The sequence below is a fragment of the Skermanella stibiiresistens SB22 genome (genome assembly GCF_000576635.1).
Classification (GTDB): Bacteria; Pseudomonadota; Alphaproteobacteria; order Azospirillales; family Azospirillaceae; genus Skermanella; species Skermanella stibiiresistens.
Genome location: NZ_AVFL01000010.1, coordinates 1 through 113,296, shown reverse-complemented (window position 1 = coordinate 113,296; position 113,296 = coordinate 1). Strand labels below are relative to the sequence as shown.

Annotated in this window: 108 protein-coding genes (1 of these 108 cut by a window edge); 55 read left to right on the top strand and 53 right to left on the bottom strand. The window is 66.0% G+C overall.

From position 1 onward, the window contains the following. The 5 genes from N825_RS15295 to N825_RS15275 form a co-directional block, all read right to left on the bottom strand. On the bottom strand, window positions 1-233 hold the beginning of the coding sequence (locus N825_RS15295; RefSeq protein WP_037453702.1) for a hypothetical protein. 382 nt of this gene lie to the left of the window's left edge; only the first 233 of its 615 coding nucleotides appear in the window; it begins with the start codon at window positions 231-233; the stop codon falls past the left edge of the window. Window positions 234-241: 8 nt separating this feature from the next. Continuing rightward, entirely contained in the window at window positions 242-598 is a 357-nt protein-coding gene (locus N825_RS15290) for a response regulator (RefSeq protein WP_037453405.1), read from the bottom strand. Between the two features lie 121 nt (window positions 599-719). Next, the gene (locus N825_RS15285) at window positions 720-1,409 is read right to left on the bottom strand and encodes an FkbM family methyltransferase (RefSeq protein WP_051512405.1); all 690 of its coding nucleotides are present in this window, start codon (window positions 1,407-1,409) and stop codon (window positions 720-722) included. Continuing rightward, window positions 1,406-1,921 (bottom strand): GNAT family N-acetyltransferase, encoded by a 516-nt coding sequence (locus N825_RS15280; protein WP_037453402.1) that lies wholly within the window; start codon window positions 1,919-1,921, stop codon window positions 1,406-1,408. Before N825_RS15280 ends, N825_RS15285 begins: the two co-directional genes overlap by 4 nt. Next, window positions 1,918-2,757 carry a branched-chain amino acid aminotransferase gene (locus N825_RS15275; protein ID WP_037453400.1) on the bottom strand — a complete coding sequence of 280 codons (840 nt, stop codon included), beginning with the start codon at window positions 2,755-2,757 and terminating at the stop codon, window positions 1,918-1,920. The genes N825_RS15280 and N825_RS15275 overlap by 4 nt, the downstream gene beginning before the upstream one ends. Before the next feature lie 285 nt (window positions 2,758-3,042). Between N825_RS15275 and N825_RS15270 the strand changes: the two genes are divergently transcribed. Together N825_RS15270 and N825_RS15265 are read left to right on the top strand one after the other, a co-directional pair. Further along, window positions 3,043-3,996 carry a hypothetical protein gene (locus N825_RS15270; RefSeq protein ID WP_037453399.1) on the top strand — a complete coding sequence of 318 codons (954 nt, stop codon included), beginning with the start codon at window positions 3,043-3,045 and terminating at the stop codon, window positions 3,994-3,996. Continuing rightward, the gene (locus tag N825_RS15265; protein WP_037453397.1) at window positions 3,993-4,538 is read left to right on the top strand and encodes a hypothetical protein; all 546 of its coding nucleotides are present in this window, start codon (window positions 3,993-3,995) and stop codon (window positions 4,536-4,538) included. The genes N825_RS15270 and N825_RS15265 overlap by 4 nt, the downstream gene beginning before the upstream one ends. Before the next feature lie 25 nt (window positions 4,539-4,563). Here N825_RS15265 and N825_RS15260 read toward each other — a convergent pair whose 3' ends face one another. Next, the gene (locus tag N825_RS15260) at window positions 4,564-5,820 is read right to left on the bottom strand and encodes an MFS transporter (protein ID WP_245613128.1); all 1,257 of its coding nucleotides are present in this window, start codon (window positions 5,818-5,820) and stop codon (window positions 4,564-4,566) included. Between the two features lie 259 nt (window positions 5,821-6,079). Here N825_RS15260 and N825_RS15255 point away from each other — a divergent pair, with 259 nt between their 5' ends. The 6 genes from N825_RS15255 (at window position 6,080) to hisE (ending at window position 11,868) form a co-directional block, all read left to right on the top strand. Further along, complete coding sequence (locus N825_RS15255; protein WP_037453393.1) at window positions 6,080-7,690, top strand: ABC transporter substrate-binding protein; 1,611 nt, start codon at window positions 6,080-6,082, stop codon at window positions 7,688-7,690. A gap of 108 nt (window positions 7,691-7,798) precedes the next feature. Continuing rightward, window positions 7,799-8,767: an ABC transporter permease gene (locus tag N825_RS15250; protein WP_157619269.1), complete on the top strand. Its 969-nt coding sequence runs from the start codon at window positions 7,799-7,801 to the stop codon at window positions 8,765-8,767. After that, window positions 8,764-9,693 (top strand): nickel transporter permease, encoded by a 930-nt coding sequence (gene nikC / locus N825_RS15245; protein WP_037453389.1) that lies wholly within the window; start codon window positions 8,764-8,766, stop codon window positions 9,691-9,693. The genes N825_RS15250 and nikC overlap by 4 nt, the downstream gene beginning before the upstream one ends. After that, window positions 9,690-10,559: an ABC transporter ATP-binding protein gene (locus N825_RS15240; RefSeq protein ID WP_037453386.1), complete on the top strand. Its 870-nt coding sequence runs from the start codon at window positions 9,690-9,692 to the stop codon at window positions 10,557-10,559. The genes nikC and N825_RS15240 overlap by 4 nt, the downstream gene beginning before the upstream one ends. Then, complete coding sequence (locus tag N825_RS15235; protein ID WP_037453383.1) at window positions 10,556-11,332, top strand: ABC transporter ATP-binding protein; 777 nt, start codon at window positions 10,556-10,558, stop codon at window positions 11,330-11,332. The genes N825_RS15240 and N825_RS15235 overlap by 4 nt, the downstream gene beginning before the upstream one ends. Window positions 11,333-11,502: 170 nt before the next feature. Further along, on the top strand, window positions 11,503-11,868 hold the full coding sequence (gene hisE / locus N825_RS15230; RefSeq protein WP_051512404.1) for a phosphoribosyl-ATP diphosphatase: 366 nt from the start codon (window positions 11,503-11,505) through the stop codon (window positions 11,866-11,868). Between the two features lie 52 nt (window positions 11,869-11,920). On the opposite strand, the gene N825_RS15225 is transcribed toward hisE, so the two are convergent. Continuing rightward, window positions 11,921-12,397, bottom strand: a complete 477-nt coding sequence (locus N825_RS15225; protein ID WP_037453690.1) for a CYTH domain-containing protein — start codon at window positions 12,395-12,397, stop codon at window positions 11,921-11,923. A gap of 201 nt (window positions 12,398-12,598) precedes the next feature. Here N825_RS15225 and N825_RS15220 point away from each other — a divergent pair, with 201 nt between their 5' ends. Together N825_RS15220 and N825_RS15215 are read left to right on the top strand one after the other, a co-directional pair. After that, complete coding sequence (locus tag N825_RS15220) at window positions 12,599-14,266, top strand: MFS transporter (protein WP_063833817.1); 1,668 nt, start codon at window positions 12,599-12,601, stop codon at window positions 14,264-14,266. 108 nt (window positions 14,267-14,374) lie between these two features. Further along, window positions 14,375-15,019 carry a LysE family translocator gene (locus N825_RS15215; RefSeq protein ID WP_037453380.1) on the top strand — a complete coding sequence of 215 codons (645 nt, stop codon included), beginning with the start codon at window positions 14,375-14,377 and terminating at the stop codon, window positions 15,017-15,019. 6 nt (window positions 15,020-15,025) lie between these two features. Here the strand turns inward: N825_RS15215 and N825_RS15210 are convergent, their stop codons facing one another. The 11 genes from N825_RS15210 to N825_RS15160 form a co-directional block, all read right to left on the bottom strand. Further along, complete coding sequence (locus N825_RS15210; RefSeq protein ID WP_051512402.1) at window positions 15,026-15,685, bottom strand: glycoside hydrolase family 25 protein; 660 nt, start codon at window positions 15,683-15,685, stop codon at window positions 15,026-15,028. Window positions 15,686-15,842: 157 nt separating this feature from the next. Then, complete coding sequence (locus N825_RS15205) at window positions 15,843-16,547, bottom strand: ABC transporter ATP-binding protein (protein ID WP_037453681.1); 705 nt, start codon at window positions 16,545-16,547, stop codon at window positions 15,843-15,845. After that, window positions 16,547-17,296: an ABC transporter ATP-binding protein gene (locus tag N825_RS15200; protein ID WP_037453378.1), complete on the bottom strand. Its 750-nt coding sequence runs from the start codon at window positions 17,294-17,296 to the stop codon at window positions 16,547-16,549. The genes N825_RS15205 and N825_RS15200 overlap by 1 nt, the downstream gene beginning before the upstream one ends. Continuing rightward, complete coding sequence (locus tag N825_RS15195) at window positions 17,293-18,327, bottom strand: branched-chain amino acid ABC transporter permease (RefSeq protein ID WP_037453376.1); 1,035 nt, start codon at window positions 18,325-18,327, stop codon at window positions 17,293-17,295. The genes N825_RS15200 and N825_RS15195 overlap by 4 nt, the downstream gene beginning before the upstream one ends. Before the next feature lie 7 nt (window positions 18,328-18,334). Further along, window positions 18,335-19,204: a branched-chain amino acid ABC transporter permease gene (locus tag N825_RS15190; protein WP_037453373.1), complete on the bottom strand. Its 870-nt coding sequence runs from the start codon at window positions 19,202-19,204 to the stop codon at window positions 18,335-18,337. 44 nt (window positions 19,205-19,248) lie between these two features. After that, a complete protein-coding gene (locus tag N825_RS15185; RefSeq protein WP_245613127.1) occupies window positions 19,249-20,529 on the bottom strand; it encodes an ABC transporter substrate-binding protein in 1,281 nt (426 codons plus the stop codon). Between the two features lie 120 nt (window positions 20,530-20,649). Beyond that, window positions 20,650-21,003, bottom strand: coding sequence for a DUF1428 domain-containing protein (locus N825_RS15180; RefSeq protein ID WP_037453367.1), 354 nt, complete (start codon window positions 21,001-21,003; stop codon window positions 20,650-20,652). 102 nt (window positions 21,004-21,105) lie between these two features. Further along, the gene (locus tag N825_RS15175; protein ID WP_037453365.1) at window positions 21,106-21,993 is read right to left on the bottom strand and encodes a glycoside hydrolase 5 family protein; all 888 of its coding nucleotides are present in this window, start codon (window positions 21,991-21,993) and stop codon (window positions 21,106-21,108) included. Continuing rightward, window positions 21,990-22,757, bottom strand: a complete 768-nt coding sequence (locus N825_RS15170) for a TIGR04290 family methyltransferase (RefSeq protein WP_245613126.1) — start codon at window positions 22,755-22,757, stop codon at window positions 21,990-21,992. The genes N825_RS15175 and N825_RS15170 overlap by 4 nt, the downstream gene beginning before the upstream one ends. Further along, window positions 22,757-23,398: a histidine phosphatase family protein gene (locus N825_RS15165; RefSeq protein WP_084164757.1), complete on the bottom strand. Its 642-nt coding sequence runs from the start codon at window positions 23,396-23,398 to the stop codon at window positions 22,757-22,759. Before N825_RS15165 ends, N825_RS15170 begins: the two co-directional genes overlap by 1 nt. Beyond that, entirely contained in the window at window positions 23,385-24,464 is a 1,080-nt protein-coding gene (locus N825_RS15160) for an inositol-3-phosphate synthase (protein WP_157619255.1), read from the bottom strand. The genes N825_RS15165 and N825_RS15160 overlap by 14 nt, the downstream gene beginning before the upstream one ends. Window positions 24,465-24,856: 392 nt before the next feature. On the opposite strand from N825_RS15160, the gene N825_RS15155 reads away from it, so the two are divergent. Then, a complete protein-coding gene (locus N825_RS15155; protein WP_037453357.1) occupies window positions 24,857-25,915 on the top strand; it encodes an FAD-dependent oxidoreductase in 1,059 nt (352 codons plus the stop codon). Here the strand turns inward: N825_RS15155 and N825_RS15150 are convergent. After that, complete coding sequence (locus tag N825_RS15150) at window positions 25,912-27,531, bottom strand: DUF4384 domain-containing protein (protein WP_037453355.1); 1,620 nt, start codon at window positions 27,529-27,531, stop codon at window positions 25,912-25,914. The two genes, N825_RS15155 and N825_RS15150, sit on opposite strands and share 4 nt — an antisense overlap. A gap of 227 nt (window positions 27,532-27,758) precedes the next feature. Between N825_RS15150 and N825_RS15145 the strand changes: the two genes are divergently transcribed. Further along, window positions 27,759-28,487 carry a Crp/Fnr family transcriptional regulator gene (locus N825_RS15145; RefSeq protein ID WP_037453352.1) on the top strand — a complete coding sequence of 243 codons (729 nt, stop codon included), beginning with the start codon at window positions 27,759-27,761 and terminating at the stop codon, window positions 28,485-28,487. 57 nt (window positions 28,488-28,544) lie between these two features. On the opposite strand, the gene N825_RS15140 is transcribed toward N825_RS15145, so the two are convergent. The 5 genes from N825_RS15140 to N825_RS15120 all read right to left on the bottom strand — a co-directional run bounded on the left by N825_RS15140 (window position 28,545) and on the right by N825_RS15120 (window position 33,390). Continuing rightward, entirely contained in the window at window positions 28,545-28,871 is a 327-nt protein-coding gene (locus tag N825_RS15140) for a hypothetical protein (RefSeq protein WP_037453349.1), read from the bottom strand. A 181-nt stretch (window positions 28,872-29,052) separates the two neighbouring features. Further along, window positions 29,053-30,573: a mechanosensitive ion channel family protein gene (locus N825_RS15135; protein WP_157619251.1), complete on the bottom strand. Its 1,521-nt coding sequence runs from the start codon at window positions 30,571-30,573 to the stop codon at window positions 29,053-29,055. Window positions 30,574-30,698: 125 nt separating this feature from the next. Then, a complete protein-coding gene (locus tag N825_RS15130) occupies window positions 30,699-31,022 on the bottom strand; it encodes a hypothetical protein (protein ID WP_051512400.1) in 324 nt (107 codons plus the stop codon). Window positions 31,023-31,209: 187 nt separating this feature from the next. Further along, window positions 31,210-32,688 carry a methyl-accepting chemotaxis protein gene (locus tag N825_RS15125; RefSeq protein ID WP_037453343.1) on the bottom strand — a complete coding sequence of 493 codons (1,479 nt, stop codon included), beginning with the start codon at window positions 32,686-32,688 and terminating at the stop codon, window positions 31,210-31,212. A 252-nt stretch (window positions 32,689-32,940) separates the two neighbouring features. Beyond that, window positions 32,941-33,390, bottom strand: coding sequence for a phasin family protein (locus N825_RS15120; RefSeq protein WP_037453340.1), 450 nt, complete (start codon window positions 33,388-33,390; stop codon window positions 32,941-32,943). A gap of 357 nt (window positions 33,391-33,747) precedes the next feature. Here N825_RS15120 and trpB point away from each other — a divergent pair, with 357 nt between their 5' ends. From trpB to N825_RS15070, 10 genes are all read left to right on the top strand, one after another. Beyond that, window positions 33,748-34,986: a tryptophan synthase subunit beta gene (trpB, locus tag N825_RS15115; RefSeq protein ID WP_245613125.1), complete on the top strand. Its 1,239-nt coding sequence runs from the start codon at window positions 33,748-33,750 to the stop codon at window positions 34,984-34,986. A 140-nt stretch (window positions 34,987-35,126) separates the two neighbouring features. Beyond that, a complete protein-coding gene (locus N825_RS15110) occupies window positions 35,127-36,281 on the top strand; it encodes a coiled-coil domain-containing protein (protein WP_157619249.1) in 1,155 nt (384 codons plus the stop codon). 221 nt (window positions 36,282-36,502) lie between these two features. Beyond that, window positions 36,503-37,180 (top strand): hypothetical protein, encoded by a 678-nt coding sequence (locus N825_RS15105; RefSeq protein ID WP_157619247.1) that lies wholly within the window; start codon window positions 36,503-36,505, stop codon window positions 37,178-37,180. A gap of 112 nt (window positions 37,181-37,292) precedes the next feature. After that, entirely contained in the window at window positions 37,293-38,228 is a 936-nt protein-coding gene (locus tag N825_RS15100; RefSeq protein ID WP_037453334.1) for a DMT family transporter, read from the top strand. A gap of 150 nt (window positions 38,229-38,378) precedes the next feature. Continuing rightward, window positions 38,379-39,197: an NAD-dependent epimerase/dehydratase family protein gene (locus tag N825_RS15095; RefSeq protein ID WP_037453331.1), complete on the top strand. Its 819-nt coding sequence runs from the start codon at window positions 38,379-38,381 to the stop codon at window positions 39,195-39,197. Between the two features lie 52 nt (window positions 39,198-39,249). Next, window positions 39,250-40,017, top strand: a complete 768-nt coding sequence (locus N825_RS15090; RefSeq protein WP_037453328.1) for an aldolase/citrate lyase family protein — start codon at window positions 39,250-39,252, stop codon at window positions 40,015-40,017. A gap of 19 nt (window positions 40,018-40,036) precedes the next feature. Continuing rightward, a complete protein-coding gene (locus N825_RS40785; protein WP_037453325.1) occupies window positions 40,037-40,753 on the top strand; it encodes a FadR/GntR family transcriptional regulator in 717 nt (238 codons plus the stop codon). Then, window positions 40,750-41,637 (top strand): 2-hydroxy-3-oxopropionate reductase, encoded by an 888-nt coding sequence (gene glxR, locus N825_RS15080; protein ID WP_037453321.1) that lies wholly within the window; start codon window positions 40,750-40,752, stop codon window positions 41,635-41,637. Before N825_RS40785 ends, glxR begins: the two co-directional genes overlap by 4 nt. Window positions 41,638-41,687: 50 nt before the next feature. Next, the gene (locus tag N825_RS15075; RefSeq protein WP_037453318.1) at window positions 41,688-42,959 is read left to right on the top strand and encodes a glycerate kinase type-2 family protein; all 1,272 of its coding nucleotides are present in this window, start codon (window positions 41,688-41,690) and stop codon (window positions 42,957-42,959) included. Between the two features lie 8 nt (window positions 42,960-42,967). After that, entirely contained in the window at window positions 42,968-44,002 is a 1,035-nt protein-coding gene (locus tag N825_RS15070; protein WP_037453314.1) for an aldose epimerase family protein, read from the top strand. Here N825_RS15070 and N825_RS15065 read toward each other — a convergent pair whose 3' ends face one another. The 3 genes from N825_RS15065 to N825_RS15055 all read right to left on the bottom strand — a co-directional run bounded on the left by N825_RS15065 (window position 44,003) and on the right by N825_RS15055 (window position 46,761). After that, window positions 44,003-44,386, bottom strand: a complete 384-nt coding sequence (locus N825_RS15065; protein ID WP_037453312.1) for a DUF4351 domain-containing protein — start codon at window positions 44,384-44,386, stop codon at window positions 44,003-44,005. 320 nt (window positions 44,387-44,706) lie between these two features. Then, the gene (locus tag N825_RS15060) at window positions 44,707-45,714 is read right to left on the bottom strand and encodes a calcium-binding protein (RefSeq protein WP_157619243.1); all 1,008 of its coding nucleotides are present in this window, start codon (window positions 45,712-45,714) and stop codon (window positions 44,707-44,709) included. 102 nt (window positions 45,715-45,816) lie between these two features. Continuing rightward, window positions 45,817-46,761, bottom strand: a complete 945-nt coding sequence (locus N825_RS15055; RefSeq protein ID WP_037453307.1) for a LysR family transcriptional regulator — start codon at window positions 46,759-46,761, stop codon at window positions 45,817-45,819. Between the two features lie 99 nt (window positions 46,762-46,860). Between N825_RS15055 and N825_RS15050 the strand changes: the two genes are divergently transcribed. Together N825_RS15050 and lysM are read left to right on the top strand one after the other, a co-directional pair. Then, entirely contained in the window at window positions 46,861-47,874 is a 1,014-nt protein-coding gene (locus N825_RS15050) for a zinc-binding alcohol dehydrogenase family protein (RefSeq protein WP_037453305.1), read from the top strand. 159 nt (window positions 47,875-48,033) lie between these two features. Then, complete coding sequence (lysM, locus tag N825_RS15045; protein WP_037453302.1) at window positions 48,034-48,510, top strand: peptidoglycan-binding protein LysM; 477 nt, start codon at window positions 48,034-48,036, stop codon at window positions 48,508-48,510. Window positions 48,511-48,595: 85 nt separating this feature from the next. On the opposite strand, the gene mepK is transcribed toward lysM, so the two are convergent. Beyond that, window positions 48,596-49,162, bottom strand: coding sequence for a peptidoglycan L,D-endopeptidase MepK (mepK, locus tag N825_RS15040; protein WP_037453299.1), 567 nt, complete (start codon window positions 49,160-49,162; stop codon window positions 48,596-48,598). 340 nt (window positions 49,163-49,502) lie between these two features. Here mepK and N825_RS15035 point away from each other — a divergent pair, with 340 nt between their 5' ends. Together N825_RS15035 and N825_RS15030 are read left to right on the top strand one after the other, a co-directional pair. Then, window positions 49,503-50,609, top strand: a complete 1,107-nt coding sequence (locus tag N825_RS15035) for a glycosyltransferase family 4 protein (protein ID WP_084164753.1) — start codon at window positions 49,503-49,505, stop codon at window positions 50,607-50,609. Next, on the top strand, window positions 50,606-52,789 hold the full coding sequence (locus N825_RS15030; protein WP_037453296.1) for an amylo-alpha-1,6-glucosidase: 2,184 nt from the start codon (window positions 50,606-50,608) through the stop codon (window positions 52,787-52,789). Before N825_RS15035 ends, N825_RS15030 begins: the two co-directional genes overlap by 4 nt. Window positions 52,790-52,792: 3 nt before the next feature. On the opposite strand, the gene N825_RS36540 is transcribed toward N825_RS15030, so the two are convergent. Next, complete coding sequence (locus tag N825_RS36540; protein WP_051512399.1) at window positions 52,793-54,229, bottom strand: right-handed parallel beta-helix repeat-containing protein; 1,437 nt, start codon at window positions 54,227-54,229, stop codon at window positions 52,793-52,795. A gap of 573 nt (window positions 54,230-54,802) precedes the next feature. Here N825_RS36540 and N825_RS15020 point away from each other — a divergent pair. Continuing rightward, entirely contained in the window at window positions 54,803-56,980 is a 2,178-nt protein-coding gene (locus tag N825_RS15020; RefSeq protein ID WP_037453293.1) for a right-handed parallel beta-helix repeat-containing protein, read from the top strand. An 82-nt stretch (window positions 56,981-57,062) separates the two neighbouring features. On the opposite strand, the gene N825_RS15015 is transcribed toward N825_RS15020, so the two are convergent. The 7 genes from N825_RS15015 to N825_RS14985 all read right to left on the bottom strand — a co-directional run bounded on the left by N825_RS15015 (window position 57,063) and on the right by N825_RS14985 (window position 62,609). Further along, window positions 57,063-57,467 carry a DUF1398 domain-containing protein gene (locus N825_RS15015; RefSeq protein ID WP_037453665.1) on the bottom strand — a complete coding sequence of 135 codons (405 nt, stop codon included), beginning with the start codon at window positions 57,465-57,467 and terminating at the stop codon, window positions 57,063-57,065. A gap of 64 nt (window positions 57,468-57,531) precedes the next feature. Continuing rightward, entirely contained in the window at window positions 57,532-57,993 is a 462-nt protein-coding gene (locus tag N825_RS15010; RefSeq protein WP_051512398.1) for a MarR family winged helix-turn-helix transcriptional regulator, read from the bottom strand. 146 nt (window positions 57,994-58,139) lie between these two features. Continuing rightward, window positions 58,140-59,180, bottom strand: a complete 1,041-nt coding sequence (locus N825_RS15005) for a fatty acid desaturase (RefSeq protein WP_051512397.1) — start codon at window positions 59,178-59,180, stop codon at window positions 58,140-58,142. Window positions 59,181-59,587: 407 nt separating this feature from the next. Next, window positions 59,588-61,159: a GMC family oxidoreductase gene (locus N825_RS15000; protein WP_037453290.1), complete on the bottom strand. Its 1,572-nt coding sequence runs from the start codon at window positions 61,157-61,159 to the stop codon at window positions 59,588-59,590. 18 nt (window positions 61,160-61,177) lie between these two features. Further along, window positions 61,178-61,729 (bottom strand): twin-arginine translocation signal domain-containing protein, encoded by a 552-nt coding sequence (locus tag N825_RS14995; RefSeq protein ID WP_037453287.1) that lies wholly within the window; start codon window positions 61,727-61,729, stop codon window positions 61,178-61,180. An 88-nt stretch (window positions 61,730-61,817) separates the two neighbouring features. Continuing rightward, complete coding sequence (locus N825_RS14990; protein WP_037453284.1) at window positions 61,818-62,213, bottom strand: VOC family protein; 396 nt, start codon at window positions 62,211-62,213, stop codon at window positions 61,818-61,820. A gap of 75 nt (window positions 62,214-62,288) precedes the next feature. After that, entirely contained in the window at window positions 62,289-62,609 is a 321-nt protein-coding gene (locus N825_RS14985) for a ribbon-helix-helix domain-containing protein (RefSeq protein ID WP_037453282.1), read from the bottom strand. Between the two features lie 274 nt (window positions 62,610-62,883). On the opposite strand from N825_RS14985, the gene N825_RS38920 reads away from it, so the two are divergent. The 4 genes from N825_RS38920 to N825_RS36535 all read left to right on the top strand — a co-directional run bounded on the left by N825_RS38920 (window position 62,884) and on the right by N825_RS36535 (window position 66,537). After that, window positions 62,884-63,090, top strand: coding sequence for a hypothetical protein (locus tag N825_RS38920; protein WP_157619241.1), 207 nt, complete (start codon window positions 62,884-62,886; stop codon window positions 63,088-63,090). A gap of 260 nt (window positions 63,091-63,350) precedes the next feature. After that, window positions 63,351-63,857: a response regulator gene (locus N825_RS14980; protein WP_084164751.1), complete on the top strand. Its 507-nt coding sequence runs from the start codon at window positions 63,351-63,353 to the stop codon at window positions 63,855-63,857. Between the two features lie 5 nt (window positions 63,858-63,862). Then, entirely contained in the window at window positions 63,863-65,125 is a 1,263-nt protein-coding gene (locus N825_RS14975; protein ID WP_245613133.1) for an FIST signal transduction protein, read from the top strand. Further along, window positions 65,122-66,537, top strand: coding sequence for a sensor histidine kinase (locus N825_RS36535; protein ID WP_051512396.1), 1,416 nt, complete (start codon window positions 65,122-65,124; stop codon window positions 66,535-66,537). The genes N825_RS14975 and N825_RS36535 overlap by 4 nt, the downstream gene beginning before the upstream one ends. Window positions 66,538-66,615: 78 nt before the next feature. On the opposite strand, the gene N825_RS14965 is transcribed toward N825_RS36535, so the two are convergent. The 5 genes from N825_RS14965 to N825_RS14945 all read right to left on the bottom strand — a co-directional run bounded on the left by N825_RS14965 (window position 66,616) and on the right by N825_RS14945 (window position 71,720). Next, window positions 66,616-67,737, bottom strand: coding sequence for a fatty acid desaturase (locus N825_RS14965; RefSeq protein WP_198038337.1), 1,122 nt, complete (start codon window positions 67,735-67,737; stop codon window positions 66,616-66,618). Between the two features lie 252 nt (window positions 67,738-67,989). Further along, window positions 67,990-68,862: an SMP-30/gluconolactonase/LRE family protein gene (locus N825_RS14960; protein ID WP_037453274.1), complete on the bottom strand. Its 873-nt coding sequence runs from the start codon at window positions 68,860-68,862 to the stop codon at window positions 67,990-67,992. Between the two features lie 42 nt (window positions 68,863-68,904). Next, the gene (locus tag N825_RS14955) at window positions 68,905-69,894 is read right to left on the bottom strand and encodes a DMT family transporter (RefSeq protein ID WP_063833813.1); all 990 of its coding nucleotides are present in this window, start codon (window positions 69,892-69,894) and stop codon (window positions 68,905-68,907) included. 5 nt (window positions 69,895-69,899) lie between these two features. Beyond that, window positions 69,900-70,382, bottom strand: coding sequence for a MaoC family dehydratase (locus N825_RS14950; protein ID WP_245613124.1), 483 nt, complete (start codon window positions 70,380-70,382; stop codon window positions 69,900-69,902). Between the two features lie 21 nt (window positions 70,383-70,403). Next, complete coding sequence (locus N825_RS14945) at window positions 70,404-71,720, bottom strand: MFS transporter (RefSeq protein WP_051512395.1); 1,317 nt, start codon at window positions 71,718-71,720, stop codon at window positions 70,404-70,406. A gap of 87 nt (window positions 71,721-71,807) precedes the next feature. Between N825_RS14945 and N825_RS14940 the strand changes: the two genes are divergently transcribed. The 4 genes from N825_RS14940 (at window position 71,808) to N825_RS14925 (ending at window position 75,776) form a co-directional block, all read left to right on the top strand. Continuing rightward, the gene (locus N825_RS14940; RefSeq protein ID WP_037453268.1) at window positions 71,808-72,404 is read left to right on the top strand and encodes a TetR/AcrR family transcriptional regulator; all 597 of its coding nucleotides are present in this window, start codon (window positions 71,808-71,810) and stop codon (window positions 72,402-72,404) included. A gap of 99 nt (window positions 72,405-72,503) precedes the next feature. Continuing rightward, complete coding sequence (locus tag N825_RS14935) at window positions 72,504-72,938, top strand: hypothetical protein (RefSeq protein WP_037453265.1); 435 nt, start codon at window positions 72,504-72,506, stop codon at window positions 72,936-72,938. A 202-nt stretch (window positions 72,939-73,140) separates the two neighbouring features. After that, on the top strand, window positions 73,141-74,196 hold the full coding sequence (locus tag N825_RS14930; protein WP_245613123.1) for an HlyD family secretion protein: 1,056 nt from the start codon (window positions 73,141-73,143) through the stop codon (window positions 74,194-74,196). After that, a complete protein-coding gene (locus N825_RS14925) occupies window positions 74,193-75,776 on the top strand; it encodes an MFS transporter (protein ID WP_157619239.1) in 1,584 nt (527 codons plus the stop codon). The genes N825_RS14930 and N825_RS14925 overlap by 4 nt, the downstream gene beginning before the upstream one ends. A 42-nt stretch (window positions 75,777-75,818) precedes the next feature. Here the strand turns inward: N825_RS14925 and N825_RS14920 are convergent, their stop codons facing one another. The 3 genes from N825_RS14920 to mtgA form a co-directional block, all read right to left on the bottom strand. Next, window positions 75,819-76,229, bottom strand: a complete 411-nt coding sequence (locus N825_RS14920; RefSeq protein WP_198038336.1) for a PilZ domain-containing protein — start codon at window positions 76,227-76,229, stop codon at window positions 75,819-75,821. A 52-nt stretch (window positions 76,230-76,281) separates the two neighbouring features. Next, window positions 76,282-77,688 (bottom strand): pentapeptide repeat-containing protein, encoded by a 1,407-nt coding sequence (locus N825_RS14915; protein ID WP_051512394.1) that lies wholly within the window; start codon window positions 77,686-77,688, stop codon window positions 76,282-76,284. A gap of 82 nt (window positions 77,689-77,770) precedes the next feature. Continuing rightward, window positions 77,771-78,535 (bottom strand): monofunctional biosynthetic peptidoglycan transglycosylase, encoded by a 765-nt coding sequence (mtgA, locus tag N825_RS14910; RefSeq protein ID WP_084164749.1) that lies wholly within the window; start codon window positions 78,533-78,535, stop codon window positions 77,771-77,773. Between the two features lie 111 nt (window positions 78,536-78,646). Here mtgA and N825_RS14905 point away from each other — a divergent pair, with 111 nt between their 5' ends. After that, on the top strand, window positions 78,647-81,487 hold the full coding sequence (locus N825_RS14905; RefSeq protein WP_037453261.1) for an ATP-dependent DNA helicase: 2,841 nt from the start codon (window positions 78,647-78,649) through the stop codon (window positions 81,485-81,487). Here the strand turns inward: N825_RS14905 and N825_RS14900 are convergent. Then, entirely contained in the window at window positions 81,461-83,065 is a 1,605-nt protein-coding gene (locus tag N825_RS14900; RefSeq protein ID WP_037453258.1) for a sensor histidine kinase, read from the bottom strand. The two genes, N825_RS14905 and N825_RS14900, sit on opposite strands and share 27 nt — an antisense overlap. A 292-nt stretch (window positions 83,066-83,357) precedes the next feature. Between N825_RS14900 and N825_RS14895 the strand changes: the two genes are divergently transcribed. After that, window positions 83,358-83,762, top strand: coding sequence for a tellurite resistance TerB family protein (locus N825_RS14895; protein WP_037453255.1), 405 nt, complete (start codon window positions 83,358-83,360; stop codon window positions 83,760-83,762). 20 nt (window positions 83,763-83,782) lie between these two features. Here N825_RS14895 and N825_RS14890 read toward each other — a convergent pair whose 3' ends face one another. After that, window positions 83,783-84,220: a hypothetical protein gene (locus tag N825_RS14890; RefSeq protein ID WP_037453253.1), complete on the bottom strand. Its 438-nt coding sequence runs from the start codon at window positions 84,218-84,220 to the stop codon at window positions 83,783-83,785. A 146-nt stretch (window positions 84,221-84,366) separates the two neighbouring features. Here N825_RS14890 and N825_RS14885 point away from each other — a divergent pair, with 146 nt between their 5' ends. From N825_RS14885 to N825_RS14850, 8 genes are all read left to right on the top strand, one after another. After that, window positions 84,367-84,576, top strand: a complete 210-nt coding sequence (locus tag N825_RS14885) for a twin-arginine translocation signal domain-containing protein (protein ID WP_037453252.1) — start codon at window positions 84,367-84,369, stop codon at window positions 84,574-84,576. 25 nt (window positions 84,577-84,601) lie between these two features. Next, window positions 84,602-87,496, top strand: coding sequence for a molybdopterin-dependent oxidoreductase (locus N825_RS14880; RefSeq protein WP_037453250.1), 2,895 nt, complete (start codon window positions 84,602-84,604; stop codon window positions 87,494-87,496). A gap of 22 nt (window positions 87,497-87,518) precedes the next feature. Next, complete coding sequence (gene fdh3B / locus N825_RS14875) at window positions 87,519-88,115, top strand: formate dehydrogenase FDH3 subunit beta (protein ID WP_037453249.1); 597 nt, start codon at window positions 87,519-87,521, stop codon at window positions 88,113-88,115. A 14-nt stretch (window positions 88,116-88,129) separates the two neighbouring features. Then, window positions 88,130-89,179, top strand: coding sequence for a formate dehydrogenase subunit gamma (locus N825_RS14870; protein ID WP_051512393.1), 1,050 nt, complete (start codon window positions 88,130-88,132; stop codon window positions 89,177-89,179). A 212-nt stretch (window positions 89,180-89,391) separates the two neighbouring features. Next, on the top strand, window positions 89,392-89,922 hold the full coding sequence (locus N825_RS14865) for a putative pterin-binding protein (RefSeq protein ID WP_198038335.1): 531 nt from the start codon (window positions 89,392-89,394) through the stop codon (window positions 89,920-89,922). 57 nt (window positions 89,923-89,979) lie between these two features. After that, complete coding sequence (locus tag N825_RS14860; protein ID WP_051512392.1) at window positions 89,980-92,169, top strand: ATP-binding protein; 2,190 nt, start codon at window positions 89,980-89,982, stop codon at window positions 92,167-92,169. Between the two features lie 29 nt (window positions 92,170-92,198). After that, window positions 92,199-93,188, top strand: coding sequence for an HD-GYP domain-containing protein (locus tag N825_RS14855; protein ID WP_245613122.1), 990 nt, complete (start codon window positions 92,199-92,201; stop codon window positions 93,186-93,188). A 212-nt stretch (window positions 93,189-93,400) separates the two neighbouring features. Beyond that, entirely contained in the window at window positions 93,401-93,820 is a 420-nt protein-coding gene (locus N825_RS14850) for a hypothetical protein (RefSeq protein ID WP_037453243.1), read from the top strand. Between the two features lie 49 nt (window positions 93,821-93,869). On the opposite strand, the gene N825_RS14845 is transcribed toward N825_RS14850, so the two are convergent. Continuing rightward, on the bottom strand, window positions 93,870-94,262 hold the full coding sequence (locus tag N825_RS14845) for a hypothetical protein (RefSeq protein ID WP_157619235.1): 393 nt from the start codon (window positions 94,260-94,262) through the stop codon (window positions 93,870-93,872). 8 nt (window positions 94,263-94,270) lie between these two features. After that, complete coding sequence (locus tag N825_RS14840; protein ID WP_157619233.1) at window positions 94,271-95,398, bottom strand: hypothetical protein; 1,128 nt, start codon at window positions 95,396-95,398, stop codon at window positions 94,271-94,273. A gap of 279 nt (window positions 95,399-95,677) precedes the next feature. Here N825_RS14840 and N825_RS14835 point away from each other — a divergent pair, with 279 nt between their 5' ends. The 5 genes from N825_RS14835 (at window position 95,678) to N825_RS14815 (ending at window position 101,806) form a co-directional block, all read left to right on the top strand. Next, window positions 95,678-97,090 (top strand): hypothetical protein, encoded by a 1,413-nt coding sequence (locus N825_RS14835; protein ID WP_157619231.1) that lies wholly within the window; start codon window positions 95,678-95,680, stop codon window positions 97,088-97,090. Further along, a complete protein-coding gene (locus tag N825_RS14830; protein WP_157619229.1) occupies window positions 97,083-98,255 on the top strand; it encodes a hypothetical protein in 1,173 nt (390 codons plus the stop codon). The genes N825_RS14835 and N825_RS14830 overlap by 8 nt, the downstream gene beginning before the upstream one ends. Before the next feature lie 208 nt (window positions 98,256-98,463). After that, the gene (kdsA, locus tag N825_RS14825) at window positions 98,464-99,315 is read left to right on the top strand and encodes a 3-deoxy-8-phosphooctulonate synthase (RefSeq protein ID WP_037453227.1); all 852 of its coding nucleotides are present in this window, start codon (window positions 98,464-98,466) and stop codon (window positions 99,313-99,315) included. Window positions 99,316-99,487: 172 nt separating this feature from the next. Beyond that, complete coding sequence (locus tag N825_RS14820) at window positions 99,488-100,045, top strand: acyloxyacyl hydrolase (RefSeq protein WP_051512391.1); 558 nt, start codon at window positions 99,488-99,490, stop codon at window positions 100,043-100,045. Window positions 100,046-100,180: 135 nt separating this feature from the next. Then, entirely contained in the window at window positions 100,181-101,806 is a 1,626-nt protein-coding gene (locus tag N825_RS14815; protein WP_037453629.1) for an acyl-CoA synthetase, read from the top strand. Here the strand turns inward: N825_RS14815 and N825_RS14810 are convergent. After that, the gene (locus N825_RS14810; protein WP_051512390.1) at window positions 101,757-102,413 is read right to left on the bottom strand and encodes a TetR/AcrR family transcriptional regulator; all 657 of its coding nucleotides are present in this window, start codon (window positions 102,411-102,413) and stop codon (window positions 101,757-101,759) included. The genes N825_RS14815 and N825_RS14810 overlap by 50 nt on opposite strands. 254 nt (window positions 102,414-102,667) lie before the next feature. On the opposite strand from N825_RS14810, the gene N825_RS14805 reads away from it, so the two are divergent. From N825_RS14805 to N825_RS41010, 5 genes are all read left to right on the top strand, one after another. After that, window positions 102,668-103,840 carry an isovaleryl-CoA dehydrogenase gene (locus tag N825_RS14805; RefSeq protein ID WP_037453224.1) on the top strand — a complete coding sequence of 391 codons (1,173 nt, stop codon included), beginning with the start codon at window positions 102,668-102,670 and terminating at the stop codon, window positions 103,838-103,840. A gap of 9 nt (window positions 103,841-103,849) precedes the next feature. Continuing rightward, window positions 103,850-105,457: a carboxyl transferase domain-containing protein gene (locus N825_RS14800; protein ID WP_037453221.1), complete on the top strand. Its 1,608-nt coding sequence runs from the start codon at window positions 103,850-103,852 to the stop codon at window positions 105,455-105,457. Window positions 105,458-105,470: 13 nt separating this feature from the next. Further along, window positions 105,471-106,262, top strand: a complete 792-nt coding sequence (locus N825_RS14795) for an enoyl-CoA hydratase/isomerase family protein (RefSeq protein ID WP_037453220.1) — start codon at window positions 105,471-105,473, stop codon at window positions 106,260-106,262. A 4-nt stretch (window positions 106,263-106,266) separates the two neighbouring features. Then, complete coding sequence (locus tag N825_RS14790; RefSeq protein ID WP_037453218.1) at window positions 106,267-108,264, top strand: acetyl/propionyl/methylcrotonyl-CoA carboxylase subunit alpha; 1,998 nt, start codon at window positions 106,267-106,269, stop codon at window positions 108,262-108,264. A 330-nt stretch (window positions 108,265-108,594) separates the two neighbouring features. Then, window positions 108,595-109,089 (top strand): REP-associated tyrosine transposase, encoded by a 495-nt coding sequence (locus tag N825_RS41010; RefSeq protein WP_084164748.1) that lies wholly within the window; start codon window positions 108,595-108,597, stop codon window positions 109,087-109,089. Window positions 109,090-109,152: 63 nt separating this feature from the next. Here the strand turns inward: N825_RS41010 and N825_RS14785 are convergent, their stop codons facing one another. From N825_RS14785 to N825_RS14770, 4 genes are all read right to left on the bottom strand, one after another. Next, window positions 109,153-110,103, bottom strand: a complete 951-nt coding sequence (locus N825_RS14785; RefSeq protein ID WP_245613121.1) for an aminoglycoside phosphotransferase family protein — start codon at window positions 110,101-110,103, stop codon at window positions 109,153-109,155. Then, window positions 110,096-110,644: a molybdenum cofactor biosynthesis protein B gene (gene moaB / locus N825_RS14780; protein WP_037453216.1), complete on the bottom strand. Its 549-nt coding sequence runs from the start codon at window positions 110,642-110,644 to the stop codon at window positions 110,096-110,098. The genes N825_RS14785 and moaB overlap by 8 nt, the downstream gene beginning before the upstream one ends. Continuing rightward, window positions 110,631-112,322: a lytic transglycosylase domain-containing protein gene (locus tag N825_RS14775; protein WP_051512388.1), complete on the bottom strand. Its 1,692-nt coding sequence runs from the start codon at window positions 112,320-112,322 to the stop codon at window positions 110,631-110,633. The genes moaB and N825_RS14775 overlap by 14 nt, the downstream gene beginning before the upstream one ends. A 293-nt stretch (window positions 112,323-112,615) precedes the next feature. Further along, the coding region (locus tag N825_RS14770) for a uracil-DNA glycosylase (protein WP_037453212.1) at window positions 112,616-113,296 on the bottom strand (681 nt) is incomplete at its 5' end.

Below are 113,296 nucleotides of genomic sequence, written 5' to 3'. Positions count from 1 at the left end.
AGCATCGCTTGGCCATCGAACGGACCGGCGAAGGTCTGGCGGACCGCGCAGATGCGCTCACCGACCGGGCAGCCCAACTGCTCGGAGGCGTCGGATCGGCGGACGATGTCCAGGCTCGGTACGGACAACGCCACCTCGGCGTCGACCATCTGGCCCAGGGCGCTGGCGGCCCGGCCCATGCCGAGATTGAACAGTTCGATGATCGCGTCGTGTTCGGGCTCGCTCAGTCGCATGGTTGGCATCACGCGATCTGGGATAGTAGGTCGCGCATCTTGTCCGGCGTGATCGGCTTCTCGACGAAGCGGAAACCCTTGTCGGTCACCTTCTTGCGGATGCTGTCCTGCACGTTGGCGGTCAGGATGCTGATGTCCAGGTTCGGGAAACGGGAGTGCAACTCGTTGGAGAGGTTCAATCCGTCCATGCCGGGCATGTTGAAGTCGACGATCGCCACGTCGGGCACCACGTCGTTGACCTTTTCCAGCGCGTCGTCCGCGTTCTTGGCCGTGACGATCACCCAGTCCGGCCGGACGCCCCGCACCATGCCGGACACCATGTTGCGGGCGAGTTGGCTGTCATCGATGATCATTATCGTCGTCATGAAGTCACTTTCACGGCACTCGGCAGGCTCTGCGTCGGTCCTCCCGGACGCCCGTGGAAAGGGTCCGTGACCGTGGATACAGGTATGACGGACAAGTCATTTACAGATGCTTAAATGAAAATTACCCGGCTGTGCGCGTAAAGATGCCGTCCATGGAAATCAGCCGGGCGGTGCGCCGGTTGAAATAGCCGGGAATGAAGAGCGTTGGCTGGAATCCAAGCTCGGTCATCGTCGCGATCATGGCCAAATAATCGGCTTCGCCCTGATAGACCGGAACCAGCGAAAGCTCCAGTTGGATACCCTGGATCCGATCCAGCCGGCCGGAGACACCACGCAGCACCGCTGATTCGGTGCCCTGGGTGTCGATCTTGAGGAAGACGCGGTCCGCGGGCGTGGCGTGGTCGTCGAACACATGGTCCAGCCGGGTCAGCGGGACCTCGATGGCGCTGGTATAGGCGGCGCTGTCGAGGAGATCTCCCATTTCGGGCCGGAACGGCAGGGTCGAACTCATGTCCGATTCAGGCGAGACGTTGAGCGTCACCGTCCCCTCGGTGGCTCCCAGCGCCGCGGCCGGCGCGATTTCCCACAGGGGATCCTGGGCGGATGCGGGGGCGAGGGCTTGGCGCGCCTCGGGCAGCGGCTCGAAGGAGACGATCCGGCCGCCCCAGCCGCCCTGGCGCAGGCGGGTCGCGTACTGGCCGACATTGGCCCCGACATCCAGGACCAGGGTTATCCCGTGATGCTCCAGGATGCGGACAAGGGAGCGCGTCTCCTTGCTGACGCCGGTTCCAGGGGAGGTATCCGCGGTCATCGGCTCAACGCCTTGGTGAAATGGTATTCGACGCTGGCGCTGAGGTCGCGCAGCTCGCGGAGCGTGGCGCCGCGCTGGTAACCCAGCCGTTCATAGAGCCGGTGCGCGGTGTGGAAGCGGGTGTCGCTCCACAGTTCCAGCAAGGGAGCGCCGCGGCTGGTTGCCTCCGCCTCGACCAAGCCGATCAGCGACGTGCCTAGGCCGCTGCCTCGGGCGCTCTGGTCGACGTAGAGCTTCTTCAATTCCCAGTGGCCGCCGGACGGAGGAAGCGGGCGGGCGCCGACCATGCCGACGACGCGGCCGTCGGCCGGGCGCTCCGCCACCCAGAACCGGCCGCCTTGGGCGGCATAGGCGGTGGCGATGGCGCGGAGGTCCGGCTCCTCGCCATCGACGTCGAGCACGCAGCCGGGATACTCGGCGAACACGTCGGCCATCAGACGGATCAGCTGTTCGGCATCGCCGTCGCGGGCATCCCGTATCAGGAACGGCGGCGTCCCATCGGCGAAGCTCATTGGTGCGCGAAGTCCCAGTAGAGGCCGCGGGCGCGCTGGAACAGCGGGCCGGGCTCGAACTGGCGGTCCTCGACGCGGGTGACCGGCACGACCTTGGAATAATTGCCAGTCGAAAAGACCTCATCGGCGTCCATCAGCTCGGCCCAGGTGATCGTCCGCTCGTGGACCGGCACGCCGGCGTCGCGCAGCAACCCGGCGACGCGCTGGCGGGTGATGCCATTCAGGAAGGTGCCGTTGCAGACGGGGGTGTGGGCGACGCCGTCCTTGGCGATGAACAGGTTGGCGGTCGCGAACTCGGCGACATTGCCCAGCGGGTCGAGCAGCACCGCGTTGTCGAAGCCGCGCGTCTGCGCCTCGCGCAGCGCCAGCCCGGCGTTGGGATAGAGGGCGGAGGCCTTGGCGTCGGTCGGCGCGGTGCCGGGCAGCGGCCGGCGCTTGGTCGACAGGCAGGCGGTGAACCCGGCGACGGCCGGCATCGGCGATTCGTGGATGGTCAGGCAGAAGGCGGTGCTCGCCGGGTCGGGCATGACCCAGCCCGCCTCGGCGAAGAACATCGGGCGGATGTACAGGGCGTGGCCGGGCGGGAAGCGTCCGATGCCATCGATCGCCAGTTCCATGATCTCGCCGGCGGACAGCATGGGACCCAGGCCCAGGGCATGGGCGGAGGCGATCACCCGCTCGCAGTGGCGATCCAGGTCGGGCGTCACGCCCTCGAACGCGCGGGCGCCGTCGAACACAACCGACGACAGCCACATGCAGTGGTGCATGGGCCCGATGATTCCCGGATTGCCTTCAAGCCACTGTCCTTTGAAGAAGGTGAGGGCGCTGGCGGCCATGAAACATACTCCACACGATTGGTATTGATCCGGGACCGAATTGCCCCGGCGCGACGCTCAGGCGGTTTCCGGCGAGCATATCCCCTGCCGGGCCGCGAACCAATGGGCGGCTTGACCGATGGGCCGAAGAGGGGGGCGGGCGTCGGGTGAACGCGCGACGGTTGACGGTATTTAAACGCTGGCGGTGTCATCCTCCCTGCCATCGATGTGGCGCATATGGACGCACGTGGCCGCCAAGCACTCTCGAATAGTGTGGAACTGGATGGTGCGGTGTAACATTTGGACATGAAGCTGATGACCGAAACGCCGTATCAGGATGCCGCGAAGACCACTCCAGCCAGTGGTGTGGTGGTGGTTTTGCGTTTCGAGGGGCCAAGCTTCGTCAACCATGAACTATCACTGAGATACCTAAGGGAACTGGAGCAATTCGGCGAAGCCCTTGGCGAACTCGCCTCGTATCTCTGGCTCAAGGACAATCCCGACAGGCGCAAGAGACCGAAAGGCTTGTTGTCGGCGATGGATCTGAAGCTGGGTCGGATCACCCGCAACTGCGTCACCGTTGAACTCACGTCGCCATGCCAAGCCGGGCAGATGCCTCTCCCCTTGATCGGCGATGAGATGCGGAAGGCGGCCATCCGTACCTGCGAGATCTTCAACGCCCTGGATACATCCGTCGAACGATTGCCGGACGCGTCGTTCGACGCGCTGACCAAGTTCGCGCATTTCGGTACGCGGTTCGATCACGGGGATACCGTCACCGTTCAAGTCAAAGGCGACACCAGCGCGCGGTATGACGGTGCCAAACGACTAAGACTGGAACGCGCCCTTAGGGAAATCGAGGTCGAGGATTTCGAGGTCTTGGCGAGTATCCCCGACTTCGAGGGTTCCAAAGGCTATTTCGGCTTCGAGACCGTTGATGGGAGGGTGACCCGCGCTCCCTTGCCGTCGCATGGAGATGCCGCCGCGATCCTGGCGCGGGTTCTCTCCAAGCCTGATGAGTTCTGCGCCCGGATCTTCGGCAAGGCGGAAGTCTCGCGCGTGACGGGTAAGATCATCAAGATCCTCTCGATCGGCAAAGTCGTGGAATGTCCCGCATCCCACCTGTCTGGCGACCCGGAGGAGCCACCGATTTGGGGCACGCTCCCCATCCCCGGAGAGGGAGTGGATGCCAAGATCGACAAGGCGTTGGTCAACCTCATCATGTCCTATGAGGAACAGCTGTATCGAGACGCGATGTGACGAAGAGGGTTCTGGTCAACACCGACTTCTTCCTTTTTCTGGCGCAGGAGGGACCTCTTCGCAAACTGGCGGTGAATGCCCTGCAAGCGTGTCAGCCTTGTCAGTTGATCACTCCGAGGATCGTCGTCCAACAGGCGTTGGATGCCGTCAGAGGCGGGCGATATGCGGAAGCGGTGGCAAGGAACATGGTCGAGATCATGGAAAACCTCGCCCGTCACCGGTTCAATGCGGGTCTCGTCAAGAACGTCAGCTATCTGCTTGTCAGCGATGATGAGCGTTGTTTCAGCGTCGCCTTTTCCGAGTACAAGCGCAGAACGGATTTGAACTGGCCGCTGACACGGCACCTGTTGATCGCGCTCGCCAAAAAAGAGGGAGTGACGGAGGTCTTGAGCGCGCAGGTATGGTTCTCCGAGTACGGACTGAACCCACGCATCGAAATTCCCGCGACATCGCCCTCGGCCCCGGACGCCCAAACCGCGGGGAATAAGGAAATCGTGGATCAGCGAACGCTTTTCGACCTCCAGCCGACCACTCCGGGATAGTCCGCCGGCGCCACCATGAACCGATTCAGCCGGCCGCGTGCTGGCCGCCGCGGGGGTCGAGGGGGGCGACGACGGGGGTGGTGCGGGGAAGGCTTTGGAAGGGGCCTTGGGCTTCGGCCGGCAAGGCTGGGCGCTGGACGGCGCGGTAGAGGCCGAACACGACGGCGGTGGCGGCACCGGCGGCGGTGAAGGTGAACAGGCCGGGGTTGCCCAGCGCGGACATCACGGCGGAGCCGGCCAGCGGGCCGATCGTGGCGCCGACCGAATAGGCCAGGATCAGTCCGCCGCTCGCCTGGACCAGTTCCGACTTGTCGATGTGGTCGTTGGTGTGGGCGACGCAGACCGGGTAGATCGTGAAGGACAGGCCGCCGAACAGCGCCGCGACCAGCATCAGGGGGATCTGGCTCTCCATCCCGGCGGCGGCGATCATGCCGAGGCTGGCGGCGGCCGTCGCGGCGGACAGGCCGATGATCACGGTACGGCGGTCGAACAGGTCCGACAGCTTGCCGAGCGGCCATTGCAGCGCCACGCCGCCCAGGATGATCACGGTCATGAACAGCGCGGTCCCGGCGGTGCCGAAGCCGGCCCCGGTGCCATAGACGGGGGCCAAGCCGTAGATCGCTCCCGTCACCAAACCGCTGACGAAGGTCCCGAAGATACCGAGCGGCGAGGCCTCGTACAGGCGGCGGATGCCGAATGACGCGATGTTGGGCAGCATCGGCGGACCATTGCGGGTCAGCGCCACCGGCACCAGGGCCAGCGAGGTCAGGATCGAGATCGCGATGAAGCGGAGCATCCCGGTCGGATCGTCGAGGTTGAGCAACTGCTGGCCGATCGCCATGGCCCCATAGAGGGTGATCATGTAGAGCGACAGCATCCGGCCGCGCGTGCCGCTGGTCGCCCGTTCGTTCAGCCAGCTCTCGATGCACATGAACAGTCCGGCCATGCAGAAGCCTTCCGCCAGCCGCAACAGCGCCCAGAACGGCAGGTTGAGCCACAGCGCGTGCCCAAGGGTCGCGGCGGAGAAGATCGAGGCGAAGGCGGAGAACGCCCGGATGTGCCCGACCTTGACGATCACCCGGTAGCCAAAGAGCGAGCCCGCCGTCAGCCCGGCATAGTAGGCCGCCATGACGAAACCGATGGCGACCGGCCCGACCTCGGTCGACGACAGCCTCACTCCCACCAGGGTGCTCAGCATGCCGCTGCCCAGCATCAGCAAGGCGACGGCGATCAGCAGGGACGAGATGGAGCGGACGATGGAGGGCATGGCGGGAGGGAGCATGATGGGTAAGCTTGACGGTTTTTATTGAACGGGCGGCCAACGATGGCGGCCGCATCCTGCCGCTTGGGCGCCGCCGAAGCGACCCCCAAAACCGGTGGGGCAGCAATTCACGCTCCGCCGACGCGGCGCGGCACTCCCGGTGGGTCGCTTGACAGGACCTGACCGGGTGATCAATCCTTTGGCGGAACAGGGTTTCCCGACGCTGGCAGCGGATGGGAACGGCAATCAACAAGATGCTGGACAGGAAAGAGGCCGCTTCATGAGAAAGTTCGCCCGGAGTTTGATTGGAGCCGCCTTCCTGGCTGGCGTCGCCGCGGGCGTCACCAGTGTCGCCGTCCCGGCTTGGGCCGACACGCCGAAGGACTCGCTGGTCATGGCGTGGCAGTTCGACGATATCATCAGCCTCGATCCGGCCGAGATCTTCGAGCTGTCCGGGGCCGAGTACGGCGCGCAGGTCTATGACCGCCTGATCACCTACGACGTCAAGGATGTCAGCAAGATCCTGCCGGCGCTGGCGGAAAGCTGGCAGGTGTCGGACGATGGCAAGACCTACACCTTCAAGATCCGGAACGGCGTCAAGTTCCATTCCGGCAACGCGCTGACGGCCGAGGACGCGGCCTATTCCTTCCAGCGCGCGGTCAAGCTGGACAAGTCGCCGGCCTTCATCCTGACCCAGTTCGGCTTCACCAAGTCCAATGTCGATCAGAAGATCAAGGCGACCGACCCGAACACGCTAGTGATCGAGACCGACCAAGCCTACGCCCCGACCTTCGTGCTGTATTGCCTGACCGCCGGCGTCGCCTCGATCGTCGACGCCAAGCTGCTGAAGGAACATGAGAAGGACGGCGATTTCGGCTGGAATTGGTTGAAGACCAATTCGGCCGGTTCCGGTCCGTTCAAGCTGCGCCAGTGGAAGCCCAGCGAGATGCTGACGCTGGACGCCAACCCGGCGTACCGCGAGGGCGCTCCGGCCATGAAGCGGGTGATCATCCGCCACATCCCCGAGCCCGCCACCCAGCGGCTACTGCTGGAGAAGGGCGATGTCGACGTCGCGCGCAACCTGAAGCCCGAGCAGTTTGAGCCGCTGAAATCCTCCAAGGAGATCCGGCTGGTCGAGGCGCTGAAGGGCACGCTCTGGTACATCAGCCTGAACCAGAAGAATCCGATCCTCTCCAAGCCCGAGGTGCGGAAGGCGATGCGCTATCTGGTCAACTACGACGCCATGCGCGGCAGCATCATGAACGGCATCGGCAGCGTCCATCAGGCCTTCCTGCCCAAGGGCATGCTGGGTGCCGTCGAGGACAATCCGTTCAAATACGATCCGGCCAAGGCGCGCGAGCTGCTGACCGCCGCGGGCTATCCCGACGGCTTCACGGTCAGCATGGATGTCCGCAACACCTCGCCGACCATGGACATGGCGCAGACGATCCAGGCGAGCGCCGCCGCCGGTGGCGTCAAGATCGAGCTGCTGCCGATGGACGGCAAGCAGGCCCTGACCAAGTATCGGGCGCGCAACCAGGACATCTATATCGGTCAGTGGGGCCCCGACTACCAGGACCCCAACACCAACGCCGACACCTTCGCGTCCAACCCCAACAACGCCGATGACGCCGCCGCCAAGCCGCTGGCGTGGCGCAACGCCTGGGACATTCCCGAACTGACCAAGGAGACCGCCGCGGCGGTGTTGGAGCGGGATTCGGCCAAGCGCGCGGCCATGTACCAGGATTTGCAGAGGAAGGTGATGGAGGATAGCCCCTTCGTCATCATGTTCCAGCAGACCGAGGTCGCGGCGGAGCGGACCAATGTCGAGGGGATGGTCTGGGGTCCCAGTTTCGACACCAACTATTACCGGCTGGCGACCAAGAAGTAGCGCGTCTTGACCGATATCATCAAAGCGGGCGGCGACACCGCCGCGAGGCGGCCCCGGCGCCCCGCCGGTCTGCCGCGGCGGATCGCGGGATTGCTGGTCTCCGTCGCGATGACGCTGCTGGGGCTGCTGCTGGTGACCTTCCTGATCGGCCGCGTCGTGCCGATCGACCCGGTGCTGGCCGCCGTCGGCGACCGCGCCAACGCCGAGACCTATGAGCGGATGCGCCACGAGCTGGGGCTGGACCTCCCGCTCTGGCAGCAGTTCGGACTCTATGTCGCCGATGTCGCGCGCGGCGACCTCGGCACCTCGGTGCTGACCTCGCGGCCGGTGCTGGAGGATGTCGCCCGGGTCTTTCCCGCCACGCTGGAGCTGGCGACGGCGGCGGTGATCATCGGCGTCATCCTGGGAGTGCCCGCCGGCGTGATGGCCGCCGTCAACCGCGGCCGCTGGCCCGACCATCTGGTCCGCGTGCTGGGGCTGGTGGGCTATTCGGTGCCGGTGTTCTGGCTGGGGCTGGTCGGGCTGCTGCTGTTCTACGCCAAGCTCGACTGGGTGCCGGGACCCGGCAGGCTCGACGTGTTCTACGACGGGCTGGTCGATCCAATGACCGGCATCCTGACGGTGGACGCCCTGCTGGCCGGCGAGACCGAGATCTTCTGGAACGCGCTGTCGCACCTGATCCTGCCGGCGTCGATCCTGGGCTATTTCAGCATCGCCTATATCAGCCGGATGACGCGGAGCTTCATGCTGGACCAGCTGCGCCAGGAATACATCACGACAGCCCGCGTCAAGGGCATGTCCGAGGCGCGGGTGATCTGGCGCCACGCGCTGGGCAACATCGCGGTGCCGCTGATCACCGTCGTGGCTCTGTCCTACGCCACGCTGCTGGAGGGCTCGGTGCTGACCGAGACGGTGTTCGCGTGGCCGGGGCTGGGGCAGTACATCACCAACAGCCTGCTGAGCGCCGACATGAACGCGGTGCTGGGCGGCACGCTGGTGGTGGGCGCGGTGTTCATCGGCCTCAACCTGCTGTCCGACCTGCTGTACCGGGTGCTCGACCCGCGAGCGAGACGATGACCGAACGACACGTTTCCAGCCCCGAAGGTCCGGGCGGCATGCGGGAGTGGCTGCTGACCGACACGCCGGGCTCTAGGACGCAGGCGCGGCTGGGGCGGCTCTATGGCGGCTGGCTGGCCTTCGCGCGCAACCGGCTGGCGATGGTCGGGCTCGGCATCATCGTGCTGCTGATCCTGATGGCGCTGTTGGCCCCGCTGATCGCCACCCACTCGCCCTATGATCAGGATCTCGCCAACCGCCTCCAGCCGCCCAGCGGCGCGCATTGGTTCGGCACCGACCAGTTCGGCCGGGACATCTATTCGCGGATCGTCCACGGCTCGCGGCTGACGCTGTACATCGTGTTGCTGGTCGCCGTGACCGCTCCGGTGGTCGGGCTGCTGATCGGGACGGTGTCCGGTTATTTGGGCGGCTGGACCGACATCGTGCTGATGCGGATCACCGACATCTTCCTGGCCTTCCCCAAGCTGATCCTGGCGCTGGCCTTCGTCGCGGCGCTCGGCCCCGGCATCGGCAACGCGATCATCGCCATCGCGATCACCTCGTGGCCGCCCTATGCCCGCATCGCCCGAGCCGAGACGATGACCATCCGCAACAGCGACTTCATCAGCGCCGTGCGGCTCCAGGGCGCCTCGCCGGTCAGGATCATCCTGGGGCATGTCATCCCGCTCTGCACCTCGTCGCTGATCGTGCGGGTGACGCTGGACATGGCCGGCATCATCCTGACCGCGGCGGGCTTGGGCTTCCTGGGTTTGGGAGCGCAGCCGCCGCTGCCGGAATGGGGCGCCATGATCTCGACCGGGCGGCAATACCTGCTGGAACAGTGGTGGGTCGCGACCTTGCCGGGCTTGGCGATCTTCGTCGTCAGCTTGGGCTTCAACCTGCTGGGCGACGGGCTGCGCGACGTGCTGGACCCGAAGAACGGATGAGCGATCTGAAACCCCTCTTGAATGTCGACAACCTGCGGGTCCGCTTCCCGTCGCGCGATGGTTTCACCGAGGCCGTACGCGGCGTCTCCTTCACCGTCGGGCGGGAGAAGCTGGGCATCGTCGGCGAGTCCGGCTCGGGCAAGTCGATGACCGGCCGCGCCATCCTGCGGCTGGTGCCGCCGCCGGGCGAGGTCACCGCCGATCGGATCGAGTTCGACGGCACCGACCTTCGGACCGCGTCGGAGCGCCGGATGCGCGGCATCCGCGGCCGTGGGATCTCCATGGTGATGCAGGACCCCAAGTTCTCGCTGAACCCGGTCATGACGGTCGGCCACCAGATCGCGGAGGCCTATCAGGTCCACACCAAGGCGAGCCGAAGCGACGCCCGGCGCCGCACGCTGGAGATGCTGGAGGCGGTCCGCATCCGCGATCCGGAGCGGGTTTTCGGCCTGTACCCGCATGAGGTTTCCGGCGGCATGGGACAGAGGATCATGATCGCCATGATGCTGATCCCCGATCCCGCCCTGCTGATCGCGGACGAGCCGACCTCGGCCCTGGACGTCACCGTCCAGATGCAGGTGCTGGCGATCATGGACGAGCTGTGCGGCGGGCGCGGCATGGGCCTGATTTTCATCAGCCACGATCTCAATCTGGTGGCGTCGTTCTGCGACCGCATCCTGATCATGTACGCGGGGCGCGTGGTGGAGACCTGCCGGGCCGACGAGCTGCGGTCAGCCAAGCATCCCTACACGCGCGGCCTGCTGGACAGCCTGCCGAGGCTTGACGAGACGCGGGCCGAACTGCCGGTGCTGACCCGCGATCCCGCCTGGGCCACGGCGGGCGACCCGAAGGGAGGGGCGACGTGATCGAGGTCGAGGATCTGAACGTCATCTTCGGCCATGGTGGCGGCGCCATCCACGCGGTCCGCGATGTCACGTTCCGCGTCGGAGCGGGGGAGAGTTTCGGGCTGGTCGGCGAGTCCGGCTCCGGCAAATCCACCGTGCTGCGCGCGATAAGCGGGCTCAATCCCGATTGGACCGGGATCATCTCGGTCGATGGCGAGGCGCAGCGTCAGAGGCGCGACAAGGCGTTCCACAAGCGCTGCCAGATGGTGTTCCAGGACCCCTACGGCTCGCTGCATCCCCGCCACACGGTCGACCGCATCCTGGAGGAGCCGGTGGCGATCCACGGCATGGGCGACGCCGACAAGCGGATCGACCGCGTGCTGCGCGAGGTTGGGCTCGGCCCGCAATTCCGCTTCCGCTTTCCGCACCAGCTTTCCGGCGGCCAGCGCCAGCGGGTCGCCATCGCGCGCGCCCTGATCCTGGAACCGCGCGTGCTGCTGCTGGACGAGCCGACCTCCGCCCTGGACGTCTCGGTCCAGGCGGAGATCCTCAACCTTCTGAAGCGGCTGCGGAGCGAACTGGCGCTGACCTACATACTGGTCAGCCACAATCTTTCCGTGGTCGCCTTCATGTGCGACCGCTTGGCGGTGATGAACCGTGGACGGGTCGTCGAGGAGATGGACGCCGTGACGCTCCGGCGGGGCGAGGCGTCGCAGGACTACACGCGGCAGCTTCTGCGGGCCAGCCTTGGCTATGACCGCGCCGCGGCCGACAGCTTCCGCGATTTCGCCTGACCGGGACATGGAACGCTCGACGGCCCCCGCGGCAGCTTACCACTAGTGACGTTGGCGATTGCGTTTCGCGGATAAGGTCCGGTAAGGCATAGTCGAGGGGATCCCCAATTCCGCCCAGCCTTGTCGTGCGGCCCTGTCGCTCGGTTTCGTGGCCTGATGGTACCCATATCATGAATGACTTGTTGCGACGCCTTTACGACTCCATCCTAGAGCGCCGAAACCTCGATCCCAAGAAATCGCGCACGGCCAAGCTCCATCAGGCGGGCCGCGACAAGATGGCCCAGAAGGTCGGGGAGGAGGCGGTCGAGATCGTGATCGAGGCGATACAGGACAACCATGACGGTGTCGTCGCCGAGAGCGCCGACCTGATCTATAATCTCACGGTCCTGTGGGCGGACATGGGCATCACGCCCGAGGAGATCTGGGAGGAGTTGCGCCGCCGCGAGGCCGCCTTCGGCATCGCGGAGAAATTGCCCAAGTCGGGCGAGCGGTTGCCCGTTTTGGACGAGGCTTTTCCGGTGCGGAAGGCTGTTTGAAAGTACCTGCGGGGCTGGATGCCCAAGCGCCTCGCCAAATCGCTTCGGCGCGTCAGGCGGCTCGTACCCAGGCTGAGATGGGGTCGACGGAAAGGTTGGAGTTTCCGTAACGATCGTCGTAGGTGACCTCGCGACCTATCCAAGGGGGCAGGGTGATCTCCTGCTCCGCGTGGGCGAGTTCGATCTCGGCGATGATCAAGCCGGCGTTGAGCCCCTCGAACACGTCGATTTCCCAATCCATGCCATCGTGTGGAATGATGTAGCGCGTCTTCTGGATCAGTCGGTTCCACGGCAGGCGCGATAGCATAGCCGCCGCCAAGGGAACTGGAATATTCCGCTCGTATTCGGTGCGGGTGACGCCATGTCGCGGACCCTTGATCGTCAGGAACGCCTCATCGCCGCGTGTCCTGATCCTGATCTTCGATTGGCCGTCAAAAGAAAAATATCCCTGTAATATTCTGTCACCATCCACGCAGAGCCTGTGGACGTCCTGACAGACCAGGAATCTTCTTTCGATTTCGAATGACATAGTCGCCAGCCGAGCGGTTGCGATGCGGTGGAGCTTAGACCGGCCACCGCACCCCGTAAAGGGGAATACCGCCTCCGTCATATGCTGTTTGTTTGGACATTCGTTGGCTCGGTTGTCGCCCTGATGTGTTGAGATGAGGGTGATCCCTCTTCGATGGCTCACATCCGCCAACGCGTTTCCGAGACTGATCCAACCCAAACCATGCCGGCTCGAGAAGAAGACACCAAGCCCGCCGACGGCACCGTGGCTGTATCCCGCTTGCCAGCCTCGCTGGCCCCCTTCCGTTATCCGATGTTCCGGGCGATCTGGTTCGCGACCTTGGCGTCCAACCTGGGCGTCTGGATCCAGTCGGTCGGGGCCGCCTGGCTGATGACCACGATCTCGGACAGCGCCGCCATGGTGGCGCTGGTCCAATCGGCGACCGCCATGCCGGTGCTGATGTTCTCGCTGTTCGGCGGCGCGCTGGCCGATCTGTGGGACAGGCGGCTGGTCTTCCTGATCGGCCAGATCATCGTGTTGTCGGGAGCGACCCTGATCGCGGTGATGGAGGGGGTGGGGGCCGTGACACCGTGGCTGCTGCTGGCGCTGGTCTTCGTGCTGGACAGTGGGTCGGCCTTGCGCCAGCCAGCCTATCAGGCGTCGGTCGGCGATTTGGTGCCGCGCTCGGAACTGCCGACCGCCGTGGCGCTGAACAGCATCGGCTTCAACATCGCCCGCTCGGTCGGGCCGGCGATCGGTGGTTTGGTGGTCGCCTCGCTGGGGGTGCAGGCGTCGTTCATCCTGAACGCGGTCTCCAACGTCTTCATCATCGGCGTGCTGCTGATGTGGCGGCCGAAGCCGCAGGGCGACGAGTTGCCGCGCGAGGGCCTGTTGCCGGCGATGGTCAGCGGGCTGCGCTATGTCGGCGGCTCACCCACCATCATGACCGTGATGCTGCGCTGCTTCGTCTTCACCGGGCTGGCGGGGGCGGTGTGGGCGCTTTTGCCGCTGGTGGCGCGGCAGGACATGGGGGGAGGGCCATTCACCTATGGCGTGCTGCTGGGCAGCCTGGGCATCGGCGCGATCCTGGGAGCGCTGAACATCGGCACGCTGCGCCGGCGGACCAGCGGGCAGCTGCTGGTCGCGATCGGGACCACCGCGTTCGCGGCGGCCACGCTGCTGGTCGGGCTGTTCCCCAGCCTCTACGTGGTGGTGCCGGCGCTGGTGCTGGGCGGGGCCGCGTGGATGACGACGCTGTCCAGCTTCAACGTCATGGTCCAGCTGTCCGCCGCCAACTGGGTCAAGGCGCGGGTGCTCTCGATCTATCAGATGTCGCTGTTTGGCGGGCTGGCGCTGGGAAGCTGGGGCTGGGGTCATGCGGCGGAGACGATCGGCACCGGCAAGGCGCTGATCCTCTCCGGCGTCGGGCTGGCGCTGAGCATGGTGCTGGCGCTGCGCTTCCGGCTGCCGGCCAACATCGCGCCCGACCTGTCGCCGATCGTCGCCATCCCGCGCCCGACCTTGGCGCCGGGTGTGGACGCGGGACCGGGTTCGGTCGCGGTGACCGTGGAATACGAGGTCGATCCCGCCGACGCGCCCGCCTTCTCCGGAGCGATGCGCAGCCTGCGCCGGCTGCGGAAACGCGACGGGGCGGTGCGCTGGACGCTGTACCAGGACGCCGCGAACCCGCGCCGCTGGGTCGAGGCCTTCCTGCTGAAATCCTGGCTGGACGATCTGCGCCACCAGCGCCGCGCCACCATGGCCGACCAGGAGACGCTGCAACTGGTCCGCGCGTTCCACCGCGGAGCCGCCGAGCCGCGCGTCTCGCACCTGCTGGCGCGCGGCACGCCGCGCATGGGCTGGCCGCCGGGGGTGGACGCGGAGCATTGAGGCGAGGCTTCTAAAAATCGATGGCGTTGGGCGGCATGACGGATCAATGCTCGCAGGTCATGGCGTGGAGGGTGATCGACGCGCTCGCCCGAGCTGAGGACAGGATGAATGACCACCGCCGAAGCCCTGATCGCCTTCACCATCGCCGCCGCCCTGGTCACCATCACGCCGGGTCTCGACACCGCCTTGGTGCTGCGGACCGCCGCCGTCGAGGGCGGGCGCCGGGCGTTCCTGGCGGGGGTTGGCGTTTGCGTGGGGTGTCTGGCGTGGGGGTTGATCGCGGCGTTTGGGCTTGGGGCGCTGCTGGCCGCCTCGGAAACCGGCTACGCGATCCTCCGCTGGGCGGGAGCGGGTTATCTGCTGTACCTGGGCGGGCGGATGGTGCTGGGCGCGCGGTCCGGGTTCGATGGCGGGGTGGTTGCGGAAGGCGGGCAGGGGGTGGGGACGTCGGCGCGGGGCTGGTTCGTCCGAGGCTTCGCAACCAACATCCTCAACCCCAAGGTCGGCGTGTTCTACGTGACGTTCCTGCCGCAGTTCGTGCCGTTCGGGGTCGAGGTGGTGTCGTTCACCGTCCTGCTGGCCCTGATCCACGCAATCGAGGGCATCCTGTGGTTCGGGCTGCTGATCACGGCGACGCGGCCTCTGGCGCGGGCGCTCCACCGGCCAGGACTCGTGCGGGCCCTGGACCGCGTCACCGGCGGAGTGCTGATCGCGTTCGGCGTCAAGCTGATCCTGGACGCCCGGCGTCCCTGAGGCGTCTCACGCGACGGTGGCGTCCTGTTTGGTCAGGGCCTTGAGTTGCGCTTGGTTGCCGTTGAAGACATCCTGATCGCACGAGCCGGTGACGCCGGGCACGGTGCCGGTGTCGGAATACTGCCAGAACGTGTAGGTGGTCCAGCCCTCGGGGAGCGTCGGTGTCGCGACCCCGTAATTGGCGACCCATAACGGATAGCCGCCGAAGCCCGCGGGGTTGCCGAGCTGGCTCCAGTAGGAAGCCGTCGTGTAGATCATGGGCACATAGCCGGACCATTGTTCGATCGAATCGAGCCAAGTCTGGATGCCCGCCACATAGGTGTCGATCTCGGCCTGGGTTGTCAGCGGGTCGTCGTTGGTGGAGTTGGATTCCACGTCGATGGCGGGCGGCAACTCGCCCGTGCCGTATCCAGCGGAGCCGAAGGCCGACTTGAAGGCGCTGATCTGGTCCGACACCGACACGTTGGCCGGGTTCCGGTAAAACTGGTAGGCGCCGCGATACATCCCCGCCGCCGCGATGCCGGACCAGTTCTGGGAGAAACTCGTGTCGATGGTGGAGCCATAGGCCGCCCGCGCGATGCCATACCGGCATCCGGATGACGCGACCTCCGACCAGTCGACGGTGCCCTGCCACTTGCTGACGTCGATCCCTTGAATACCGCTCATGCCCGAACCCTCGCCAAACCGCCGCGCCGGAAGGTGTGGCACGGCGGTGGAAATCGCGTTGTTCGGCTATTGTCGTTTATTCGATGGGACTTGGGAACAAAGTTGTGGATATCATAGTTTTATCAACGAGTGATTGGTGTATGAGGGTCTGGCGGCCTCACAGGCCCAGATAGGCTTCCTGCACCTTCGGATTGTCGAGCAATTCCGGCCCGGTGCCGCTCAGCACGATGCGGCCCTGTTCCAGGACATGGGCGGTCGCGGCGAGGTGCAGGGATGCCGCGACGTTCTGTTCGACCAGCACGATGGTCATGCCCTCGTCGCGCAGGCGCTTGATGATGCGGAACAACTCCTGCACCACGGCGGGGGCGAGGCCGAGCGAGGGTTCGTCGAACAGGATGACACGCGGCTCGCCCATCAGGCAGCGGCCAATCGCCAGCATCTGCTGCTCTCCCCCCGAGAGGGTGCCGGCGGCTTGGCGCAGGCGTTCGCCCAGCCGGGGGAACAGAACCAGCATGCGCTCCAGGTTGGCCTTGGCCCGCTCGCGGGCGCGCGGGATGACGGCGCCCATTTCCAGGTTCTCGCGGACGGTCATGGTTGGGAAGACCTGCCGGCCTTCCGCGACTTGGCCGATGCCGAGGTCGCAGACGGTGTGGCTGGGCAAGCCCGCGATCTCGCGCCCCTCGAACCGGATGCTGCCGCGGGCGGGGCGCAGGATGCCCGACACCGTCCGGATCAGCGATGTCTTGCCGGCGCCATTGGCGCCGATGATGGCGGTGACGGCGCCCTCGGGCACGTCCAGCGAGACGTCGTCGAGCGCCTGGGCATCGCCGTACAGCAGGTCGAGCCCTTCGATCGTCAGCATCATGGGCCGGATCCCTCCTCACCACTCTCCAGGGCGCTGCCCAGATAGACCTCGATCACCTTGGGGTCAGCGACCACCTCCGCCGGAGCGCCCTCGCTGATCCTGACGCCGTGGTCCAGCACGACGACGCGGCTGGACAGCGCCATCACCGCGCGCATGACGTGCTCGATCAGCAGGATGGTCATGCCGGTGTCGCGGTTGAGATCGCGCAGCACCTCGACCAGCCGGTCGGTCTCGGTCGGGCGCAGGCCGGCCATCACCTCGTCCAGCAGCAGGATGCGCGGCTCGGTCGCCAGCGCGCGGGCGACCTCCAGGCGCTTCCGCTCCGGCAGGGTCAGTCCTCGGGCGATCTGGTGGCGCTTGGGGCCAAGCTCCAGCAGTTCCAGCACCTGGACCGCGTGACGCCGGGCATCGGCGATGCGCGGACGGCGGTGCAGCGCTCCGACAAGCACGTTGTCCTCGACCGACAGGTCGCCGAACGGCTTGACCAGCTGGAAGGTGCGGCCGACGCCGGCGGCGCAGACCTGATCGGGCCGCAGCCCCGTCAGCCGCCGGCCGGCCAGCCGGACCTCGCCTTCGTTCGGCGGCATCACGCCGGCGATCAGGTTGAAGGTCGTCGTCTTGCCGGCGCCGTTGGGTCCGATCAAGGCGACGATGGCGCCCTCGGGAACCGAGAAGCTGACATTGGAGACCGCGCGTAGGCCTCGGAACTGCTTGGACAGGTTGTCCACCTCAAGCAGGGTCGTCATGGCCGGTCTCCCGCCCGGTGACTTGGCTGGTCACCGGGTTGGTGGACCAGCCTCAGATGGCGGGCGACCCAGGGCCAGACGCCCTCGGGGCGGTAGACCACGATGGCGACCAAGGCCAGACCGTAGAAGATCTGCTTGATGCCCGGCATGTCGAGCCCAGCGCTCTCCACGCCCCAGGTCACCAGCTCGGCCAGCGGCGTCAGGATGAAGGCGCCGAAGATGGGGCCGAACAGGGTGCCGATGCCGCCGATCACCGGCGCCAGGATCAGCTCGATCGAGCGGCCGACGGAGAAGATCTGCTCGGGGAACAGGTTGTTGTAGAAGAAGGCGTAGAACACGCCGCCCAGGCTGGTCATGGCGGCCGAGATCATCACGGCGATCAGCTTGGCGCGGAACACGTCGATGCCGACCGCCTGCGCAGCCTCCTGGTCCTCGCGGATGGCGAGCCAGAAATAGCCGATCCTGCTGTGCAGCAGGCGGCGGCACAGCGCCAGCGCCCCGAAGGTCAGGGCCAGGATGACGTAGTAGAACAGGGCGGGCGAGCCGCGCAGGTCGAACGGGTTGGCGCCGGCGGCATCCCCCACCGGCAGGAAGAAGCCGCCCGACCCACCAAGCCAGCCGATGTGGTCGAAGGCGATCCGGGTGAACTCCGCGAAGGCGATGGTCAGCAGGGCGAAGTGGACGCCCCGGATCGCGAAGCGGAACCCCAGAGTGCCGATGATGGCTCCGGCCAGCGTGGCCGCCAGCATGCCGAGCCACACGCCAGCCCAGGGGCCGACGCCGAAATGCACGAACAGCGCGGCACTGGCGTAGGCTCCCAGCCCGACATAGAGCGAGTGGCCGAGCGAGAGCTGACCGGCGAAACCCATCATCACGTTCCAGGCCTGCCCGACATAGGCGAACCACAGCACCAGGGTGATGACGGAGATCAGATAGCCGTCGGCGAAGAACGGCACGGCGAGCAGGGCGAGCGCGAAGAGGCCGAGGGCGACGCGGCCGCGCGCCGTCAGTTGGTCGAATAGGGTCGTCATGGCGTCGTCACGGCCTCTTGCCAAGCAGGCCCTGGGGCCGGAGGAGGAGGACGAGGATCAGCAGGCCATAGCTGAACATGCTCTTCATCGAGGGCAGGATGAGGAAACCGGCCATCGCCTCCGAGATGCCGATCAGCACCCCGCCGAGCAGGGCGCCACCCATGCTGCCCAAGCCGCCGACAATCACGATGATGAAGCTGAGCAGCGTGTATTCCGGCGCCAGCTGCGGGCGGACGTCGACCAGCAGCGTCATCAGGCAGCCGGCGATCCCGGCGGTGGCGGCTCCGAGGCCGAAGGTCAGGGCGTAGAGCCGTTCCACGTTCAAGCCGACGACGCGGGCACCAAGCTGGTTGTCGGAGCAGGCGCGGATCGCCTTGCCGGTCAGGCTCAGGCGGAAGAACAGGAACAGCAGGGCCGCGACCGCCAGGGCCCCGACGCCGGCGTAGACCTTGGTCGTGTCCAGCAGCAGCGGCCCGATCTCGATCGCGTCGAAGGCGTAGGGCACCTGCGCGCTTTGCGAGTCCGGGCCGAAGGCGATCAGCAAGCCGTTGACGATGACCATGGCGACGCCGACCAGCAGGATGAACTGCATGTGGTCGGGCCGGTCGATGAACCGGTTGATCAGCCCCCGTTGCAGTCCATAGCCGACCGCGAACAGCAGCGCCGCCACCACGGGCGCCGCCAGCAGCGGATCGATCCCCAGCGAGCCCGCCGCAAGCACGGCGGCGTACATCCCGATCACCATCAACTCGCCATGGGCGAAGTTGACGATGCGCACGACGCCGAAGATGACGGACAGGCCAAGGGCGGCCAGACCATAGACCAAGCCGGTCAGCAGGCCGCCGGCGGCGACGTTCAAATAGAAGTCCAAAGGCATCGGTGTTTACTGAACCTTGGGCGGCGGGCGGAGTGGGGTGGCGATCATGCCCGCTTCTGCCAGCCCGGCATCGGGAAGACCGGATCGGCCTCGGCGCTGGCCTTGGGCAGCACGACGGTCGGGCGCAGCTTGAAGTTCTGCACGCAGGCCGACGCGATGGCGTTGTTCTGGCCCTTTTCGTCGAACTGGATCGGACCGCCGAACATGATCTTCTCGGACAGGTTCGTCTGGCGCAGCGCGTCGAGCAGGACGGCGGGATCGCCGGTGCCGGCGCGCTTGAAGGCGTCGGCCGCCACCAGGATCGCCTCGAACGTGAAGCCGATGTTGAAGGCGTAGCCCTCGTATCGGTCGCTGGGGAACTTCTCCTTGAAGGTCTTCCCGACCTGCTGGGCCAACGCGCTCTTGGGGTCGTACCAGGGCAGGTTGGTGATGCAGTAGTCGGAGTACTTGCCGAGAACCTTGTAGAACTGCTCGTCATACATGCCGGGGCTGCCCGGGCTGACGACGGCCATGGGTTCGAAGCGCTGCTTGACCATCTCGCGGACGATCATGATGGCGTCGTTGGCGCGGGTCGTGACGATCACCAGTTCGGCCCCGGTGGCGCGCGCCTTGGCGACCTCGACCGCGAGGTCCTGCGCCTTGGGGTCGTAGCTGATCGCCTCGGGTGCGGCGAAGGGCATGGACAGCGTCGGGAACAGCTTGTCCAGCGCCGCCTTGTTGGCTTGGCCGAAGGTGTCGTTGGCGTGCAGGAACACGGCGGACTTCGGTGTCTTGCCGGTGGCCGCGAACAGGTCCTTCATCAGTGCCAAGCCATTTCCCACCAGAGCGGAGCTGGTCGGGAAATTGCGGAAGATGGTGCGGTAGCCCTGCTCGGTCAGCTGCGGGGCCGACGCGATGTTGACGACCAGCGGAACGCCGCGCTGCTCGCAGACCTGCGCCGCCGCCGTGGTCTGGCCGCTGTCGAAGGCGCCGACGATCACCTGCGCGCCGTCCTGGATCAGCTTCTCGGTGCGGGACCGGGCGACATCGGGGTTGGACTCCGTGTCGGCGCCAAGGATCTCGATCGGAAATCCCAGCTGGGGAAGCAGGGTCTGGGCGATGTCGGCGCCGCGCTGGCAAGCCTGCCCCGGCTGGGCCAGGAAGCCGGAGCGGGGCAGCAGCACGCCGACCTTCAGCACCTTGTCCTGGGCGAAGGCCGGCGCGTTGCCGAACACGGCCGCCGCCGCGCCCACCGCCAGCGTCGCCTTGCCGAAGTCGCGCCGGGTCAGCCCCGATCCCATCGGCCCCAATCCAGTCGGCCCGTTAGTCCCGGCATCCTTCGCCATGGGATATCCTCCAATAATCCGGTCGGTCCGGGCGGGTTGAACCCTCCCGCCTCGTGAACGGGCGCGACATTAGCGCGTCGGATCGGAGTTGTCCCATGGCATCGCATCGCAACAGCGAGGTCACAGCTCCAGGAAGGACTGGAAGCCGCCGTATATCATCCGCTTGCCGTCGAAGGGCATGTTGGTCATGTACTCCTTCAGCCGAGGGTCGGCCATCACCTTGGCGTTGACCGCGTCGCGCTGTTCACGGGATTCGTAGACGATCCAGGAGAAGATCACGACCTCGTCGTCCTTGGCCTGGACCGCGCGCGGGAAGGAGGTCAGCTCGCCATAGGGCGTGTCGTCGCCGACGCACTCGACGAAGGCGAGGGCGCCATGCTCCTTCCAAATGGCGCCGCCCACGCGGGCCATCTCCTTGTAGGCTTCGATGTTGTCCTTGGGCACGGCGAGAACGAAACCGTCGACGTATGACATGGTGGCCTTCCCTTGGTTGCTGTCGATCTAAGGACGTCACGCGGTGAGGCGATCCTACACCGCGCGCCGCCTTTTTTCAGCCCCGAGGGGAGTTGGCCACCCTCACGCGGCGTAGCGCCGGGTCATGGTGGCGCAGAACTCGGCGAACTCCTCCGGCACCTGGGGCGGGCTGGTGTGGTGCGGGGCGACGCCGCGATGCTCGGGGGTGAAGCAGTAGGTCACCGTCACGTCGAACTCCTCCAAGGCCCGCATCTGGTGGTCGAACCAGTCCAGGGCGTTGGGACGGAAGCTGTCGGCCCAGCTCAGGCCGGTGCGCAGATGCCTGACACCCAGCTCGCGCAGCCAGCGGACCGCGTCGTCCAGCCGGGGGTCCTCGAAATGGAACCACTGGCAGATGCCCATGTCGGGTGCGTAGTCGCGGAAGTGGCGGAGCGCCAGCTTGGGCGAGCCGTCCTCGCGCAGCAGCCCCATGTAGAAGTGCCGGTAATAGGACGATCCCTCCGCCTCCCGGTGCCGCGTGGTCGCCTCCCAGGCGCGCGGCAGGTCGTAGAGGCTGTACCAGTGGATGCGGGGCACCCGGCCGATCAGCAGTTCCGCCGTGCGCTGGAGGCCGAATTCCTGGACCTCCTCGGCGCCGAAGGACGAGACGCCGACCTCGCTGACCCAGACCGGCAGGTCGGTCACCGCCTGGATATCCTTGAGCCTGTCGGGCCACTCGTGGATCGGCCACAGGTTCCAGTCCAGCGGAAAGCCATGCAGGGCCACCACGTCCAGGTGGTCGAGCACGCCGCGCGCCTGGAGCTTGGAGATGAATTCGGGATCTATCGGCGATATGCCGCCCAGCACGCGCAGCAGTCCCGGCGCCTCGGCCTTGATCGCCTGTCCCGCCAGGGCCGCCATGCGTCCGAAGGCGTGCCAGTCCGGGTCCAGTTCCGGATCCCAATGGGACTTGTTGTTGGGCTCGTTCCAAATCATCGCCGCTTCGATCATTCTTTTCCCCTCGCTGGATAAACGGCGCCTACCATGGGCGTCTGATAGCCCCTGTCGCGCTCGGCGCGTCGGCAGAGATAGACCTCCTCCTCCGCCCGCTGGTCGATCTCGAAACCGCTGTCGCGCAGCATGGCCTCGACGCAGGCCCGGTTTGGGACCCACCAATTGCTGTCGTCGTCGGAATAGCGATGCTCGATGAAATGCATCTTGGGAAAGCCGGGCTTGTCGAAGATGCCGGTTTCGGTGAAGGGGTAGTTGGGCTCGAGCGGTTCCACGTCCAGGCTGCCGCGCATCATCGACTGGAACAGCAGCATGTCGCGCGCCGCGTGCTCGTGGATCAGGTCCAGCGCCAGCAGGGGATGGCGCAGGTGATAGAACACCCCCATGAATATGACGAGGTCGAAACGTTCGCCGAGGCGCCCCACGTCATAGACCGACATCTGGTGGAACTCGATCTCGGCACCGCTCGTTTCGGCGGCGAAACGGGCTTGGTTCAGGTACATCGGCTCGGTGTCGACCGCGACCACCCGGTCGGCGCCCCGCCGCTTCATCTCGATCGAGTAGAAGCCGCCGTTGCAGCCGATATCCAGCACGGTCATGCCGCTCAGGTCGGCGGGAATCGCGTGGGCGAAGCGCTGCCATTTGACGTTGGGGTAATCGCCCAGGAAGTGTCCAGGCGCGGTCCACACGCCGTTCAAGGGCATGTTGTGGAACCATTGGCCCAGATCATCTATCCGGCGCCTGATCTCGTCCCGCTCGCTCATCATGGCTCCTCGTTGATCCGCAGGATGCGGGGGCCCCAGGGGCCTATTTCGACCGTGCTGATCGAGGCGGGGGCGATTTCCAGCCGGAGCAGCAGGTCGATCGGCATCCCCAGGAAATGGGTCAGGACGGCCCGGATCACGTCGCAATGGCTGACCAGCGCCACCGCGCCTCCAGCCAGACCCTCAATGTGGCGGAGGGCGCGCGCCTGGGCCTCCAGCATGGTCTCGCCGCCTGGCGCCCTCGTTCCGCTTCGGAAATAATTCCAGCGGCGCCAGTCCTCCCGGTCGTCCAAGTCGGCGAAGCGGTGGCCGGTCCACTCGCCAAAGTCGATTTCGGCCAGGGAGTCGGAGGGGACAACCGGCAGGCCAAGGTGGCCGGCGATGATCTCCGCCGTTTGACGGGTGCGGTCCAGCGGGCTGGAGTGGATCGCCGTGATCCCGCATCCCGCCAGCTTCGATGCCGTCCGCTGGGCCTGCTCGATGCCGCGATCCGACAGGTCGACGCCCGGCGTGCGGCCGGCCAGTCGGTCCGCCGGCAGCCGGTGTTCGCCATGGCGGACGAGATGAAGGGTCAGCGGGCCTTCACGCACGATGAATTCAAGCACGGCGGGCTGGCGCGGGAGCGGGTCAGGCTTCGCCATCGATGAAGCGAAGCGTCCGCGCGCGGGCCTCGGCGTCGGTGAACTGCTGGGGCGGCGTCTTCATGAAATAGCTGCTGGGGCCGATCAGGGCGCCGCCGATGCCGCGGTCGAGCGCCAGCTTGGCGCAGCGCACGGCGTCGATCACAACGCCGGCCGAATTGGGCGAATCCCAGACCTCCAGCTTCAGCTCACAGTTGAGCGGGACATTGCCGAAGGTGGTGCCTTCCATCCGGATGTAGCACCATTTGCGGTCGTTCAGCCACGGCACGTAGTCACTGGGGCCGACATGGGCGTTCTCGTTGGACAGCGGCGTGTCGAGCTGGCTGGTGACGGCGTTGGTCTTGGAGATCTTCTTCGACTCCAGCCGGTCGCGGTCCAGCATGTTCTCGAAGTCGGCGTTGCCCCCGAAGTTCAACTGATATGTGCGGTCCAGGCGGACGCCGCGCTCGCGGAACAGGTTAGTCAGCACGCGATGCACGATGGTGGCGCCGACCTGCGATTTGATGTCGTCGCCAATGATCGGCAGGCGGCGTTCCTCGAACCGGCGGCGCCAGGTGTCACGCGACGCGATGAACGAGGGGATGCAATTGACCAGGGCGCAACCGGCGGCCAAGGCTTGCTCGGCGTAGAACTCGGTCGCCTGTTCGGAGCCGACCGGCAGGTAGGAGACCAGGATCTCGGCGCCGCTGCGGCGGAGCGTTTCGGCCACGTCCGTGACGGGCCGTTCGGATTCCGTGACGGATCGCTCCAGGTACTTGCCGAGCCCGTCCAAGGTCGGGCCGCGCTCCACCGTGACGCCGCTCCTGGGCACCTCCGCGAACCGGATGGTGTTGTTGGGCGGCGCCAGGATCGCCTCGGCGAGGTCGCGGCCAACTTTTCCATCGGCCACGTCGAAGGCGGCGACGATCTCGATGTCCCGGATATGATAACCGCCCAGGGTGACATGCATCAGGCCGGGGACCTGATCCTCGTCCGACGCGTCCTTGTAGAATTCAAGGCCCTGCACAAGCGATGAGGCACAGTTGCCGACGCCGACTATCGCGAGGCGAACCTTTTTTCCGTTCACGAGCATGCTCCGATGTGATGATCCGCACCAGACGGAAGGGAGCGACCGTCTGAACCGTCGCTGGAACCGAACGCCTACATCCTTCGGCCACGTCACGGCGTGGAGCGAAACACCCCATCATCGATCTTGTTCCGGCCTTGAGCCGGATGGACTGGGAGTCTCCAGGCATGACCGGGCGATCATACCCGGTTTATGCCACAATTACTTCGATGCCATAAGGTTGTATGAATAAAAGGCGACTTAACTTGTATTCAAGGAGGAGGCACAGTGCACCCTGGATCAAAGGCGCAGATTTCGAAAAGCGAAAACAATCCGGCCGGGATTTGCCCATGACTTCCTTCGCCGGCGACGACTTTTGTCAGAGCCGGTGTTACTTACGGCGGGGATTGAATATGTCGCTCGATAAGATCGAATGTGTCGTCATCGGTGGTGGCTCCCTCGCCTTGGCCGTGACCCGGCGCCTGGCCCTGTCCGGTCGGGAGGTCATGTTGGTGTCGCGGGGCGACCGCGAGCAGGATGACGGTGGTCACTGGGTGGCGTCCGGCGGCTGGCCCGAGCCGATCGAATCGTCGATCCTGGATCAGCCCGGCACGCTCCGGGCCAGCTTCTGCGCCCAGGGTGCCGAGGCGCTCGAGGTCTACCGCGGTAGCCAGGACATCCGCTTCACCCGCACCGGGCAACTCGTGGTCGCCCGCGACGCCGGTGAGATGGCGCTGCTGCGGGATATGGCGGCGCGCGACCCGTCGGTGCGGCTGTTGTCGGCGGCCGAGGTCGCCCAGCACGAGCGGGGGTTGGAGTGCGCCGGCGGCCTGATCGCGGAGGACGCCGGCGTGATCGATGGCGATGCCCTGCGTCTGGCGCTGCGGATCGACGCGGAGACCGCCGGAGCCTATGTCACCGAGGGGTGCAGGCTGGTCGCGGCTTATCCCATGCGGCGCGGGTTCGAGATCGACCTTGGCGGACTGCCGGGTGATCTGGAGACCTTGCGTTGCGATCTGCTGATCAACGCTGGCGAGGATGTCGAGGCGGTCCAGGTGGCGTCGCGGATCGATGGCATGAGACGGCACCTGCCGCCGGAACCGCTGGCGCCCGGCTCCAAACGGTACAAGCTGGAGGGCACCGCCCCGTTCAGCCGTCTGGTGGTGCCGGGCTGCCGGGGCTCCAAGGCTTCGGCGCTGTTCTTCTCCGGCTTCCAGGGCGAGAGTTGGATGGACGTCCTGGCGTCCCCCGAGGAGGAGAGCGACCGCTCCAGCGCCGACCGGCGCATGGCCGACTGGCGGATCCAGGGCCAGACGGAGCACGGTATCGTCGGCTTGGTCAACGTCTTTGGCGTGGATGCCCGGTCGGAAACCCGGGCGTCGATGGCTCTCGCCGAAGCCGTGGCCGACACCCTGTCGGGACGCGTCGCCTGGTCGGCGCCCCAGCCGACGTCGCGGATGGTCCTGGTCTAGAAGTCCACCGTGTTGGCCGGCAGCACGCGCAGGTTCAGGCGTTTGGACCTGACATCGCCGCCGGGAATGGCCTCGAACGCCTGGGCGACGCCTTGCAGCGTGATTTGCGGCATCGGCCTCAAGTCCTCCAGCTTCATCGCGTCGGGCAGTGACAGCCCGACCTCGCGCGCCGAGGCGAAGCAGGCGACCGCCTCGCTCTCGCCGACATTGTCCAACCGGATGTTGAACGGCTTCTCGTAGCCCGGCGGGATCTCGATCTGCTGGCTGGCGGTCACGAAGGCGTCGGGCTGGAACCGGTTGGGAAAGACCCGGGCCACCTTGCCGTCGCTGTCCTGGTAATAACAGTACAGGAAGGCGTCGGCCGTCGACTGCGCCTTGACCACCAGGGTCTCGCCAACCTTGAACTTGGGAACGGGACCCCGGTCGGTGTTGAGGAAGATGTCCAGCTTGCGGACGGCGCCGGGGTCGGTCGGGATCAGGGGGATGCCGGTTCCGCCCGCGTTGGCGATGGTTGGCGTCCGCCCCGGCGCGTTCAGGATCACGCCGGGCTTGCCCAGCATCGAGTAGTAGAGGTCGAAGTCGATGCGGCCGGTGGGCACCAAGTCGTTGTCGGCTTGGTAGCGCGCCGCCGCGTCCTTCGTCGCGGCGTCGTAGATGCCGGTGATCGGGCCTTCGTAATAGCGGGTGCCGGAGAGCACCTGCTGGGCGAAGCGGATCTGTTCGTCCGGTGGCGTCGTGTCGAACCACTCGCGCGCCTGCGCCTGGAAGGTCGGGTTGGTCTGGTCCAGGCCGAGGCACTGCCAATAGGGCACACGCGCGAGCTTGCCCAGCGTCTCGACCGTGCTGAGGTCGACCAGGGTGCGGACCGCCTGATGGAAGCCCTCGGATTTGTTGAACGCGACGTTGAAGGCGAAGCCCGCCTTGTCGATCCGGCCGCCGGCGTCGCCGCTGATACCCGACCGCACGACCGCGATCGAGTTGCTGGCCGACATGCCGGGCAGGATCTGGCGCGTGACCACCTCCCCGACATTGAGGTCGACCGACACGACCGAGACGATCTGGTCGCGCGACGCGCCGATGTCCAGGAAGGGCAGGGAGATCGAGCCGCCCTGCAACTCGCTCAGCACGTTCTCGTCCAACTGGGTGATGGCGCCCCGGATATAGTAGCTGGGTACGATGAAGCCCGGCTGCACGCCGATCAGGGCGGACAGGGCGGTCACGTCGCTGGTCGGGTTGGGCTCGAAATCGACGAAGCGGAAGGCGTTGCTGCGCGCCGACATGCGCGAGATCGCCGTGATCAGCATCTCCTTGGTGCCGGCCGCCACCTTGCCCGTCGCGTCGGGGATGCCCGACGTCATGATGTAGATGTCCCGCTTACCGTGCTGCCACAGCAAGGTGTCCATGCATTGCAGGCTGCTGGTGAAGCTGCTGATCGTCTTCGATGTCGGCGTCTTCGCTTGGACCACCGTGGGCGCCACTTCCGGATTGGACATGCAGCCGGCCAGCGTCAGGCAGGCGCCCATCAGCCAAGCCACTGGGCAAGCCGCCAGCCACCCGGCGCGCCGGGTCCGGCCTCGTGGGGCCGGGGCGCGGCGGCTGAGGCGGTTCTTGGGCATGGTGAGGCTCCTTCGCTGGCGAAAACGGGGGTGGGCAAGTCGGATGGGTTCGAGTCTCCATCCGAAAGTCGGGAGGGGGCAATCGCTATTTAGTTTAGCGAGCCACCAACTAGGGAGACGTGGACAGTAGAGCCATGGTGTGATCATTATCAGGGTGAAGTCATGAGGCAGTCGAATCCCTGCCGGTTCCTGATCCATGGCGGACAACAGTCTGGGGAACGTCGGCGATGGCCATCACGGGACTGGAAGAGAAGCTTGCCGTCCTGGCGGAGCACTCCCTGCTGAAGCATGTCGATCCGTCCGAACTATCGCAACTGGCGGCTTATTCGACCGTCGCGCGGCACCGGCCCCGGGCCACCATCTTCCGCCAGGGCGATCCCGGCTCCAGCATGATGGCGGTGCTGTCCGGCCGTGTCAGGATTTGCAGCTATTCCCCCGAAGGCAAGGAGGTCACCCTCAACATCGTCCGCAAGGGCGAGTTCTTCGGCGAGATCGCCTTGCTGGACGGCAAGCCGCGCACGGCGGAGGCCTTGGCGATCGAGGAGACCGACCTGCTGGTCCTGGAGCGCCGGCATTTCATGCCGTGGCTGGAGAACCATCCCAAGGTCTGCGTCCGGATGTTCGGCGTGCTGTGCGACCGGCTGCGCCGCACCAGCACCCAGTTGGAGGATACCCTGTTCCTGGAGGTGCCGACCCGATTGGCCCGCTGTCTGGTCCGTCTGGCGACCGCCTTCGGGGTCCAGGAGCGTGGTGGAGGAACCCGCATCGATGTCAAGCTGTCCCAGCAGCAGCTTGGAACGCTGGTCGGCATCACGCGGGAAAGCACCAACAAGCATCTGAACGAATGGCAGCGCGATGGCCTGATCACGGTGGGAGCCGGAACGGTGACCATCCGCGACCTGGAGGGCTTGCGCGAACTCGCCGACTTCTTCGACGAGGAGGACGCCGAGGCTTGAGCCCCGGTCCCGCGGTGCCCTCGTTGGCGGACGCCGCGGGACCGTGCCGTCGGCCGCTCAGCAGCCGGCTTCGGAGTTGATGCCGCCGACGGTCTGGCAGGCGTTGGAGAGGAAGCCGGTGGAGGCGTTGACGGCGTTGTTGGCGAGGCCGATCACGGTGGCGTTGCCCTTGACCTCGACGTTGCCCTTGATCGAGCCGATGTTCTGGTCGGCCTTGGCCAGGAAGCCGGTCGCGGCGTTGACCGCGTTGTTGGCGAGGCCGATGACCGTGGCGTTGCCGCCGATCTGGACGCCGCCGCGCTGCTGAGCCATCGCGGGACTGACGACCAGGGAACCGGTGAACAGGGAGACGGCGACCAGGGCGGCGGTGGTGATGCGGATCATGACGGGGTTTCCTTTTTCATCTGGTTTGCGGTGGGTTTCGGCTTTGGTGCCGATCGCTTCGTCCGCGATGTCCCAAAGCTACCCAAACCCCTGAACCGCCGATGTAATCCCGCTTACACCCGGGTGGCTTTCGGTGTGATCCAGGCCACTCCAGGCCTTTTTCCAGTGGCGCTGGAGGTCGTCAGTCCGACGGCAGGCCGAACAGGTCGCGCAGGCGTTCCAGCAGATCACGCCGGTGGGGAAGGGCCGGGGCGGGCATCGGCCGCAAGGCGGCGTCGCGCGTCACGGCGTTGTTCTGGGCCCGCTCCGCCATCAAGTCCGACAGCTTCTCGGCCAGTTCCATGCGGTCGTGCAGCAGGGGACGCAGGTGTTCGCCTTCCAGCTCGTAGACCACCGCGTCGGTCAGTGCCACGACCGTGGCGCTGCGCGGCTCGCCGGTCAGCAGCGCCATCTCGCCGAAGATGTCGCCGGGCGCCATGCGGTCCAGCGTCACCTGCCGGACCTCGCCCTCCCATTCGACCTCCAGATGGACCTCCAACAACCCCTCGGTGACCAGGAACAGGGACGATCCCTGATCGCCCTGATGGACAACGGGTGTCCCAGCCGGCACCTGGCGTCGCCTCATGCGGTTCGCCAGCGCGTCCAACTCGGTCATGGTGAAGGGCTTGAAAAGGTCGATCGAGCCCAGCATGCGGCGGCAGACGTCCAGCCCTTCCAAGTCGCGGCCGGGCCGATTGGCCGGGACGAGGCTTCGGCGCGGCACCGCCAGCGATAGCCCGGCGTCGCGCAACGCCGCCAGCATGGCCGCGGCGACCGCGTCGCGGCAGGCGACCTCGGCGCCGAAGTCCGGGACCCAGAACCGCATCAGATAGCAGACGCCGGCCTCGTCGATGCTCTCGACCACCACATCCGAGGGACGATCCGCCAGGAGGTGGTCGACCGACAGCAAGGCCGTCATCAGGACGCGCCGCGCCCGCTTGACCGGTACCCCAGGGTCCAGATGCACGCGCAGGGCCGCGCGGTAGCAATGCTCCGGCAGGCTGAGATTGACGAAACGGCTGCCGGCTATCAGCCCGTTGGGCACCACGACCGTTGTCCCGTCATTGGTCAGCAGCCGGGTGGAGCGCCAGTTGACCTCGATCACCTTGCCGGTCTGTCCCAGGCCGCCATTGGTCGAACTCACCTGTATCCAGTCGCCGATCCGATAGGGGTGTTCGACGTTGATCGCGATGCCGGAAAAGATGTCGGCCAGGATGTTCCGCAGCGCGAAGCCCAAAACCGCGATGACGACTCCCGACGTCGCGACCAAGCCGGTGACGGGCAGGTCGAGCACGAAGCTCGCCACCGCCACGCCGGCCAGCGTGAAGAACACGAAGCGGGCGAGATCGCCGACCAGGCGGGGAGCGGCGGGCGATTGGCTGTGCGCGCTTGATCGGCGGAGCAGGCCATCGACCACCCGCGTCCCGAACCATGCCAGTCCCAGCCAACCGGCCGAACCAGCCAGCACCATGACGACCTCGTCGAATGGGCCATCGGCGCCCAGGCCGATCCGGGCGCGGAGCCCTGGCCATAGGAAGCTCAACGTGAAACCCAGCAGGGTCACGAGGAGGGGTAGTGCTGGAAGCGGCAACCGGAATTCCGACGTCTTCATCGCGCCCCGCATGACGACGCCCCTGACGGCGGGGCGTGCGAGTGTAGGCACGAAGCTTGTTCGGCGAGAAGCGTTGGAAGGCGTCAAAAATGAGAGAACGCGAATAAGGGAACGCCCAGCGGCGAGGACCGCTGGGCGTCGAGTAGGGGCGGGAGGGGTCGGGCGAAATCAGGTCGTCAGCAATCCGTCTCCGAGGAGACCACGCCGATGTTCTGGCAGGCGTTGGAGAGGAAGCCGGTCGCGGCGTTGACCGCGTTGTTGGCGAGGCCGATCACGGTGGCGTTGCCGGCGATGTTCACGTCGCCCTTGATGGCGCCGATGTTCTGGTCGGCCTTGGCCAGGAAGCCGGTGGCGGCGTTGACCGCGTTGTTCGCCAAACCGATGACCGTGGCGTTGCCGCCGATCTGGACGCCGCCGCGCTGCTGCGCCATCGCCGGCGCGGCGAACAGGGAGGCGGAAACCAGGGACAAGGCTACCAAGGCGGAGGTGATGCGGATCATGACGATGTCTCCTTCAGGGGGTGTGGCGGGATGGTGTGGGTTTGTTCGTTTGAGGCTGGCTACCGGTGTCTTCCGTCGCCGTCTCGATGAACAAACCCTACCCAATCCCGCCGCCCGAGCCTGTAAGCCAGCCCACAGGCGGCCGGCTTTCGGTGTGAAGGAGATCACCCGGTGGGAGACAACCCGGTCAGCGCACCAGGACGCTGGCGGCCTCCTTGGTCTTGCCGACGGCCACCGCCGCCTCGTGCACCGCCGAGGAGATCTCGCGGACGCTGGCGGATACCGTCGACACGGCGGCGGACGCGCTCTGCATCGTGGCGGAGATGCTCTGGGTGACCGAGCTTTGCTGTTCCACCGCCGTGGCCGTGACCGTCACATATTCCCGGACGGTGCCGATCGCCTCGCGGATCGCGCCCAAGGCGGTGACGACCTCGTCCGAGGTGGTCTGTACCCCATCGATCTCCTTGGAGATCTGCTCGGTCGCCCGGGCCGCCTGGTTCGCCAGGTTCTTCACCTCGGAGGCCACCACCGCGAAGCCCTTGCCGGCCTCGCCCGCGCGAGCCGCCTCGATGGTCGCGTTCAGCGCCAGCAGGTTGATCTGGCCGGCGATGCTTTGGATCAACCCGACGATGCCGTTCATCGCCTGCGCGGCGTTGGACAGCTTCTCCGTGCTATGGCCCGCCGAGACGACCCTGCCAAAGGCGTCATCGGTGGCCGAACGGGACTTGACCATGCTTTGGGAGATCTCGCCGATCGACGCGACCAGTTCCTCCGCGCTGGCGGCGACCATCTGGACATTGGCCGACGTCTCGTCCGCCGCCTTCGACGCCGCGCCCGCTTCGTTCGAGGACTGGTCGATGGCACCGTCGATCTCGCCGAAGTTCTGGTCGATCAGGATCTTGAGGTTCGCCAGCAACTCGACCTGCGCCGTGATGTCGGTCGCGAACTTGACGACCTTGGCGACTTTCCCGCTGGCGTCGAAGATCGGGTTGTAGGCGCCCTCGATCCAGACCGCCTTGCCATTCTTGCCAATGCGCTTGTACTGGGCCGCCTGGAACTCGCCGCGGCGCAGGCGGTCCCAGAATTCGGCATAGTCGCGGCTCGCGCGGTAGTCGGGCTCGACGAACATGCCGTGATGTTTGCCCACGACCTCGTCCAGGCGATATCCCATCGCTTTCAGGAAGTTCTCGTTGGCGCTGACCACTTGGCCGTCGGTCGTGAACTCGATGACCGCCTGGGATCTGTTGACCGCCACGAACTGCGCGATGTAGTCGAGGTTGAGCAGGCGCTCCTTGGCGTCGTTCCACTCGACCACGAAACCGATCCGCTTGCCCCGGTCGGACAGGGGAGTGACCCGAAGATCGAAGGTCCGGTGGCCAACCTTGATGGTGGCGTCGTGGGGCTTGCTCAAGGCCGCGAGCATCTTGCGCTGATGTCCGGGGTTCTTGTGGAAGATGTCGATGTTGCTGCCGATCAGGGTCGCGACGCTGAAGCGTGGCAACTCCTTCCTCAGGTCGGCCTCCGCCTCGCGCATGAGGTCGATCACGGATGGATTCATATGAATGATATTCAGATCGTCATCGGCGATCATGACGTTAGCGCGCAGGGCGTCCAGCGCGGCAATCTTGGAGGTCAGGGCGGAGTTCCTGCCAATCCCCTTGAACATGGTCTTTAACCTTGGTCTAAATCTCGGTGTTTAAGACTATTGCAAAAAAAGTTTATCAAATTCTTGATTTCACAGCTGCGTTTAGTCAAGTTTTCGCTTTGGTCGTCTGGATTTTGGTTATACGACAAGTAATAGCCAATTGGTCGGCCGCATATTCCTTGCTCCTCGCGGAAACAAAGTGACTAGGAGTGGGATACGAACATTGCGTAGCCGTGAGCGTCCCGCTCCTAGTCAGCCCTCGACCTTTTCAGATCAGGTTTTCCGGGAGATGCCTTCGGTGGCCTCCCTCGCCTTGTCCGCCGACAGGCGGGACAGGCGTTCGCTGAAGCTCAGCAGTTCCGTGAGATTGTCCTGGAGAAAGCGGGTCTGGATGTCCAGGACGTCGTTGGGGCTGCGCGCGGCCGCCAGTTGCCGCATCATCTCGGTCTGGCGCTTGGCCGAATGCTTGGCGTATTCCGCGCACTCCGCGGCGGCGCTGCGGGCTCCCGAGGTCATGGTCTCGGCGATCCGCTTCATCATCTCGAAGTTCTGGCCCGAGCGCTGGATCAGTTCCTGGGAAACCTTGGCGGACATCCCCGCCATGTCGGCCATGTTGCCCATTTGGTTCCTAAGCTGGTCGGCTCCCTCGCGAAGAGCCTCCTCGGCTTGCCGGGGCGCTTTGCCGCCCGCCGCGGAACCGCCTTTGTTCTTGTCGTCCGCCATGTCTTCCTCCCTTTGCCAGTGGCCGTGGTCGAACCTTGTCCACCCGCCGGTATCCCGCCGGCGGACATACCCACTCCGCGTCAACACGCCACGCGGCGAAAAGTTGTCGTAAATCGGTCCGAAGGGAAGGCGAGCCGCTGGGTTTGGGTTGTTCCACCTTTCCTTCGGTCCAGCCATCTGGTAACCTTCCATCATGATGACGCACCAGACACAGTCCCGCCGGTGGTGGCCCGCTTAAGCGAGCGGCGTTTCTGGCATCATTTTGTCATGGGAGGGCCGCTCTGTACGAAGAGCGGCTTTTTTGTTTGATCCCCGCTGTTCGACCGAGCGCCCTCCGTCAAAACCGAGGAGCAGCTTGTGAGTTCGTGCCTGATCGAAGATCCCCATCACCTGCCGAACACGCTTCGGGCGGGTCCCGACGAGGACGGGCGGTTCGGCATCTTCGGAGGCCGCTTCGTCTCCGAAACGCTGATGCCTAACATCCTCGAGCTGGAGGCGGCCTACGCGCTCGCCCGGAACGATCCGGCCTATCACGCGGAGATGGGTGGGTACCTCAAACACTATGTCGGCCGTCCCAGCCCCCTGTACTTCGCGGACCGGCTGACCGAGCACCTGGGCGGCGCCAGGATCTACCTGAAGCGCGAGGACCTGAACCACACCGGCTCGCACAAGGTCAACAACGTGCTGGGGCAGATCCTACTGGCCCGTCGCATGGGCAAGCGCCGGATCATCGCCGAGACCGGCGCCGGCCAGCATGGCGTGGCGACGGCGACGCTCTGCGCCCGGTTCGGCCTGGAGTGCGTCATTTACATGGGTGCCGTCGACATCGAGCGGCAGAAGCCCAACGTCGATCGGATGCGGTTGCTGGGCGCCACCGTCGTGCCGGCCATGTCGGGGTCGATGACCCTCAAGGATGCCATGAACGAGGCGCTGCGGGATTGGGTGACGAATGTCCGCGAGACGTTCTATTGCATCGGCACGGTGGCGGGGCCGCACCCGTACCCCATGATGGTCCGCGACTTCCAGACCGTCATCGGCGACGAGGTCCGGGAACAGGTGCGGGAGGCGGAAGGCCGCTTGCCGGACAGCGTGATCGCGTGCCTGGGCGGCGGGTCCAACGCGATGGGCCTGTTCCACCCCTTCCTGGACGACCGCGAGGTGCTGATCTATGGCGTGGAGGCCGCCGGCCTTGGCCTGGAGAGCGGCAAGCACGCCGCCTCGCTGACGGGAGGGCGGCCGGGCGTGCTCCATGGCAATCGGACGTACCTGTTGATGGACGAGGATGGGCAGATCCAGGAGGGGCATTCGATCTCCGCGGGTCTCGATTATCCGGGCATCGGTCCTGAACACTCTTGGTTGCATCAGATCGGCCGCGTCAAATACATCAGCGCCACCGACCAGGAGGCCCTGTCGGCCTTTCACCTGCTGACCCGGCTGGAGGGCATCATACCGGCCTTGGAACCCGCGCACGCCTTGGCGAAGGTGGTCGAGATGGCGCCGTCCCTTCCAGCCGATCATGTCATGGTGATGTCCCTTTCCGGCCGTGGCGACAAGGACGTTCCGCAGGTGGCGGAAATGATGGCTGGTCAACCTTGACACCAAATGGGACGGAAAGTGCGAAAGTCGTAGTCCCTGGAGAAGTCCGTTAGTACTGACCCGGTCATTGACTTGAGTTGGACACTATGGCCCCCTAGCCAAAACATCGAGCCTATAACATTGAGCATAGGGAGGCGAGCGTGGCTCACAATGGAGAACAGGCCGTACCCACGGGTACCGCCGCTCACAATGACACAAGTGCCACGGGACAGGGATCGCGCTGGGTAAACTGGTGGACGATCTATGGCCTCACCGGTGCGACCGCGATCGCCTTGATCCTGGCGGTCGCCGGCTGGAGCAGGGCCAGCACCCACGCCGGGGAGGCCGAGGCGCTGAAGGGGCGGGTCGCCGATCTGGAGGGTCGGTTGACCGTCTCCCAGGGGCAGTTGACCAATGCCCAAGGCCAGTTGACGACGGTCCAGGGCCAGTTGGCGTCGGTCACCGGCGAGCGCGACGCGCTCACGCCGCTGACCGCTCAAGTGGCCAGCCTTGGCGAGGAGATCGACGGCTTCCAGGTCGAGCGGTCGATGATGCTGACCGAGCGCAATGGAATCGTCCAGAAGCTGGGCGCCGTGACCTGGGCGCGCGATGTCGGCGACACCAACGCCGCCCAACTCCAGAGGCAGGTCGCGGCGTTGACCAGCCAGCGTGACGCGTTGCGGCCGCTGGTCGAGGAGGTCGACCGGCTGGAGAGCCTGCGCGCCAACCTGCTGACGGAGCGTAACGAGTTGGTCCAGAGGATCGGTGGCGTCGCCCATGCGCGCGACATCGCCGAAGCCAAGGTGGCGGACCTGGACAAGGGCATCCAGGCGGCGCGAGCCGACCGAGAGCGGGTTCTCGCCGACATGGCGGCCATGGAGACCGCGGTCGGCACCAAGGAGGAACTGACCGAACAGGTGGCGAGGATCGAGGCCGAGGCCAAGGAGATCGATGGACAGTTGGCCAACCTGACGGCGCGGCGCGAGGCGCTGAATGGCGAGATCGCCCAAGGCCAGCAACGGGTGGCCGAGCTTCAGCAGGCGGCGGACCTCGCCAGCCAGAATCTCGCCGCCATCGGCAACGAGGTGGCGCAGCGCTCGCAGGCGCTGAACACGCTGCGCCAGCAGCAGCAAGAGGCGACCCGTCAGGCTGAGGCCGCCAAGGCGGTGTTCCTGGACGCGGAGAAGCAGTTGACACTGTTGCGCGATCAGATGGTCAATCAGGCGGAAGTGCTGCGCGCGGCGGCCATGCCGGCTTCGGGTGGATCGGATGGCGGGGACGCTCCGGCCAGCGGATCGAGCCAGCCGACCCAGTGATCCTGGGCCAGTGATCCTGGGCCGGTGATCCTTGATGCGGATTATCTTTCGGCTTGCTCCCAACTGGCGTTAAGCCGAAAGATCGCCTGGATCGAGGGTCCGGATCGGTCCCTTCTTGACCTCAAAACGGATCGGACGTGTTAACAGGTCCGATATCGTGGAAGGTTAGGGAGAGATCATTGATCCGGGACCGCGACGAAGAGGCCGGAGGGCCGCGGGTCATGCCGCGTTGGATCGGTCGGGCCGTCCTGTCAGCCATGGTGGCTTGCGTCTTGATCCAGCCGGCGGTGACCAGTGCCGAGGAGACGGAAACCCATGTCTGCCGGACCACCGACCAGATCCGCAGGATGGACAGGATCTTCGAGCCGGGCGGTGTGCCCTGCACTGTCCGATACTACCGCAACGACGAACCGCCGAAGACCTTGTGGCAGGCACGGGAAACCGGTCAGGTCTGCGTCGACGCGATCGACAAGCTGAAGCGCGACTTCGAGGCCGCTGGCTATACCTGCACCGGCGGAACGCCAGGGGACCAAAACGGCGGAACGCCGGGTACCTTGAGCGGCGCGACCGGATCGCCGGAGGCGGTGGCGCGGGAGGGCGGCCAGAACGGTGGTCAAGGGGGCGGCCAAAGCGCTCCGGCGTCGAACCTATGCTACACCGTCAGCTATCAGGCCTGTCCGGCGGGTCAGCATGACTGCCGTCCCAAGCCGGCGTCGCTTTGCCTGCAGTCCGACAGCCGGTGGCTCTTGACCGACGGGGTTCCCGCCGGGCTCGATCCGGCCTCCCGCTTCCTGCCGGGGGAACCCGGCAAATGCTATCGGGTCTATCGCGACGGGCAGGCCCTGCCGCTTTGCACGGAGACGGCGGGGGCGCCGGGCGGGGTTTGGCAACTCCGCTGACGATATGGTTGATTGCCTGATGGCGGCGCTGGGGATATCACTGGTGTATCGACTTCCGGCACCGTGACGAACGGACCCCACCCGTGATCCCCGCACCTGTAGTGTCTCGGCCGTGACCCAGATCGAGGCGTCGACACCGACCGAAGCCGCCACCCTGAGGGCACGGCGCCTTCAGGGCATTGGGCTCGCCATATCGGCGGTGACCCTGTTCTGCTTCCTCGACACGCTCGCCAAGCTGAGCGGCCGGCAGGTGCCGACGGTCGAGGTGGTATGGTTCCGCTACGCGACCCACTTCGTCCTCGCCATGGTGTTCCTCAACCCGTGGCGGTCGCGTTCGGCGTGGCGGACGTCGCGGCCGGGGGCCCAACTCGGCAGAGCGGCGCTGCTGACGATCTCAACCGGCCTCAACTTCATGGCGCTCCGGTACCTGCAACTGGTCGAGACGGTGACGATCCAGTTCCTGGGGCCGCTGTTCATCGCGGTCCTATCGGTGATTTTCCTCAAGGAAACGGTTGGCCCACGGCGCTGGGTGGCGATCGCGGTCGGCTTCGCCGGCATCCTGGTGGTCACCCGGCCCGGATTCGCGGAGGTCCATTGGGCGGTCCTGCTGTCGCTCACCTCCGTCGTCAGCAGCGCCGGCTACGTCATCATGACCCGGTCGCTGGCGCAAACCGAGTCGCCCGGCAGCATGCTGATCGTCATCGCGGCCTTTCCGACGGTGGCCCTGCTGCCCTGGGTCTACGCGGTCTGGCAAACACCACCCGATCTGGCGACTTGGGCGTTGCTGGCGGGAACGGGTGTGTTCGGCGCCGGCGGGCATTTCCTGCTGATCATGGCCCACCGCCATGTTCCGGCCTCGGCCCTGGCGCCGTTCACCTACACCCAGATCATCGGCATGGTGACGCTGGGCTATCTGGTGTTCGGCCACGTCCCGTCGCCTTGGACCTTCGCCGGAGCGGCGATCATCATCGCGTCCGGTCTCTACCTTTTGGCACAGGAGCGGCGGCCAGCGAAATTGGTCAGGCCACCAAGCCGCTTAGCCGGTTGACGCTGGCGACGGTTTGACCGACACTGATGGTCGGTTAGACGAACAAAAAGACGCTCCAGGCGTCTGAAAAACACCATAAGGGATGGGGGAAGCGCGGATGCCGGCCAGTGGCTCGTTTTCAAGGCGGAAAGTCACCTCCAGGATTCTGAGATGACGCGGGTGGCCTTGTCCGGCGCTGGCGGCGCCATCGGCCGCGTGCTGCGTCCCGCTTTGCTGGCGCGGGGCTTCACGTTGCGCTCGGCCGGCGGGTCGCGCCCGCTCGAGGCGCTGGCGCCCGAGGAGGAGGTCATGCATGGCGACCTCCGCGACCCGGCCGTGGTCGACCGGCTGCTGTCCGGCATCGACGTGCTGGTCCACATGGCGGGAACCAGCGTCGAGAAGCCGTTGCCGGAGATCATCGAGAACAACCTGAAGGCGCTATACGAAGTCTATGAGGGTGCCCGCCGCCACGGCGTCCGGCGCGTCGTGTTCGCCAGTTCCAACCACGCGATCGGCATGTATCCGGTGGAGGAGAAGCTGGACCTCGACTGTGAATTCCGGCCCGACGGCTTCTATGGCCTCAGCAAGGTCTGGGGTGAGGCGATGACCCGGATGTACTGGGACAAGCACGGCATCGAGGGTATCAGCGTCCGGATTGGTACGGCGGCGGAGCGCCCGACGGAGTTCCGCCATCTCAGCACCTGGCTGGGCCACGAGGACATGATCGAGCTGATCGCGCGCTGCGTCACGGCGCCAGCGGTCGGCCACCTGACCGTCTGGGGCGTCTCGGCCAACACTCGGTCCTATTGGGACAACGCCGGCGCGGAGCGGCTGGGCTATGTGCCACGCCAGAACGCCGAGGATCACGCCGCCGAGATCCTGGCCAAACCCAATCCGCTCGATCCGGTCGCCCGGCGCCACCAGGGCGGCGGTTTCGTCACCATGGATCTCACCCCGCCCGAAAAGCGGCCCCGGCCCTTGGGGGCATAGGTCGTTCAGCAGCGGGCGGCGGACAAAACAACACGGGAGGAACGATCACGCCATGGATATGCCACTCAACCCCTTCAAGAAGGCGATCAAGGCCGGTCAGCAGCAGATCGGCCTGTGGAGCAGCCTGTCGAGCCATGTGACGGTCGAGATCATCGCCGGTTCCGGCTTCGACTGGATCCTGATCGACACCGAGCATTCGCCCAACGAGCTGCCGATGGTCCACAGCCAGCTTCAGGCGGCGACCGGCGGCACGGCGCATCCGATCGTGCGACCGGCCTGGAACGACACCGTGATCATCAAGCGCTTGCTCGACGCCGGTGTGCAGAGTTTCCTGATCCCCTACGTCCAGACCGCCGACGAGGCCCGTCAGGCCGTCGAGGCGACCCGCTATCCTCCCCATGGCGTCCGCGGCTTCGCCTCGGCCAGCCGGGCGTCGCGCTTCGGCCGGGTCAAGGACTATTACGCCCGCGCCCACGAGGAGATCTGCGTGCTGGTCCAGATCGAGACCCAGCAGGGGCTCGACAACCTGGAAGCCATCGCGGCGGTCGAGGGCGTCGACGGCGTCTTCATCGGTCCCGGCGACCTGTCTGCCGCGCTGGGCTATCTCGGCAGCCCCGGCCATCCGGAGATGCAGCCGGTGATCGAGGACGCCATCACCCGGATCAAGGCGTGCGGCAACGTCCCCGGCATCCTGACCGGCGACGAGAAGCTGGCTCGCCGCTACATCGAACTCGGCTGCCTGTTCACCGCCGTCGGCGCCGATCTGGGGATCCTGGCGCGCGGGACCGAGCAACTGGCGGCCAAGTTCAAGACGTCCTGAGCGGCGACCGGAGCGGACCGTGCCGATCCAGACCGTCGAAACGCAGCGGCTGTACCAGCAGGTCGCCGGACAGCTGGGCGAGTTGATCCGCCAGGGGGAGTTTCCCCCCGGGCACCGCCTGCCGCCCGAGCGTGACCTCGCCCGCCAGCTCGGCGTCAGTCGGCCGACGGTGCGGGAGGCCATGATCGCGCTGGAGATCGCGGGGTTGGTCGAGGTGCGGACGGGGTCCGGCGCCTATGTCCGGGACGCGGCGCCGCCCTTCGCCTCGTCCGACATTGGTCCCAGCCCTTTCGACCTGATCGCGGCGCGGATGCTGGTCGAACCGGAGGTGGCGGCCATGGCGGCGGCGAACGCCTCCGACGCCGACCTGGCCGGCATCGCCGAGGTGGCCGAGCTGATGCGGCGGGGTGTCGCCGCCGGGCGCGCGACGCGCGCCGAGGACCGCCTGTTCCACGTCCGTATCGCGGCGGCGACCGGCAATTCCGTCGTGGCCGCGATGGTCGAGCGGCTGTGGGATGACAGCGACGAGCCGATCTTCGCCGAACTCAGCCGCCGGGCTGGGCTGCCGGAGAACCAGCGGGTGTCCGTGGTCGAGCACGACGTCATCCTGGACGCCCTTCGGCTGCGTGACGCCAGGGCGGCCCGTGACGCGATGCGCGATCATCTGCTGGGCGTCCAGAGAATCATGATGGCCGAGGAGTGGCCATCGAGCGAACAACGGGAGATCGAATCATGAAAGTGGGTTTCATCGGGCTCGGCATCATGGGCCGTCCCATGGCCGGACACATCCTGTCGGCCGGCCATGAGCTGACGGTGGTCAAGCACCGTTCGCCAATTCCCGCGGAGTTGGTCGACGGGGGAGCCAAGGTGGTCGAGACCCGCAAGGCGGTGGCCGAGGCGGCGGATGTCATCATCCTGATGGTGCCGGACACCCCCGATGTCGAGGAGGCGCTGTTCGGCGCCGAAGGTGTCGCGGCGGGGCTGAGCGCCGGCAAGACGGTGATCGACATGAGCTCGATCGCTCCGATGGCGACCAAGGAGTTCGCCAAGCGGATCAACGAGTTGGGTTGCGACTACCTGGACGCTCCCGTGTCCGGGGGTGAGGTTGGCGCCAAGGCGGGAACCCTGACGATCATGGTCGGCGGCGAGACGGCGGTGTTCGACCGGATCAAGCCGCTGTTCGACCTGATGGGCAAGAACGTCACGCTGGTCGGCGGCAATGGCGACGGCCAGACCACCAAGGTCGCCAACCAGATCATCGTGGCGCTGACGATCGAGGCGGTCGGCGAGGCCCTGCTGTTCGCCTCCAAGGCAGGGGCCGATCCGGCCAAGGTCCGGCAGGCGCTGATGGGTGGTTTCGCCAGCTCGAAGATCCTGGAGGTCCATGGCGAGCGGATGATCAAGCGGACCTTCAATCCCGGCTTCCGGATCGAGCTGCATCAGAAGGACCTGAATTTGGCGTTGCAGAGCGCCCGGCAGCTGAAGGTGGCCTTGCCCAACACCGCCACCTGCCAGGAACTGTTCAACACCTGCTCGGCCAATGGCGGCGCCGCCTGGGACCACTCGGCGCTGGTGCGGGCCCTGGAACTGATGGCCAACCACGAGATCGGCTCCGACTGACGCCGGACCCACGAAAAATAAGAACGCATCGAGAAGAAGGAGAATTCACCATGGCGACACGGCAGCGGGACCTGCTGAGGGCGATGTTCGACGCGGCGGTCGACGCCGCGTTGCCGGAGAAGGTGGTGCCTCGGCATCTACCGGCTCCACCCAAGGGGCGCACCATCGTCCTGGGCGCCGGCAAGGCTTCCGCCGCCATGGCGAAGGCGGTCGAGGAGAACTGGCCGGGTCCGATCGAGGGGCTGATCATCACCCGTTACGGCCATGGGGCGCCGTGCGAGCGGATCGAGATCGTCGAGGCGTCCCATCCGGTGCCGGACGCGGCCGGGCACGCCGCCGCGGCCCGCGTGCTGAAGTTGGCCGAGAGCGCCGGGCCGGACGACCTCGTGCTGTTCCTGATCTCCGGCGGTGGCTCGGCCCTGCTGGCCTTGCCGGCAGCCGGCCTGACGCTGGAGGACAAGCAGCGGGTCAACAAGGCGCTGCTGGCGTCCGGCGCCGACATCGGGCAGATGAACGTGGTGCGGAAGCACCTCTCCGCCATCAAGGGCGGCCGGCTGGGGGCGGCGGCGTATCCCGCCAAGGTCGTCAGCCTGCTGATCTCCGACGTGCCCGGTGACGATCCCTCGGTCATCGCCTCGGGACCGACCGTGCCCGACCCCTCGACCTTCGAGGATGCCCGCGCCGTGCTCCGGCGCTACAACATCACGCCGTCAGACGCGGTCCAGCGGCACCTGGACCGGGGTGAGGACGAGACGCCCAAGCCGGGCGACCCGCGCCTCGCCAACGTCACCAACATCATGATCGCGACACCGCAGTTCTCGCTGGAGGCCGCCGCCAAGATCGCCCGCGACGCCGGCGTGACGCCGCTGCTGCTGGGTGACGCGCTGGAGGGCGAAGCGACGGAGGTCGGCAAGATCATGGCCGGCATCGCCCTGTCGGCCGCCGCTCACGGTCACCCGCTGCCGGCGCCCTGCGTGCTGCTGTCCGGCGGCGAGACGACGGTGACGGTCAAGGGCGAGGGCAGGGGCGGTCGCAACGTCGAGTTCCTGCTGTCCACCGTGGTGGCGCTCAACGGTGCCGAGGGCATCTGGGGCATCGCCGGCGACACCGACGGCATCGACGGCGCGGAGGAGGTCGCGGGCGCCATCTTCACGCCCGACACCCTGACGCGGGCGGCCGAGCGGAGCGTCAACGCCAAGGCCTGCTTGGCCGACAACAACGGCCACGGCTTCTTCGAGGCGCTGGACGATCAGGTGATCACGGGGCCGACGCTGACCAACGTCAACGACTTCCGAGCCATCCTGATCGAGAAAGCGGAGTAGGGCTGGCCATGGTTTCGCATTCCAAGCGACCGTTCGGCGACGGCGTCGACCTCCACACGCTGGCCAACGACAACGGCATGGTGGTCGAGATCCTGAGCCTCGGCTGCGTCATCAAGGCGCTCCACGTGCCGGATGCCGCCGGACGAGTCGCGAATGTCGTCCTGGGCTTCGACCGGGTCGAGGATTATCTGGCACCGGGCCGCTATTTCGGCGCCGTGGTCGGGCGCTACGCCAACCGGATCGCCCAGGGGCGCTTCAGCTTGGATGGCCGGGATTTCACCTTGGCGACGAACAATGGCGCCAACGCGCTGCACGGTGGGCCGGGTGGCTTCAACAGCCGGATCTGGCGGGCCGATCAGACGGGCGACGGTGCCGTGACGCTGTCCCATCATAGCCCCGATGGCGAGGAGGGTTATCCCGGCGCCCTGGATGTCGCGGTGACCTACACGCTGTCGGACGACAACGCCTTGACGATCCACTACCACGCGGTGACGGATCGTCCGACGGTGGTCAACCTGACCGGCCACAGCTTCTTCAATCTGGCGGGGGCCGGGACCGGGACGATCGAGGGGCACGAGCTTTTCCTCAACGCCAGCCGATACACCCCGGTCGACGGGACCTCGATCCCGACCGGCGCGCTCGACCCGGTGGCGGGCACGCCGTTCGACTTCACCCAGCCGGCCCTGGTCGGCTCGCGGTTGCGGGACGGGCACCCGCAGCTGGCGATCACCCGCGGCTATGACCACAACTATGTGCTGGACAAGCCGTCGCCTGGGGAGCTGACGCTGGCGGCCCGGCTGCGCGACCCGGTGTCGGGGCGGGTGCTGGAGGTGCTGACGACGGAGCCCGGCATCCAGTTCTACAGCGGCAATTATCTCGACGGGACGCTGATCGGTGCCGCCGGCAAGCTGTATCGCCAGGGTGACGGCTTGTGCCTGGAGACCCAGCACTTTCCCGACTCGCCGAACCAGCCGGGTTTCCCATCGACCCGCCTGGACCCCGGCGGGGCCTTCGAGTCGACGACGGTGTACCGTTTCGCCTGATCAGTTGGCTCGGCGTTCCCCGAAGACCGCGTCGAGCGACGGGGCGTCGAGCACGCTTTCGGCCCAGGCGTTCAACTGGTCGTCGGAGGCGCTGGCCAGGCGGTCCAGCGCGGCGTCGGGTAGAGGGCCGAAGCGGCGTATCAGGAGGCGGGTCAGGAGCTCGGTCTTGCCCTTGGTCATGCCCTTTGCCTGACCCTTCGCCACGCCGATCTCGATGCCTTCGGCCACGCCGATCTCGATGCCTTCGGCTTTCCACTCCGCCTTGTAGGCGTCCAACGCTGAGCCCATGACCTTCGTCTCCTGATTCGGGGTGACCTCGCGCAGCATGTCGCGGACCATGGCCGCGTCGGTCTCGTCGCCCTCGACCATAATGTAGCGGACCATGGCCACCAATTGGCACCGTAGATCGGTTGGAGTTGCCACCGGCATGCGATTTCGATCCACCACGATTGAAGCTAATTGGCGAAATCGTAGCCGTAGATCAGGTAAAGCGCAGCGGCACCCGACACCAACTCGCCTGCTCGTCGGGTGCCGCTGCGCTCTACCCGATCTACGGTTGAGAGCAAATCGGCGGACTCAGGAATCCGTCGCCGCCAGCTTACGAAGAAATCAAAAGACGGAATAACTTCATTCACGGTGGATCGGCGCCTCGTGCTGGTGGCAGCTCTAGCTGACCCACGGCAGAAATGCTCGAATGCTCCCAGTCACGCCCAGACGTGATCCGCCAGCGTGCCCGGCGGCAGGCCGACCGCGTCCACGTCGAGCGTGTGGACCACGGTGCCGTCGGACATGCGGCTGGTGAGGATGGTGTGGCCGTTCTTCTCCACGGCGGTCGTCTTCAGGTTGCTTCCGAAGACGCCGGTGAAGAAAGCGGATTCGATGCGGTCGCCCTCGGCGGCGTTGAACCCGACGATGCGATCGCTGCCCATGCCGGTTCCGGGGCCATTCCAGGACATCAGGAACAGGTCCGCACCGCCGCCGCCGATGAAGGTCTCGTCGCCGGCGCCGCCCTCGAACAGGTCGGCGTGACGGCCACCAGTGACGGTCGCGTCGTCCTTGCCGCCGTGGAAGTCCAGCCGCGTGTCGGTGGATACCGTGAAGGCCTCGATCTCCGAGAAGGTGCCGGCGCCTTCGAAGGCCCACTCTCCGGCATCCTGGAACCACAGCGCGCCACCGGACCGGTCGTCGTCGAAGTCGATCACCATGCGGGCGGGCGCCGTCTCCAGCGATCCGGTGAACGGATCTACCAGTACCGTCGCGTCTCCGGCGATCACGTGAAGGGTGTCGAAGCCGGTGCCTCCGACGAAGCGGGACGAGGTTTCCTGGACCGCGCCATACTCCTCCAGCACCAGCGTGTCGTTGCCGGAGCCGCCGTACAGGTCGTTGGTGCCCTCGCCCCCGACCAGCCGGTCGTTGCCGCTTCCGCCGAATAGCTGGTCGAAACCGGCGCCGCCCGACAGGTAGTCGTTGCCGACGTCGCCGTGAAGCACATCCGATCCGGTGCCCCCGAACAGGGCGTCGACGCCATCGCCGCCATGCAGCGTGTCGTTCCCAGCGCCGCCATCCAGTTTGTCGTCGCCGGCGTCGCCGAACAGGCCATCGTTGCCATCCTGTCCGTTGAGATAATCGTTGCCGCCCTGGCCGCGCAGGGTGTCGGCCCAGCGGGTACCGTAAATCACGTCGCGCGCCAAAGTGCCAATATGCGTTGCCATCAAACATCATCCCCAGCAAACCAGGAGCCGCCCCAGCCCCACCAATCGATAAGGTTAATAGCACGTTACCGGGGTAGGATCTCATTAACCAAATAGTAAGTCTTATGATGGTCCTTCGGTATAATCACTGTCATCCCAGAAGGGCGTGGGATGGCCAAAACGCCGGTCGATGAAGTCGACGAACAACCTGACGCGCGCCGGCAGCAGCCGGGCGTTCGGGTAGACCGCCCAGATCGCGCTGTCTCCCGCCAGCGGATGATCCGTGAGCACGGCCACCAGACGACCGTCGCGCAGTGCCGCGGCGACATCCCAAGTCGATTTGATCGCGATGCCGAGACCAGCCAGGGCCGCATCCTTGATGACTTCGCCATGGTTGCTCTCCAGTGGTCCGGTGACACGGACCGCGACCTCGCCAAGGGGCAAGCGATTAAGCGCTCCAGGGCTGTCGAAGCGCCATACGCGCTGGTCGCCGAGGACGAGGCAGGCGTGTCGCTCCAGATCGGATGGCTGGTCCGGGGTGCCATGGGCCGCCAAGTAGGCGGGAGCCGCGCAGAGAACACGTTGGTTGGGCACCAGCCGCTTCGCGACCAGCGAACTGTCGGGCAGGGCTCCGACGCGAATCGCCACGTCTATCCCCTCGCTGACGATATCGATCACGTGATCCATCAGGAGCAACCGCACCTTGAGCTTCGGATGCTCCTTCATGAAGTCCGGCAGGATGGGCGAGACGTATTGCCGCCCGAACGAGGCCGGCGCCGTGATCGACAACGTTCCCGCCGGTGACTGGGCGCCCGTCACGGCGTCGCGCGCCTCCTCCGCGTCGGCCAGGATCTTCTGCGCGTAGGCGAGGAAGACGCGGCCGTCCTCGTTCAAGGCCACCTTGCGCGTCGTGCGGTGGAACAAGCGGGCGCCGATCTCCCGTTCGATCGCTTGAAGCCGTTGGCTGGCCGACGCCGGGGCGAGGCCGAGTTCCCGCCCCGCGGCACTGATGTTGCCGAGCGCCGCTGTTCGGGTGAAGAGTGTCAGATCGGAGAGGCTGAGTTCCATTCTTCGATCACAGCGAAAAGTGAAATCGGTTTCAAGCCGATTATATGTTCAGCCAGGATAAGCCATCTTCGCGTCGAAACACCAAAGGGGGAGCCTGACATGAAAGCCATCGGTTACGCCGAGAGCCTGCCGAGCGCGGACGAGCGCTCGCTGTTCGATTTCGAAGCCCCGAAGCCGGAACCCGGACCGCGCGACCTGCTGGTCAAGATCGAGGCGATCTCGGTCAATCCGGTCGACACCAAGGTCCGCATGCGCCGCGCCGGCAGCCAGGAGCAGCCTGTGATCCTGGGATGGGACGCCGCCGGTACCGTCGAGGCTGTCGGCCGGGACGTCACCCTGTTCAAGCCGGGCGACGCCGTGTTCTACGCCGGCAGCATCACCCGGCCCGGTGGCAACGCCGAGTTCGGTCTGGTCGATGAGCGGATCGCCGGACACAAGCCGGCGTCGTTGAGTTTCACCGAGGCCGCGGCCTTGCCGCTGACCACGATCACGGCGTGGGAATGCCTGTTCGACCGCTTCCGCATACCCGTCGGCAAGGCGCCGACCGACGACGCGATCCTGATCATCGGGGCGGCCGGCGGTGTCGGTTCGATCGCCACCCAGCTCGCGCGGCGGCTGACCAGCCTGACGGTCATCGGCACCGCGTCGCGTCTGGAGACCCGGGATTGGGTGAGCGGTCTTGGCGCCCACCACGTCATCGACCATTCCAAGCCGCTGTCGGAGGAACTGGCGCGGATCGGGCATCCGAACGTCCGCTACATCCTGTCGTTGACCCATACCGACAAGCATTGGCCCGAGATCGTCAAGTCCTTGGCTCCGCAGGGCGAGATCACCCTGATCGACGATCCGGCCTCGCTCGACGTCATGCAGATCAAGGGCAAGGCCGGCACGCTGCACATCGAGCTGATGTTCGTCCGCGCGATGCACGAGACGCCCGACATGATCCAGCAGCACAAGCTGCTCGACGAGGTTTCGGCCCTGGTGGACGAGGGATTGATCAAGACCACGCTGGGCGAGGACTTCGGCCGCATCAACGCCGCCAACCTGAGACGCGCCCACGCGGCGCTGGAAAGCGGCAAATCGATCGGCAAGGTGGTGCTGACCGGCTTCTGAGGGGATTTCGAAAGGGCTGGGCCGAAAGGGCGGGGCTGGCGTGAGGCGCCAAGCAACGCGGGGGCGGGCCAGGGTGTTGCTTCACCGGTGCGATGGCGGGCCGCTGGAATGGCGGCCTGTTCCAGTCCCACAGCCAGCCCACCCCCTGAGGAGAACATCATGGGTTTCTTCGATTTCGTGAAGGACGCGGGCCGCAAGCTGGGTATCGGCAGCGATGCCCCGACGCCGGATGAACTGCGCGCCGAAGTCACCAAGCTTGGCCTGGAAGCGAAGGATTTCACGATCGAGGTGAACGACGATGTCGTCACCGTGTCCGGCACCGCCCCATCCCAGGAGCAGCGCGAGAAGATCGTGCTGGCGCTCGGCAACGTCCATGGCGTCGCCAAGGTCGATGACCGCATCACCGTTGGCGGGACCGCCTCGGCGGAGGGTTCCACCACCGTGATGCCGACGGCCGCGGCGGCCGAGACGGCGCAGTCACGATTCTACACCGTCAAGAAGGGTGACACGCTGTCGAAGGTCTCGAAGGAGTTCTACGGCGACCCCAACAAGTACCAGGCGATCTTCGAGGCCAACCGGCCGATGCTGGAGCATCCGGACAAGATCTATCCTGGTCAGGTGCTTCGGGTTCCCTGATCAACAGGAAGTTCGGTGCCCGAACGCTGGGGAAGAAATGAGGAGCGCCGGCCCCGCGTTGGGTCGGCGCTCTTCGTTTGCCCCTTCAGCGGCCGTTCCATTGCCGGACATCGCCGGTGTCGACGTGGATGAAGCCCGATCGCGGGTAGTAGCCAACGCCGCCCTGGCCGATCGCCAAGGCCGCCTTCCGCATGTTGCGCAGGCTGACGCCCGGCAGCGTGATGTCGACCGCTTGGCCGACCATGTGATAGCTGTGCGACGCGGTGGGGACGCCATGCTCGCGCAAGGACGCGTTCGTCGCGGGCGTCCTGTAGCCGGAGAGGATCTCGAACGGCTTGGAGGCGTCGGTCTTGTTGGCGATGTTGTACAGGATGTCGAGCAGCGACGGATCGATCGGCTTCGTCTTGTCGGCCCGCCAATCCCGCAGCAGCCAGTTGACCTCGTCCAAGGCGTCGACCCGGTAGAAGCCGTCCTCGAAATACGTCTGCTTGAAGAATTCGCCGGTCTGGCGATGGTACAGATGGAGCGTCCTGTCCGTTACGGGAGCGACAGCGGCGACCGCCGGTTTAACCGCTGAAATGAGAGCCGCGGAAACTCCGCCCACCAGCAGCGATCGCCTCGATACCGTCCCTGATTTACCGCGCAAATGCATAAAACCAGTCCTATTATGGTTAATTCCGTCAAGCGAGGAATGCCCATGACTGGAATTTGTTTCTCCGTCAACCCAAATAATTTACTTATGATTAACCCACGTGCGAGCCGCCTTGCCGCGCTGCATCCCAATCCACGATTCCGGTCGCTTACCGTCGGAAAAGGGGAGCGTGGACTTCGAAATTGCGGATGAAGGCCCTGCCGAACGCATGCCAAGTCCGCTGATAAGATTTTGAGTCCCGACGCGCGCCGATCTGTTGACGAGTCGATGATGTGTGTCACGAGCCGTTTGACGCTCGATAACGGGAAGCGCGCGGCTCCTGCCCGGAAAGGGTAAAATCATGAGAATCGCGCAGATCGCTCCCCTCGCGGAAAGCGTGCCGCCCCGTCTCTACGGCGGAACCGAACGGATCGTCTCGTACCTGACCGAGGAATTGGTCCACATGGGCCACCAAGTCACCCTGTTCGCCAGCGGTGACAGCCTGACCAGCGCCACCCTGGTGCCCTGCCGTCGACTGGCCATGCGCCTCGATCCCACCTGCCGCGATCCGATCCCAAGCGTGATGCTGATGATGGACCGTCTCCGCCAGCGGGCCGACGAGTTCGACGTGCTTCACTTCCACCTGGATTGCCTGCACTTCCCGACATTCCGCCCCATGGCGGACCGAACGCTGACCACGTTGCACGGGCGGCAGGATCTGGACGATCTCTATCCCTTCTACGCGGAGTTCAACGACATGCCGCTGGTGTCGATTTCCGACAGCCAGCGGAAACCCCTGCCCGATGTGCGGTGGGCCGGAACGATCCACCACGGCGTACCGTCCCGGCTGTTCCAGCTCAACACCCGGTCCGATGGCTACCTGGCGTTCCTGGGTCGCGTTTCCCCCGAAAAACAGCCCGATGAGGCGATCAGGATCGCGATCCGATCGGGCCTGCCGCTCAGGATGGCGGCGAAGGTCGACAAAGCCGACCTCGAATATCACGAGGCGCGCATCCGGCCCCTGCTGGACCACCCGCTGATCGACTTCATCGGGGAGATCGGCGACGCCGAGAAAAGCGCCTTCCTGGGGGGAGCGCGCGCGTTGCTGTTCCCGATCAACTGGCCCGAGCCCTTCGGCATGGTCATGATCGAGGCGATGGCGACCGGCACGCCGGTGATCGCGTACCGTCATGGGTCGGTCGAGGAGGTCATCGAGCATGGGGTCACGGGCTTTGTCGTGGATACCCAGGACGAGGCGGTCGAGGCGGTGGGGATGCTCGACCAACTCGACCGGAACGAGATTCGAGCCCAATTCGAACGCCGGTTCTCGGCGGAACGCATGGCGCGCGACTATGTCGAGCTTTACCGGCGGGCGGCCCAGTCCAGGATCAAGGTGGCCGCGGCGCCGAGGGTGCCGCCCCAGGCGGTGGAATGGCCAAGACCGGACTTGAAGGTGACATCACCATGACGACACCCGGCCCAGACACGATCCAGGACCCCGCTGCGGAGTATTACATTCCGGCCGTCGGTTCCCTGACCGATCGCCATACCCGCACCATCAAGCACGCGGACACCTTCGCCGTGTTCGACGACCATGGCGACATCCTGTACGCCCGGGGCCGTCCCGATGGGCTGTTCCATCAGGACACCCGGTATCTATCGCGCCTGGAACTGCTGATCGATGGCCAACGGCCCCTTCTGCTCAGCACCACGATCATGGACCGGACGGCGGTGCTGTCCAGCGACCTGTGCAATCCGGATCTCTACAAGGATGGCACGCACATCCTGCGGGAAACCCTTCACTTGTCGCGCGCAAAATTCCTGTGGAACGGAGCCTGTTACGAGCGTTTGGTGGTTCGCAACCATTCGGAAAACCGGGTGCGGGTGACACTGACGCTACGCTATGGGGCCGACTTCGCCGACCTGTTCGAGGCGCGGGGACAGAACCGCGCCCGGCGCGGCCGGATCGAACCGCCCGTCGTCGCCGACGACCAAGTGACGCTGGCCTATGTCGGGCTGGATGGCGTGCGACGAGAAACCCTGTTCCAGTTCGATCCGCCGCCGACCCGCCTGTCATCCGTCGAGGCGTCGATCGAACTGGACCTCGGGCCGGATGAGTGGGTGCCGCTGTTCACGACCATATCGGTCGCGGGCATAGCCCCGGAACGCGGCGGATCGCGGACGGGCTTCTTCGCCGCCTTGCGCGGAAAGGCGCGGGATCATCGGGCCCTGTTCGGACCGGTGGCGCATATCGTCACGTCCAACAGTGTCTTCAACGAGACCCTGCGGCGCTCGGCCTCAGATTTGGCCATGCTCGTGACGGAGACGGAGCAGGGTCCCTATCCCTATGCGGGCATACCCTGGTTCAGCACGGCGTTCGGCCGCGATGGCATCATCACCGCGATGCTTCTCCTGGGCTTCGCTCCCGACTTGGCGGCGGGAGTGCTGCGTTATCTCGCGGCCAACCAAGCGGTCGAGGAGGACGCGGTCGCCGACGCCGAGCCCGGCAAGATCCTGCACGAGACCCGCGGCGGAGAGATGGCGTCGCTCGGCGAGGTGCCGTTCCGACGCTATTATGGCAGCGTCGATTCGACGCCACTGTTCGTCATCCTGGCTGGCGCCTACGCGACACGGACGGGCGACTTGGGCCTGATCTCGGATATCTGGCCCAACATCGAGGCGGCGCTGTCGTGGATAGACGATTATGGCGACCGCGATGGCGACGGCTTCGTCGAGTATGGCCGGCGCAACCAGGATGGTCTGATCAACCAAGGCTGGAAGGACAGCCATGACAGCGTGTTCCACGAGGATGGCACCCTGGCGGAGGGCCCCATAGCGCTGGTCGAGGTTCAGGGATACGTCTTCGCCGCCAAGCGCGCCGCGGCGGACCTCGCCCGGCGGATCGGCCTGCCGGAGCGCGCCGCCACGCTGGAGATCGAGGCGGAGGCCCTGCGCGTCCGGTTCGAGAACGCCTTCTGGTGCGAGAGGCTCGGCACCTACGCTCTGGCCTTGGACGCCGGCAAGCGGCAATGCCAGGTCGGTGCCTCCAACGCCGGCCACGCGTTGTTCACCGGCATCGCGTCGGCCGATCGCGCGGCCCGCGTGGCGGCGAACCTGATGGACGCCACATCCTTCTCGGGCTGGGGCATCCGTACGCTAGCCACATCGCAGGCGCGCTATAATCCGATGTCGTATCACAATGGCTCGATCTGGCCGCATGACAACGGCCTGATCGCGCTCGGCTTCGCGCGGTACGGTCACAAGGAGGAGGCCGCCCGGATTTTCCAGGGCTTGTTCGAATCGTCCGCCGAGACCGACCTGCGCCGGCTGCCGGAACTGTTCTGCGGCTTTCCCCGGCGTCGAGGCAGGGCGCCGGTGTCCTATCCGGTAGCCTGCTCGCCGCAGGCTTGGGCCAGCGCCACCTTGCCGGGACTGCTGGCCGCCGCGATTGGGCTGGAGTTCCACCCCGAGGGCAACGAGATCCGCTTCAACCGGCCCGTGCTGCCCACCTTCCTGGAGGAGGTCGAACTGCACGGGCTCCGGGTGGGCGCCTGCGAGGTCGATGTCCTGTTGCGCCGTCACGCCATCGATGTCGGTGTGACGGTGCTTCGGCGCAGCGGACCCGTGCGGGTCGTGACGATCAGCTGAGCGTCAGAGCAGCCAGCCGTCGGTGCCTTGGTTGGCGGTGCCGGTGTCGACGGTGGTCTGTTCGACCGGCACGGCATCGGCCAGGGTCGCGTCCTCCAGGGCCTGCCAGGTGGCGGCGGAGATGGAGACGTTTTCCCCATTCCCGTCGGTGGTCAGCTTGAAGAAGGCGTAATCCCCGGCCGGTGCCTCGGCGCCCTCGGCGTCGGTCACTTGGAAGCCGGCGTCCTCGACCTGGGTGAAGACGATGAGATCCTCGCCGGCCGGGATCATCAGGTCGGGCTCGTCATCGATCAGCCCGGCGTCGTAGCCCTCCGGCAGATCGGCCTTGGAGATCGCGATCACTTCGGGAACGGCTCCGTCGCCCAGCGCCGTGTCCGACGCGACGACCGGGGCCACGGCCGCGGTGTCGTCGGAGGAGCCGGAGGCGCCCGCCACGTCACCAGCCGTTTCCGAGGAGCCCCAGGCGCCCTTCTGGTCGCCGGTGGCGATGCTGTTGCCGCTCACCTTCAAGCCGTCGTCATTGCCGCGATTGACGCGCAGCCAATCGTCGCGCTCGAACAGGTTGTCGCGGATCGTGATGTTCTCGCTGTAGATCGGGCTGGGGTGGCTGGCGGTGCTGCGGTCGAGCCAGATCACGGCGTCGTAGTCGTTGTCGGGGTGGAGATAGTTGTCGGCGATCAGGCTGTCGCGGGCGCCCGAGACCAGGATGGCCGCCTTGGTGGTGTCCCAGACCTCGTTGCCGGTGACGGTCAGGTCCTTGGCCTCGTAGCTGCGCGCGCCCGGCCACATCCACTTGTCGGTGGTCCAGCCACCGACGCTGATGCCGGCGACCGCCGTGTCGTGGACCTTGTTGTTCACGATGTCGACATTGGTCGAGCCGCCCTTGACGCCCAGTGCCGAGGGGCCGTCGGCGCCATCGACCTCGTTGCCGGCGATGCGGGAATCGTTGACCGCGACGAAATCGATGCCTTCCTGTCCGGAATCGTTGATCTCGTTGTTCAGGATCTTGACGCCGTAGGCTTGCGAGACCTTGATCCCATCCTGTCCGGCGCCGTTGATCACGTTGTCCTGGATCGTCAGATCGCGGATCGGATCGCTGAAACCCTTGCCCGACATGCCGAAATGGATGCCGTTCGCGTTCGAGCCCGCGTCGATCTCGAAGCCTTTGATGGTGATGTTCTCGACCCCGAAGCCACTGATGGCGGAACCGCCCTGGGACGCCGCCTTGATGGTCGCCGCCTGATCACCATCGGCTGAAATCAGCGAAATACCATCCTTTCGGATGCGGACCGTTTCGGTGTAGGTGCCTTCCTCGACCATCACGTCGGTGCCGCTCGAAGCACGATCCACGGCGGCTTGAATGGTTTTCAGCGGATTGGAAGCACTTCCCGAGTTCGAGTTGCTTCCGTCTTTGGAAACCCAGATTTGATCGTTGGCCATGAAGGTCCCACTCCTGTAGTCGCGCGCACGCTTTAGAAATTCCCTAAGCAAAACTCACATTTTCTTGTGAGAGGCTTGGGAAACTGTTGTGCGTATCGCCTGTATTTGCGGATTTATTCTTGCTCGGATAGCGAACAAGCGGGAAATTACAGTTAAAAACCGAAAGGAGGCGAGCAAAAAACGGGACTGTGGATCCGACAGAAGTCGGTACGAAGTTGTGACACGACTTGTGCGCCGATGTGACAGTTTGCGGAGCCGCGGTGACAATAATGTGGGAGAACCGCCGGAATCATGACTGTAAACGGCGTGGGAAGCTCCGCGTGGCCCAGTCCTGACAAGAGCTTTTCCCACAATACGGAAACAGATCCAAAATCAAAGTATTTCGACGTGATTGTCCCGCTATCTGGAATCACTCGATTAATGTCGCGCTGGTAACGGTCTATTAAATCGAACACGTCATCCTCTCGAAAGAAGTAACCCCATCGATATGAACAGGGGTTGGATCGAGAACTGGAGCGAATCCGGAGATTTCCGCCGCTCAGTCCTCGCAATAAATCGAGAGGAACTAAAAAGATGACGCCGTTCTCCAACGTCGCGCCACAGCGCGTCATTTGGGTGTCCAATTCCGGCAGCAACAGCAACAATGGGTCGGAAGGGTCTCCGCTCAAATCCATTCAAGCGGCACTCAACAAGGCCACTCCCGGCACGGCCGTGATGGTCAAGGCGGGGACCTACGTGGAGAACATCGAGTTCAAGACCGGAGGCACTTCCAGCGCCCCGATTTCTCTGATTTCAGCCGATGGCACGGGCGCCGCGAAGATCAAGCCGGCCAGCGCCGGCACCGCGACGATCTATGGGTTCGGCGAGGAGAACATCGTCATCCGCGGCTTCGACGTCACCGCGCAGTCCAAGCAGAACGGCATCCAGTTCGGTATGGCCGGCAGCGACTTCAAGGACATGACGAAGAACATCGTGATCGAGAACAACATCGTCCGCGGCGCTGGGATGGACGGCATCAAGATCTCGCAAGGCGACAATATCCATATCCTGAACAACACCATCATCGGCGCCGGCGACCAGGGCATCGACTTCGTCGCGGTCAATGACAGCGTGATCTCCCACAACGATATCTCCAAGGTCACCGGCGTCGCCGGCCTGTTCGCCAAGGGCGGTTCGACCAACGTGCGGATCGAATACAACAAGGTCCACGACGTCGCCGTCGACGGCATCACCATCGGGGGCTGGACGACGGCCAAGTGGATGCGCCCCGGCGCCCGCGACTACGAGGCCAAGAACGTCCTGGCGATCGGCAACGAGGTCTACGACGTGGGCAAGCGTCCGCTCAGCTTCCTGGGCGCCGAGGACAGCACGGCGACCGGCAACCTGCTGGTCGGCAACCCCAGCTACTACACGGTGGTCAATGTCGCGGCCGGCAAGACCAGCGGCGTCTGGTCGCCCTCGTCGGACATCACGATCTCCAACAACACGATCAACCGTCCGACAAAGTGGTTGAACGTCGAGTCCGGCCAGAACAAGGGCTTGAGCGTTTCCGGCAACCGGTTCGACGGCTATTGGGACGGCAAGGCCGGGGTCATCAAGGGTGGGACGACGCCCGGCAAGCCCTGGACCCCGAACGATCCGGTCGACACGGTGACGGTGACGTCGAGTTCCTACACCATGCCCTCGTCGGTCGAGCACGCCACCGTGACCCGGTCCGGCGGGGCCAAGGTGACGGGCAACTCCAAGGACAATATCATCAAGGGCGGGTCCGGTAACGACGTGCTGGACGGTGGCGCCGGCGACGATCGCCTGACCGGCGGAGGCGGCAACGACGTCTTCGTGATCGGGAAGGGCAAGGGCAACGACACCATCACCGATTTCAAGGCGGGAAGCGGGACGGGCGACACGGTGCGGCTGGAGGGAACGTCCTTCACCAGCTTCGCGGCCGTCAAAGGCGCCATGACCCAATCCGGCGCCGATGTGGTGTTCAACCTGGGCGGTGGACAGACCGTCAAGTTCCTGGCCACCAAGCTCTCCGCCTTCGCGGCTGACGATTTCGGTTTCCAAGCCGCCGGTTCCGGTCCAACGCCGGTGGCGGTCGTGGGCAAATGGCAGGAGAGCGACCCCTTCAAGACGACGATCAAGGGCGGATCGAAGGCCGACACGCTGGTCGGCGGCGACAGGAACGAGCAGTTGGATGGCGGCGCCGGCGCCGACACCATGAAGGGCGGCAAGGGCGATGACACCTATGTGGCCGGCAGCAGCTTCGACAAGGTGATCGAGAAGGCCGGTGAGGGGACCGATACCGTCAAGCTCTGGGATGGCTCCTTCACGCTGCCGGACAACGTCGAGAACCTATTCGGGATGAAATCCTCGGGCATGAGCCTGACCGGCAACGGTTTGTCCAACATCATCAAGGGCAACGCCGGCAACGACACGATCACCGGCGGCGGCGGCGCCGATCTGCTGATCGGTGGCGGCGGGCGCGATAGCTTCGTGTTCAAGGACCTTGGCGACAAGGGCGATGTCATCGCCGATTTCAAGATCGGCCAGGACTTCCTGAACCTCCGCCCGCTGATGTCGGATCATGGCTCCGACTATGATGTCGAGGTGGTCGCCAAGGGATCCAACGCCGTAGCGGTGTGGGTGTATCACGACGACAAGGTGGACGAGCTGGTGACCCTGCTGGGCGTCAATTCCGGCGATCTCGGCTCGATGCAGCCGGGCAAGGCCGCTTGGCTGCTGACCTGAGCGGCTGAACGATAGGGCCGGCGCTCCGGGTATGGCGGCCCGAGGTATGGGGGAGTGTCGGCGCCTACCGTCCCGCGGTCTTCTAATCCCCTGGAAAATGTTCCACATGCGTCTCGGCCGTTCGGCCGAAATAGAGGACGCGGCGGCCGGGGAAGGAGACCATGTAACCCGCGCAGCCAAACGCCTTCACGTTCCGGCAGAAGGCCGCGTAGGCGTACTCTGGCGGGTTGGCCTGTGCCCACCTGACCTGGGCGGCGATGCCGGCTTCGTCGAAGGTCGCGGCGACCGCTCCTTCCGAGGGTTGGTTCCCCAGCACGACGCCTTCCCCATCGGGCAGGAAATACGTCGTGGTGTCACGCCGATAGTCGACGGCATAGCCTTCGAAGCCGGCTTGTATCAGGGAGCCGACGATGTCCGGGAATGCCATCGTCCCGTCATGGGCGGCCTTCTGGCATTCCTCCGCGATGATGATCCTTCGCGCGTCCAAAGCGGCCTCCTTCCAATGTTTGGGCCAGTACAAGAACCAGAGTCGGGGGAATGGTCGGTCGGCGTCAGTCGACCGGCATGGTCGTCAGTTCGTGTTCCACGGCGATCTTCTCCAAAAGATGTTCAAGAACGCGCCGCTCCTCCGGGCCGAGTGTCCCGAAGAACCGGGCGTCGTTCCGGTCGGCCAAGTCCGACAGTCTCGGCACGAGCGAGCGGGCGGCCGGCGTGAGGGCGAGTGTCTGCCCGCGCTTGCCTTCCGGATTGGACGATCGGTCGACAAGGCCCTTGCCCGTCAGGCGGTCGGCGAGTTTCGAGATCGCGCCCTTTGTCATTCCCATTCGTTCGGCGAGCAGCGACGGCGCGATGCCCTCGGCATCGTGCAGGACGCGCAGGAAGACCCATTCGGCGACGGTGACCCCTTCGGCCTCCAACACGCGGGCGAAGCTTCGCGAGATGGCGTTCGATACCATCCGTAGCCGATATCCGAGATGGGAGCGCAGGTCCGAAAGTGGTTTGCGGGCCGCCATGGCCGATCCTTCAGTTGACTAGGAAACTACAAGCTTCGAGTTTCCTAGTCAACCGAAGTCGGAGGCTCGTGATCCTGAAAACGAAAGAAGCCGCCCGGTTGGGGCGGCTCCGATCGAACGTCGTGGAGGATCGAGTCTGGGACGCGTCACGCCATGTGGTGGCGCAACTCCCCGAAGCGGATCATCCGGCGGTTATCCTCGTCCCATAGGGCGAGGCTGACGGTCTTCAGGCTCTCGAACAGACCCAGCGAGCGGACCCGCTGGAGGTCGGGGATCGACAGGTGGCAGTCCCGCAGCCGGTAGTTCGGAATCTTGGACGACAGGTGATGGACGTGGTGATAGCCGATATAGCCGGTCAGCCAGTGCAGCCAGCGCGGCAGGTCGTAGAAAGAGCAGCCATCCAGCGCGGCGCCGTGGAAGTCCCACTCCTCCTCGTGATGCCACTGGACGCCTTCGAACTGGTGCTGGACGTAGAACATCCAGATGCCGATCGTCGCGGCGAAGAGGATCACCGGGCCCCAGACCATCAGGATCGCCAGCGGCTCGAACGCCAGCGTCGCGACCAGGAACGCCAACAGGATCGCGCCATTGGTGCCGAGCACGCTGGTCCAGGCGGCGCGGTCGTTGGTGCCATCGCCGATCGCGATGCGGTGACGGATCAGGAACATGAAGGCCGGGCCGATGCCGAACAGCACGATCGGGTGCCGGTAGGCCCTGTAACGCAGCCTGCCCCAGCGGGACAGCGCCAGATACTCGCGAACGGTCAGGGTCGTGATGTCGCCGACCCCGCGCTTCTCGAGATTGCCCGAGGTCGCGTGATGGATAGCGTGCTCGCGCTTCCAGTACCCGTAGGGCGTCATGGTCAGCACGGCAAGGCAGCGCCCGAGGATGTCGTTGGCTCGGCCCGACTTGAACAGGCTGCCATGCCCGCAGTCATGCTGCAGGATGAAGGCCCGCACCAGGAAGAAGGCGGCGGGCACCGCCAGGAGCAGGGTCAACCAGTATCCCACCTCCAGGCTCAGCCCCATCAGGACGACGATGCCGGCCAGCGGCAGCAGGGTCGTCCCTATCTGACCGACACTCCGGTGGAGGACAGGTTGCTTGTAGGCCGCGAGCTGTTGGGCCCAGCGGCGAGCGACCTGCTTTCGAGCCTGGATGTCGGCAGGGGTAGGGGTCGAGGCGCACATTGGCCGCGCCCCGGATTCATCGGGTAGCATACGGTATTCCTGTTGAGGGAGAACGGGTGGCCCCAGCCACGGGAGGTTTCAACAAGTGTCACACCGCGTTCATGGACCATGATTATGGGCGAATTATGCCCTGGTTAAGAACTTGTGTGTCGGGAGTGAAAGAAAAGAGCTTCGAACATGAACTTTTGAATCTCCTCCCGGCTCGACGGTTCGACTTATACGCTTTTCGCCGAAACCGCGCATCAAGTTATATGTCGCGCGAGAACGGCTTTACCAAAAAAATCAAAAATACCGGTGAAAATCGAAAAATACCATTAATAAGAATCAGGATGCGCCCGGCGGTGGGGCCGAGCGCATCCAATCGATCGGGCTTCTTTGGCGGGCTGGCGGCGACACCGGCCGGCCGGTCAGATCTCGCGCTTTCCCATCTGATCGGCGATGAACTCCGCCTGCCGGATCGCCAGCGAGACGATGGTCAAGGTCGGGTTGCAGGCGGCTCCGGTGGTGAACTGGCTGCCGTCCGACACGAACAGGTTCTTGATGTCGTGGGCTTGGCCATGCTTGTTGATCACGCCGTCGCTGGCCTTGGCGCTCATCCGGTTGGTGCCCATGTTGTGGGTGGAAGGATAGGGCGGGGTGTGGATCGTCCGGGTGGCCCCGACCGCATCGTAGAGCGCCGAACCCTGCTTGAAGGCGTGGTTGCGCATCGCGACGTCGTTGGGATGGTCATCGAAATGGACGTTCGGGATCGGCATTCCGAACTTGTCCTTCTCGGTCGCGTGCAGGCTGATCCGGTTGGTCTCGCGCGGCATGTCCTCGCCGACGATCCACATGCCGGCCATGTGGTCGTAGCCGTCCAGCGCGGAGGTGAACCCGCGGCCCCAGGCGCCGGGATCGAGGAAGGCGGCCATGAACGGCACGCCCAGCGAAAGGGTCTCCATCTCGTAACCCCCGGCGAAGCCGCGCGACGTGTCGAGCTTGGCCTCGTCGCGGACGATGCCGGCCATGGTCGTGCCGCGGTACATGTGGACGGGGTTCTCGAACACCGCGTAGACCGATCCGGTGGTGTGCCGCATGTAATTTCGCCCGACTTGGCCGGAGCTGTTGGCGAGACCGTCGGGGAACATGGTCGAGGCGGAGTTCAGCAGCAGGCGCGGGCTCTCGATCGAGTTGCCGGCCACCGCCACGACGCGGGCCTTCTGGCGCATGACGTTGCCGGCCTTGTCGCCATAGAGCACGCCCGTGACCTTGCCCGAGGCGTCATGCTCGATCTTGATCACTTGCGCGTCGGAGCGGACCTCCAGGTTGCCGGTATCCTCGCCCTTGGGGATTTCGGCCATCAGGGTCGACCATTTGGCGCCGCTCTTGCAGCCCTGGAAACAGAAGCCGATCTGCTGGCACGAGGCGCGGTTGTCGCGCTCCTGCGAGTTGATCGCCATGTTCCCGGAGTGGAACTCCTTGTAGCCAAGCGCCTTGGCACCCGCCGCCAGCACCTTGTAGTTGTTGTTGCCGGGCAGGCGGGGAATGCCGTTGGTGCCAGTCACCCCCATCTTGTATTCAGCCTTGGCGTAGTAGGGCTCCAGCTCCGCCAGGGTGATCGGCCAGTCCAGCAGGTTGGCGCCGGCCAACTCGCCGTAATGGGTGCGGGTCTTGAACTCGTGTTCCTGGAACCGCAGGCTGGCGCCAGCCCAGTGGATGGTCGAGCCGCCCACCGCCTTGACGATCCAGGCGGGCAGCCCGGCGAAATCCTTGGCGACGCGCCAGCTTCCCGAGGTCGTCCGCTTGTCGAGCCAGCTGATCTGCGAAAAGGATTCCCATTCGTTGTTGACGAACTCCTCCATCTCGACACGGGGGCCGGCCTCCAGCACCACCACCTTGACGCCCTTCTGGGCCAGTTCGTTGCCGAGCGTGCCGCCACCGGCGCCCGAGCCCACGATCACCACGACGCCATCGTCGTTGAGGTCGAATTTAGCAGCCATGATCCCGTTCCCTTCCGCTCAGGCGTCTTTCAGCCAATCGATGTCGTCGAAGCCCCGGTGGATGTACCCGCCATGCTCGGCCGAGGAGCCCTCGTAGCCGAGTTTCGTCCACACCTCCGGCTGGTTGTAGACGGCGACCACCATGTCGCCCCGGATCTTCTGGAAGAACGGCGTCGCCTCCATCGACTTCAGCAACGCCACCCGGTCGCCCTCCTCGGCGACGGCGGCGTAGGGGCTGGCGTGCTTGGCCTGGGCCGCCTGGTTCAATCCGGAGATCCCCTCCTCGATCAGGCGCTTCAGCGTCTCGTCGGCGCCGGCCTTGGCGTCGTAGGGCTCGATCGCGCGGGCGTAGTGGATGTCACCCAGGCGGTCGTGCGGGTAGAGGTCGCGCGCCATCCTGACCAGTGTCACCATGGTGTCCGGCTTCAGCGTCTTGGCCGACATGGCCCAGGCGCCATTGGGGTCGATCACCACCGTTCCGGTCGCCAGCGCCGTGACGCCGGCCGCCGCCGCGCCCGACTTCAAGAAGTTTCTCCTGGTGACCTTGAGCCGCTTGTCGATGGTCCTCATTGTGCTCCTCCCTCGGGAACAGGTGTTCGTTCGCCTCTTCGGCTTTTACTGGCCGCTTGTTCTTGGCCGTTGGTCTTGGAAGTCTTCCTCAGCGGTATCTGCCGTGCCTCTGCAGCACCTCCACCTTGTAGCCGTCGGGATCGCGCACGAAGAAGAAGCGCGCCATCAGCGCGCCGTCGCGCATGAACTCCTTGATGGGATCGGGGTTGACGCCCAGCTCGGCGAAGCGGCGGTGCTCGGCGTCCAGGTCGTCCACGGCGACGGCGATGTGCCCATAGCCGTCGCCCAGGTCGTAGGGCTCCGTCCGACCATGGTTGATGGTCAGCTCGATCTCGAAGTCGGCTTCCCGGTTCCGCAGGTAGACGAGGGTGAACCCGTCGAACCCATACCGATCGGCCGCTTCCAGCCCGAACGCGCGGGCGTAGAAGTCGCGTGATCTATTCTCGTCCAGCACGCGGATCATCGCGTGGATCACCTTGGCCATGACGCTCCCGCCTCCTCCAGGTCTTTCGCTCGTCAGAGTGAAATCCTAGGGCGGCCATTCACGGCGGTGGTAGTATCATGCTACTACAGCGTCGATTTCCCTGAACCTGCGTTTGGCGACGGCGGCGGCGTGGGCGGCGGGGTCGCGCAGGTAAAGGGCGCAGGTCACCCGCAACATCGACGCGAAGTTCGGCACGTCGCCCTGCCTTTGCAGCACCTCGTCGTGCAGCGTGCAGAGGAAGCGCGCCAGCGTCAGGCCCTCGCGGCCGGCGATCTCACCCAGGATCGCCCAGAACTCCGCCTCCAGGCGGATGCTGGTCGTGTGGCCGTGCAGCCTGACCGCGCGCGTCTCGCATTCGTACGAGGCCGGATCCTGTGTGGCGAATAGATTGCACATCGTCCCTCTCTCTCCCTTCCTGGCGGCGCTCTGACGTGGCGCCCCGCCGTGTTCTCCAGCGGCTTTGGATGGATCATAGGCCGCTTTCAACCGCTTGCCATTAGTCCGAATTGACGACGGCGGATCGCGCGTTCGAGCCATCGAAACGCTCGTTTGTGCCAATCCTATCCTTCAAAATCGTTGAAAACTGAAAGGACCGTCGGTTAATTGGAAACAAAATGACGGACGCCACGCGCGCGCCGCCACGAAACCCCAAGGGAAAGAGGAAACGAGGATGTACCCAGCGCGCCTTCGCCGGATCGAGAAGTCGTCGTGGACACCCCAGGCCTTGGCTGGTTTCGTGGTGATCTTCCTGAGCGTCCTGCTGAACGCCTTTTGGATCGACAGGGCGATCGGTGGCTTCGGTCTGTTGATCGCGGCCGGCATGGCGGCGATCGGCTTCGCGCTGTTCTACCGTGGATGGGATGCGGGGAGTTCTTGAATTGCGGGTGCCCGCGACGACAAGACCAAACGACCTATGTATAAAGACTTAATTGTTGTGAAATCATCTCTATTTTCTTAGCTTGCCGATCATGAGTTTCCAGCATGCGGTGCAAGTTTAATTAAACTGCGCCCACATGCGGCGTTGTGGTTTGGGGCGGCTTTGTTAGGCATGTTCACCGATCGTTCGGCCAATTTTTCTTCTGGATATCCCCATTCAGGTGGTAGATATTAGAACCTCCACTTCAGTAACAGGTTCGCATGCCGCGACAATTGTCTCTCGTTACCGGCGAAGGTGCGTCTCCCCCGTCGGCGCCTGAGTCTTCCCGCCGGGGTGGAGGTTCCGAAGGCAAGCCTCCACACCCGATCAAGACCGTCCTGATCGTCGAGGATAACGCCTTCAACCTGAAATTACTCGACGACCTGCTGCAAGCCGCCGGCTACACCACGTTCAAGGCGACGGACGGGGAGCGGGCACTGGAACTGGCCCTGGAGTTCAGGCCCGACGCCATCCTGCTGGACATTGGCCTGCCGGATATGTCCGGAGTGGATGTTGCCAAGGCCATCCGGAACAACGAGCATCTTCGGACCATTCCGGTCATCGCGGTGACCGCCTACGCCACGCCGGAGGATGAGGCCATCATCAGGCACGCCGGATGTGACGAATATGTCGCCAAGCCGATCTCGGCGCCGGAGTTGCTACGGCTGGTCCGGCGCCACGCCAACTTCAAACTGGTCGGACATGAGGGGGAAAGGGGCGGATCTTGATCGGCGTGGGCCGCGGCAACAATCCCGATCCGAGGGAAGCCGGCGCCGAGGCGGCGCGCCGGGCGGTGGCGGCGTTGGTTCCAGGAATGGCTCCCAGTTGGGCCTTGCTGTTTTGCGGCGGCAAGCACGACCCGGCGCAGGTGTTGGCGGGATTGCGAAGCGTGGTTGGGGTGATCGCGGTGGTCGGTGGTTCCGCCGCGGGTGCCATCACGGCCGCCGGCTTCGGCTATAGCGGCTTCGAGGTCGCGGTCGGCCTGTTTCCCAGCGACATCGGCGAACCCGCGATCCTGGTCGATGATGGATTGCTCGATGGGGAAGGTGCCGCCGGCCGCCGTTTGGGCGACCTTCTGGTGAACGTGGTCGACGACGGGCGCGTCGTCTTCCTGTTCTACGACAGCGTCGCCTCGACCTCGCCACCCCGCCTGCATCCGGCTAGTCCCTTGGTGGAGGGGATCTACCAGGGGCTGGGCTCCCGCAGGCCCCATCTGGTCGGCGCCGGCACCCTAACCGACATGAACCTGTCGGATGGCTACGTGTTCGACGGCACGCGTCCGCGCAAGCACACGGCGGTGGCGGTCGTGCTGCCCCCGTCGCTCCGCGCCGAGACCACCATCCTGCATGGCTGCGTGCCGGTCAGCACCTTCATGAGGATCACCGGCATCGATGGCGCCGAGGTCATGGAACTCGACGGCCGCCCGGCCCTTGACGTGTTGGAGGGCATGCTGGGCATCGAGGTCGGGGAGGATCAGACCGGCGCGCTGTCCCTTATGGTTACCCTTGGCGAGAAGCACGGTGATCCGTTTGCCGAATACGATGAGAACCGGTATGTGAATAGGCTGATCCTGCAAGCTTCTCCAGAGCGCCGTTCGATTACTTTGTTCGAGCCAGACTTCCGCTTGGGATCCGTCGTACAGATCATGTCGCGGGACAATGGTTTGATGGTGCAGAGTGTCAGGGACGGTGTGCGGTCGATGAACGAGCGGTTCGCCGGCAGGCGGCCGGTGATGGCCCTGTACATCGACTGCGCGGGCCGGGCGGGCGCCCGCAGCGGGTCGGAGATCGAGGAGGCGGAGGTGCTGCTCGATGAGATCGCCATACCAGCCCCGCTGCTGGGCTTCTACTCCGGCGTGGAGATAGCGCCGGTCGGCGACGCGCATAGCCGGTCGCTCGATTGGACCGCGGTCCTGACGATCCTGCATGGTGATCCGGCCGGTGGCGATCCCCAGGGTCGCGATCACGATCGGGGCGCTCCGGACACCGGGCCATGACGGCGGGGCGGAGCCATCCCGGCGACAAGCCCGAGCGGGACCTTCCAGCCGTCATGGAGCGGGACCGCGCCGCCCTGGAGAACGAACTCGCCTTCTATCGCCGGCAGTGCAACGACCTGGGCGCCCGCGTGCTGCGCCTCCAGGAGGACCAGAGCCGCGCCCACCGCGAGGCGCGCCGGTCCAGGACGGCGGCCCGGCTGCTGCGGACAGCCTTCGGGCTGGTCAATGTCGACGCCTCGGACGAGGCGATCGGCAACCGCATGCTGGAGATCGTGCTGGACAACCTGGTCTGCGACCGCGCCGCGATCCTGAGGCGCGATCCGCACCGCGGTCTGTTCTCCATCGTCAACCGGCTGGGCTTCGGCCGGCCGCGCTTGGCCGACGACGTGCCGCTGGCGGAACCGCCGGAATTCTTCTTCACCTCGTCGCGCGAGGCCAGCGACGGCGTCGGCGTCGTGCTGACCGAGGCGCTGGGACTGCCTTTCGTGATCTGGGCCTACGATCCGGCCTCGGGTGTCGCCTTGCTGTTCGGCAACCGGATGGAGGCCAACGTCTCGCGTCCATTCGGCGCCGACGACCGGGAGATCGTCGAGGCGGCGCTGGGCGTTTTCGCCGACATCATGCAGCGGCGCCGGGTCGAGGAGGAGCTGCGCATCGCCAAGATCGCGGCGGAGGAAGCCAATTCGATCAAGGCGGCGTTCCTCGCCAACCTCAGCCATGAGCTGCGCACGCCACTGAACGCGATCATCGGCTTCTCGGAGATCATCCGCGACGAGCTCTACGGTTCGGCGCCGCAGGAGAAGTACCGGGAATACGCGTCCGACATCCACGAGAACGGCCAGCACCTGCTCAGTCTGATCCAGGACATCCTGGACTTCTCCCGGCTGCAATCGGGCCGCGCCACCCTGCGGGAGGAGTATGTCGACCTGAACCAGGCGGCGGCGGCGGCGCTGAGCGCGGTCGCTCCGCTGGCGGGTAGCCGCGGCGTCGAACTGACGGTCGGCATCCGGAGCGGCATGCCGGCGATCCACGCCGACCCCACCCGCATCCGGCAGATCCTGATCAACCTGGTCGGCAACGCGGTGAAATTCACGCCGTCGGGCGGGAGGATCGAGATCCGGGCCAACCTGACCGAGGACGGCGGCGCGATGCTCCAGGTGATCGACACCGGCATCGGCATGGCGGCGGAGGACATACCGCGCGCGCTGGAACCCTTCTGCCAGCTGGAAAACACCTATACCCGCAGGTTCGGCGGCACCGGTCTGGGCCTGCCGCTGTGCAAGACGCTGGCGGAACGCCATGGCGGATCGCTGGAGATCGAAAGCGCTGTGGGACAGGGCACCACGGTGACCGTCAGGCTGCCGAGGCAGCGGGTCGCGGATGGGTCGGCGTCGATGTTCTATCGCGCCTGACCCCTGAGGAAGTGGCCGGGGGTGGCCCTCCTGGCGGCCTGTCCCGCTTTTCGGGCGGCCGCCGTCGCGGCGATCCCGTTATATCTTGCTGGCGGTGCTCAGCGACGCGAGGTTCTCGTCGATCGCCTCGAACAAGCCCCAGGTCTCGATATAACCCAGCGGGAAGTTGGGGCAGCCACCGTCGACATCCTTCTGGCGGGCGTGGATGTAGTCGGTCCATTTGCGGGACGCCGGGCGGCGGTGGTGGAAGTCGTGGCAGGGCGCGTCACCGACCAGCACGAACACGCGGGAGAACAGGTGGACCGTCAGCATCGACGTCCACCAGCCACCCCAGGCGAACAAGCCACCCAGGCTGGCGGCGGACTGTTCGGGCACGGGAGCGCCGGGGAAGACGCCCGCGGTGGCCAGGCAGACGAAGGTCTTGCCGCGGGCGTCGATGACTTCCTGTTCCGGGAAACGGTGTTCGCACAAGGTCCGCAGCGCCGTGCCGATCTGGAGCAGGACCGTGACCGGCAGCAGCCAGGCGATCGTCAGCTCGACCCAGGCGTCCATCAGCCACGCCAAGTGGAACACGCCGCTCCAGGCGGCCCAGCCGATCAAGTTATGTCCGGTCGAATGCGACAGCAGGCATGACGAGACGCGGGCCAGCAGGAAACGCAGGTGGAAGAACGGGGAAACGAAGCTGATCAGCACCCGCCGCCACAGCACCGATTTCGCCAATCCCGGACGGAGGCCGGCCAGATTCATCACGAACTGGGTGAATTCATCCTCGTGGGTCAGCAGCTTGTTGGGGCTGTGATGCAGCATGTGCTCGTGCTGGTAGACGTCGAAGTGCTTCATCAGCAGCAGGATCGAGATGGTCTCGCCAACCAGCCGGTTGGTTTCCCGTTTACGGAACACCGTCCCGTGGGAGCAATGGTGGAAGACCACCGCCTGAAGTTTTCCCATGCCCGATGCCGACAGGATCAGAAGGAAAGGCAAGGACGCCAGCCAGAGGCCGCCGAGCCGCAGGGTGAGTAGGCTGAGGGCCACGCCGAGGCCGAGGGCGCCGAACGCCGTCACCACATGGTAATGGGCGCTTCGCGACCGGGCTTCCTCACCAGGAGCGGGCCGCGCCGTCAGCCAAGTTAGAAATGGCTGAAGAAACGCTGGCAGCCGGCTGGACATGCCGGCTCGAACATTGGTGGGGTCATAGTCCACCTTTACTTTCGTCTTATCGGCGTCGGAAACTTGGCGGTCAAATGTAGCAATGGACATCCCATTTCTCCTTTGGGGGTGGGTCCTATTGCTACAGATAATCCGCTATAAGGTTCGATTGCTACATTTGAACTATTAAAACTGGATTTTTAAGGTTATTGTATACGTTATGTTCTTACTGTCACGTAATTGCCTAATTCGCGACCAAGAAATATTGTTATTTTATTCTGTTTTTCGACAGTCCCAATTGTTGCGTCAGCCAGCGAACGGTGGGATCGCCATACCGGTGACTCCGGCTCCAGTGATCGCGATCAGGCGGCCGGCCAGCGGATCGGGTGGGTCACCAGCGCGCTGGAGCGATGTCACATGGATGACATCCAGCGCTCGACCGCCAAACGCGATCTTGGTTGGGTTCCTGACCGGCACCTTGATGGTTCGATCGACCTTGCCCGTGGGGGTGAAGCGGACCAGTTCGCCGCCGCCGATCCCCGCCATCCAGTAGCAGCCGTCGGCGTCGCAGGCCCCGCCATCCGGTCGTCCCGCCATGTCCCTGGTGTCGACGAAGACGCGGCGGTTCGACGGCACGCCGGCGTCCAGGTCGTAGTCGAATGCCCAGATCGTCCTGACCTTCGCGTTGCTGTCGGACAGGTAGAGCGTCCGCCCGTCGGGGCTGAAGGCGAGTCCGTTGGTCGTCCAGAAGCCGTCGATCATCCGATGGCATCCGAGATCCGCGTCCAGCCGATAGAACGCCCCTTCCGGCTTCTCGGCCGGAGCTCCCATCCGCATGGTTCCACCCCAGAAACGCCCCTTGGCGTCGGTGGTGCCGTCGTTGAACCGGTTGTCCGGCTTGTCCGCCTCGGGATCCAGCAGTCGGATCAGCTCGCCGGTCGTCGGGTTGAAGTTGGCGAAGCCGTTGCGCAAGCCCAGCAGGACCCGGTTGTCGGTCCGCGTCGCGATGCAGCCGATCTCCTCCGGCATCGGCCAGCTTTCATCCTGGCCGGTGGAGGGGTCGAAGCGGTGCAGCGCGCGGCCGTCGATATCGACCCAGTACAGCTTCTGTTCGACGGCGGACCACATCGGGCTTTCGCCGAGCTTGGCCGGCTCGCTGACGACGGTCTCGATATCCATGGGGGAACTCCCGGGGGGTCAGCCGCTTGTTACGATTGAAAGCTAACGTTTATCAATAGACGATTCGGCTGACAACCCGGTATGGGCCGGGCTGGGCCGGTTTGGACCGACCTCCGGAAGGTCGGCGCGGGAAACCGCGGGACGGCGGTTGACCAGGTATATCCCGAAGCAGACAAGCGCCATCGCGGCCACCATGGTGGCGCTGATCCGCTCGTCCAGCAAGAGGCCACCCGCCAAAACCCCGAACAGGGGCGTCAGGAACGAGAAGGCGGCCAGCTTGCCCGCCGGATAGCGGCCGATCATCCAGAACCAGGCGAGGTAGGTGAGGAACGCCACCACCACGCTCTGGTAGAGCATGGACCCCACCACGGTGCCGGTCAGCGCCGTGACGCCGCTCTCGCCCAGCGCCAGCGAGATCGGCGGCAGGGTCAGCGACGAGACGCCGAGCTGATAGGACAGCACCTTGTTGGCGCTCAGACGGGCTAGGCGCGACGCCTTGATCAGCACCGTCGTGGCTCCCCAGAGGACGGCCGCCACCAGCACCATGGCGTCGCCGGCCAGTTCCCGCGAGGTCGGCAGGCTCAAGCCGTCCGCGAAGGCGGCGACCACGCCCCCGAAGGCGCACAACAGCCCGATCGCCTGGACCGGGCGCATCCGCTCGCCCGGAACGAACAGATGGGCGCCGAGCGCCACCACGAAGGGGGAGGTGTAGAGGAAGATGACGCCGCGCGACGCGGTGGTGAAGGTCATGCCGGAGTAGAGCAGCAGGAATTCCCCCGCGAACAGGCCACCGGCGGCCAGACCGAGCCACAGGGAGCCGTCGCGCTCGAACAGTCTGACGCCGCGCCACCACGACCACGCCCAGACCAGCGCCAGCGAGATGGCCGAGCGGATGCCGCCTTGCAGGGCGGGGGAGATGCCCTCGTTGGCGAGTTTGATGGCGACCTGTTGCAGACCCCAGATCAGGCACATGAGCGTCAGCAGCGCCATGGCGCCGCTGGTCAGCTCGGTCTTCCGTTCGATCGGTGCCAACTGTCTCAGTCCGCCTCGACCCGCCGGGGAACGAGCAGCACGGCGGTGAAGCGCTGCACCACCTCGTCCTTCTGGTTATGGGTCAGGGTCCGCATCCGAACCGTGCCGCGGCCGGGCCGCGTCTCCGAGGGGCGGACCTCCAGGACCTCGCTCTCGGTCCGCAGCGTGTCGCCCGGCCGGACCGGCTTCGGCCACGCCAGTTCCTCGACGCCCAGACCGACGAAGCCGCCGGAGAAGCGCCCCTCGCCATCGACGATCATCCGCATGGTCAGCGCCGCGGTGTGCCAGCCGCTGGCCGCCAGACCCGCGAACACGGTCTCCCGGGCGGCGTCGGGATCCAGATGGAACGGCTGCGGATCGAACCGACCGGCGAATTCCCGGATGTCCGCCTCGGTCACCTCCAGCGGACCGCCGGCGAAGCGGTCGCCGGCCTTGATGTCGTCCAGCATGCGCATGTGGTCGCCCACTCCCTCGCGTTTCTTATTCACACGTTTCTTATCCAGCCGCCATCAGGCGGCTTCCTCGGCCACCCTGACCGGCGGGTTCGGTGCCCGGCCGATCATCAGCGACATGCCCGCCGCCACCAGACAGGCGAGCCCCGCCAGCAGGAAGGCTTCCAGATAGCCGTCCATGGCGGTGCGCAGCACGCCGGCGCCGAACGCGGCGGTGGCGGCGCCCAATTGGTGGCCGGTGAAGATCCAGCCGAACATCATCGGCGCTTTTTCCCGTCCGAACGCGTTGGTGGCGAGGCGGACCGTCGGCGGCACGGTCGCGATCCAGTCCAGTCCGTAGAAGACGGCGAACAGCGACAGGCCGAGGAACGACAGGTCCAGCGCGAACGGCAGCCACAGCAGCGACAGGCCGCGCAGCGCGTAATACCACGCCAGCAGATAACGGTTGTTGTAGCGGTCCGACAGCCAGCCGCTCAAGGTCGTTCCGAACAGATCGAAGATGCCCATCATGGCGAGCAGTCCGGCGGCCCGGATCTCCGGGATGCCGGCGTCGATGCAGGCCGCGATCAGGTGGGTCCCGATCAACCCGTTGGTGCTGAGGCCGCAGATGAAGAAGGTGCCGAACAGCAGCCAGAAATCCTTGTGGCGCATCCCCTCCATCAGCGCGCCGATCGCGTTGGCGAACGGGTTGCCGGTGCTGGGGGTGGGGGCCGACTCGATCTCCGTCTTGCCGAACGGGGCCAGTCCGACATCGCGCGGCCGCTCGCGCATCAGGAGCAGCACCGCCGGGATGATGGCGATGGCGACGGCGCCGACCCCCATCACCGCGATCCGCCAGCCGACCTCCTGGACGACCATCGCCAGCAGTGGCAGGAACAGGAGCTGTCCGGTCGCCGTGCTGGCGGTCAGCATGCCCATCACCAAACCGCGCCGCTCGGAGAACCAGCGGTTGACCACGGTGGCGCCCAGCACCAAGGCCGTCATGCCGGTGCCCGTGCCGACCACGACACCCCACAGCAGCACCAGCTGCCAGGGCGCGGTCATCAGCGGCGTCGCCGCGATGCCGGCCGCCACCAGCACCAGCGACAGCACGATCGTGGTCCGGATGCCCAGGCGGTCCATGAACGCCGCGGCGAACGGTCCCATCAGCCCGTACAGCACGAGATTGACCGCCACCGCGAACGAGATGGTCGCGCGGCTCCAGCCGAACTCCTGCTCGACCGGGACGATCAGGATGCTCGGCATCGATCGGATGCCCGCCGCCACCAGCAGCGTCAGGAAGGTGATGCCCGCGACATACCAGCCGTAGTGGATCGGGCCACGCGCCAGCCGGGACGAGAGCCGGGAGGAAGGCCCGGATGAGGGAACAGACATCTTAACAGGCTCCGGAGAGGAAGAACTGTTGCGATGATAGAGACCCTTCTGTATCATCTGTCAATCGGTTAAAACGAATGGGCATCCATGCGCGATCCTGCGACCAAATCGGCCCGAGACCGCGTTCTCGACGCGGCGGCGGAGCTTTTCTACCGCGATGGCATCCGGGCGGTCGGCGTCGACGCCGTGATCGCCCATTCCGGCGTCGCCAAGATGAGCCTCTACCGCAACTTCGCCGGCAAGGACGAACTCGTCGCCGCATACCTGGAATACCGTGACCGGCTGTACTGGGAATGGTGGGACGGCGTCATGGCGCGTCATCCGGGCGACCCGCGCGCCCAGATCCGGGCGCTGTTCGCCGCCGTCGCCAAACGGACGACCAGCGCCAGCTATCGCGGCTGTCCCTTCATCAACACGGCGGTCGAGTTTCCCGACCCCGACCATCCCGGCCATGTCGCGGCCAAGGCGAACAAGCGCGAGCTGAGGAACCGCCTGCGCGGGCTGGCCTTGGCGGTTGGCGCCGCCGATCTCGACCTGCTGGCCGACCAACTTCACCTGTTGCTGGACGGCGCCTACACGAGCGGCCAGACCTTGGGAGCCGAAGGCGTCGGCCACGCGGCGCCCGCCGCGGCCGAGGCCCTGGTCGAGGCGGCGGTGGCGGTCCTCTCGACCAGGGCCACTTAACTATAAATCAATGAAAGCGCTGTAGTTATCCTCCCAGGCGCCTGTCCGGCGCGGGTCCGGTTTCATGGACGATGATCTCGGGGAGGGTGACGAGTTTGGATGGCTGGCCTGCTTGACCACCTGTCCAGTCTGTTTTCCCGCCGCCGTGGCGTTCCCCCCGCCGAGACGGGGCGGGAAACGGCCTCAGTCGCGGCCTCGCGCCTTGGCGTCAGCGGACGCCCTCCCATACAACAGCGGGTAGCCGAGGCGACCAACACGACGGGCGGCGGAAAGGGCGACGCCATTGGCGACCTCCGCCGCGCCATGGCCGCCGCCGATCAGCGCCAAGCCCGCACCGACGCCGATGCCTCGCTGCTGCTGTCCGTGCTGCTGTCCAAGGGTCATGGCCTCAACCGCACCCAGGCGGTCCAGTTGCACGAGGACCTGATGCGCGGCTGCCTATGCGAGGAGGACCGCAAGAAGCTGCGCGTTCTGTACAAGACCATCCATGGCCGCGAGTTCAGCTATCGGATCCCGGCCCCGGCCTTCGATTAGCGGTCTTCGATTAACCTTGAGGCTGAGACTCGAATGAGCCTGTGACAATCCAGTCGTTCGAGCGTTTCCATCGCCCATGAGCCAGATCGAGACCAAACGGGCGGAATCACCGCCCACGACCACGTCCCCGGCCACGCCAACCCCCGCGGCGCCGCAGCCTCAGCCGGTGGTGGGCGCGCCCGTGACCTGGAGCCCCTGGATCGTGAGGTCGGCGGTCCTGGGGCTGGCGTTCGTGCTGGTCATCGCCTTCTTCACCCGCTGGGACCTGTGGGTCGGGTCGAACATCCACCAATCGACCAACGACGCCTATCTCCAGTCCGACGTGACGCCGATCGCGGCGCAGGTGACCGGCGTGATCCGCTTGGTTCCGGTCGGCGATTTCCAGCGGGTCAAGGCCGGCGACGTGCTGGCCGAGATCGCCGACTTCGATTATCAGGCCAAGGTCGCGCAAGCCCAGGCCGCGCTGAACGCCGCCATCGCCGAGATCGCGTCGCTGGAAAGCCAGAAGCGCGTGCAGCGAACTCTGATCGACCAAGCCATCGCCAACGTCAAGGGCTTCGAGGCGGACGCTTGGCGCACCAGGCTGGAACAGGAGCGTCAGCTGGAGTTGGCCGACAACCGGCTGGCGGGGACGCCGCAAGCCCTTCAGCAGGCCCAGGCGGCGGCGCAGCGGGCGGACGCCGCGCTCCAGGCCAGCCACGCCCAGGTCGATCAGCAGAAGGCACTGCTCGACGGGATCGACGCCCAGCAACGGCAGGCGGAGGCGAACCGTCAGCAGCAGGAGGCCGCCCTGGCCCTGGCTCGGATCAATCTCGGCTACACCCGAATCACCGCGCCCGCCGATGGCGTGGTCGGACAGCGGCAGGTCCGCCCCGGCCAATACGTGGCGGCCGGCAGTCAGATCATCACCTTGGTGCCGCTGCCCACCGTCTGGGCAGTCGCCAATTACAAGGAAACTCAGTTGACCCGCATCCGCGTCGGCCAGCCGGCGACGGTCAAGGTCGACGCCTATCCCGACGCGGTGCTGACGGGCAGGGTCGATTCCTACTCCCCGGCCAGCGGCAGCCAATTCGCCCTGCTGCCGCCGGAGAACGCGACCGGCAACTTCACCAAGGTCGTCCAGCGCATCCCGGTCAAGATCGTCCTCGACCGGCCGAACCCGGTGGAGGACCTGTTGCGGCCGGGCATGTCGGTGGTCGTCACCATCGACACCACCGAGGCCCCCACCAACGCCTCGCCGGCGGGAGCGGTCCGGTGACGGCGCTTGGCGGTCGCCTGCTCCCCTTGCTGGGCTTCCGCCGGACGACGACGGCGCCCGCCGTTTCCCATCACCCGATCATCGGCATCCTGGGCGTCCTGCTGGGAGCCATCATCTCGACCCTTACCGCCCGCATCACCGCGTTCGGATTGGCCGACATCCGGGGCGCCATCCACGCCGGCTTCGACGAGGGGGCGTGGATCACCACCTCGTACACGGTGGCCCAGATGCTGGTGGCACCGGCCTCGGCCTTCCTGGGCGCGGTGTTCGGCCCGCGCCGCGTGCTCCTGATCTCGTCGGCGACCTACGGCCTGGCGGCGCTGGCCCTGCCGCTGACGGGAAACCTGTCCGGCGTGCTGGCCTGCCAAGTGCTGGCCGGGCTGTCATCGGGCACCTTCATTCCGCTGACCATCGGCTTCATCGTCCGCAACCTGCCGCCGCGATACGTGGTCTACGGCATCGCCATCTACGCCATGAACGTGGAGCTGTCGCTGAACGTGTCGGCGTCGGTGGAAGGCTGGGTCATCGACCATCTCGGCTGGCACTGGCTGTTCTGGGACACGGCCCTGCTGGCGCCCCTGATGTGGCTCTGCGTCTATCACGGCATGCCGCGCGAGCCGACCAACCGCGACCTGCTGAGGGGGGCGGACTGGTGGGGGATCGCCTATGCCAGCATCGGCTTCGCGCTGATCTACGCCGCCCTCGACCAGGGCAACCGCCTGGACTGGCTGAACTCCGGGTTGATCACCGGGATGCTGCTGGCTGGCGGCGTGCTGATCGTCGCCTTCGTCATCCAGGAACTGACCTGTCCCAACCCCTGGATCACGCTGAGCGTCATCTTCCGGGGCAACATACCGCTTCTGTGCCTGCTGCTGATCCTGCTGCGGCTGGTCATGCTGTCGACCGCCTTCCTCATCCCGCAATACCTGATCACCGTCCACAACTATCGCGCATTGGACGTTGGCGACACCTTGCTGCTGATCGCGGTGCCGCAGTTCCTGCTGGCTCCCCTGGTCGGCACCCTGCTGCGCCACGTCGACGCCCGGGTCATGATGGCGATCGGGTTCGCGGCCGTGGGCTTGGCCTGCCTGATGGCGTCGCGCCTGACGGCGGACTGGATCAGCTCCGATTTCCTGCCGTCGCAGATGCTCCAGGCCTTCGGCCAGTCCTTCGCGATGACCTCGCTTATCTTCTTCAACATCAAGAACCTGGCTCCCGCCCATATCCTGACGCTGGGGGCCGTGTTGCAGACCTCCCGCCTGCTGGGTGGCGAGATCGGCGCCGCCTTCATGCAGACCTTCGTCCGCGTCCGCGAGCAGTTCCACTCCTTCTCGCTCGGCATGAACGTCCAGGGAGCGGACCCCGACACCATCCACCGCCTGGCCGGCTACACCGCCCGCGTCGCCTCCCGCTCGGTCGGAAACCCCGAGGCGTCGGAGCGGGCGCTGTCCCTGCTGGGCTCGCTGGTCCGCGGCCAAGCCTATGTGCTGGCCTATATCGACGGCTTCCTGGTGATCGGCTGGGTCATCATCGGCGGGCTGGTCCTGGTGGCGCTGCTGAAGCCGGCGCCGCCGCCATGATTGTGGATGCGACCCGCCGTCGAGCGGAACGGCTCAGCCGCCTCACGGATCCTTTCGGGGGCCAGCATCGTGCCCACCATCGCCAGACTCCCCGGTTGTGGCGTCCTCCGCCTCAACAGGTGAAACGACGTGCGGTTTCGCCGACAGCGATTCGGCCAGGAATCGGATGGCGTCCTCGCTTGCGTCCAGGAATTCGATGTGGACGACGCCGGTCTCGTGATCGATCCGGTGGATGAGCCCCTGGATCACCATCACCGCGAGGGTCTTCTCGCTGTGGATGCCCAAGGCCACGTTGTCGCCGTCGTTCAGATCCTCCGCCGGCTCGCGCAGGCGGACACCCGCTCCCTTGACCGACCAGTCGATCACCTGGGCCGGGTGGCGGCCTAGGAGGAGGGGATAATGGTCGCCGGGAAACCTTTGGTACCTGCGTCGTTCAGTGTGGTCTTCGCTCATGGTCCTCTCCGTCACCGCTCCCACGGTTGGCTTGTCATGGATTCGGTCGTCATCATTGGCCGGCATCCCGGTCGGGCAAGCGTAAGTCGATCGCTCCCCGGAAGTCGGCGTTCTTGAAGTCGGCCTCCCGCAGGTCGGCCATGGTCATCACCGCGTCGGTCAGGTCGGCTTTCTGGAGTTGGGCCTTCCGCAGGTTGATCTGCGTCAGGTCGCTGTCGTTCAGGCGGGCGCCTGTAAGGTCGGCGTTGACGGCGGTGACCCTGACCATGCGCGCCTTGATGAAGTTGGTCGACCAACCCTGGCCGCCCCTCAATTCCATCGGACAGGCCACCGCGTTTGTCAAGTTGGCGTCGTTCAGGGTCGCCCGTTCCAGGCAGGCGCCCCGCAGGTCGGCGCCGGTCAGGTTGGCGCCGCGCAGATCGGCCATCGACAGGTCGGCCATGGCGAGCACCGTGCCGGACAGGTTGGCACCCTTCAGCACGGCCTGACGCAGCACCGCCGCCGACAGGTTCAGGTTGGACAGGTCGAGATCGCGCAGGTCCAGCGCCGACAACTGGCCCCGCTTGCCCTTGCGGCCATTGCTGAGGATCCATTCCCGGTGCTGGCGCAGCGTTTCGCCGACCACACCCTGGACATCATCCAGCTGCCGGACCATGTCGGTGCCCGACAAGTTGGCGAGCGACAGGTCGACCTCGTCCAGCAGCGCTCCCAGCAGGCTGGCGTTGGACAGGTTGCTGTCGCGCAGCACCGCGCGCGTCAGGATGGCGCCGTCCAGCTTGGCGCCCGACAGGTTCGCCCCGGACAGGTCGGCACCCTCCAGATCGGCTCCGGTCAGGTCCGACCCGCTGAGGTCGGCGCGGACGAACACCGCGTTCTTCAGGTTGGTGTCGCGCAGGTCGGCCTGGATGATGAAGGCGTTGGACAGCTTGGCCGACTGGAACACCGCGCGCGTCATCGTCGCCTGCGAGATGTCGGCGAAGCTGTCGCCCGCCTTCATCGGCGCCAGCTCGCCGTTCTTGCTCCGCACCAGATAGCCGTCGCGCAGGTCGGATTCGATCAGGATCGCCCGCACCATGATGGCGCCCCGGAAGACCGCGCCGCGCAGGTCCGCCTGCGTCAGGTTGACGCGGGCGAGGTTGGCGTTCTGGAGGTCGGCGCCGAATAGGCAGGCGCCCTGGAGGTCGGCACCCTGGAGGTCGGCTCCCGTCAGCCGGGCTCCGGTCAGGTCGGCGCCCATCAGCTTGCGGCCGGCCAGATTGACGTGGGACAGGTCGAGGAGCTTCAGCGCCGCCCGGGCTCCACCGCGTTGTCCCGCGAGATAGCGCTGGTGCATGTCCAGCAGGCGGTCAAGTTCCCCGGCCGGGATCTTCCGGTAGTCGAAATCCAGGCTGTCACTTCTCGATGGACTGACCATGCTGGCGATGACACTTTCCGGCGCGCTGATACGGCGATCGAACACATTTCCCTATGTTTTCTAACAATGTCCCGCATTCATTAAGAACCGCTTTATGGAATTTTAAGGCGGGTGGTAGGGGGCCGTCTCACTTGACGCACTGATCCAGCCCATCCCGTTCCACGATCGACATGCGCTGCTGGATCACCCCCGCGCGGCCGGAGATGTAGCGGGTTGGCTTGTCCGGTGACCAGCGCAGCGGATTGGGCAGGACCGCCGCCATCAGCGCGGCCTCGCGGCGGGTCAGGTTAGCCGCCGACTTACCGAAGAAGGCGCGGGCCGCCGCCTCGGCGCCATAGATGCCGTCGCCCCATTCGATGATGTTGAGATAAACCTCCATGATCCGGTTTTTCGGCCAGATCAGCTCCATCCAGAGCGTGAACCACGCCTCCATGCCTTTCCGCACGTATGTGCGGTCCTGCCACAGCCAGGCGTTCTTGGCGGTCTGCATGGAGATCGTGCTGCCGCCGCGCAGGCGGGCGCCCGCCATGTTGCCCTGCCAGGCCTGACGCATCGATTCCCAATCGAACCCCGCGTGGCTGCAGAAAAGGCTGTCCTCGGACGCGATCACGGCCTGGGGCAGGGTGTCCGAGATGGCGCCAAGGCCTTGCCAGTCCTTGTCGATCCCCGAACCCCCGATGGCGCGGATCAGCATCAGCGGCGTGCCGGGCGGCGGCACCACGCGGTACAGGACGATCCAGCCGATCGACACCGCCGCGAGCCCCAATCCCAGGGCCAGGATGAACCGGATGAGCCATTGTCCATTCAGGCGCCCATTCACGCGGCGGGACGGGGCGGATGACGCGCGTCGCGCCCTGGGAGCGGGACTGGGGGAAGCGGGGCCGGGGGACATGGGGCCTTTCGGACGGCGACGGGTCCATCATCATAACCGTCCCGGAGGGTGAGGCAACCTCCGCCTGTTCCGCTCGCGCGGGAGCCTCCGTCCTCCTATACTGCCGCCGACATGGACATCGTTCAATTTCCAGCGCCGTCGCGGCGCCTGCTGTTGCCGGACGTGCCGGCGCTCGTCGCCGGCGCGCGCCGGGCCGTCTGGCTGACCGCCGACGGCGAGGTCGAGACCATCGACCTGGACGAGGCGCGGCGGCGGCTCCAGCGCGACACGCTGCTGGTCTGCCACGCCCGATCGCTCGCCCGGCGGCTCAACATCGACCGGTTCGTGGCGCTCGACGTGCTGGAACTGTACGCCTTCGTCCATCCCGCCCGCTTCGTCGTCCCGACCCCGCGTGGGCTGGCCGAGGCGCTGGGCCTGCCGCGTCCCGATGGCGCCGAGGACGACGCGCTGACACTGATCCGCGCCACCAGCCAATTGCTGACCGACTTGACCGATCCCGAGCGGGAGGAGAAGTCGGACCCGGTCGCCATCGCGTGGTTCATGGGTGTCGGCGGTCAGGGCTATTCCTGGAACTGGGCGCCCTTCGTGCTATCGGCCCTGGGCGTTCCCAACGGCCCACCCGGCGGCCGGGCTCTTGGCGCGTTCCAGGTCTGGAAGCGCATGGCGGAATGGGAGGATGGCCCGCCGGAGCCGCCGCCTGGCCAGATCCCCGTCCACGCCAACGACGCGCGCCGCCGGCTGTCCGACCTGCTCCAGTCCGGCATGCGCGGCGGCAAGGCGGCCGAGCCGCGGCCGCAGCAGTCGGACTACGCCAGCGCCGTCAGCACCGCCTTCACGCCGCGCAACCATCCGGGAACGCCCAACCTTGTGCTGGCCGAGGCGGGGACCGGCGTCGGCAAGACGCTGGGCTATCTGGCGCCCGCCAGCCTCTGGGCGGAAGTCAACCGCGGTCCCGTCTGGATCTCCACATATACCCGCAACCTCCAGCACCAGATCGACGGCGAACTCGACCGGCTGCACGCCGATCCCGCGGTCAAGGCGCGGAAGGTCGTGCTGCGGAAGGGCCGCGAGAACTACCTGTGCCTGCTGAACCTGGAGGAGGCCATCGCCAGCCTGCCGTCCCAGCCGGTCTTCGCCACGGCGCTGGGGCTGATGGTCCGCTGGGTCGCGGCGACCCGCGACGGCGACATGCAAGGCGGCGATTTCCCGGGATGGCTGCCCGATCTGGTCGGGCGAGCCAGGACCGTCACCTTGGCCGACCGGCGCGGCGAGTGCATCTACTCCGCCTGTCAGCACTATCGCAAATGCTTCATCGAGAACACGATCCGTCGCGCCCGCAAGGCCGACATCGTGATCGCCAACCACGCGCTGGTGATGATCCAGGCGGCATTGGGCGGCGAGGACACGGCGGCCCCGACGCGCTATGTCTTCGACGAGGGACACCATGTCTTCGACGCCGCCGACAGTGCCTTCGCCGGCCACTTGACCGCCCTGGAGACCTCGGAACTGCGCCGCTGGCTGCTGGGGGCCGAGGGGGGGCGAAGCAGCCGCGCCCGCGGCCTCAAGCGCCGGGTCGAGGATCTCGTCGCGGGCGACGACGAGGGCGCCGCCCTGGTCGACGAGGTCGTGATGGCGGCCAGGGCCCTGCCGGGCGAGGGCTGGGCCAACCGCATGAAGGACCAGATGGGAACCGGCGCCGCCGAGGCGTTCCTGCTGATGGTCCACCGACAGGTCCACACCCGCGCCCATGGCCGCGACAGCTTCTATAGCCTGGAGACCGAGACGGCGGAGCCGGTCGACGGGCTGGTCGCGGCGGCCGACGAGTTGGAGAAGGCGCTGGGACGGCTCCAGCATCCGCTCGAGGAACTGGCCAAACGGCTCACCGCCCGGCTCGACAACGAGGCGGCGGAACTGGACAGCGACACCCGCCGACGGATCGAGGCGATTTGCCGGAGCCTCCAGCGTCGCGGCGGCGTGACGCTCAAGGGCTGGCGCGACATGCTGAAAGCGGTCGGCCAGCCGACGCCCAGCGGTTTCGTCGATTGGTACGGCATCGAGCGGCAGGACGGCCGCGACCTCGATATCGGCATGTACCGCCACTACATCGACCCAACCATCCCGTTCGTCGCCACGGTGGGAGCGCAGGCCCACGGAATGGTGGTGACCTCGGCCACCCTGACGGATGGCACCGGCGACGTGGAACAGGACTGGCTGGCCGCCTCGGTCCGGACAGGCGCCGTCCACATGGCGTGGCCGGCGCTCCGCGCCAGCGTGCCGTCGCCGTTCGACTATCCGGCGCGGACCCGGGTGATGGTGGTCACCGACGTGCGGAAGGACGATCTGGTCCAGGTCGCCGCGGCCTATCGCGAGCTGTTCCTGGCGGCGGGCGGTGGCGGGCTGGGTCTGTTCACCGCGATCAGCCGGCTCCGCGCCGTGCATCAGCGGATCGCCGAACCGCTGGAGATGGCCGGGCTGCCGCTTTACGGCCAGCATGTCGACGGGCTGGACGTCTCAACCCTGATCGACATCTTCCGGGGCGAGGAGCAGGCCTGCCTGCTGGGGACCGACGCGGTGCGCGACGGCGTCGACGTGCCCGGCCGCTCGCTCCGTCTGATCGTGTTCGACCGCGTGCCGTGGCCCCGGCCGGACATCCTCCACCGCGCCCGGCGCGACGCTTTCGGCGCCAAGCGATACGACGACATGATCACCCGTCTGCGGTTGAAGCAGGCGTTTGGCCGGCTGGTCCGCCGGGCCGACGACATGGGCGTCTTCGTGCTGCTCGACCCGATGATGCCGTCTCGGCTGGCCGGCGCCTTCCCCGAGGGCGTCGAGTTGCGCCGCGTCGGCTTGGCCGAGGCGGTCCGGGTGACGCGCGATTTCCTGGCGCCGCCACCTTCCGACGGACAGCCGCCGGCGGAGCCGCGGTTACTGGAAGCGAAGCCGGAAGACTGATCCGCCCAGTGGTGATTTGCCGAACTCGGCGGTGCCATCCAGCTGGGTCGCCAGCGATCGTATGATCTGCATGCCGAGCCCGGTGCCGAGCGCCGGGTCGAAACCGTCCGGCAGGCCGACGCCATCGTCCTCGATCGTCAGCTCGCGTCCGCCATCGACCTCGCGCAGCGTGATCCGCAGCAGTCCGTCACGTCCCTGCGGAAAGGCGTGCTTATAGGCGTTGGACATGACCTCGTTGACGATCAGGCAGAGGGGAATGGCCATGTTCAGCGGAAACCAGGCGTCCCCGACATCGATCTCCAGCCGGACCTGGGTTTCCGAGCCATAGGCGCTCCGCAGGTTGTCGGCCAGCTGGCCGAGATACTGGGCGAAATCGACGTCGGTCAGCTCCTTCGAACTGTAGAGCAGGTGGTGCACCAGGCTCATGGCGTGGACGCGGTCCACGCTCTTCTGGAGCGACAGCTTGGTTTCCGCGTCGGGCGAGCGGGCGGCCTGCAACCTCAGCAGCGACGTGATGACCTGGAGGTTGTTCTTGACCCGATGGTGGACCTCCTGGAACAGCGTTTCCAATTGCTCGTTCGCCTGGGTCAGTTGCCGGGTTCGTTCCTCCACCCGCCGTTCCAGCGTCAGCTTGGCGGCGCGGTCGGCTTCGGCCTGCCGCACCGCCATCATGGTCAGGGGCCACAGGGCCATGCCGGCCGCGCCGGCCAACACCCAGTAGATCCAGATCTCCGCCAGCCAAGCGCTGGTGATGTGCCCGGCGGGAACGGCGACGCTGACGTGGAGTGGCAATCTGTCGGCCTTGTGATAGGCATGGATCGGGGTCGTCCAATCGAAGACTCCCGCCGGCCCGCTCAACCCCGAGGCCGTGTCCGGAGGGATCTCCAAGGCGGGCAAGGGTTCCGGATCGCCCAGCTGGACGCGGGTCAGGACTCCGCCATCTACGGCGCGTACGAGACTGATCGCGGGGTCCAGCCGCAGGTTCAGCGAACCGTAGAAGGCCGAGAAGAACGTCAGGTCGATGGTCAGGGAGACGACGCCGCGCAAGGCGCCATCCGGAGCCGAAAGCCGCCGGCTGAGCAGGAAGGTCGGCTGGCCGGTGACCCTGCCGATGATCAACTCGCCGACATACAATTCGCTGTTGGGCCGGCGGTGGGCGATGAAGGAATCGCGGTCGCTGGCGTTGCTGGGCGGGGTCGGCATCGACACCGTGCTCATGCGCAGCTGGCCAGTGCTGTCGTTCAGCCAGATGTTGTCGACATAGGGCAGACGGTCGGTCAGCGCGCGCATCCGATCCCAGAGCGCTTGGTCGGTGGCGATCTGGTCCCAGTTCATCCGCTCCACGGCGCTGGTGGTCTCGCGCAGCGCCAAGTCCGACGCCTCGAACAGCCGCGTCGCGTGGTCGGCCAGGAAGAACGCGGCGTTGCTGGTGGTCCGCTCGGCCTCCAGCACGAGGTTTCGCCGGGTGTCGTAGATCAGCCACGTCACCGCGGTGACGATGGCGACCAGCGCGAATATGCTGAGATTGATGGCGCTGGCGGTGCCGCTCGAATTGAACGGCCACCAGCGGCGTCCCAACCCGGCCCACGCCGCCGGACCCGTCGAGGACGGTCGCCCGCCGGGTTTGGATCCTGGGCGGTTTGGCGAGGTTGCGGGCAGTCGAAGGCTCCGATCGTCTGGTGGATATGATCTTGCGATACCTCGAGACTACCGGAACGCACACCCGCTTGACGATGTTTATCGGCGTCCTTCCAGCGAATGGCATACATCGCGCGGCATCCCGCCAGCACCTTCGAGTCCGCGTCAAGACCCTTGAAGTCGCGCGGTGGCGCGGGCACATTCCGGCGGCACAGACCCGACAAGGCAGATCATGATCGACCACCATACCGCGCTGATCTACACCATGGTGATGGTGTCCGCTTCCGACGCCGACATGACGGACGCGGAACTGAACACGATCAGCGAGACGGTCCGCTATCTACCCGTGTTCCGTGACTTCGATCCCGGCCGCATGACCGAGATCACCGCCGACTGCACCGAGTTGCTGGGCCAGCGCGACGGGTTGGACGCCGCCTTGGCCGAGATCAAGCGCGGCCTGCCGGCCAAGCTGCGCGAGACCGCCTACGCCGTCGCCTGCGACGTGGCCGCCGCCGACGGCTATACGACCCAGGAGGAGCTGCGGCTGCTGGAATTGCTGCGCGACAGCCTGGAGATCGACCGGCTCAACGCCGCCGCGATCGAGCGCGGCGCCCGCGCCCGGCACATGGTGCTTTGAAGGGTGTCAACCCAAGTGGATCACTTCGGCTGTTCGGTGGGCTCGTTGGCGTCGGGGACCTTGGCGCGGTCCTCCACATCCTGTTCCGACTCCTCCGGCCGCGATTGCCCGCCTTGGCGTGTCTCGCGCGCCACGTCGTTGCCTTGGACGTTTGTCGGGTTCTTCCTCAGCTGATCGACCGCGTTCCGGACTTTGTCCCCATTGTTTTCGCCGATCGGATCGGGTGACCGGGTGCCCTGAGGGGTCGAGCCCGGCTCCAGGCTGCGCGTGACGGCGGGGTCCTCCGTCAGTGTTTCCTTCTTGATCCCCTGGGCGCCGGCCGAGGCCGCGGCCACCGCCAGCATGACGGCGCCAACCATGATCGGCATCACGTGCAAGATGTTGATCCTTTCAAATTCACCGCGGCGTTTCTTCGCCGTGGTCATGATCGCGGCGACCGTTTCGTCGTCGTTTCCCATTGATCTCCGCCGAGGCTCAACAATCTTGTCTGAGTTTGGTTTCTTATGTATGCGAAGGTGACACTTTCCCCATGCGGGCGTGTTGAGCAGCCCAAAGGGGCCATTCCGCCCGACGTGGCGGAGGGAAAATAGAGGACGGCCGAGAGATGGCATCAGAAGACGGAAAAGCTGGGATCGGCGGGGTCGAGCGCCGCGATTTCCTCAAGGTGGTCGGTCTGGCCGGCACGGCCGCGGCGGTCGCCGTGCCGCTGGCCGCGACCGGTGCGGTGGCCGAGGAAAGCCAGGATGAGCGCGTCAAGGCGCGTTATCAGGAAACCGATCACGTCAAGCAGTTCTACGCGCTGAACCGGCTCTAGCGCGGTTCCAGGAGGAAAGACGTCAATGCTGGTCAAGAGACGCTCGGGAACCGCCCAACGCACGTCCCTCGCCGCCACGGTGGCGGCTTCCACCATCGCGGGCACGGGTCAGATCGACCGCCGCGGATTCCTGCGGAATTCCGGTCTGGCCGCCGGCGGCATGGCGGCGCTGGGCGCGTTGCCCTTCGCGACGGTCCGCAAGGCTGAGGCGGGCGCCGTCGATCCCGATATCGAGGTCACCCGCCGCAAGAGCATCTGTACCCACTGCTCGGTCGGCTGCACGGTGATCGCCGAGGTTCAGAACGGCGTCTGGGTCGGGCAGGAACCCGGCTGGGACAGCCCGATCAGCCAGGGCACGCACTGCGCCAAGGGGGCTTCGGTCCGCGAGTTGACCAAGGGCGAGCGCCGCAACAAATACCCGGTCAAGCTCGAGAACGGCGAGTGGAAGCGGATCACCTGGGATCAGGCGATCGAGGAGATCGGGAACAAGCTGCTGGAGATCCGCGAGAAGTCGGGTCCCGATAGCGTGTTCTGGCTGGGCTCGGCCAAGTTCTCCAACGAGGGGGCCTATCTCTACCGCAAGTTCGCGGCGCTGTGGGGGACCAACACGGTCGACCACCAGGCGCGCATCTGCCACTCCACGACGGTCGCGGGTGTCGCGAACACGTGGGGCTATGGCGCCATGACCAACAGCTACAACGACATCCAGAACGCCAAGGCGCTGATGATCATCGGCGGCAATCCGGCCGAGGCGCACCCGGTGTCGATGCAGCACATGCTGCGCGCCAAGGAGCACAACCGGGCGCCGTTCATCGTCATCGACCCACGCTTCACCCGCACCGCCGCGCACGCCACCGACTACATCCGCATCCGTCCAGGCACCGACATTCCGGTGATCTGGGGCATGCTCTGGCACATCTTCGAGAACGGCTGGGAGGATAAGGAATACATCCGCCAGCGCGTCTACGGCATGGACGAGATCCGCGCCGAGGTGAAGAAGTGGAATCCCGAGGAGGTCGAGCGGGTCGCGGGCGTGCCGGGCGACCAACTCCGCAAGGCCGCCGAGACGATGGCCAAGAACAAGCCATCGACCCTGATCTGGTGCATGGGCGCCACCCAGAAGACCGTCGGCACCGCCAATGTCCGCGCCTTCAGCATCTTCCAGCTGGCCTTGGGCAACATTGGCGTCGAGGGCGGTGGGGCCAACATCTACCGCGGCCACAGCAACGTCCAGGGCGCCACCGACATGGGGCTCGACGTCACCTCGCTGCCGTCGTACTACGGCTTGGCCGAGGGTGCCTGGCGCCACTGGGCGCGCGTCTGGGACGTCGACTACGAGTGGCTGAAGGGCCGCTTCGGCTCCAAGGCGCTGATGGAGACCAAGGGCATCCCGACCACCCGCTGGTTCGACGCCGTGCTGGCGAAGCCGGGTGAGTTGGAGCAGCCCAACAACATCAAGGCCTTCGTCACCTTCGGCCATGGCGGCAACACCGTCACCCGGATGCCGGAGATGCGCCGGGGTCTCGAGGCGCTGGAATTGCTGGTGGTGGTCGATCCACACCCGACCACCTTCGCGTCGGTCAGCGACCGCAAGAACGGCACCTACATCCTGCCGGCCTGCACCCAATTCGAATTGGCGGGCTGCCGGGCCGCGTCCAACCGGTCGCTCCAATGGTCCGACGCGGTCGTCCCGCCGATCTTCGAATCGAAGGACGACTACGAGACCATGTACCTGCTGGCCCGCAAGCTGGGTTTCGCGGAGCAGTTGTTCAAGCACATCACTGTGGATGGCACGAAGCCGCGCGCCGAGGACATCCTCCGCGAGATCAACCGCGGCGCGCTGGCGACCGGCTACACCGGCCAGTCGCCGGAGCGGCTGAAGGCCCACATGGATAACCAGGCCGACTTCGACAAGATCACCATGCGTGCCACCAAGGGGCCATGCGCGGGCGATTATTACGGCCTGCCCTGGCCGTGCTGGGGCACGCCGGAGATGAAGCATCCGGGCTCCGCCGTGCTCTACGATACCTCCAAACACGTGATGGACGGCGGCTTGACCTTCCGGGCGCGCTTCGGAATCGAGCGGAACGGCGTCAGTCTCCTGGCCGACGGCTCGTATTCCAAGGGCTCGGAGATCACCGACGGCTATCCCGAGTTCACCATGGCCGTACTGAGGAAGCTGGGCTGGGACGGGGACCTGACACCCGACGAGATGTCGGTGATCAACGCGATCGGCGGCGACAACGTCGATCAGGTCAGCTGGATGACCGACCTGTCCATGGGCATCATCCGGGTGGCGCTGAAGCACGGCTGCGTGCCGCATGGCAACGCCAAGGCGCGCGCGGTGGCCTGGAACCTGCCAGACCCGGTGCCGATCCACCGCGAGCCGCTCTACACGCCGCGCCGCGACCTGATAGCCCAGTACCCGGCGATGGACGATCGCCGCGACTTCCGCATGACGCAGCTCGGCAAGTCGGTCCAGGCGCGTGACGTGTCGAAGGACTTCCCGATCATCCTGACCTCGGGCCGTCTGGTCGAGTACGAGGGTGGCGGCGAGGAGACGCGGTCGAACCCGTGGCTGGCCGAGCTTCAGCAGACCATGTTCGTCGAGGTCAACACCCAGGACGCCGAGCGGCTGGGCATCCGGCACAAGTCGGACGTCTGGGTCTATGGCCCGGAATACAACAGCAAGGCCCGCGTCATGGCCTTCGTCACCAACCGGGTCGGGCAGGGCGTCGCCTTCATGCCGTTCCACTTCTCGGGCCATTGGGAGGGCGTCGACCAGCGGTCGAAGTATCCGCCGGGCACCGACCCGATCGTGCTGGGAGCGCCGGTCAACGCGGTCATGACCTATGGTTACGATCCCGTGACCTTCATGCAGGAAACAAAAGTGACCCTGTGCCGCATCGAGCCGGCTTGAGCGGGGAGGGTAGGGCAAGACCATGGCAAGAATGAAGTTCCTCTGTGACAGCGACCGGTGCATCGAGTGCAACGCCTGCGTCACCGCCTGCAAGAACGAGCACGAGGTTCCCTGGGGCATCAACCGCCGGCGCGTCGTCACCCTGAACGACGGCATGCCGGGTGAGAAGTCGATCTCGATGGCCTGCATGCACTGCACCGACGCGCCCTGCGCGGCGGTGTGCCCGGTGGACTGCTTCTACACGACGGCCGACGGCGTCGTGCTGCATTCCAAGGAGCTGTGCATCGGCTGCGGCTATTGCTTCTACGCCTGTCCGTTCGGGGCGCCGCAATATCCGAACACCACCAATTTCGGCGGCCGCGGCAAGATGGACAAGTGCACCTTCTGCGCCGGCGGGCCGGAGGAGGACATGACGATGGTCGAATACCACGGCTATGGCACGAATCGCTTGGCCGAGGGCAAGCTGCCACTCTGCGCCGAGATGTGTTCGACCCGCGCCCTATTGGCGGGTGACGGCGACATCATCGCCGACATCTACAAGGAGCGCGTCGTACGCCGCGGCTATGGCTCAGGCGCTTGGGGCTGGTCCACCGCCTACAAGAACGATCGGGCCGTCTGATGGGGAGAGGGTTCATGACATCGTTTCTGGGCAAGCTGTTCCCGGCCATCCTCATGGCGGTCTTCCTGCTGACGACGGCGCCGGCGGCATACGCCCAGCTCGACCAGCGGGTGTCGCCGGCCTCCCCCTCGACGAAGGAGGAGGTCGAGCTTTACGAGCAGCTCCAAGGCAAGCTGAGCGGCTATGTCAGCATCCCCGACGGCAAGCTGGCGACGCTGGTCCAGCCGGAAGGCCGCGAATGGCGTGACTTCCGCAACTACTACGGCCGCATCATCTCTGCCGTGATGATGCTGGGCATGCTGGCGCTGCTTGGCGTGTTCTACCTGTTCCGCGGTAAGATCCGGATCGCGGCGGGGCGCGCGGGGCGGACGGTCACCCGCTTCATGCCGATCGATCGCTTCGCCCACTGGCTGACCGCGACCAGCTTCATGATCCTGGCGCTGACCGGCTTGGTGCTCAGCTTCGGCCGGCCGCTGCTGATCCCGGTGATCGGCCACGAGGCCTTCACCGCCCTGAGCACCTACGGCAAATACTCCCACAACTTCCTCAGCTTCCCCTTCGTGCTGGGCGTGCTGTTGATGCTGGTGCTGTGGATCAAGGACAACATCCCGGAAAAGGCCGACATCACCTGGATCAAACAGGGTGGTGGCTTCCTCAACAACGGCTCGCACCCCGAGGCCGGCCGCTTCAACGCCGGTCAGAAGATGATCTTCTGGACCATCATCCTGGGTGGCTTGGCGATGGCGGTCAGCGGCTACATGCTGATGTTCCCGTTCTACCTGACGGGTGTCGGCGGCATGCAGATTTCACACATCGTGCATTTGCTGGGCACGGCGGTGATGGTCTCCGTCATCTTCGGCCACATCTATATCGGCACGGTTGGGATGGAGGGCGCCTTCGACGCCATGGGCAACGGCGAGGTCGATCTCAACTGGGCGCGCGAGCACCATGCCGGCTGGCTGAAGACGCAAGGCATCTCGACCGACACGCGCGACGGGCCAAGCAAGGTCCCGACCGGCGGTGGTCCTGTACCAGGCCTTGGCCAGCACGCGGGAGCCGACTGAACCGGCATCCGCCGGGACACGTTGGCGGACCCTGATACCGGAAAATCGATAGGGCCGGGGAGCGAAAGCTCCCCGGCTCATCTTTTTGGCGGAGCTGGTCAATTCCATCCTGATTGGCTAGGTCACGGACGGATTTATGCCAAATTGCTAGCTAGCCGCGAAATATCCAAAGGGTTATCAAATCCCACATAGCGGGTGTGGGAGAAAGTACCGTGTACAAGATTCTAAGATCGACGTTCTTTCTTGCGGTGTTTTCACTGGTCGTTCCGTATCTGACCATGGTCTCGCGGGACGCCCTGGCGGGCACCCTCGCGGCGCCGGCCGGGCCGGTGGTGCTGACCGTCACCGGCAAGATCGACAACACCAACGCTCCTTCCGCCGCCCAATTCGATCTCGCCATGCTGGAAGCGCTGCCGGGGCGGGTGGCGAGGGTCACGACGCCGTGGGCCGAGGGGGTCAACGACTTCAAGGGGCCGCTGACCCGCGCCCTGCTGGAGGCGGTGGGAGCGCGGGGCACCAAGCTCAAGGTCACGGCGCTCAACGATTACTCCGCCGAAGTACCGTTCGAAGACTTCATGAAGTTCGACGTCATCCTGGCGGTGAAGAAGAACGACGCGTACCTCCCGGTGCGCAACCAGGGGCCGATTTTCGTCATATATCCCTTCGACACCACACCGAATCTCTACAACGAAGTCTATTTTGGCCGCTCCGTCTGGCAGGTGAAGAGCATCGAGGTTCAATGAACCGTCTCCGGCAGGAGCCGGGTGGTTCCCACGGGTGATGGAGGGTGGTCGATCGTGATGCTGCATTCGCTGCGCGCACGGGTGTTGCTGGGGCTCAGCGGTTTGCTCTTCGGCTCCTGTGTGGTGCTGTTGACCTTGCTGATCGATCGGCAAAAGGAAGTCGAAAACAGCGTGCGCGAGGACGCCGTCTGGGCGGTCTACCAGCTCGACCGGGAAACCGTCAAACTGGAGGCGGCCATCGCCGACCACATCGCCAACCCGTCGCCCGAACGCGCGGCGGAGATGGTGTTGCGCTACGATATCCTGTTCAGCCGGACCAATCTCCTGCGCGGCGGCCAGCTTCGCGCCATCCTCGCGATCGATCCGTCCGACGGCGACCGCGCCAGACGGATCGTGGCCGAGATCGAGGCGCTGGCTACCCATGTCGACGCCATGGCGATCGGGCCGTTGCGCGACGGGGTCAGGAGCCTGCGTCGGATGACCGAGGAGCAGCTGGTCAAGATCAACGCCAACCGCTCGCTGGAGCTGGTGACGCACCGTAGCGCCACGCATCGGCTGTCGGAAACCCTGGCGGTCTGCGTCGCCGCCATGGCCGCGAGCATGGCCGGTCTCGTGACGTTGCTGTTCCGCCAACTCCGCGATCTCAGCCGCGCCCGCGCCCGTCAAGCGGCGCTGGCGGACGAGTTGGAGCTCGCGCTGTCGGCGGCCGAGGCCGCCAACCGGGCCAAGTCGGTCTTCCTCGCCACCATGAGCCACGAGATCCGCACGCCGATGAACGGCGTGATCGGCATGGCCGACCTGCTGCTTGGAACGCCGCTCACCTCCGAACAGCGGCGTCAGGGGCAGGTCATCCTGTCATCGGCGGAATCGCTGCTGACCGTGCTGAACGACATTCTCGACTTCTCCAAGATGGAGGCCGGCCGGCTGGAGCTGGACGACTCCGATTACGATCTGGAGTCGTTGGTCCGGGGCGTGGTCGATTTGCTGGCGACTGGTGCCGAGGAGAAGGGAGTCGCGCTCGGCATGACGATCGATGCCGCCGCCCGCGTGACGCTGCGGGGCGATGCCTGCCGTGTCCGCCAAGTGTTGATGAACCTGATCGGCAACGCCATCAAGTTCACCCCGCGGGGCGGCGTGCGCGTGACGGTCGGGGTGGCCCCGTCTGGTGACCTCAAGGTCTCGGTCACCGACAGCGGCATCGGGATTTCCGAACAGGGCATGGCGAACCTGTTCCAGATGTTCAACCAAGTCGATGGGCAAGCGCGGAGCCAAACCGGCGGAACCGGGTTGGGACTGGCGATCAGCCGGCGGCTGGTCGAGATGATGGGCGGCCGGATCGGCGTCGAGAGCGTCCAAGGGGAGGGGAGCACGTTCTGGTTCACCCTGCCGATGAGGCTGGCCCTGGCCCCCGTGACGCCCTTGGCCGCACCCACCGCATCCGGTCGGGACGCCATCCGTGCCGACGCACCGGAGCCGGCTCGACCGCTCCGCATCCTGGTCGCCGACGACAACGCGGTCAACCAACAGGTCGCCGCCGGCATGCTCCGGCGCGGCGGACATCTGGTCGATGTCGTAGGCGATGGCGCCGCGGCGATCGAGCGGGTGGCGACCGGCGCCTATGATCTGGTGCTGATGGACGTCGAGATGCCCGAACTGGATGGCTTCGAGGCGACCCGGCGCATCCGGACGCTGGAGGGCCCGATGTCCTTGGTGCCCATCATCGCCCTGACCGCCCACGCCATGCGCGGCGACGAGGCGCGCTGCATCGACGCCGGCATGAGCGACTACATGCCAAAACCGATCAGCCGCGCTCGCTTGGACGAGGCGGTCCGGCATTGGAGCCGCCAGGCCATCCGCGAGGGGAACATCATCAAATCGACCGGGACCGCGGGAGCCGCCGAGGCCGCCGAGGCGACGCTCGACCGTGATGTGCTGGACGACCTGCTGGAAACCATGGGCTCGGATGCCGGCATGCTGTTCGAGACGTTCCTCAGCGACTCCGCCCGCCGTGTCGCGACCTGCCGCGGCCTTTTGGCCGCCGGCGATCTGACGGGGATGGAGGCGGAGCTTCACAGCCTGTCGGGGGCGGCGGGAAGGCTGGGGCTACCCGCCCTGGTGCAAGCCTGCGAGAGGCTGCGTTCGGTCATAGCCGGTGGCGAGCGGCCCTCCCTGACCCTGATCGATCGCATCGAAGACGCCATGGCGGATGCCCGCCAGGCGTTGGCCTCGCGCGAACTCGCGGCCTGAACCAACAAAACGCATAGGATACCGCCGCCATGACCGTCATGGACCTGCTGATCGTCGACGACAACCCCGCCAACCTCATGCTGATGAGCCGCTACGCCCAAGCGATCGCCGGCGCCGCGATCCATGGCGTCAGCAGTGCGTCGGAGGCGCTGGACTGGTCCCGGCATCACGATGTCGATCTGGTCGTCACCGATTTCATGATGCCCCAGATGGATGGCATCGAGTTCCTGCAAAGACTTCGGCGTATCGAGAACACGGCCGAGGTGCCGGTGATCATGGTGACCGGTCACGCCGCCAAGGAATTCCGGCGCGAGGCGCTGGTCCGCGGCGTCACCGATTTCCTCAACAAGCCGATCGATCGGATCGAATTCACCGCGCGCTGCCGCAACCTGCTGGAGCTTCGCGCCAGCCACCGGCGGCTCAAGGAGCAGGCGGCCGGCGAGTTGATCATGCGGCTATCCCGCTCGATCGAATCGCGCGACAGCGAGACCGGCGCCCATCTCGACCGCATGGCGCGCTACGCCAGGGTGATCGCCGCCGGCGTCGGCCTGTCCGAGGCCATGCAGGAGCGCATCCAGATGGCGGCGCCGATGCACGATGTCGGCAAGGTGGCGGTGTCCGACGAGATCCTGTTCAAGCCGGGCCGCTACACCCCGGAGGAATACGAGGTCATGAAGCTGCACACGATCCACGGCGCCCGCATCCTGGATGACAGCTCCTCGCCCCTCATCCGCCTGGCGGCGTCGATCGCCCTGACGCACCACGAGAAGTTCGATGGCAGCGGCTATCCCAATGGCCTGAAGGGCGAGGAGATCCCGCTTGCTGGCCGCATCATCGCGATCGCGGACGTGTTCGACGCGCTGACGACGCGGCGCCCGTACAAACCGGCGTGGTCGCTGGAGCAGGCGCTGGCGTTCCTGCGGGATAACACCGGGTCCCACTTCGATCCGCTCTGCATGTCGGCGTTCTTCGACAACCTGCCGACGCTTCTCAGGATCAAGGCGGAGTTCGCCGATTGAGGCGCCGGCCGGAGCGGGGAAGTCGCGCCGCATATTGCGATCGCCCCGAAAACGGATTCGCGAATTGCGACACGGAATGAAGTCGATATTATGGAGATGTCGTGAATTAGGCCAGGAATCTAAAACAAAAGTCAGATGATCACTTGGCATCGATCGTGCAAACCATAGGAACCATGTTCAAGCGGTGCAATGGTCACTCGAGAGGTGCATGGATGACTTCGAATCTGGCAAATCCCCAAACCCACTCCCCCGATCGGATCGAGGCGATGAGCGCCACCAAGGGTGTCATCGACTTGGCCGAGGCGCGAGCCGCCCGGACCAGGGTTAGCCCATCGCATGTGACGTCCCAAGGGGCATCCTACGAGAATACGGCCGCCAAGCTGTTCCGCGACCTGGAGGCCCAGGCTAACATGATCGGCGAGGTCACCAGCAGGATGGTTTCGCAACTGGCGGGATTCACCGACAATCTGGACGAGGTGCTGGAGGAGGCGCGCGAGGTTCGCGAGTTCTGCGCCGCCTGTCAGGAGGCCCTGCTGCTGAACGACATCGAAGCGATGGAGCAAGCCCGCGACCGCTTGGCGGTCGAGTACGCCAACTTGGAGATCGGCGCGCGCAGGGCGGGGTGCGACTGATCCATCCGCCACTGGACGGCGCGGCGGTCATGGCGTCGCCGCCACCGTCTCAGGGGTACCAGGGACCGCCACCAGCTTCCACGTAGGTCACGGCGACGTGCAGCAGGGTGAAGACCAGCACCATGGCGGCCGCCACGCCACTGATCAGATTGGCGCGCCTTCTCGCGTCCACGCCTATTCGCCGCTTCGCGTCCAAGGCGCGTTGTCCGGCGGCCTGGACGCTCTTGCGGGTGATCGACAGTTCCCCGCGCCGGCCATTGTTCGACCATTCGACCACCAGGGTCCTGGCCTTGCCGGCCTCGATCGTACGGCGCGCGAAGTCGCGCGCGATCCGGGAGGACGGGAACTGCCCCATCAACTCCCCGGATTCATCCACCACCCGGTAGAATTCCCCGTCGCCGTCGGCGGCCTTGGTGGCGGCCTTGGTGGCCGCCTCGCTCATGACGCCGCTCATGAGGAGGGCGTGCGGGCGTTGAGCCGACCGAACCTGGCCGACATCTCGTGATCGATCAGCCCGGTGCGCCAGTCCTCGTTCTGCTGCACGATGCGGGTCTGGCGGCGTTGCGGGTCACCGGTCTCGGCCCGGACTCCCGTGCTGGATTCGGCGCGCGGCACCACCGGGATGATCCGCATGATCTCGTTGAGGCGCTGGCGCTTGGGAATGGAGCGGTCGGAGTTGGTATCGTTCCACAGGTCGCAGACATAGGTCCAGCCGTCGAGCAGCCATGATAGGCGCTCCATGGCTTGGCGCGTGGTGGTGACTCGGGTGTCCCATTCGGTGACGTAGCGGACGATGTTACCGACATCGCGGTCGATGTCGCCCAGGATGCCATTGCCGATGCGGAGCGTCAGCTGGGCGACGTCCGCCAAGGTGCGGGCCGCCCCTCCCGACTCGCCGCGCACGACCTCGTCCCGGAACTCGTTGAGCCGGCGCAGCAGCTGGCGCAGGCGCCCGCGCTGCCCCTCGATCTCGAAGCCGATCGGTTGGATCACGTCGCTCAACTCGACGATCCGCTGGTGGCAGATCTCCGGGGTGGCGCCGATGCTGTCGCCCAGCCGCCGGAACGCCTGGCGGACCATCGCCTTGCCTTCCGGCGAGTTGACGTTGATCAGCGCCAGGGTCGCGCGGTCGGTGTTGACGCCCGTCGCCTCGATCACCCTCAGCATCAGGAAGAAGCTGGTCGCCAGCTTTTCCGTCGCCTCCTGCTCGATCGACTTGGACGCCATGTCGATCAGTTCGGGACCGCCCAGGCCGGTGCGGGCGACGCGGTAGGCGGCCAGCCGGATCTTGTCGGGCGTGGTCGCGTCCGAATACGAGATCTCGGCGTGGAGCGCCTTGTCGTGCAGGGTCAGGCGAACGACCTGCGGGATGCTGTTCCACGGGAAGACATAGGTGCAGCGGCCTCCCGAGAAGCCGTTGACCAGCACTTCCAAGCTGCCGCGCGCACCGCGGCGCAGCCGGGAATAGGCCAGTTCCGGCGTGGTGAAGGGGACGGTGGTGCCGCGCTCCTCGAAGGTGGAGGGCACCATGTCCTGGATGGCATCCGCTATCTGGTTGATGGCAGAGGGTGCAGTCATTCCCAACCTCGATTACGCAACCCGAAGGCGAAATTGCCTCACATCCTTAGACTTCTACTATTTTAGACGACTTCTCTCCATATCTAAACTATATAAAGGGTTATAGGCGCAAAGTGTGTAGTAAAGTCCAGTTACAAGACTACCTATAAAGAGTTAATCTTGAGGAATGGAATGAGATGGCGCTTGGTCCGTCGTCTATTCCTATCGATAGTATATGATATTTTATATTCATGCGATACGGTGTTGACGTGGCTGCCGGTCGTGGCTCAAGGATGTGACATGCTTCATTTGCCGGAACGAAAAGCGCTTGATGAATTGTCGGAAGACAAGATCAGGATGGTCTACGCGCTGGCCGACAAGATGCCCGACGAGACGTTGCGGGGCCTCTTCAAGGAACAGCTTCGTCATCGGTTGAAGAAGATCCGGCCGCTCCGCAAGCTCACGGCCGAACGGCTGTTCTGCCTGCCGTTCGAAAGCCTGCTGTCCAACGACGTGCCGCGGCCTCGACAGCCGGGCGCCATCCCACGCGCCTGCGTCAATCCCCTGTGGGCGCATGTGCTGGAACACCTGGACGATGTCGAGGCGGCCCAGGGGATCGACGCCTCGGGCGAGTACCTGATGGACGAGCCTTGCCCGCTGGTCGAGCACCGGCGGCTGTTCGCGTCCTTCGCCGGCGCGGTCCAGGTGATCCGCGACAAGCTGGGCACCGACCGCCAGCTGCGGGCCGGCCTCGCCGCCAAGCATCCCGATCTGCCCGATGTCATCCAGGAGGTCCACGCGCTGTACCAGATGCGGGACGCCGTCATGACCGCCCGGCGCCAGATCCAGGCGTCCGAGCAGTTGGTCGGCATCGGCGACCAGTATGTCCAGTCGGTCATGGCCTTGGGGCGCGAGGCCTCGCTGGGCAAGGGCGGCGACCAAAGCTGGTACAAGCTGTTCTTCATGGTGCTGCTGATGGACCAGGACCTGGCCGACCACACGGGACCGCTGATCGAGGCGCTGGCGGAGAACAAGGGCGGCCGCGGTGTCCCTTCGGTGGCGTCCGATCTGTGCGAGGCGCTGGTCAACAAGGAGGGCGAGACCTTGAAGGCGGGATTCGCGATGCCCTTGGCGACCCCCGATGACCTCAACGGCGCCGCCGACCAAGTCCGCGCCGCGATCGAAAGCCTTGGCGTGCTGCGCGTCGCGGCTCCGCACCTCAACCAGCGGATCGGCCAGCGGATCGACAAGGTCGAGACCCGCATCCATGACTTCCTGGGAGATCGGTTCACCAAGGCGGCGGAGGAAAGCGTCACCGCCTTCACCTCTCCCGAAGGCCAAGCCCTGCCGACGCCCGACCAAATCAAGGACCTGACCCGGACGATCCTGGCCATCTCCAAGGTCAACAACGCCCTGAGGAACGTGCTGGAGGCTCCAGCCGATCTCAAGGCGCTGACGGAGGAGACGGTCGCGGTGGTCGGCGGGCGGCTGGATCAGATCGCCGCGTCCAGGGCCGGCGCCGGAACGCGCGAGAAGCAGGACGCGCTGTCGGTCGCGGTCCAGGTCGCCCGCTCGCTCGAACCGATCAGCAACGAGGACACCGTCATGAGCCTGCTGGAGGACTGCGCGGTGCGGCTTGGCTTCGCCGAGAGCGCCGATCCGACCCAGTTCTTCCTGAAGATCATCCACGCCATGAACGCGAACCATGCCTAGATCCGCCGGGCCTAGAGTGGCCGCCGATCCCGGCCGGGCATCCTACGCCAGCGACGCGCAGGCGCCACACCTAGCCTACGACTACGCGCCGTCCACCTTCGACGAGCGCGGCACCACGGTGCCCTTCACGACACCCGAACTGGCCTTCTCGCGCGTGCGGCGCGACACCAGGACCAATCACCTGGAAGTGCTGGTCACGGGCTTCTCCGGTGGCCGCTCGATCTACGTCTTCCCGTGGGACGGCCTGTCCTCGGTGCTGCGGCTGACGCTGCACGACAGGGCGCTCCAGGCGGAGATCAGCCTGGCGGACGCGATCACGCCGCGCCGCATGCGGCTGGCGGCCCACCGCGTCGCCCGGACCGGCTTGGCTGGCACCGAAGCCGCGGCGGCCGCCGCGGCGGCGCTCGATCGCTTGGCCCGGGAGGAGAAGACCAACCAGGAAGCCATGCTGCGCCGGGTGATCCGCCTGACCGGCATGCTGGACCGGACGACCGACGACCTGATGCGGCGCGTGCGCGGCAAGGTCGGCGAGACCCTGATCACCCAGGTCGCGGAGGTTTTCGGACGCCTGATCGGGCAGACGCCGGAGCAATGCGCCACCCGCTTCCTGGAGCTGAGCGACGCGCTGGCACCCCTGGGCTTTCCCGACGAGGACGACACCGGATATCTCCGGCGGACCCTGCGCCAGCTCGGCGATCTCAAGAATTCGATCTCCAGCGCCAATATCGGGGCCACCGGGCATCTGGCGAGCGAGACCGCCGCCGTGACGGCGCGCATGGCGGCGCGGATGATCGCCGAGATCGACCGCGAACTCCAGGCGCTGCCGGCCTTCTTCGCGGGCTGGGAGATCAACATCGTCCGGCTCCGCCAGAACCTCGACCGTCTCGCCTGGCTGCTGGATGGCTGGTTGGACGTGTGCGAGCTGTGGCGGACCGCCATGTCCGACCGCCAGAACATCGATCACCGCCGCATCGCCGAGATCATGCGGGTGATCCCGCTGATCCCCAAGGGCGAATGCGAGACCACGGTGCGGGTGACGATGGACAATCTCGCGGGAATCCGCCACCGGATCGTCCAGCAGCTTCAGGACTGGCGGACCGGCGAGGTCGACTACGAGATGGTCGGCCGGATCGAGACCATCAAGGCGAGGACGGCGGCGCTCTGAAATCGGGGAGCTTCGAGGCGGCGGGCGCGTTTACGGCCTGCGCGAATGGCCCGGACGGGGTATGATCGACCAGATGGCCGACAACGGTGGATTATGGTTAAAGATTGATTAACCATGCTTCCGCTAGGCTTTGACGCTGTCGGCCATAAGTCCGATCCGCCGGCCCAAGTTGAGTGGCCCAAATCGAAGAACGCCGGGAACACTGCTGATGAACAAGACCGTACAGGTGGGATCGCTCGCCTTCGCCAACGACAAGCCTTTCGTGCTGATCGCCGGCCCCTGCCAGCTGGAAAGCAGGGCGCACGCGCTGGAGATGTCCCACGCGCTGGTCGAGATCACGCGGAAGCTCGGGCTGGGCCTGATCTACAAGTCGTCGTTCGACAAGGCCAACCGCACGTCGGTCTCGACGGCGCGCGGGCTGGGGCTGGAGAAGAGCCTGCCGATCCTGGCCGAGGTCCGGGAGACGCACGGCATTCCCGTGCTGACCGACATCCACTCGCCCGAGCAGTGCGCCATGGTGGCGGAAGCGGTCGATATTCTCCAGATCCCGGCCTTCCTGTGCCGCCAGACCGACCTGCTGCTGGCGGCCGGCGCCACCGGTCGCGCGATCAACGTCAAGAAGGGCCAGTTCCTGGCGCCGTGGGACATGAAAAACGTCGCGGCCAAGATCGCCAGCACCGGCAACGAGAACATCCTGCTGTGCGAGCGGGGCGCCAGCTTCGGCTACAACACCCTTGTGTCGGACATGCGGTCGCTGCCGATCATGGCGGAGACCGGCTATCCCGTGGTGTTCGACGCGACCCACTCGGTCCAGCAGCCGGGTGGCCTGGGCGGCAGCTCCGGCGGCCAGCGCGAGTTCGTGCCCGTCCTGGCGCGCGCGGCCGTCGCGATCGGCGTCGCCGCCGTGTTCATGGAAACGCACCAAGACCCCGACAAGGCGCCCAGCGACGGCCCGAACATGGTGCCGCTGTCGATGATGCCGGAGGTGCTGGGTGACTTGGTCGAATTCGACCGCCTCGCCAAGGGCCGCCCGGTCGGCCGGACCATGGCCGCAAGGTGACACCATAAGAAACGGCGTTTCCAAATTGGAGAACCCCGAGGCGCCGCGGCGACACCGATAGTGGATCGCGGAGGAACGGGGGGCTCCGCGATCGGGCGCGCTCCAATCATCCTTCGCCGAAGTCACGGCGGTCGCCGATACTCACCGCAATTAAATCAATTGCGGGATTATCATGCGCGTCCTCAGCGGTCCTCTGATCACGTCCCTGTTCGTCACGACCCTCGCCGCCACCACGACGCCCGCCGCTGCCGAGGAGCCTGGGTTGGGCATCGTCCATCAGTTCCGGATCGGCGCGCTGATGCACGATCCGGCGATCTGGTCCAAGCGTTCCAAGGAGGACGGCGTCGACCTGAACCTCGACGCCGTCTTCGATTACGAAATGCTCGATGTCCTGGGCGGAACGATCCGGCCCTACGCCGGCGTTTCCCTCAGCTTGCAGGGCGACACGTCGCGCGCCCACGCCGGCCTCGTCTGGCAATACATGGCGGGCCCGGTCTATTTCGATCTCGGTCTTGGCGCCGCGATCCACAACGGCAAGCTCGATCATCCTGGACACGACCGAAAGGCGCTGGGCTCCCGCGTCCTGTTCCACGTCCCGGTCGAGCTTGGATTCACCTTGGACGAGCACAACCGGGTCGGCGTCTATTTCGAGCATTCCAGCAACGCCAACTTGGCGGAACCGAACACCGGCATCGACGCGATCGGCCTGCGCTACACCTACCAGTTCTAGTGACTGGGTGGGGATACGGGTTGAGTGGTTGCCTCCATCCAGGAAAAGAACGTATGTTAGTATCCAACCCGGCGCTGAAACGGGTTGAGGCATACGCCCATGGAAACCGTGGGAAAAATGGTGGGAGGAAACCCGATGCTGACCCGGCACGACGATCACGCCGACCTGTACCGATCCTTCCAATGGGCGGTGCCGAAACGGTACAACATGGGCGTCGACGTCTGCGACCGTCACGCCGGTGATCCCGCCCGCGTGGCGCTGATCGTCGAGGAGGAGGACGGCACCATCCGCCGCCACACCTTCCGCGATCTCAAGGACCGCTCCGACCGCCTGGCCACCGTGCTGGCCGCCCATGGCGTCGCGCGCGGCGACCGGCTGGCCGTGCTGTTGCCACAGTCGCCGGAAACGGCGGTTGCCCACATCGCCGGCTTCAAGGCCGGCTTGATCACGATCCCGCTCTTCGCCCTGTTCGGCGCCGAGGCGCTGGAATACCGGCTGGGCGACAGCGGCGCCCGCGTGCTGGTGACCGATCGGGCGGGCTACGCCAAGGTGGCGCCGCTCCGCGCCAAGTTGCCGGAATTGACGCTGGTGCTGTGCGTCGATGGGGCGCCGGAGGGAACGCTGGGCTTCCACGAGGCGTTGGCGGCGGCCTCGGGCGATTTCACGCCGGTCGATACCGGGCCGGACGATCCAGCCGTCATCATCTACACCTCCGGCACCACCGGCAGTCCGAAGGGCGCGCTGCACGGTCACCGTGTCCTGCTCGGACACCTGCCCGGCGTGGAACTGCCCCACGAGTTCTTTCCCCAGCCCGACGACCTGTTCTGGACTCCGGCCGATTGGGCCTGGATCGGCGGCTTGTTCGACGTGCTGATGCCGGCGCTGCACCACGGCGTCCCGGTGCTGGTCCACCGCTTCCGCAAATTCGACCCGGCCGCCGCGATCGAGCTGATGAAGCGCCATCGCGTTCGCAACGTCTTCCTGCCGCCGACCGCGATCAAGCTGATGCGGCAGGCGGGTGTGACGGGGGAGGGGCTGTCGCTGCGGACGGTCGCCAGCGGCGGCGAGACGCTGGGCTCGGAACTGCTGGACTGGGGCCGCGCGGTGTTTGGCGTCACCATCAACGAGTTCTATGGCCAGACCGAGTGCAACCTCGTGGTCGGCAACGCCGCCGCGGCGCTGGGTTTCAAGCCCGGCTCGATGGGCAGGGCGATTCCCGGCCACGCGGTCGCGGTGATCGACGCCCAAGGCGCCGAGGTTCCCGCCGGCACCGTCGGCTCGATCGCGGTGCGCCGTCCCGATCCGGTGATGTTCCTGGGCTATTGGAACAAGCCGGAGGCCACGGCCGACAAGTTCATCGGCGATTGGCTGGTGACGGGGGATCTGGGCCGCCGGGATGAGGATGGCTTCTTCTGGTATGTCGGGCGTGACGACGACGTGATCACATCGGCCGGATACCGGATCGGCCCGGCCGAGGTCGAGGAATGTCTGCTCGGCCATCCCGCCGTGGCCCTGGCCGCCGTGATCGGCGTGCCGGACCCCATCCGCACCGAACGGGTCAAGGCCTATGTCGTGTTGCGGCCGGACGCGGAGGGCTCTCCCGATCTCGCCCGCGAGATCCAGGAATACGTCAAGACGCGTCTGGCCGCCCACGAATACCCGCGCGAGGTCGCCTTCGTCACCGAACTGCCGACCACGGTGACAGGCAAGATCATGCGCCGGGTGCTCCGCCAGCAGGCGGCGGCGGAGGCGGGGAAATAGCCTTCGGCTTGTCGGCATCGCGCGCCAGGCCGTCGCGCACCAAGCCGGTGTAGACCGCGATCACCTCGTCCTTGGTCATCCGGCCACCCGGCTTGAACCAGGTGCAGACCCCCGTCAGCATGGCGAGGATGCCGAACGCGGCCACGGTGGTGTCGGCGGTGGCGAAGACGCCCGCCGCGACACCGTCGTCCAGCACGGCGATCAGCCGGCGCTCGTAGCGGGCGCGCAGCTCCACGATGGCGTCGTAGTTCTTGGGCTCCAGGCTGCGCAGCTCCGAATAGCTGATGAAGACCTCGCGCTTGCGGGCGATGTGGTACTCGACGTGGAACCGGATGAACGCGTCCAGCTTGTCCGAGGGGCCGGCGACGCCCTCCAGCGTCTTGTCCAGCCGGTCGATCAGCTCCTCCATGTGGACGCGGATCAGGTCGAACAGCAGGTCCTGCTTGGTCGAGATATGATTGTACAGCGACCCCGCCTGGATGCCGACCTCCGAGGCCAGTTGGCGCAGGCTCATGGCCTCGTAGCCCTGCCGGTAGATCAGGCGCAGGCCGGCTTTCCGGATCGATTCCAGCGTCCTGGTTCCGTTGGAGCCCGCCGTGCGTGCCATGGTCGCTCGTCCTCAATTCGATTGGGGCTCACTTCGATACGGGCTCACTTCGATTCCTTGGCTTATCAACACCTCGGCTCCCGTTCCCACTCCATACACCATCCGAAAGCCGGGGCAATCCTCGGTGTCCTGGTTTATCATATCGACCAGGGGCCGTTGCGCGCGGCAAGATAAAAACGTATGTTCGTATTTAAACAGGCCCGGCCAAGTCCGGGCGACGGCCCGCTGGGTGGCTATTGGGAGGATCGGACGACATGGCGATACCCGCTCACGCCGAACTGGATTTCGGCCTTGGACCAGACCTGGAGATGCTGCGCGACACCGTGCGGACCTTCTCCCAGGACAAGATCGCGCCGCGCGCGGCGGAGATCGACGCGATGGACGAGTTCCCGATCGACCTGTGGCCGGCGATGGGCGAGCTTGGCCTGCACGGCATCACGGTCTCGGAGGAGTTCGGCGGCGTCGACATGGGCTATCTCGCCCACGTCGTCGCGATGGAGGAGATCAGCCGCGCGTCGGCCTCGGTCGGGCTCAGCTATGGCGCCCACTCCAACCTGTGCGTCAACCAGATCCACCGCTGGGGCACCACGGAGCAGAAGAACCGCTACCTGCCCAAGCTGCTGTCCGGCGAGCATGTCGGCGCCCTGGCGATGTCGGAGCCGGGCGCTGGGTCGGATGTCGTCTCCATGCGGCTGCGCGCCGACAGGCGCGGCGACCGCTATGTGCTGAACGGGTCCAAGATGTGGATCACCAACGGCCATTACGCCGAGACGCTGGTGGTCTACGCCAAGACCGACCCGGAGGCGGGGCCACGCGGCATCACCGCCTTCCTGATCGAGAAGGGCTTCAAGGGCTTCCGGCCGGCGCAGAAGCTGGACAAGCTGGGCATGCGCGGCTCGCCCACCTCGGAACTGGTGTTCGAGGACTGCGAGGTGCCGGAGGAGAACGTTCTGGGTCTGGTGGGGAAGGGCGTCAACGTGTTGATGTCCGGCCTGGATTACGAGCGCGCGGTGCTGGCCGCCGGTCCGATCGGCATCATGCAGGCGGCGCTCGACGTGGTCGTCCCCTACGTCCACGACCGCAAGCAGTTCGACACCCCGATCGGCGAGTTCCAGCTGGTCCAAGGCAAGCTGGCCGACATCTACACCCGCCTGAACGCGTGCCGCGCCTATGTCTACACGGTGGCCCGCGCCTGCGACGCCGGGAAGACCACGCGCAAGGACGCGGCGGGCGCCATCCTCTACGCCGCCGAGGCGGCTACCCAGGTGGCGCTCGACGCGATTCAGCTGCTGGGCGGCAATGGCTATATCAACGAGTACCCGACCGGCCGCCTGCTGCGCGACGCCAAGCTCTACGAGATCGGTGCCGGCACCAGCGAGATCCGGCGCATGCTGATCGGCCGCGAGCTGTTCAAGGAGACGGCCTGAGGCCACGCCATGACCATCATCAAGAGCGCCATCGACACCCGCGATCCCGCCTTCGCCGACAACGCCGAGGCCATGCGCGGGCTGGTCGCCGACCTTCGCGGCAAGGTCCACGAGGTCAAGCAGGGGGGAGGGGCCAAGGCCCGCGACCGTCACCTGTCGCGCGGCAAGCTGCTGCCGCGCGACCGCGTCCGCACGCTGCTCGACCCCGGCACGCCCTATCTGGAGTTCTCCCAGCTGGCCGCCCACGGCGTCTACGCCGAGCCGATCCACGCCGCCGGCATCCTGACCGGCATCGGGCGGGTCGCGGGGCGGGAATGCGTGATCATCGCCAACGACGCGACGGTCAAGGGCGGAACCTATTTCCCGCTGACGGTCAAGAAGCACCTGCGCGCGCAGGAGATCGCCCAGCAGAACAACCTCCCCTGCGTCTATCTGGTCGACAGCGGCGGGGCCAACCTGCCGAACCAGGACGAGGTGTTCCCCGACCGCGACCATTTCGGCCGCATCTTCTTCAATCAGGCCACCATGTCGGCCCAAGGCATCCCGCAGATCGCGGTGGTGATGGGCAGCTGCACGGCGGGCGGCGCCTATGTCCCGGCGATGAGCGACGAGTCGATCATCGTCCGCAACCAGGGGACCATCTTCCTCGGCGGCCCGCCGCTTGTGAAGGCCGCCACCGGCGAGGTCGTCACGGCGGAGGATCTGGGCGGCGCCGATGTCCACAGCAGGACATCGGGCGTCACCGACCACTACGCCCTCAACGACGCCCACGCGCTGAGCATCGCGCGCCGGATCGTCGGCAACCTGAACCGGCCGAAGATCCCCCAGGTCGAGCTGCGCGTACCTGTCGAACCGCTCTACGCGGCGGAGGAGATGTACGGCATCATCCCCAGCGACACGCGGAAGCCGTTCGATGTGCGCGAGGTGATCGCCCGTGTGGTCGATGGCTCGGCTTTCGACGAGTTCAAGCAGCTTTACGGCACCACGCTGGTCTGCGGCTTCGCCCATATCTTCGGCTATCCCGTCGGCATCATCGCCAACAACGGCATCCTTTTCTCGGAGTCGGCGCTGAAGGGCGCCCACTTCATCGAACTGTGCTGCCAGCGCGGCATCCCGCTGGTCTTCCTCCAGAACATCACCGGCTTCATGGTCGGCAAGAAATACGAGGCCGGCGGCATCGCCAAGGACGGCGCCAAGCTGGTCACCGCCGTCGCCTGCGCGACGGTGCCCAAGTTCACGGTCGTGATCGGCGGCAGCTTCGGCGCTGGCAACTACGGCATGTGCGGCAGGGCCTTCGCGCCGCGTTTCCTGTGGATGTGGCCCAACTCGCGCATCTCGGTGATGGGCGGCGAGCAGGCGGCCGGCGTGCTGGCCCAGGTTCGGCGCGACGGCATGGAGGCGCAGGGCAAGACCTGGAGCCCGGAGGACGAGGAGGCGTTCAAGGCCCCGATCCGCGACCAGTACGAGGTTCAGGGCCATCCCTATTACGCCAGCGCCCGGTTGTGGGACGATGGCATCATCGACCCCGCCGACACCCGCATGACCCTGGGGCTCGGCATTTCCGCAGCCCTCAACGCGCCGATCCCGCCGCCGAAGTTCGGCGTGTTCCGGATGTGATGGGGACAAGGACATGACTGATGGCAATATCCTGACCGACATCGGCGCCGACGGCGTCGCGATCGTGACCATGAACCGTCCGGAGGTCCACAACGCCTTCAACGACGCTGTGATCGCCGAGATGACGGCGGCGCTGCGCCGGCTGGGCGAGGACGAGCGAGTCCGCGCCGTCGTGCTGCGGGCGGCTGGAAAGAGCTTCTCGGCCGGGGCCGATCTGGGCTGGATGCAGCGGATGGCCGGCTACGGGCAGGTGGAGAACCTGCGCGACGCCGAAGGTTTGGCCGAGCTGATGCGGGTGCTCAACTTCCTGCCCCGGCCGACCGTCGCGGTGGTCCAAGGGGCGGCGTTCGGCGGTGGCGTCGGGCTGGTCGCCTGCTGCGACATCGCCATCGCGGCGGAGACCGCCAGCTTCAGCCTATCCGAGGTCAAGCTGGGCCTGATCCCCTCGGTCATCTCGCCCTATGTGGTGGCGGCGATCGGCGAACGGGCGTCGCGGCGCTACTTCCTGACGGCGGAGCGGTTCGACGCCGACGAGGCCGCGCGGATCGGACTGGTCCATCAGGTCGTTCCGGCGGACCAGCTCGACGCGGCGGTCGCATCCATCCTGGCCCGCCTGGGAGAGGGCGGACCGGCGGCGCAGAAGGCGGCCAAGGATCTGGTCTTCGCCGTCACGCGGCGCCCGATCGACGCCACCGTCATCCGTGACACGGCGGAACGCATCGCCACCATCCGCGCCTCCTCCGAGGGGCGCGAGGGACTGTCGGCGTTCCTGGAAAAACGCAAGCCGGCCTGGACGGCGAGGTAGACCCATGTTCTCGAAGATCCTGATCGCCAACCGCGGCGAGATCGCCTGCCGCGTCATCCGCACCGCGCGCGAGATGGGCATCCGCACCGTCGCGGTCTATTCCGACGCCGACGCCGAGGCGCTCCACGTCGAGATGGCGGACGAGGCGTGGCGCATCGGCCCGGCGCCCGCCCGTGACAGTTACCTCAAGGGCGACGTCATCCTGGATGTCGCCAAACGTTCCGGCGCCGAGGCGATCCATCCCGGCTACGGCTTCCTGTCGGAGAACGCCGGCTTCGCCGAGGCCTGCCAACAGGCCGGTGTCGTCTTCATCGGCCCGCCCGCGTCCTCCATCCGCGCCATGGGCGGCAAGTCGGAGGCCAAGGCCCTGATGGAGACGGCCGGGGTGCCGCTGGTGCCGGGCTATCACGGCGAGGGCCAGGACATCGAGCTTCTGCGGGCGGAAGCCCGGCGCATCGGCTTTCCCGTGCTGATCAAGGCCTCGGCCGGCGGCGGCGGCAAGGGCATGCGGGTGGTCAATGGGCCGGACGATTTCGACGCCGAGCTGATGGGCGCCAAGCGCGAGGCGATCAACGCGTTTGGCGACGACCGCGTGCTGATCGAGCGCTATGTCACCCGGCCGCGCCATGTCGAGATCCAGGTCTTCGCCGACACCCAGGGCGGCTGCGTCTATTTGTTCGAGCGCGACTGCTCGATCCAGCGCCGCCACCAGAAGGTGGTGGAGGAGGCACCCGCTCCCAATCTCGATCCGGACATCCGCCGCCGCATGGGCGAGGCCGCCGTCGCCGCCGCCCGCGCGATCGGCTATGTCGGCGCCGGCACCGTGGAGTTCCTGCTGGACGAGGACGGCTCGTTCTACTTCATGGAGATGAACACCCGGCTCCAGGTCGAGCATCCGGTGACCGAATACATCACCGGCCAGGACCTCGTGGAGTGGCAGCTCCGCGTGGCGTCCGGCGAGCCCTTGCCGATGACCCAGGACCGCCTGCGGATCCACGGGCACGCGATCGAGGTCCGGCTCTACGCGGAGGACCCCCAGAAGGGCTTCCTGCCGCAGACCGGACGGCTGGAGCATCTGGTCTTCCCGCCCCTCGGCTTCGGCAGGCGGGTCGACACCGGGGTGCGGGCGGGCGACACGATCTCGATCCACTACGATCCAATGATCGCCAAGCTGATCGTGCGCGGCGAGGACCGTCCCGCCGCGGTGCGCCTGCTGAAACAGGCGCTGGCGCGCACCCAGGTGGTGGGGCTGGCGGCCAACACCGATTTCCTGCTCGCCATCGCCTCCCATCCCGCCTTCCTCGCGGCTGATCTCGACACCCGCTTCATCGAGCGCCATCACGACGACCTGCTGCCCGAACCACCCCCGGCGGATGACGAGACCTTGGCGCTGGCGGCGCTGGCGGTGCTGCTCGACCGCTCGGCCAAGGCGCGCGCGGTCGCGGCGGCCTCGGCGGATCCCCATAGCCCATGGGCGGCCAGCGATGGCTGGCGGCTGAACGACGACGCCCACGACACGCTGGTCTTCCGAGACGGTGCCGCGGACCGTTCGGTTCCCCTGATCTACCGGCGGCAAGGCTACCGCTTCGACCTTCCCGGCGGCGCGATGGAGGCGGTCGGCCAAATGGGGCGGGACGGCAAGCTGTCAGCCACGCTGGGGGGCCGGAAGCTCGACGCCACGGTGATCCGGCACGGCGCCGAGGTCTCGGTTTTCCTTGATCGCGGCAGCCACCGCCTGACCCTGATCGAGCCGCTGGCCGGAGCCGACGCGGCGGATGCCCCAGGCGGTCGGCTGATCGCCCCGATGCCCGGCAAGATCATCGCCGTGTTGACGGAGCCCGGCGCCACCGTGACCAAGGGCCAGCCGCTGATCGTGATGGAAGCCATGAAGATGGAGCACACCATCAAGGCCCCCGCCGACGGAACGGTCGAGAAAGTCCGCTACGCCGTCGGCGACCAAGTCGAGGATGGCGCCGAGCTGATCGGCTTCGCCGAGGGGTGAGAAATTGGGCGCCGACCGGGTTATCAAGGGTTGAAAAATGGAGGCGGTGGATGCTTGATTATCAGGCCATCACATGGCTCGCCCCGTTGAACCTACCGTCCGGGGAGACGCCATAGGGTTGGGGCAAACACCTGATTTGCTACAAACAGGTCGGGTAAGGTGTTTGACCCCGCGCCCGGCCGGCCTCCGTTGCCGGTCGGGCCCCCTCTAAGATCACGGGCGTCTTCGCGGTGCTTGTCGGGTGCCGCTTCGCTCTACCCGACCTACAATACCGTGCTCATTGGTGGTATGTTTCAGCTTGGTGGATAGTTGAAGACGGCGGCTGTGAGCATGCGATATCGACGCGATCGAACGCCTGGGGCGTCCTATTTCTCCACGGTAGTGACAAAGAAACGCGTTCCCGTTTTCGATACCGCCATTCAAGTCGATCTTCTCCGCGCTGCGTTTCGCGACGTCAAGAGAGAGCGGCCATTCACCGTAACCGCCATCGTCGTTTTGCCGGATCATCTTCACGCGCTGTGGACGCTACCCGGTGGAGACGCCGACTACTCGACCCGATGGCAGATGATCAAAGCGCGCTCCAGTCGGCGGATCGGTCACAGTGTCTGGCAAGGCAGATTTTGGGAGCGTCGTATCAGGGACGATAACGATCTCAGCCGGCATATCGATTATATCCACTGGAACCCAGTGAAACATCGGCTGGTTCAAGAGCCAGATGAGTGGCCGTGGTCGAGCTTTCATAAATATCAACAGCTCAATTACTATGGCCGGAATTGGTGCCCAACTTGCGATTTAGAGTTGGGAACAACCTTGTCGGATATTTAATTTCTAACGTACTTGTAGGTCGGGTAGAGCGAAGCGGCACCCGACATCGACGCGCTCCTGGTCTCACAAACTCTCCCGCACCCGGGCGATCGTGGCGGGCGTGAAGAAGTCCTCGATCCGGTCGCGCACGTGGGCCAGCGTGCGGGGGTCGACGCCGGCTCCGTGGGCCACGGCGCCCTCCACCTTCCAGCGCGCCATCCAGGACAGGGTGCGCAGCCAGACCAAGCGGCGGGAGACCGCGAACCACGGCCGCACCGCCTCCGCCAGTTCCGGCGTCACGGCCTCGCTCCAGATGTCGTACAACGCGGCCGTGGCGTTGGCGTCGAGCACGGCGGCGACGTCGGGATCCCAGGTGGTCGAGGTGTACAGGCTGGCATGGGCGAGATCGATCGCGGGTAGACCGTCGGTCGCCTTCTCCAGGTCGACGAACCACGCCTTGCCGTTCGCGTCGATCAGGAAATTGCCGGGATGGGTGTCGGTGCCGACCAGCGTGACGGGGGGCTCCGGCGTCGTCGGCAAGGTATGGACCCAGTCCAACTCGCCCTCCAGATGGGCAAGCGTCGCGGGCGCCAGCCCGGCCTTGGCGAAGTAGGGCGCCTGCCGCTCGATCACCTTGACAGTCGCGGCGATCGGATTGCCGGCGGGCTCCGCCGGCAACAAGTGGATGGCTGCCAGCGCGCGGGCGATGGCGGGCATGTCGCCGGGGAGGCGGGGCGGGCGGCCTGTGATCTCCTCGACCATCAGCGCGCCCATCGGCAGGCCGTCACCGGGCTCCAGTAGTCCCAGCAACTGGGGCGTATGTCCGCTGGGCGCCGCGCGGGTGAAGGCCTTGGCCTGATGCCGCAGGTTGGAGGCGGCGTCGAGACCGATCTGGCTCCAGCGCGGCACGCGGGCTAAGCCGCCTTCCGGCAAACGGAAATGGGCGTGGGCCATGCCCTTGGGCGGCAAGGCGACGGGTTCGGCAGCCAAGTCTAGCCGCGCCCTAAGCGCGGCCGCCAGATGGGAGTCAGACACCAGCGGGTTTCACATGCTCCAACAGGCGGGGCATCAGCTCCACCAGATTGCAGGGCCGGTGCCTGTTGTCGAGCTGGAACTTCAGGATGCCGTCCCAGGCGTCGCGGCAGGCGCTGGGCGAGCCGGGCAGGGCGAACAGATAGGTCCCGCCGGTGACGCCGCCGGTGGCCCGGCTCTGGATCGTCGAGGTCCCGACCTTATCGTAGCTGATCATGCGGAACAGCTCGCCGAAGCCCGGGATTTCCTTGTCGTAGATCGCGTGGAACGCCTCCGGCGTCACATCGCGTCCGGTGACGCCGGTACCGCCGGTCGAGATCACCACGTCGATGGCCGGATCGGCGATCCAGGTCCGAAGCTGCGCGGTGATCGAGGGCACGTCGTCCTTGACGATGGCGCGGGCGGCGAGATGGTGGCCGTCGGTGGTCAGGCGCTCGACCAGCGTGTTACCGGACCGATCATCGGCCTCGACGCGCGTGTCGGACACGGTCAGGATCGCGATGTTGACCGAAAGGAAGGGCCGCGATTCGTCAATCTTTGCCATCGGAAGCCACCTGCTGATCTGTCTGCTGGTCGGGAACGTCGCCGTCCACCGCCATATAAACCGGCCACTGACCGGCCGCAATGGCTTCGAGGGACGGCATCGGTTGCCCAAGGCGCTGACGATAGATCCAGTAGTTGGTCAGGACCTGCTCGACGAAGTTGCGGGTTTCGCGGACGGGTAGGCTCTCGATGAACAGCAGCGGATCCTTGATCCGCGACAATTGGCGCCGCCAGCGCTGCAGGTTGCCGGGACCGGCGTTATAGGACGCGATGGCGAGGATGAGGTTGTCCTCGATCCCCTTCTGGTCCATCAGGTAGCGGACATAGCGCTGGCCCAGGGTCAGGTTGATTTCGGGCTCATAGAGGTCGGGCTTGCGCTTGCCATTCGAAGCCAGCGCGTCCGGCGCCAGCGTCTCGGCGACATAGCTGGCGGTGCTCGGCATCAGCTGCATCAACCCCTTGGCGCCAACACCGCTGCGCGCGTCCGTCTCGAACCGGCTCTCCTGGCGCATCAGCGCGAACAGCAACGCCCGGTCGATCACGAAACCGCCGCGAGGCTCCCACGGTGGCAGTGGGTAGAGCGCCGAGTCATAGGTCGCGCCGTCGGTGTCGGTCAGGACGCTGCCCAGCCGCATGGCCAGCGCTGGCATGCCACCCAGGTCGCTCAAGGCCACCAGGGCCTGTTCCAGCGTCGTGTCGCCCCGGGCGTTGATCCGCCGCAGCTCCTGCTCCGCGCTGTCGCGCCGCCCGACCTGGACCAGCGCCACGGCCCGCCGTCCCGCCGGCACCTCCGCCAGCGCGCGGACATGGCGCCGGGTCAGGATGGGGGTGTGCAGGCCGATATCCTCGATGCCACCCAGCGCCTGCCGGGCGATCAGCCCATAGAAGGTCCTGGGGTTCCTCGCCGCCTCTCCCAGCCACTTGCCCGCCTCGGCCGGACGGCGCGCGCGCTGGTGGGCGCGGGCCGCCCAATAGGCTCCGGCGGACTGATCCCAAGGCGACGCGCCGTCACCCTTGGAGAAAGCCTCGAAGTACCGGGCCGCCTTGTCGTTCTGTCCGGCCCGCCACGCGGCGATGCCGGCGCTCCAGCCGGCGCCGCCGGAAGACATGGCGCGGTCGGGCCGCGGTGGCGTGGCGACGGCGGCGGACGCGGCGATGGTGACGGTGCCGGCCGGCAGGACCGGAGCATCGTCGCCGCTCTTGGCCGCCTGACCTTTCGCCACCTGGCTTTTCGCCACTTGGATCGGCGCCTCGACCGAGCGGCCACGGCGGGGTGTCGCGACCCGCAAACCGCGGTCGGAGGAAAAGGCGCCATTGGGGCCGGCCGGCAGGGGAGCGTTCTCGCCGCGCGGCGCGGGAGGCTTCCGCTCGCCGCGCGCCATCCGCTTCAGCGCCAACTGATGGATCTTGTCGGCGCCGGGATGATCGGCATAGCGCTCCAGCCACTCGCGCAGCTCGTGATAGGACGCCTTGTAAGCGGGGTGCAGCAGCCGCTGCATCTCGACATGGCCCATCAGGCGCATGTCCGCGACTTCGGAGATCAGCTTGTCGGCGGCTTTCCAGTCGGAGGCGTCTTGAAGCTCGAAGATCCTGCGGTAGCGGCTGGCTTCCTGGAGATTGAGCTGGGCGTCGCTGGCGACGGGACGGCTTTGCCGGCTGGGTACGACCGGAGTGTCCACCGGCCATGGGGCCGACGACTCTTCAGCTTTGTGGGCGGTATCCCGGTCGCGCGCCGCAGCCTGACCGGCTCCCGGAAAAGGGAGCGAGAACAGGACCACGAGGCACAGGAAGGCACCGCTGAGGAGGTGTGAGCGCAGACATAGATTGGTTAAATCTGCGTTAACATTCTTCCCTGACATGAGGGACAAATACTGGATGTTTCGCCGCGCCACAAGCATCCTTGTAGCTGTTTGATCCGCCAGCCCTCCGCATACATCCGAACGCGGCGAGACTTGTTAACGATTCCAGTTCATTAGGTGATCAGAAATTTTTTCTTGAAGGCGACCAGATCGCGCCAGGAGTCCCGCTTCATCGCCGGTTGGCGCAGCAGGAAAGCGGGGTGGTAGGTCGGCAGCGTGGGAATCGCGCCGGCACCCGGCGCCGGCGCGAACTCGAACCAGCGGCCACGCAGCCGCATGATGCCGTCAGTCCGGTTGAGCAGGGCGCTGGCCGAGGTTCCCCCCAGCAGCATCAGCCCCCGCGGCGCCACCAACTCGACGTGGCGTTCGACGAAGGGCAGGCAGGTCTGGATCTCGTTCGGGTTTGGCTTGCGGTTGCCAGGCGGGCGCCAGGGCAGGATGTTGGTGATGTAGACCTGGGTGCGGTCAAGCCCGACGCAGGCCAGCATCTGGTCCAGCAACTTGCCGCTCTTACCGACGAAGGGGAGGCCCTGCCGGTCCTCGTCCTCGCCCGGCGCCTCGCCGATCAGCATCAGGCGGGCTTCCGGGTTGCCATCGGCGAAGACCAGGTTGGTCGCGGTCGCCTTCAGCGCGCAGCCCTCGAACGCCGCCATCGCGGCCTTCAAGTCGTCGAGCGTCTTGGCCTCCGCCGCCATGGCGCGGGCGGTGGCCCCCGCCGCCGGGGTACCGAGCAGGGGCTGCTGGACCGGGCGCCCGGCCGCCGGGGCCGCTCTCGGTGGCAGGGTGCGGCCACT

What these genes read in the sequence shown, in the direction of transcription:
- N825_RS15290 (WP_037453405.1), bottom strand. Translation starts at nt 598, where the DNA reads ATGACGACGATAATGATCATCGATGACAGCCAACTCGCCCGCAACATG.
- N825_RS15285 (WP_051512405.1), bottom strand. Translation starts at nt 1,409, where the DNA reads ATGACCGCGGATACCTCCCCTGGAACCGGCGTCAGCAAGGAGACGCGC.
- N825_RS15280 (WP_037453402.1), bottom strand. Translation starts at nt 1,921, where the DNA reads ATGAGCTTCGCCGATGGGACGCCGCCGTTCCTGATACGGGATGCCCGC.
- N825_RS15275 (WP_037453400.1), bottom strand. Translation starts at nt 2,757, where the DNA reads ATGGCCGCCAGCGCCCTCACCTTCTTCAAAGGACAGTGGCTTGAAGGC.
- N825_RS15270 (WP_037453399.1), top strand. Translation starts at nt 3,043, where the DNA reads ATGAAGCTGATGACCGAAACGCCGTATCAGGATGCCGCGAAGACCACT.
- N825_RS15260 (WP_245613128.1), bottom strand. Translation starts at nt 5,820, where the DNA reads ATGCTCCCTCCCGCCATGCCCTCCATCGTCCGCTCCATCTCGTCCCTG.
- N825_RS15255 (WP_037453393.1), top strand. Translation starts at nt 6,080, where the DNA reads ATGAGAAAGTTCGCCCGGAGTTTGATTGGAGCCGCCTTCCTGGCTGGC.
- N825_RS15250 (WP_157619269.1), top strand. Translation starts at nt 7,799, where the DNA reads ATGACGCTGCTGGGGCTGCTGCTGGTGACCTTCCTGATCGGCCGCGTC.
- nikC (WP_037453389.1), top strand. Translation starts at nt 8,764, where the DNA reads ATGACCGAACGACACGTTTCCAGCCCCGAAGGTCCGGGCGGCATGCGG.
- N825_RS15240 (WP_037453386.1), top strand. Translation starts at nt 9,690, where the DNA reads ATGAGCGATCTGAAACCCCTCTTGAATGTCGACAACCTGCGGGTCCGC.
- hisE (WP_051512404.1), top strand. Translation starts at nt 11,503, where the DNA reads ATGAATGACTTGTTGCGACGCCTTTACGACTCCATCCTAGAGCGCCGA.
- N825_RS15225 (WP_037453690.1), bottom strand. Translation starts at nt 12,397, where the DNA reads ATGTCATTCGAAATCGAAAGAAGATTCCTGGTCTGTCAGGACGTCCAC.
- N825_RS15220 (WP_063833817.1), top strand. Translation starts at nt 12,599, where the DNA reads ATGCCGGCTCGAGAAGAAGACACCAAGCCCGCCGACGGCACCGTGGCT.
- N825_RS15215 (WP_037453380.1), top strand. Translation starts at nt 14,375, where the DNA reads ATGACCACCGCCGAAGCCCTGATCGCCTTCACCATCGCCGCCGCCCTG.
- N825_RS15210 (WP_051512402.1), bottom strand. Translation starts at nt 15,685, where the DNA reads ATGAGCGGTATTCAAGGGATCGACGTCAGCAAGTGGCAGGGCACCGTC.
- N825_RS15205 (WP_037453681.1), bottom strand. Translation starts at nt 16,547, where the DNA reads ATGCTGACGATCGAAGGGCTCGACCTGCTGTACGGCGATGCCCAGGCG.
- N825_RS15200 (WP_037453378.1), bottom strand. Translation starts at nt 17,296, where the DNA reads ATGACGACCCTGCTTGAGGTGGACAACCTGTCCAAGCAGTTCCGAGGC.
- N825_RS15195 (WP_037453376.1), bottom strand. Translation starts at nt 18,327, where the DNA reads ATGACGACCCTATTCGACCAACTGACGGCGCGCGGCCGCGTCGCCCTC.
- N825_RS15190 (WP_037453373.1), bottom strand. Translation starts at nt 19,204, where the DNA reads ATGCCTTTGGACTTCTATTTGAACGTCGCCGCCGGCGGCCTGCTGACC.
- N825_RS15185 (WP_245613127.1), bottom strand. Translation starts at nt 20,529, where the DNA reads ATGGCGAAGGATGCCGGGACTAACGGGCCGACTGGATTGGGGCCGATG.
- N825_RS15180 (WP_037453367.1), bottom strand. Translation starts at nt 21,003, where the DNA reads ATGTCATACGTCGACGGTTTCGTTCTCGCCGTGCCCAAGGACAACATC.
- N825_RS15175 (WP_037453365.1), bottom strand. Translation starts at nt 21,993, where the DNA reads ATGATCGAAGCGGCGATGATTTGGAACGAGCCCAACAACAAGTCCCAT.
- N825_RS15170 (WP_245613126.1), bottom strand. Translation starts at nt 22,757, where the DNA reads ATGAGCGAGCGGGACGAGATCAGGCGCCGGATAGATGATCTGGGCCAA.
- N825_RS15165 (WP_084164757.1), bottom strand. Translation starts at nt 23,398, where the DNA reads ATGGCGAAGCCTGACCCGCTCCCGCGCCAGCCCGCCGTGCTTGAATTC.
- N825_RS15155 (WP_037453357.1), top strand. Translation starts at nt 24,857, where the DNA reads ATGTCGCTCGATAAGATCGAATGTGTCGTCATCGGTGGTGGCTCCCTC.
- N825_RS15150 (WP_037453355.1), bottom strand. Translation starts at nt 27,531, where the DNA reads ATGCCCAAGAACCGCCTCAGCCGCCGCGCCCCGGCCCCACGAGGCCGG.
- N825_RS15145 (WP_037453352.1), top strand. Translation starts at nt 27,759, where the DNA reads ATGGCCATCACGGGACTGGAAGAGAAGCTTGCCGTCCTGGCGGAGCAC.
- N825_RS15140 (WP_037453349.1), bottom strand. Translation starts at nt 28,871, where the DNA reads ATGATCCGCATCACCACCGCCGCCCTGGTCGCCGTCTCCCTGTTCACC.
- N825_RS15130 (WP_051512400.1), bottom strand. Translation starts at nt 31,022, where the DNA reads ATGATCCGCATCACCTCCGCCTTGGTAGCCTTGTCCCTGGTTTCCGCC.
- N825_RS15125 (WP_037453343.1), bottom strand. Translation starts at nt 32,688, where the DNA reads ATGTTCAAGGGGATTGGCAGGAACTCCGCCCTGACCTCCAAGATTGCC.
- N825_RS15120 (WP_037453340.1), bottom strand. Translation starts at nt 33,390, where the DNA reads ATGGCGGACGACAAGAACAAAGGCGGTTCCGCGGCGGGCGGCAAAGCG.
- N825_RS15105 (WP_157619247.1), top strand. Translation starts at nt 36,503, where the DNA reads ATGCCGCGTTGGATCGGTCGGGCCGTCCTGTCAGCCATGGTGGCTTGC.
- N825_RS15095 (WP_037453331.1), top strand. Translation starts at nt 38,379, where the DNA reads ATGACGCGGGTGGCCTTGTCCGGCGCTGGCGGCGCCATCGGCCGCGTG.
- N825_RS15090 (WP_037453328.1), top strand. Translation starts at nt 39,250, where the DNA reads ATGGATATGCCACTCAACCCCTTCAAGAAGGCGATCAAGGCCGGTCAG.
- glxR (WP_037453321.1), top strand. Translation starts at nt 40,750, where the DNA reads ATGAAAGTGGGTTTCATCGGGCTCGGCATCATGGGCCGTCCCATGGCC.
- N825_RS15075 (WP_037453318.1), top strand. Translation starts at nt 41,688, where the DNA reads ATGGCGACACGGCAGCGGGACCTGCTGAGGGCGATGTTCGACGCGGCG.
- N825_RS15070 (WP_037453314.1), top strand. Translation starts at nt 42,968, where the DNA reads ATGGTTTCGCATTCCAAGCGACCGTTCGGCGACGGCGTCGACCTCCAC.
- N825_RS15065 (WP_037453312.1), bottom strand. Translation starts at nt 44,386, where the DNA reads ATGGTCCGCTACATTATGGTCGAGGGCGACGAGACCGACGCGGCCATG.
- N825_RS15060 (WP_157619243.1), bottom strand. Translation starts at nt 45,714, where the DNA reads ATGGCAACGCATATTGGCACTTTGGCGCGCGACGTGATTTACGGTACC.
- N825_RS15055 (WP_037453307.1), bottom strand. Translation starts at nt 46,761, where the DNA reads ATGGAACTCAGCCTCTCCGATCTGACACTCTTCACCCGAACAGCGGCG.
- N825_RS15050 (WP_037453305.1), top strand. Translation starts at nt 46,861, where the DNA reads ATGAAAGCCATCGGTTACGCCGAGAGCCTGCCGAGCGCGGACGAGCGC.
- lysM (WP_037453302.1), top strand. Translation starts at nt 48,034, where the DNA reads ATGGGTTTCTTCGATTTCGTGAAGGACGCGGGCCGCAAGCTGGGTATC.
- mepK (WP_037453299.1), bottom strand. Translation starts at nt 49,162, where the DNA reads ATGCATTTGCGCGGTAAATCAGGGACGGTATCGAGGCGATCGCTGCTG.
- N825_RS15035 (WP_084164753.1), top strand. Translation starts at nt 49,503, where the DNA reads ATGAGAATCGCGCAGATCGCTCCCCTCGCGGAAAGCGTGCCGCCCCGT.
- N825_RS15030 (WP_037453296.1), top strand. Translation starts at nt 50,606, where the DNA reads ATGACGACACCCGGCCCAGACACGATCCAGGACCCCGCTGCGGAGTAT.
- N825_RS36540 (WP_051512399.1), bottom strand. Translation starts at nt 54,229, where the DNA reads ATGGCCAACGATCAAATCTGGGTTTCCAAAGACGGAAGCAACTCGAAC.
- N825_RS15020 (WP_037453293.1), top strand. Translation starts at nt 54,803, where the DNA reads ATGACGCCGTTCTCCAACGTCGCGCCACAGCGCGTCATTTGGGTGTCC.
- N825_RS15010 (WP_051512398.1), bottom strand. Translation starts at nt 57,993, where the DNA reads ATGGCGGCCCGCAAACCACTTTCGGACCTGCGCTCCCATCTCGGATAT.
- N825_RS15005 (WP_051512397.1), bottom strand. Translation starts at nt 59,180, where the DNA reads ATGTGCGCCTCGACCCCTACCCCTGCCGACATCCAGGCTCGAAAGCAG.
- N825_RS15000 (WP_037453290.1), bottom strand. Translation starts at nt 61,159, where the DNA reads ATGGCTGCTAAATTCGACCTCAACGACGATGGCGTCGTGGTGATCGTG.
- N825_RS14995 (WP_037453287.1), bottom strand. Translation starts at nt 61,729, where the DNA reads ATGAGGACCATCGACAAGCGGCTCAAGGTCACCAGGAGAAACTTCTTG.
- N825_RS14990 (WP_037453284.1), bottom strand. Translation starts at nt 62,213, where the DNA reads ATGGCCAAGGTGATCCACGCGATGATCCGCGTGCTGGACGAGAATAGA.
- N825_RS14985 (WP_037453282.1), bottom strand. Translation starts at nt 62,609, where the DNA reads ATGTGCAATCTATTCGCCACACAGGATCCGGCCTCGTACGAATGCGAG.
- N825_RS38920 (WP_157619241.1), top strand. Translation starts at nt 62,884, where the DNA reads ATGTACCCAGCGCGCCTTCGCCGGATCGAGAAGTCGTCGTGGACACCC.
- N825_RS14980 (WP_084164751.1), top strand. Translation starts at nt 63,351, where the DNA reads ATGCCGCGACAATTGTCTCTCGTTACCGGCGAAGGTGCGTCTCCCCCG.
- N825_RS36535 (WP_051512396.1), top strand. Translation starts at nt 65,122, where the DNA reads ATGACGGCGGGGCGGAGCCATCCCGGCGACAAGCCCGAGCGGGACCTT.
- N825_RS14960 (WP_037453274.1), bottom strand. Translation starts at nt 68,862, where the DNA reads ATGGATATCGAGACCGTCGTCAGCGAGCCGGCCAAGCTCGGCGAAAGC.
- N825_RS14945 (WP_051512395.1), bottom strand. Translation starts at nt 71,720, where the DNA reads ATGTCTGTTCCCTCATCCGGGCCTTCCTCCCGGCTCTCGTCCCGGCTG.
- N825_RS14940 (WP_037453268.1), top strand. Translation starts at nt 71,808, where the DNA reads ATGCGCGATCCTGCGACCAAATCGGCCCGAGACCGCGTTCTCGACGCG.
- N825_RS14935 (WP_037453265.1), top strand. Translation starts at nt 72,504, where the DNA reads ATGGCTGGCCTGCTTGACCACCTGTCCAGTCTGTTTTCCCGCCGCCGT.
- N825_RS14920 (WP_198038336.1), bottom strand. Translation starts at nt 76,229, where the DNA reads ATGAGCGAAGACCACACTGAACGACGCAGGTACCAAAGGTTTCCCGGC.
- mtgA (WP_084164749.1), bottom strand. Translation starts at nt 78,535, where the DNA reads ATGTCCCCCGGCCCCGCTTCCCCCAGTCCCGCTCCCAGGGCGCGACGC.
- N825_RS14905 (WP_037453261.1), top strand. Translation starts at nt 78,647, where the DNA reads ATGGACATCGTTCAATTTCCAGCGCCGTCGCGGCGCCTGCTGTTGCCG.
- N825_RS14895 (WP_037453255.1), top strand. Translation starts at nt 83,358, where the DNA reads ATGATCGACCACCATACCGCGCTGATCTACACCATGGTGATGGTGTCC.
- N825_RS14890 (WP_037453253.1), bottom strand. Translation starts at nt 84,220, where the DNA reads ATGGGAAACGACGACGAAACGGTCGCCGCGATCATGACCACGGCGAAG.
- N825_RS14885 (WP_037453252.1), top strand. Translation starts at nt 84,367, where the DNA reads ATGGCATCAGAAGACGGAAAAGCTGGGATCGGCGGGGTCGAGCGCCGC.
- N825_RS14880 (WP_037453250.1), top strand. Translation starts at nt 84,602, where the DNA reads ATGCTGGTCAAGAGACGCTCGGGAACCGCCCAACGCACGTCCCTCGCC.
- fdh3B (WP_037453249.1), top strand. Translation starts at nt 87,519, where the DNA reads ATGGCAAGAATGAAGTTCCTCTGTGACAGCGACCGGTGCATCGAGTGC.
- N825_RS14870 (WP_051512393.1), top strand. Translation starts at nt 88,130, where the DNA reads ATGACATCGTTTCTGGGCAAGCTGTTCCCGGCCATCCTCATGGCGGTC.
- N825_RS14860 (WP_051512392.1), top strand. Translation starts at nt 89,980, where the DNA reads ATGCTGCATTCGCTGCGCGCACGGGTGTTGCTGGGGCTCAGCGGTTTG.
- N825_RS14855 (WP_245613122.1), top strand. Translation starts at nt 92,199, where the DNA reads ATGACCGTCATGGACCTGCTGATCGTCGACGACAACCCCGCCAACCTC.
- N825_RS14850 (WP_037453243.1), top strand. Translation starts at nt 93,401, where the DNA reads ATGACTTCGAATCTGGCAAATCCCCAAACCCACTCCCCCGATCGGATC.
- N825_RS14845 (WP_157619235.1), bottom strand. Translation starts at nt 94,262, where the DNA reads ATGAGCGAGGCGGCCACCAAGGCCGCCACCAAGGCCGCCGACGGCGAC.
- N825_RS14840 (WP_157619233.1), bottom strand. Translation starts at nt 95,398, where the DNA reads ATGACTGCACCCTCTGCCATCAACCAGATAGCGGATGCCATCCAGGAC.
- N825_RS14835 (WP_157619231.1), top strand. Translation starts at nt 95,678, where the DNA reads ATGCTTCATTTGCCGGAACGAAAAGCGCTTGATGAATTGTCGGAAGAC.
- N825_RS14830 (WP_157619229.1), top strand. Translation starts at nt 97,083, where the DNA reads ATGCCTAGATCCGCCGGGCCTAGAGTGGCCGCCGATCCCGGCCGGGCA.
- kdsA (WP_037453227.1), top strand. Translation starts at nt 98,464, where the DNA reads ATGAACAAGACCGTACAGGTGGGATCGCTCGCCTTCGCCAACGACAAG.
- N825_RS14820 (WP_051512391.1), top strand. Translation starts at nt 99,488, where the DNA reads ATGCGCGTCCTCAGCGGTCCTCTGATCACGTCCCTGTTCGTCACGACC.
- N825_RS14815 (WP_037453629.1), top strand. Translation starts at nt 100,181, where the DNA reads ATGCTGACCCGGCACGACGATCACGCCGACCTGTACCGATCCTTCCAA.
- N825_RS14810 (WP_051512390.1), bottom strand. Translation starts at nt 102,413, where the DNA reads ATGGCACGCACGGCGGGCTCCAACGGAACCAGGACGCTGGAATCGATC.
- N825_RS14805 (WP_037453224.1), top strand. Translation starts at nt 102,668, where the DNA reads ATGGCGATACCCGCTCACGCCGAACTGGATTTCGGCCTTGGACCAGAC.
- N825_RS14800 (WP_037453221.1), top strand. Translation starts at nt 103,850, where the DNA reads ATGACCATCATCAAGAGCGCCATCGACACCCGCGATCCCGCCTTCGCC.
- N825_RS14795 (WP_037453220.1), top strand. Translation starts at nt 105,471, where the DNA reads ATGACTGATGGCAATATCCTGACCGACATCGGCGCCGACGGCGTCGCG.
- N825_RS14790 (WP_037453218.1), top strand. Translation starts at nt 106,267, where the DNA reads ATGTTCTCGAAGATCCTGATCGCCAACCGCGGCGAGATCGCCTGCCGC.
- N825_RS41010 (WP_084164748.1), top strand. Translation starts at nt 108,595, where the DNA reads ATGCGATATCGACGCGATCGAACGCCTGGGGCGTCCTATTTCTCCACG.
- moaB (WP_037453216.1), bottom strand. Translation starts at nt 110,644, where the DNA reads ATGGCAAAGATTGACGAATCGCGGCCCTTCCTTTCGGTCAACATCGCG.